The organism is Lysinibacillus sp. UBA5990, assembly GCF_002429815.1.
GTDB classification, from domain to species: Bacteria; Bacillota; Bacilli; order Bacillales_A; family Planococcaceae; genus Lysinibacillus; species Lysinibacillus fusiformis.
Window position 1 is genome coordinate 346,028 of the sequence record NZ_DJAY01000011.1, and the last position, 115,343, is coordinate 461,370.

The 115,343-nt window shown below is 37.3% G+C and carries 114 protein-coding genes, 1 other RNA gene, 3 pseudogenes, 1 riboswitch and 2 other annotated features (2 of these 121 running past the window's edge); of the genes and pseudogenes, 93 read left to right on the forward strand and 25 right to left on the reverse strand.

The features are described from left to right. The 4 genes from trpB to B3D94_RS09175 all read left to right on the forward strand — a co-directional run. On the forward strand, positions 1 to 870 hold the 3' portion of the coding sequence (gene trpB, locus B3D94_RS09160; protein ID WP_193832673.1) for a tryptophan synthase subunit beta. Its footprint begins 342 nt before the window's first position; the window shows 870 of its 1,212 coding nt (coding positions 343-1,212); the start codon falls outside the window, past its left edge; it ends in the stop codon at positions 868 to 870. Continuing rightward, on the forward strand, positions 867 to 1,661 hold the full coding sequence (trpA, locus tag B3D94_RS09165) for a tryptophan synthase subunit alpha (protein ID WP_291756894.1): 795 nt from the start codon (positions 867 to 869) through the stop codon (positions 1,659 to 1,661). The genes trpB and trpA overlap by 4 nt, the downstream gene beginning before the upstream one ends. Positions 1,662 to 1,826: 165 nt before the next feature. Further along, complete coding sequence (gene recJ, locus B3D94_RS09170; protein ID WP_291756897.1) at positions 1,827 to 4,148, forward strand: single-stranded-DNA-specific exonuclease RecJ; 2,322 nt, start codon at positions 1,827 to 1,829, stop codon at positions 4,146 to 4,148. A 30-nt stretch (positions 4,149 to 4,178) separates the two neighbouring features. Beyond that, the gene (locus B3D94_RS09175; RefSeq protein ID WP_069482123.1) at positions 4,179 to 4,691 is read left to right on the forward strand and encodes an adenine phosphoribosyltransferase; all 513 of its coding nucleotides are present in this window, start codon (positions 4,179 to 4,181) and stop codon (positions 4,689 to 4,691) included. 38 nt (positions 4,692 to 4,729) lie between these two features. Here B3D94_RS09175 and B3D94_RS09180 read toward each other — a convergent pair whose 3' ends face one another. Continuing rightward, positions 4,730 to 5,188, reverse strand: coding sequence for a MarR family winged helix-turn-helix transcriptional regulator (locus tag B3D94_RS09180; RefSeq protein WP_069482122.1), 459 nt, complete (start codon positions 5,186 to 5,188; stop codon positions 4,730 to 4,732). A gap of 193 nt (positions 5,189 to 5,381) precedes the next feature. Here B3D94_RS09180 and B3D94_RS09185 point away from each other — a divergent pair, with 193 nt between their 5' ends. The 8 genes from B3D94_RS09185 to B3D94_RS09220 all read left to right on the forward strand — a co-directional run bounded on the left by B3D94_RS09185 (position 5,382) and on the right by B3D94_RS09220 (position 14,869). Next, positions 5,382 to 6,641, forward strand: a complete 1,260-nt coding sequence (locus B3D94_RS09185; RefSeq protein WP_291756902.1) for an MFS transporter — start codon at positions 5,382 to 5,384, stop codon at positions 6,639 to 6,641. A 99-nt stretch (positions 6,642 to 6,740) separates the two neighbouring features. Further along, a complete protein-coding gene (locus B3D94_RS09190; protein ID WP_069482120.1) occupies positions 6,741 to 7,832 on the forward strand; it encodes a carbohydrate kinase in 1,092 nt (363 codons plus the stop codon). 4 nt (positions 7,833 to 7,836) lie between these two features. Continuing rightward, complete coding sequence (locus tag B3D94_RS09195) at positions 7,837 to 8,751, forward strand: pseudouridine-5'-phosphate glycosidase (protein WP_291756905.1); 915 nt, start codon at positions 7,837 to 7,839, stop codon at positions 8,749 to 8,751. 205 nt (positions 8,752 to 8,956) lie between these two features. After that, entirely contained in the window at positions 8,957 to 11,152 is a 2,196-nt protein-coding gene (locus B3D94_RS09200; protein ID WP_008181090.1) for a RelA/SpoT family protein, read from the forward strand. A gap of 29 nt (positions 11,153 to 11,181) precedes the next feature. After that, positions 11,182 to 11,622, forward strand: a complete 441-nt coding sequence (gene dtd / locus B3D94_RS09205; protein WP_291756910.1) for a D-aminoacyl-tRNA deacylase — start codon at positions 11,182 to 11,184, stop codon at positions 11,620 to 11,622. 71 nt (positions 11,623 to 11,693) lie between these two features. Then, a complete protein-coding gene (locus B3D94_RS09210; RefSeq protein WP_036119154.1) occupies positions 11,694 to 11,909 on the forward strand; it encodes a DUF2642 domain-containing protein in 216 nt (71 codons plus the stop codon). A gap of 106 nt (positions 11,910 to 12,015) precedes the next feature. Further along, positions 12,016 to 13,323 carry a MarR family transcriptional regulator gene (locus tag B3D94_RS09215; RefSeq protein WP_254664313.1) on the forward strand — a complete coding sequence of 436 codons (1,308 nt, stop codon included), beginning with the start codon at positions 12,016 to 12,018 and terminating at the stop codon, positions 13,321 to 13,323. A gap of 139 nt (positions 13,324 to 13,462) precedes the next feature. After that, complete coding sequence (locus B3D94_RS09220; RefSeq protein ID WP_291756917.1) at positions 13,463 to 14,869, forward strand: YfcC family protein; 1,407 nt, start codon at positions 13,463 to 13,465, stop codon at positions 14,867 to 14,869. Positions 14,870 to 14,917: 48 nt separating this feature from the next. Here B3D94_RS09220 and B3D94_RS09225 read toward each other — a convergent pair whose 3' ends face one another. Then, positions 14,918 to 16,498 carry an SH3 domain-containing protein gene (locus tag B3D94_RS09225; protein ID WP_291756919.1) on the reverse strand — a complete coding sequence of 527 codons (1,581 nt, stop codon included), beginning with the start codon at positions 16,496 to 16,498 and terminating at the stop codon, positions 14,918 to 14,920. A 164-nt stretch (positions 16,499 to 16,662) separates the two neighbouring features. Then, positions 16,663 to 16,905 (forward strand) — a binding site (T-box leader). Positions 16,906 to 17,143: 238 nt separating this feature from the next. Between B3D94_RS09225 and hisS the strand changes: the two genes are divergently transcribed. From hisS to B3D94_RS09305, 16 genes are all read left to right on the forward strand, one after another. After that, on the forward strand, positions 17,144 to 18,412 hold the full coding sequence (gene hisS, locus B3D94_RS09230) for a histidine--tRNA ligase (protein ID WP_069482114.1): 1,269 nt from the start codon (positions 17,144 to 17,146) through the stop codon (positions 18,410 to 18,412). A 64-nt stretch (positions 18,413 to 18,476) separates the two neighbouring features. Then, on the forward strand, positions 18,477 to 20,246 hold the full coding sequence (gene aspS / locus B3D94_RS09235) for an aspartate--tRNA ligase (protein ID WP_291756922.1): 1,770 nt from the start codon (positions 18,477 to 18,479) through the stop codon (positions 20,244 to 20,246). Positions 20,247 to 20,385: 139 nt separating this feature from the next. Then, a non-coding RNA gene (gene ssrS, locus B3D94_RS09240) (6S RNA) lies at positions 20,386 to 20,585 on the forward strand. A 259-nt stretch (positions 20,586 to 20,844) separates the two neighbouring features. Further along, positions 20,845 to 22,005, forward strand: coding sequence for an N-acetylglucosamine-6-phosphate deacetylase (gene nagA / locus B3D94_RS09245; RefSeq protein WP_291756926.1), 1,161 nt, complete (start codon positions 20,845 to 20,847; stop codon positions 22,003 to 22,005). Between the two features lie 26 nt (positions 22,006 to 22,031). After that, positions 22,032 to 22,754, forward strand: coding sequence for a GntR family transcriptional regulator (locus tag B3D94_RS09250; RefSeq protein ID WP_025114380.1), 723 nt, complete (start codon positions 22,032 to 22,034; stop codon positions 22,752 to 22,754). Between the two features lie 4 nt (positions 22,755 to 22,758). Beyond that, positions 22,759 to 23,484: an SIS domain-containing protein gene (locus B3D94_RS09255; RefSeq protein ID WP_291756929.1), complete on the forward strand. Its 726-nt coding sequence runs from the start codon at positions 22,759 to 22,761 to the stop codon at positions 23,482 to 23,484. Between the two features lie 17 nt (positions 23,485 to 23,501). After that, complete coding sequence (locus B3D94_RS09260; RefSeq protein WP_069482110.1) at positions 23,502 to 23,771, forward strand: HPr family phosphocarrier protein; 270 nt, start codon at positions 23,502 to 23,504, stop codon at positions 23,769 to 23,771. A 105-nt stretch (positions 23,772 to 23,876) separates the two neighbouring features. Then, positions 23,877 to 25,052, forward strand: a complete 1,176-nt coding sequence (locus tag B3D94_RS09265; protein ID WP_291756932.1) for a GNAT family N-acetyltransferase — start codon at positions 23,877 to 23,879, stop codon at positions 25,050 to 25,052. Between the two features lie 227 nt (positions 25,053 to 25,279). Further along, positions 25,280 to 25,591, forward strand: a complete 312-nt coding sequence (locus B3D94_RS09270) for a PTS sugar transporter subunit IIB (protein ID WP_069482108.1) — start codon at positions 25,280 to 25,282, stop codon at positions 25,589 to 25,591. Positions 25,592 to 25,607: 16 nt separating this feature from the next. Beyond that, positions 25,608 to 25,928 (forward strand): PTS lactose/cellobiose transporter subunit IIA, encoded by a 321-nt coding sequence (locus B3D94_RS09275; protein ID WP_069482107.1) that lies wholly within the window; start codon positions 25,608 to 25,610, stop codon positions 25,926 to 25,928. 46 nt (positions 25,929 to 25,974) lie between these two features. After that, entirely contained in the window at positions 25,975 to 27,303 is a 1,329-nt protein-coding gene (locus B3D94_RS09280; protein WP_083244717.1) for a PTS sugar transporter subunit IIC, read from the forward strand. 24 nt (positions 27,304 to 27,327) lie between these two features. Next, on the forward strand, positions 27,328 to 28,410 hold the full coding sequence (locus tag B3D94_RS09285) for a DUF871 domain-containing protein (RefSeq protein ID WP_069482105.1): 1,083 nt from the start codon (positions 27,328 to 27,330) through the stop codon (positions 28,408 to 28,410). An 18-nt stretch (positions 28,411 to 28,428) separates the two neighbouring features. Further along, positions 28,429 to 29,442, forward strand: coding sequence for an N-acetylglucosamine kinase (locus B3D94_RS09290; protein ID WP_291756943.1), 1,014 nt, complete (start codon positions 28,429 to 28,431; stop codon positions 29,440 to 29,442). 153 nt (positions 29,443 to 29,595) lie between these two features. Further along, a complete protein-coding gene (locus B3D94_RS09295; protein WP_025114372.1) occupies positions 29,596 to 30,357 on the forward strand; it encodes a tRNA threonylcarbamoyladenosine dehydratase in 762 nt (253 codons plus the stop codon). A gap of 126 nt (positions 30,358 to 30,483) precedes the next feature. Continuing rightward, on the forward strand, positions 30,484 to 30,870 hold the full coding sequence (locus tag B3D94_RS09300; protein WP_069482104.1) for a hypothetical protein: 387 nt from the start codon (positions 30,484 to 30,486) through the stop codon (positions 30,868 to 30,870). Between the two features lie 212 nt (positions 30,871 to 31,082). Next, the gene (locus tag B3D94_RS09305) at positions 31,083 to 31,601 is read left to right on the forward strand and encodes a hypothetical protein (protein WP_291756947.1); all 519 of its coding nucleotides are present in this window, start codon (positions 31,083 to 31,085) and stop codon (positions 31,599 to 31,601) included. Between the two features lie 209 nt (positions 31,602 to 31,810). Here the strand turns inward: B3D94_RS09305 and B3D94_RS09310 are convergent, their stop codons facing one another. After that, entirely contained in the window at positions 31,811 to 33,100 is a 1,290-nt protein-coding gene (locus B3D94_RS09310; protein WP_291756950.1) for a replication-associated recombination protein A, read from the reverse strand. Positions 33,101 to 33,303: 203 nt separating this feature from the next. Between B3D94_RS09310 and cymR the strand changes: the two genes are divergently transcribed. From cymR to B3D94_RS09335, 5 genes are all read left to right on the forward strand, one after another. Continuing rightward, positions 33,304 to 33,723 carry a cysteine metabolism transcriptional regulator CymR gene (cymR, locus tag B3D94_RS09315; protein ID WP_008181126.1) on the forward strand — a complete coding sequence of 140 codons (420 nt, stop codon included), beginning with the start codon at positions 33,304 to 33,306 and terminating at the stop codon, positions 33,721 to 33,723. A gap of 172 nt (positions 33,724 to 33,895) precedes the next feature. Further along, positions 33,896 to 35,044 (forward strand): cysteine desulfurase family protein, encoded by a 1,149-nt coding sequence (locus B3D94_RS09320; protein ID WP_291756960.1) that lies wholly within the window; start codon positions 33,896 to 33,898, stop codon positions 35,042 to 35,044. Between the two features lie 75 nt (positions 35,045 to 35,119). Then, positions 35,120 to 36,244 carry a tRNA 2-thiouridine(34) synthase MnmA gene (gene mnmA, locus B3D94_RS09325; protein ID WP_069482100.1) on the forward strand — a complete coding sequence of 375 codons (1,125 nt, stop codon included), beginning with the start codon at positions 35,120 to 35,122 and terminating at the stop codon, positions 36,242 to 36,244. Positions 36,245 to 36,318: 74 nt separating this feature from the next. Beyond that, positions 36,319 to 36,978: a tetratricopeptide repeat protein gene (locus B3D94_RS09330; protein ID WP_069482099.1), complete on the forward strand. Its 660-nt coding sequence runs from the start codon at positions 36,319 to 36,321 to the stop codon at positions 36,976 to 36,978. 190 nt (positions 36,979 to 37,168) lie between these two features. After that, the gene (locus tag B3D94_RS09335; RefSeq protein ID WP_291756965.1) at positions 37,169 to 38,611 is read left to right on the forward strand and encodes an MDR family MFS transporter; all 1,443 of its coding nucleotides are present in this window, start codon (positions 37,169 to 37,171) and stop codon (positions 38,609 to 38,611) included. 85 nt (positions 38,612 to 38,696) lie between these two features. Here the strand turns inward: B3D94_RS09335 and B3D94_RS09340 are convergent, their stop codons facing one another. The 3 genes from B3D94_RS09340 to hisA form a co-directional block, all read right to left on the reverse strand. Further along, positions 38,697 to 39,428, reverse strand: a complete 732-nt coding sequence (locus B3D94_RS09340) for a GTP pyrophosphokinase (RefSeq protein WP_193832651.1) — start codon at positions 39,426 to 39,428, stop codon at positions 38,697 to 38,699. Between the two features lie 273 nt (positions 39,429 to 39,701). Then, on the reverse strand, positions 39,702 to 39,989 hold the full coding sequence (locus B3D94_RS09345; protein WP_069482096.1) for a hypothetical protein: 288 nt from the start codon (positions 39,987 to 39,989) through the stop codon (positions 39,702 to 39,704). Continuing rightward, entirely contained in the window at positions 39,986 to 40,753 is a 768-nt protein-coding gene (hisA, locus tag B3D94_RS09350) for a phosphoribosylformimino-5-aminoimidazole carboxamide ribotide isomerase (protein WP_069482095.1), read from the reverse strand. The genes B3D94_RS09345 and hisA overlap by 4 nt, the downstream gene beginning before the upstream one ends. Before the next feature lie 188 nt (positions 40,754 to 40,941). Here hisA and B3D94_RS09355 point away from each other — a divergent pair, with 188 nt between their 5' ends. The 16 genes from B3D94_RS09355 to mtnN all read left to right on the forward strand — a co-directional run bounded on the left by B3D94_RS09355 (position 40,942) and on the right by mtnN (position 58,714). Beyond that, positions 40,942 to 43,374, forward strand: coding sequence for an ATP-dependent RecD-like DNA helicase (locus B3D94_RS09355; RefSeq protein ID WP_291756969.1), 2,433 nt, complete (start codon positions 40,942 to 40,944; stop codon positions 43,372 to 43,374). Between the two features lie 124 nt (positions 43,375 to 43,498). Then, entirely contained in the window at positions 43,499 to 44,932 is a 1,434-nt protein-coding gene (gene hpaB / locus B3D94_RS09360) for a 4-hydroxyphenylacetate 3-monooxygenase, oxygenase component (RefSeq protein ID WP_291756971.1), read from the forward strand. 57 nt (positions 44,933 to 44,989) lie between these two features. Beyond that, positions 44,990 to 45,154: riboswitch (M-box (ykoK) riboswitch) on the forward strand. Between the two features lie 243 nt (positions 45,155 to 45,397). Beyond that, positions 45,398 to 46,363, forward strand: coding sequence for a magnesium/cobalt transporter CorA (gene corA, locus B3D94_RS09365; protein WP_069482092.1), 966 nt, complete (start codon positions 45,398 to 45,400; stop codon positions 46,361 to 46,363). A gap of 68 nt (positions 46,364 to 46,431) precedes the next feature. Next, positions 46,432 to 46,647: a binding site (T-box leader), on the forward strand. A 145-nt stretch (positions 46,648 to 46,792) separates the two neighbouring features. Continuing rightward, on the forward strand, positions 46,793 to 49,453 hold the full coding sequence (gene alaS, locus B3D94_RS09370; protein WP_069482091.1) for an alanine--tRNA ligase: 2,661 nt from the start codon (positions 46,793 to 46,795) through the stop codon (positions 49,451 to 49,453). Positions 49,454 to 49,541: 88 nt separating this feature from the next. Next, on the forward strand, positions 49,542 to 49,808 hold the full coding sequence (locus B3D94_RS09375; RefSeq protein ID WP_004226839.1) for an IreB family regulatory phosphoprotein: 267 nt from the start codon (positions 49,542 to 49,544) through the stop codon (positions 49,806 to 49,808). 2 nt (positions 49,809 to 49,810) lie between these two features. Next, positions 49,811 to 50,227 (forward strand): Holliday junction resolvase RuvX, encoded by a 417-nt coding sequence (ruvX, locus tag B3D94_RS09380; protein WP_025114357.1) that lies wholly within the window; start codon positions 49,811 to 49,813, stop codon positions 50,225 to 50,227. An 18-nt stretch (positions 50,228 to 50,245) separates the two neighbouring features. Beyond that, positions 50,246 to 50,554 carry a DUF1292 domain-containing protein gene (locus tag B3D94_RS09385; RefSeq protein WP_025114356.1) on the forward strand — a complete coding sequence of 103 codons (309 nt, stop codon included), beginning with the start codon at positions 50,246 to 50,248 and terminating at the stop codon, positions 50,552 to 50,554. A gap of 183 nt (positions 50,555 to 50,737) precedes the next feature. After that, positions 50,738 to 51,265, forward strand: a complete 528-nt coding sequence (locus tag B3D94_RS09390; RefSeq protein WP_069482090.1) for a DUF1292 domain-containing protein — start codon at positions 50,738 to 50,740, stop codon at positions 51,263 to 51,265. Positions 51,266 to 51,567: 302 nt separating this feature from the next. Further along, positions 51,568 to 52,695: an endolytic transglycosylase MltG gene (mltG, locus tag B3D94_RS09395; protein WP_036127268.1), complete on the forward strand. Its 1,128-nt coding sequence runs from the start codon at positions 51,568 to 51,570 to the stop codon at positions 52,693 to 52,695. A gap of 284 nt (positions 52,696 to 52,979) precedes the next feature. Further along, positions 52,980 to 53,612 carry an O-methyltransferase gene (locus B3D94_RS09400; RefSeq protein ID WP_291756999.1) on the forward strand — a complete coding sequence of 211 codons (633 nt, stop codon included), beginning with the start codon at positions 52,980 to 52,982 and terminating at the stop codon, positions 53,610 to 53,612. 5 nt (positions 53,613 to 53,617) lie between these two features. Then, entirely contained in the window at positions 53,618 to 54,550 is a 933-nt protein-coding gene (locus B3D94_RS09405) for a peptidase U32 family protein (protein ID WP_069482087.1), read from the forward strand. A 14-nt stretch (positions 54,551 to 54,564) separates the two neighbouring features. After that, positions 54,565 to 55,845 carry a peptidase U32 family protein gene (locus B3D94_RS09410; protein ID WP_069482086.1) on the forward strand — a complete coding sequence of 427 codons (1,281 nt, stop codon included), beginning with the start codon at positions 54,565 to 54,567 and terminating at the stop codon, positions 55,843 to 55,845. Beyond that, on the forward strand, positions 55,845 to 56,483 hold the full coding sequence (gene udk, locus B3D94_RS09415) for a uridine kinase (RefSeq protein WP_008180943.1): 639 nt from the start codon (positions 55,845 to 55,847) through the stop codon (positions 56,481 to 56,483). The genes B3D94_RS09410 and udk overlap by 1 nt, the downstream gene beginning before the upstream one ends. A gap of 176 nt (positions 56,484 to 56,659) precedes the next feature. After that, on the forward strand, positions 56,660 to 57,148 hold the full coding sequence (gene greA / locus B3D94_RS09420) for a transcription elongation factor GreA (RefSeq protein WP_008180941.1): 489 nt from the start codon (positions 56,660 to 56,662) through the stop codon (positions 57,146 to 57,148). Positions 57,149 to 57,302: 154 nt separating this feature from the next. Further along, positions 57,303 to 57,962 carry a YrrS family protein gene (locus B3D94_RS09425; RefSeq protein ID WP_291757008.1) on the forward strand — a complete coding sequence of 220 codons (660 nt, stop codon included), beginning with the start codon at positions 57,303 to 57,305 and terminating at the stop codon, positions 57,960 to 57,962. 59 nt (positions 57,963 to 58,021) lie between these two features. After that, positions 58,022 to 58,714 carry a 5'-methylthioadenosine/S-adenosylhomocysteine nucleosidase gene (gene mtnN, locus B3D94_RS09430; protein ID WP_069482084.1) on the forward strand — a complete coding sequence of 231 codons (693 nt, stop codon included), beginning with the start codon at positions 58,022 to 58,024 and terminating at the stop codon, positions 58,712 to 58,714. Between the two features lie 327 nt (positions 58,715 to 59,041). Here mtnN and sigK read toward each other — a convergent pair whose 3' ends face one another. Next, positions 59,042 to 59,749: an RNA polymerase sporulation sigma factor SigK gene (gene sigK / locus B3D94_RS09435; protein ID WP_008180932.1), complete on the reverse strand. Its 708-nt coding sequence runs from the start codon at positions 59,747 to 59,749 to the stop codon at positions 59,042 to 59,044. A gap of 86 nt (positions 59,750 to 59,835) precedes the next feature. Further along, entirely contained in the window at positions 59,836 to 60,336 is a 501-nt protein-coding gene (gene pssA, locus B3D94_RS09440; RefSeq protein WP_008180930.1) for a CDP-diacylglycerol--serine O-phosphatidyltransferase, read from the reverse strand. A 135-nt stretch (positions 60,337 to 60,471) separates the two neighbouring features. Here pssA and B3D94_RS09445 point away from each other — a divergent pair, with 135 nt between their 5' ends. The 12 genes from B3D94_RS09445 to B3D94_RS09500 all read left to right on the forward strand — a co-directional run bounded on the left by B3D94_RS09445 (position 60,472) and on the right by B3D94_RS09500 (position 70,132). Further along, complete coding sequence (locus tag B3D94_RS09445) at positions 60,472 to 61,254, forward strand: phosphatidylserine decarboxylase (RefSeq protein ID WP_069482082.1); 783 nt, start codon at positions 60,472 to 60,474, stop codon at positions 61,252 to 61,254. Positions 61,255 to 61,290: 36 nt separating this feature from the next. After that, entirely contained in the window at positions 61,291 to 61,812 is a 522-nt protein-coding gene (locus tag B3D94_RS09450) for a YqeG family HAD IIIA-type phosphatase (protein ID WP_036127255.1), read from the forward strand. Further along, positions 61,809 to 62,912, forward strand: coding sequence for a ribosome biogenesis GTPase YqeH (yqeH, locus tag B3D94_RS09455; protein ID WP_069482081.1), 1,104 nt, complete (start codon positions 61,809 to 61,811; stop codon positions 62,910 to 62,912). Before B3D94_RS09450 ends, yqeH begins: the two co-directional genes overlap by 4 nt. Positions 62,913 to 62,948: 36 nt before the next feature. Then, positions 62,949 to 63,779 carry a shikimate dehydrogenase gene (gene aroE / locus B3D94_RS09460; protein WP_291757018.1) on the forward strand — a complete coding sequence of 277 codons (831 nt, stop codon included), beginning with the start codon at positions 62,949 to 62,951 and terminating at the stop codon, positions 63,777 to 63,779. 5 nt (positions 63,780 to 63,784) lie between these two features. Next, the gene (gene yhbY, locus B3D94_RS09465; protein ID WP_008180921.1) at positions 63,785 to 64,087 is read left to right on the forward strand and encodes a ribosome assembly RNA-binding protein YhbY; all 303 of its coding nucleotides are present in this window, start codon (positions 63,785 to 63,787) and stop codon (positions 64,085 to 64,087) included. Positions 64,088 to 64,096: 9 nt separating this feature from the next. Further along, positions 64,097 to 64,687: a nicotinate-nucleotide adenylyltransferase gene (locus B3D94_RS09470; RefSeq protein WP_291757021.1), complete on the forward strand. Its 591-nt coding sequence runs from the start codon at positions 64,097 to 64,099 to the stop codon at positions 64,685 to 64,687. Next, positions 64,656 to 65,228, forward strand: a complete 573-nt coding sequence (gene yqeK, locus B3D94_RS09475) for a bis(5'-nucleosyl)-tetraphosphatase (symmetrical) YqeK (protein ID WP_291757024.1) — start codon at positions 64,656 to 64,658, stop codon at positions 65,226 to 65,228. Before B3D94_RS09470 ends, yqeK begins: the two co-directional genes overlap by 32 nt. After that, on the forward strand, positions 65,225 to 65,569 hold the full coding sequence (rsfS, locus tag B3D94_RS09480) for a ribosome silencing factor (protein ID WP_008180916.1): 345 nt from the start codon (positions 65,225 to 65,227) through the stop codon (positions 65,567 to 65,569). The genes yqeK and rsfS overlap by 4 nt, the downstream gene beginning before the upstream one ends. Beyond that, complete coding sequence (locus tag B3D94_RS09485; RefSeq protein WP_291757029.1) at positions 65,570 to 66,310, forward strand: class I SAM-dependent DNA methyltransferase; 741 nt, start codon at positions 65,570 to 65,572, stop codon at positions 66,308 to 66,310. It abuts the gene before it with no gap. A gap of 217 nt (positions 66,311 to 66,527) precedes the next feature. After that, a complete protein-coding gene (locus B3D94_RS09490) occupies positions 66,528 to 67,163 on the forward strand; it encodes a helix-hairpin-helix domain-containing protein (protein WP_291757031.1) in 636 nt (211 codons plus the stop codon). Between the two features lie 108 nt (positions 67,164 to 67,271). Beyond that, the gene (locus B3D94_RS09495; protein ID WP_069482075.1) at positions 67,272 to 67,841 is read left to right on the forward strand and encodes a ComE operon protein 2; all 570 of its coding nucleotides are present in this window, start codon (positions 67,272 to 67,274) and stop codon (positions 67,839 to 67,841) included. A 368-nt stretch (positions 67,842 to 68,209) separates the two neighbouring features. Next, entirely contained in the window at positions 68,210 to 70,132 is a 1,923-nt protein-coding gene (locus B3D94_RS09500; protein WP_291757035.1) for a DNA internalization-related competence protein ComEC/Rec2, read from the forward strand. Positions 70,133 to 70,164: 32 nt separating this feature from the next. On the opposite strand, the gene B3D94_RS09505 is transcribed toward B3D94_RS09500, so the two are convergent. Then, positions 70,165 to 70,302 carry a YqzM family protein gene (locus B3D94_RS09505; protein ID WP_004226902.1) on the reverse strand — a complete coding sequence of 46 codons (138 nt, stop codon included), beginning with the start codon at positions 70,300 to 70,302 and terminating at the stop codon, positions 70,165 to 70,167. Between the two features lie 275 nt (positions 70,303 to 70,577). Here B3D94_RS09505 and holA point away from each other — a divergent pair, with 275 nt between their 5' ends. Next, the gene (gene holA, locus B3D94_RS09510) at positions 70,578 to 71,588 is read left to right on the forward strand and encodes a DNA polymerase III subunit delta (protein WP_291757040.1); all 1,011 of its coding nucleotides are present in this window, start codon (positions 70,578 to 70,580) and stop codon (positions 71,586 to 71,588) included. A gap of 100 nt (positions 71,589 to 71,688) precedes the next feature. Here holA and rpsT read toward each other — a convergent pair whose 3' ends face one another. Then, positions 71,689 to 71,937, reverse strand: coding sequence for a 30S ribosomal protein S20 (gene rpsT, locus B3D94_RS09515; protein ID WP_069482072.1), 249 nt, complete (start codon positions 71,935 to 71,937; stop codon positions 71,689 to 71,691). 163 nt (positions 71,938 to 72,100) lie between these two features. Here rpsT and gpr point away from each other — a divergent pair, with 163 nt between their 5' ends. The 4 genes from gpr to lepA all read left to right on the forward strand — a co-directional run bounded on the left by gpr (position 72,101) and on the right by lepA (position 78,428). After that, a complete protein-coding gene (gene gpr / locus B3D94_RS09520) occupies positions 72,101 to 73,117 on the forward strand; it encodes a GPR endopeptidase (RefSeq protein ID WP_069482071.1) in 1,017 nt (338 codons plus the stop codon). A gap of 85 nt (positions 73,118 to 73,202) precedes the next feature. After that, a complete protein-coding gene (gene spoIIP / locus B3D94_RS09525) occupies positions 73,203 to 74,045 on the forward strand; it encodes a stage II sporulation protein P (RefSeq protein ID WP_291757043.1) in 843 nt (280 codons plus the stop codon). 414 nt (positions 74,046 to 74,459) lie between these two features. Further along, positions 74,460 to 76,343: an acyltransferase family protein gene (locus B3D94_RS09530; protein ID WP_291757046.1), complete on the forward strand. Its 1,884-nt coding sequence runs from the start codon at positions 74,460 to 74,462 to the stop codon at positions 76,341 to 76,343. 258 nt (positions 76,344 to 76,601) lie between these two features. Continuing rightward, entirely contained in the window at positions 76,602 to 78,428 is a 1,827-nt protein-coding gene (lepA, locus tag B3D94_RS09535) for a translation elongation factor 4 (RefSeq protein WP_069482068.1), read from the forward strand. A 92-nt stretch (positions 78,429 to 78,520) separates the two neighbouring features. Here the strand turns inward: lepA and B3D94_RS23010 are convergent. The 3 genes and pseudogenes from B3D94_RS23010 to B3D94_RS09545 all read right to left on the reverse strand — a co-directional run. After that, a pseudogene (locus B3D94_RS23010) lies at positions 78,521 to 78,736 on the reverse strand (tyrosine-type recombinase/integrase); the annotation flags it as partial. A gap of 114 nt (positions 78,737 to 78,850) precedes the next feature. Further along, positions 78,851 to 79,510, reverse strand: a complete 660-nt coding sequence (locus tag B3D94_RS09540; protein WP_291757050.1) for a tyrosine-type recombinase/integrase — start codon at positions 79,508 to 79,510, stop codon at positions 78,851 to 78,853. A gap of 288 nt (positions 79,511 to 79,798) precedes the next feature. Further along, positions 79,799 to 79,969 carry an ImmA/IrrE family metallo-endopeptidase gene (locus B3D94_RS09545; RefSeq protein ID WP_291757053.1) on the reverse strand — a complete coding sequence of 57 codons (171 nt, stop codon included), beginning with the start codon at positions 79,967 to 79,969 and terminating at the stop codon, positions 79,799 to 79,801. Between the two features lie 385 nt (positions 79,970 to 80,354). Here B3D94_RS09545 and B3D94_RS09550 point away from each other — a divergent pair, with 385 nt between their 5' ends. From B3D94_RS09550 to B3D94_RS09570, 5 genes are read left to right on the forward strand one after another with little or no spacing between them, the layout of a single operon-like run. Continuing rightward, entirely contained in the window at positions 80,355 to 80,558 is a 204-nt protein-coding gene (locus tag B3D94_RS09550) for a hypothetical protein (RefSeq protein ID WP_291757055.1), read from the forward strand. 45 nt (positions 80,559 to 80,603) lie between these two features. After that, entirely contained in the window at positions 80,604 to 80,864 is a 261-nt protein-coding gene (locus B3D94_RS09555; RefSeq protein WP_291757058.1) for a phage holin, read from the forward strand. Next, positions 80,861 to 81,025, forward strand: coding sequence for a hypothetical protein (locus tag B3D94_RS09560; RefSeq protein WP_291757060.1), 165 nt, complete (start codon positions 80,861 to 80,863; stop codon positions 81,023 to 81,025). The genes B3D94_RS09555 and B3D94_RS09560 overlap by 4 nt, the downstream gene beginning before the upstream one ends. Positions 81,026 to 81,046: 21 nt before the next feature. Beyond that, the gene (locus B3D94_RS09565) at positions 81,047 to 81,337 is read left to right on the forward strand and encodes a M15 family metallopeptidase (protein ID WP_291757314.1); all 291 of its coding nucleotides are present in this window, start codon (positions 81,047 to 81,049) and stop codon (positions 81,335 to 81,337) included. Between the two features lie 9 nt (positions 81,338 to 81,346). Beyond that, a complete protein-coding gene (locus B3D94_RS09570) occupies positions 81,347 to 81,538 on the forward strand; it encodes a hypothetical protein (RefSeq protein WP_291757063.1) in 192 nt (63 codons plus the stop codon). Positions 81,539 to 81,627: 89 nt separating this feature from the next. Here B3D94_RS09570 and B3D94_RS09575 read toward each other — a convergent pair whose 3' ends face one another. After that, positions 81,628 to 82,932: an Ig-like domain-containing protein gene (locus tag B3D94_RS09575; RefSeq protein WP_291757066.1), complete on the reverse strand. Its 1,305-nt coding sequence runs from the start codon at positions 82,930 to 82,932 to the stop codon at positions 81,628 to 81,630. A 1,231-nt stretch (positions 82,933 to 84,163) separates the two neighbouring features. On the opposite strand from B3D94_RS09575, the pseudogene B3D94_RS09580 reads away from it, so the two are divergent. Then, positions 84,164 to 84,566: pseudogene (locus B3D94_RS09580) on the forward strand (hypothetical protein). 1,301 nt (positions 84,567 to 85,867) lie between these two features. Here B3D94_RS09580 and B3D94_RS09585 read toward each other — a convergent pair. From B3D94_RS09585 to B3D94_RS09600, 5 genes are all read right to left on the reverse strand, one after another. Next, positions 85,868 to 86,404, reverse strand: coding sequence for a hypothetical protein (locus B3D94_RS09585; RefSeq protein WP_291757069.1), 537 nt, complete (start codon positions 86,402 to 86,404; stop codon positions 85,868 to 85,870). Beyond that, entirely contained in the window at positions 86,401 to 86,601 is a 201-nt protein-coding gene (locus B3D94_RS23015; RefSeq protein ID WP_414673985.1) for a hypothetical protein, read from the reverse strand. The genes B3D94_RS09585 and B3D94_RS23015 overlap by 4 nt, the downstream gene beginning before the upstream one ends. Then, the gene (locus B3D94_RS09590; RefSeq protein WP_069482059.1) at positions 86,570 to 87,121 is read right to left on the reverse strand and encodes a hypothetical protein; all 552 of its coding nucleotides are present in this window, start codon (positions 87,119 to 87,121) and stop codon (positions 86,570 to 86,572) included. The genes B3D94_RS23015 and B3D94_RS09590 overlap by 32 nt, the downstream gene beginning before the upstream one ends. A 789-nt stretch (positions 87,122 to 87,910) precedes the next feature. Beyond that, positions 87,911 to 88,120 carry a DUF3923 family protein gene (locus B3D94_RS09595; protein ID WP_175423129.1) on the reverse strand — a complete coding sequence of 70 codons (210 nt, stop codon included), beginning with the start codon at positions 88,118 to 88,120 and terminating at the stop codon, positions 87,911 to 87,913. Between the two features lie 332 nt (positions 88,121 to 88,452). Next, the gene (locus B3D94_RS09600) at positions 88,453 to 88,638 is read right to left on the reverse strand and encodes a hypothetical protein (RefSeq protein WP_069482057.1); all 186 of its coding nucleotides are present in this window, start codon (positions 88,636 to 88,638) and stop codon (positions 88,453 to 88,455) included. 263 nt (positions 88,639 to 88,901) lie between these two features. On the opposite strand from B3D94_RS09600, the gene B3D94_RS09605 reads away from it, so the two are divergent. From B3D94_RS09605 to B3D94_RS09635, 7 genes are all read left to right on the forward strand, one after another. Further along, positions 88,902 to 89,027, forward strand: a complete 126-nt coding sequence (locus B3D94_RS09605; RefSeq protein ID WP_291757073.1) for a hypothetical protein — start codon at positions 88,902 to 88,904, stop codon at positions 89,025 to 89,027. Between the two features lie 572 nt (positions 89,028 to 89,599). Continuing rightward, complete coding sequence (locus B3D94_RS09610) at positions 89,600 to 89,866, forward strand: hypothetical protein (protein WP_291757074.1); 267 nt, start codon at positions 89,600 to 89,602, stop codon at positions 89,864 to 89,866. 317 nt (positions 89,867 to 90,183) lie between these two features. Next, positions 90,184 to 91,776: an AraC family transcriptional regulator gene (locus tag B3D94_RS09615; protein WP_291757077.1), complete on the forward strand. Its 1,593-nt coding sequence runs from the start codon at positions 90,184 to 90,186 to the stop codon at positions 91,774 to 91,776. Between the two features lie 125 nt (positions 91,777 to 91,901). Next, positions 91,902 to 92,867: an ABC transporter substrate-binding protein gene (locus tag B3D94_RS09620; protein ID WP_069482053.1), complete on the forward strand. Its 966-nt coding sequence runs from the start codon at positions 91,902 to 91,904 to the stop codon at positions 92,865 to 92,867. Positions 92,868 to 93,058: 191 nt separating this feature from the next. Continuing rightward, positions 93,059 to 93,703: a GntR family transcriptional regulator gene (locus tag B3D94_RS09625; protein WP_036127225.1), complete on the forward strand. Its 645-nt coding sequence runs from the start codon at positions 93,059 to 93,061 to the stop codon at positions 93,701 to 93,703. Between the two features lie 335 nt (positions 93,704 to 94,038). Then, positions 94,039 to 95,460: an amino acid permease gene (locus B3D94_RS09630; RefSeq protein WP_258268896.1), complete on the forward strand. Its 1,422-nt coding sequence runs from the start codon at positions 94,039 to 94,041 to the stop codon at positions 95,458 to 95,460. A gap of 90 nt (positions 95,461 to 95,550) precedes the next feature. Then, positions 95,551 to 96,666 (forward strand): M20 metallopeptidase family protein, encoded by a 1,116-nt coding sequence (locus tag B3D94_RS09635; protein ID WP_291757086.1) that lies wholly within the window; start codon positions 95,551 to 95,553, stop codon positions 96,664 to 96,666. A gap of 76 nt (positions 96,667 to 96,742) precedes the next feature. Here the strand turns inward: B3D94_RS09635 and B3D94_RS09640 are convergent, their stop codons facing one another. From B3D94_RS09640 to B3D94_RS09650, 3 genes are all read right to left on the reverse strand, one after another. Beyond that, positions 96,743 to 96,877 carry a hypothetical protein gene (locus tag B3D94_RS09640; protein WP_258268898.1) on the reverse strand — a complete coding sequence of 45 codons (135 nt, stop codon included), beginning with the start codon at positions 96,875 to 96,877 and terminating at the stop codon, positions 96,743 to 96,745. A 232-nt stretch (positions 96,878 to 97,109) separates the two neighbouring features. After that, the gene (locus B3D94_RS09645) at positions 97,110 to 97,562 is read right to left on the reverse strand and encodes a GNAT family N-acetyltransferase (protein WP_069482050.1); all 453 of its coding nucleotides are present in this window, start codon (positions 97,560 to 97,562) and stop codon (positions 97,110 to 97,112) included. Between the two features lie 3 nt (positions 97,563 to 97,565). Continuing rightward, positions 97,566 to 98,120, reverse strand: coding sequence for a GNAT family N-acetyltransferase (locus tag B3D94_RS09650; RefSeq protein WP_069482049.1), 555 nt, complete (start codon positions 98,118 to 98,120; stop codon positions 97,566 to 97,568). Positions 98,121 to 98,318: 198 nt separating this feature from the next. Here B3D94_RS09650 and B3D94_RS09655 point away from each other — a divergent pair, with 198 nt between their 5' ends. The 6 genes and pseudogenes from B3D94_RS09655 (at position 98,319) to B3D94_RS09675 (ending at position 102,083) form a co-directional block, all read left to right on the forward strand. Continuing rightward, positions 98,319 to 99,083, forward strand: a complete 765-nt coding sequence (locus tag B3D94_RS09655) for an SMI1/KNR4 family protein (RefSeq protein ID WP_291757091.1) — start codon at positions 98,319 to 98,321, stop codon at positions 99,081 to 99,083. Positions 99,084 to 99,120: 37 nt separating this feature from the next. Next, positions 99,121 to 99,228 (forward strand): annotated as a pseudogene (locus B3D94_RS09660) (cupin domain-containing protein); the annotation flags it as partial. Between the two features lie 91 nt (positions 99,229 to 99,319). Beyond that, positions 99,320 to 99,997 carry a VOC family protein gene (locus B3D94_RS09665; RefSeq protein ID WP_291757092.1) on the forward strand — a complete coding sequence of 226 codons (678 nt, stop codon included), beginning with the start codon at positions 99,320 to 99,322 and terminating at the stop codon, positions 99,995 to 99,997. Positions 99,998 to 100,227: 230 nt separating this feature from the next. After that, on the forward strand, positions 100,228 to 100,347 hold the full coding sequence (locus tag B3D94_RS22930) for a GNAT family N-acetyltransferase (RefSeq protein WP_349679794.1): 120 nt from the start codon (positions 100,228 to 100,230) through the stop codon (positions 100,345 to 100,347). A gap of 96 nt (positions 100,348 to 100,443) precedes the next feature. Further along, positions 100,444 to 101,433, forward strand: coding sequence for a zinc-dependent alcohol dehydrogenase family protein (locus B3D94_RS09670; RefSeq protein WP_069482046.1), 990 nt, complete (start codon positions 100,444 to 100,446; stop codon positions 101,431 to 101,433). A gap of 221 nt (positions 101,434 to 101,654) precedes the next feature. Continuing rightward, a complete protein-coding gene (locus B3D94_RS09675; RefSeq protein ID WP_069482045.1) occupies positions 101,655 to 102,083 on the forward strand; it encodes a GatB/YqeY domain-containing protein in 429 nt (142 codons plus the stop codon). Positions 102,084 to 102,162: 79 nt separating this feature from the next. Here the strand turns inward: B3D94_RS09675 and B3D94_RS09680 are convergent, their stop codons facing one another. The 3 genes from B3D94_RS09680 to B3D94_RS09690 all read right to left on the reverse strand — a co-directional run bounded on the left by B3D94_RS09680 (position 102,163) and on the right by B3D94_RS09690 (position 106,543). Beyond that, positions 102,163 to 103,860, reverse strand: coding sequence for a methyl-accepting chemotaxis protein (locus B3D94_RS09680; RefSeq protein WP_069482044.1), 1,698 nt, complete (start codon positions 103,858 to 103,860; stop codon positions 102,163 to 102,165). Continuing rightward, the gene (locus B3D94_RS09685; protein ID WP_291757315.1) at positions 103,844 to 105,487 is read right to left on the reverse strand and encodes a pyridoxal phosphate-dependent decarboxylase family protein; all 1,644 of its coding nucleotides are present in this window, start codon (positions 105,485 to 105,487) and stop codon (positions 103,844 to 103,846) included. The genes B3D94_RS09680 and B3D94_RS09685 overlap by 17 nt, the downstream gene beginning before the upstream one ends. Positions 105,488 to 105,838: 351 nt before the next feature. Next, on the reverse strand, positions 105,839 to 106,543 hold the full coding sequence (locus B3D94_RS09690) for a polysaccharide deacetylase family protein (RefSeq protein WP_069482042.1): 705 nt from the start codon (positions 106,541 to 106,543) through the stop codon (positions 105,839 to 105,841). Between the two features lie 136 nt (positions 106,544 to 106,679). On the opposite strand from B3D94_RS09690, the gene B3D94_RS09695 reads away from it, so the two are divergent. From B3D94_RS09695 to dnaJ, 8 genes are all read left to right on the forward strand, one after another. Beyond that, positions 106,680 to 107,870 carry a DHH family phosphoesterase gene (locus B3D94_RS09695; RefSeq protein ID WP_291757097.1) on the forward strand — a complete coding sequence of 397 codons (1,191 nt, stop codon included), beginning with the start codon at positions 106,680 to 106,682 and terminating at the stop codon, positions 107,868 to 107,870. A gap of 111 nt (positions 107,871 to 107,981) precedes the next feature. Beyond that, positions 107,982 to 108,842, forward strand: a complete 861-nt coding sequence (locus B3D94_RS09700) for a DUF4179 domain-containing protein (protein WP_291757099.1) — start codon at positions 107,982 to 107,984, stop codon at positions 108,840 to 108,842. Positions 108,843 to 108,930: 88 nt separating this feature from the next. Next, positions 108,931 to 110,094, forward strand: a complete 1,164-nt coding sequence (gene chrA / locus B3D94_RS09705) for a chromate efflux transporter (protein ID WP_291757101.1) — start codon at positions 108,931 to 108,933, stop codon at positions 110,092 to 110,094. A gap of 170 nt (positions 110,095 to 110,264) precedes the next feature. Next, entirely contained in the window at positions 110,265 to 111,410 is a 1,146-nt protein-coding gene (gene hemW / locus B3D94_RS09710) for a radical SAM family heme chaperone HemW (RefSeq protein WP_291757104.1), read from the forward strand. Positions 111,411 to 111,499: 89 nt separating this feature from the next. Beyond that, complete coding sequence (gene hrcA, locus B3D94_RS09715; protein WP_069482037.1) at positions 111,500 to 112,528, forward strand: heat-inducible transcriptional repressor HrcA; 1,029 nt, start codon at positions 111,500 to 111,502, stop codon at positions 112,526 to 112,528. A gap of 17 nt (positions 112,529 to 112,545) precedes the next feature. After that, positions 112,546 to 113,118 carry a nucleotide exchange factor GrpE gene (gene grpE, locus B3D94_RS09720; RefSeq protein ID WP_291757106.1) on the forward strand — a complete coding sequence of 191 codons (573 nt, stop codon included), beginning with the start codon at positions 112,546 to 112,548 and terminating at the stop codon, positions 113,116 to 113,118. Positions 113,119 to 113,193: 75 nt separating this feature from the next. Beyond that, positions 113,194 to 115,029 (forward strand): molecular chaperone DnaK, encoded by a 1,836-nt coding sequence (gene dnaK, locus B3D94_RS09725; RefSeq protein WP_069482035.1) that lies wholly within the window; start codon positions 113,194 to 113,196, stop codon positions 115,027 to 115,029. Between the two features lie 231 nt (positions 115,030 to 115,260). Continuing rightward, on the forward strand, positions 115,261 to 115,343 hold the start of the coding sequence (gene dnaJ, locus B3D94_RS09730) for a molecular chaperone DnaJ (protein WP_012295326.1). It continues 1,036 nt past the right edge of the window; only the first 83 of its 1,119 coding nucleotides appear in the window; it begins with the start codon at positions 115,261 to 115,263; its stop codon lies off the right edge, out of view.

Below are 115,343 nucleotides of genomic sequence, written 5' to 3' on the forward strand. Positions count from 1 at the left end.
GTTGCGGAGACAGGAGCTGGGCAACATGGTGTAGCAACGGCTACCGCATGTGCCTTATTAAATCTTGAATGTGTTGTTTTTATGGGCGCAGAAGATATTAAACGTCAGCAGTTAAATGTTTTCCGTATGGAACTACTTGGCACGAAGGTTCAGTCGGTGGAAAGTGGATCAAAAACTTTAAAGGATGCTGTAAATGCTGCTTTGCGTTATTGGGTGACAAATGTGGATGATACGCATTATATTTTAGGCTCTGCGTTAGGCCCACATCCATTTCCAAAAATTGTCCGGGACTTTCAGCGTATTATCGGGGTAGAAACAAGGACACAAATTCTGCAAAAGGAAGGTCGTTTACCAGATGCAGTTGTAGCTTGTATTGGTGGCGGTAGTAATGCAATTGGTATGTTTCATCCATTCGTTGACGATGAATCAGTTGCCTTATACGGTGTAGAGGCAGCAGGAAGTGGTCTAGAAACTGGGCGGCATGCTGCAGCCATTGCAGGTGGACAATTGGGTGTATTACATGGCGCTTACATGTATTTACTACAAGATGAAAATGGTTTTGTTCAAGAAGCGCACTCTATTTCAGCGGGGTTAGACTATCCAGGGAAAGGGCCGGAACATTGTTATTTACATGAAATTGGTCGAGCACAATTTGACTCTATCACAGATGCTGAAGCATTAGAAGGCTTACAATTATTAAGTCGAACAGAGGGTATACTTCCCGCACTTGAAAGTTCCCACGCTATTGCTTATACAGCAAAGCTTGCTAAAACTATGCCGAGTGACAGCATGATTGTGGTGTGCTTATCTGGCCGAGGGGATAAAGATGTACACACAGTTCGTGCGGCACTAGGAGGGGATCTGAAATGACGACTTTACAACAGGCGATTGACCAGACTAAGCTTGCAGGACATAAGGCTTTTATTCCGTATATGATGGCAGGCGATGGAGGATTAGAAACAATCAAGCCAACGATCTTAAAACTACAGCAGCTTGGTGTAACAGCTGTTGAAGTAGGTATTCCCTTTACAGACCCAGTTGCAGATGGCCCAACAATTGAACGGGCTGGAGAACGGGCATTGGCAGCTGGCGTAACGTTGAGGAAAGTATTACAAACTCTCGCTTCATTTAGAGAGGAAATAACTGTCCCTTTAGTCATAATGACTTATTTTAATCCAGTATTAGCATATGGCTTGGAGGCTTTTGCTCAAGCTTGTGTAGCTGGAGGAGTCAAAGGAATTATCGTACCCGATGTGCCATTAGAGGAAAGCGGGATTTTACGAGAGGCCTTAAATCCACATAGCATTGATGTCGTCCAGCTTGTATCATTAACAAGTCCTCCTGAACGCATTGCTCGAATTGCTGCTGCAAGCCAAGGATTTGTTTATGCAGTGACTGTAAATGGGATTACAGGAGAACGGTCTAATTTTGCTACTAATTTAGAACAGCATTTTGCACGCTTGCGTCAGGTAAGTCCAATCCCCGTACTAGCCGGATTTGGCATTTCAACGCCTGAGCAAGTAAATAGTATGGGAATGTTGGGAGATGGGGTCATCGTTGGAAGTGCCGTTGTAACGGCTTTACATGAAGGCAGGATGGCAACAGTAGAAGCATTAATAGCCGCTTCAAAAGGCATGTATGAAAAGTCTACTCTTTACTAGAGTAGACTTTTTTTCTGTGTGGTGGATAGAGTGATGGATAGTGTAGGGAAAGTGGCGGCATGCCGTAACTGGCGGATAGCCTTACTTGGATAAAACTATCAATCTTACGGATAGTGCGTATCGTGTAGAATTTCGGTATAATAGCTTTCGTAAGGAAGTGAGAAGATGATTCTATCGAAAAAAAGATGGCAAGTGGAGCGCCCAGACGTAAAACTTGTACAAGCATTACAAAATGACTTACAACTTTCTGCGATTGCAGCAAAAATTTTAGCAGCAAGAGGCTGTGAAACAACAGCTGATGCAGAAAGCTTATTAAATATGACAGAAGCGAATGTTCATGACCCTTTTCTCATGCACGGTATGGCGGAAGCGGTGGCACGAATTGAGCAAGCTCTTGATAATGGAGAAAAAATTTTAGTCTATGGCGATTATGATGCCGATGGTGTGACAAGTACGACGGTTATGCTAAATGTTCTATTGGATCTTGGTGCTGATGTATCTTTTAAAATACCGAACCGTTTTATTCATGGTTATGGGCCAAACGAGGCTCTTTTCCGGGAAGCGTATAATGAGGGTGTGCAGTTAATTATCACTGTGGATAATGGGATTTCGGGGATCGAACCTATTCGTGTAGCGAAGGAGCTTGGTCTGGATGTCATTGTGACCGATCACCATGAAGCTGGGGAGGAATTACCACCAGCAGATATCATTTTACACCCACGTTTACCTGAAGGGCATTATCCTTTTGGAGAACTTGCTGGTGTAGGTGTAGCTTTTAAACTTGCACATGCTCTATACGGAGAACTACCAACTCATTTATTAGAATATGTTGCGATTGGCACGGTGGCTGATTTAGTGCCATTAGTGGATGAAAATCGTTATCTCGTTAAACGAGGCATAGAGGAAATGCGTTGTTGTCTTAGCCCGTGGGTACAAGCCATGTGTGATATTGCAAGTACAGAGCAAGCAAAAATTAATGAGGAAACGATTGGCTTTTATTTTGGTCCACGCTTTAATGCAGTGGGTCGACTCGGTGACGCATCGCCAGGTGTCGAATTATTAATGGCAGAGGATAGTGCAAAGGCAACAGCCTTGGCCAAACAGCTAAATGCCTGCAATACCGAGCGTAAGGATATTGTCAAAAGTATAACGGATGAAGCCATTGCCCTAATTGAAGCAGAGAAGAAAATTAGCGATTCTTTAGTCCTTGTTGTAGCAGGAGAAGGCTGGAATGCAGGGGTTGTAGGAATCGTTGCATCACGTCTTGTTGAACAATATTATCGACCGACGATAGTCCTTTCACTTGACCCTGATAAAGGCACAGCAAAAGGCTCTGCACGAAGTATTGAAGGCTTCCATTTATATAATGAATTGGCCAAAAACCGTGATATTTTACCTCATTTTGGGGGGCATCCGATGGCAGCGGGGATGACTTTATCAATTGAGCATGTGGATGAACTACGGTCACGCTTGGATACACAGGCAAGAGCATGTTTAACAGAAGAGCAGTTAACACCAGTGGTACACATTGATATTCCTCTAAGCATTGATGAAATTTCAGCAGATGCTATTGAAGAAATATCAACTCTTGGACCGTTTGGCACGGATTTTCCGAAGCCAGTTTATGTGCTTGAAGATGTTGAAATATCCTCCATGCGAAAAATTGGGGCTGCTGAGAATCATATAAAAATGGAACTAACGAATGGCTATGACAAATTAGATAGTGTCGGTTTCCATAAGGGCCATTTACATGATGAATTAACCTATGGCATAAAAGTGTCCTTTATTGGTGATTTGCAAATTAACGAGTGGCAGGGTCGTAAAAAAGCTCAATTTATGATTGAAGATGTTCAAACCACTGAATGGCAGCTTTTTGATATTCGGGGTATTCGTCAAACGGCTCGCTGGCTCAATACAGTGCCAAAGGAAGAGGCGACATTTATAGCCTTTCGTCCAGCAACATTGACCTATTATCAATCGTTAATTGATGTTCCTATAACAGTAGTTGATCCTACTTTTTCAAACATTGGACAAAGGGAATATATTGTCCTTTTAGATTTGCCTGAAAATATTCAAAGGCTAGAAGAGGTTTTACAGAAGACGGCCCCTTCACGCATTTATGCGCACTTTTATATGCCCGATTCACAATACTTTAATGTTTTACCTACCCGTGAGCAATTTGCATGGTATTATAAATTCTTGAAAAATCGACCAGCATTTCCACTTGATATGCATGTAGCAGACTTAGCTAAGCATACTGGATGGCCATTAGAAACAATAAAATTTATGACACAGGTGTTTTTTGAGCTTGATTTTGTTAAAATGGAGAGTGGACTGACGACTGTCAACGTGGATGCCCCAAAACAAGCATTGACCGAGGCACCGTCGTACAAACAACGTTCAGAACAGATTGAAATGGAGCAAATGCTTGTCTATGCTCCTTATATAGAATTAAAACAATGGTTTGATGAACGAATACATGACTAGACGAAAACGTTTCGTAGGAGGAGCAATCTAATGGATTTAAAGCAATACGTTACAACGGTTGAAAACTGGCCGAAAGAGGGTATTTCATTCAGAGATATTACTACAATTATGGATCATGGACCAGCATACAAATATGCGACAGATCAAATTGTAGAATATGCAAAAGAACTAGGCGCAGAAATTGTAGTGGGTCCTGAAGCACGTGGTTTTATTATTGGATGCCCAGTTGCCTATGCCCTTGAAATCGGCTTTGCGCCTGTTCGCAAACCGGGTAAATTACCACGCGAGGTTATAAGTGCAGACTATGGTCTTGAATATGGCAAAGATACATTAACAATGCATAATGATGCGATTAAGCCTGGTCAAAAGGTACTAATCTGTGATGATTTACTAGCAACTGGCGGTACAGTAGAAGCCACTGTTCGTCTAGTGGAACAATTAGGTGGTCAAGTAGTTGGTTGTGCCTTCTTAATTGAACTTTTAGAATTAAATGGTCGTGACAAGCTTGGCGACTTAAATATTAAAACTCTTATTCAATATTAAGAGCATTGAAAAAAGCGCCATTACAATGGGCGCTTTTTTTATTGTTCTTCGTAGGACAGAATGATCTTTTGCATTGTTCGCAAAGTATCGTAGAAATCAGCATATTTTTCGACACCAATATCATCAATTATTTTATCTTGAATCGTTTGCCAAATGGGTGCAGCCTCATGCAGCTTGTCTAATCCTTTTTCAGTGAGCATAATATTTTTAGTGCGAGCGTCATGTGGATCACGCTTTAACTCGACGTAGCCATATTGCTTTAATAGATTGATATTACGTGTCACGGTGGTTTGATCGAGCAATAAAATTTCACCTAAACGACTAATGGAAACAGCTTGTTGAAGGTCGATGTGTGCCAGCATAGAATATTGAGTCACTTTTAAACCAGTAGGCTGAAGTAATTTATCATATAACTGCGTCACGACCCTTGTTTTTTTTCGAAGGTTCGCACAAACACATATTTGTGTGTAATCGATAGTATTCTGTTGATTTTTCATGGTCAGTACTCCTTTAAGGGGATTCTACTAATTTTAAGTATACACCTAAGAGCTAAAAAATACTTATTGACAGCTATCTAATGGAATGGTTACTATCATTATACATGTATATACATATAAATGAACGAATATACTCTAAAGCATGTATATACATGTTTTTAGAGTGATTCTGACAAGAAAAGTAGGTGGAATAATGAAGCGGATTCATTACAGTTGGTTTATTTTAGTGGTCACGTTTTTCTCCATTATTGTTGCTGGAATTACGATGTCATCATCTGGTGTGTTTATTGATCCTTTAGAAAGGGAATTTCAATGGGATCGGTCGACGATTGCGCTAGCATTTGCTGTCAGCTTATTTTTATATGGCATCTCTGGACCATTCATGGCAGCTTTGCTTGAAGTGATAGGTTTAAAAAGGATGATGATAAGTGCTATGTCTACATTAGTGCTAGGCATGTCTTTAACATTTTTCATGAATCAATCATGGCAATTAATCATTATTTGGGGTGGGATCATTGGTCTGGGCGCAAGCCTCTTTTTAACGGTGCTCAGCCCTTATGTAGCCAATCATTGGTTTGTCAAAAGAAGAGGGTTGGCAGTAGGGATTTTAACGGCTAGTACAGCCACGGGTCAGCTTATTTTATTGCCAGTGCTTGCTATTATCATTGACCACTATTCATGGAGATGGGCAATCGGCTTTATTCTACTTTTGAGTATAGTGATGTTAATCATGATTGCTATTTTTATCAAAAACAAACCGCAGGATTTGGGCTTAACACCTTATGGACAGGATGAGATATTTGAAAATCCCCATGTGCAGCTCAAGAAAAATCCAATTAGTATGGCCTTCAATGGCTTATTAGAAGCGGTTAAAGTCAAAACTTTTTGGCTGTTAGCAGGGAGCTTTTTCATTTGCGGTCTTTCAACGAGTGGTTTAATCGGTACTCATTTTGTCTCTTATTGCATTAGCTTTGGTATTCCATTAGTAACCGCTGCATCGCTCCTTTCTTTTATGGGTGTGTTTAATTTACTAGGTACTACTGCATCTGGTTGGCTATCAGATCGCTTTGATAATCGTTGGTTATTATTTTGGTATTATCTGTTAAGAGGAGCTTCACTCCTATTACTCCCATATGCTTTGGCACAGGGCTCCTTTGTTTTATTAACTATTTTTACTATCTTTTATGGAATTGATTGGATTGCAACAGTGCCACCTACGATTAGTATTGCCCGACAAACTTTTGGCGTACAAAAGAGTAGTATTATTTACGGATGGATTTTTGCCTCTCATCAAGCGGGAGCGGCAGTCGCTGCATATGGTGGTGGGTTGATTTATAAATTTTTCAATTCCTATACATGGGCTTTTTTTCTTGCAGGGGCTTTTTGCGCATTGGCGAGCCTATTCGTTATCATAGTCAAAAAACAAACTTCTCAGCAAGCACAAACGAACTAAACATGAAAAGTTGAACCTCCGTATGATAGGTTCAACTTTTTTTTGACAAAAATCAAACAAAAGTTTATAATGTAAACAAATATAATAAAAGGTGATGCTATGAATGAAAGAGAACAGGCGGTGCTTGCTTTAATTCGCCAAAATCCGTTTATGTCTCAGCAAGAGATGGCGGATGCCATGAATTTATCTCGTCCCGTACTTGCTAATTTAGTGTCTAGTTTAACGAAGGAAGGAAAAATAGTAGGTCGAGCTTATATTTTACCCGAGGCAAATGAAATTATTTGTATCGGTGGAGCAAACTTAGACCGAAAATTCCACGTGAAGGGCAATGTTCAATTTGGAACATCTAACCCTGCTAGTTCTTCCTTTAGTGTAGGTGGTGTTGGTCGAAACATTGCTGAAAATTTAGGCCGATTAAACCATCAAGTGACATTGCTCACAACAGCTGGTAAAGATGCGGATTGGCAAGTAATCCAAGATGCTTCAGAATCGTTTATGAATCTACGATATGTGGAGCAGTTACCAGAAGCTTCAACTGGTTCTTATACGGCCATTATGGATGAGCAAGGCGAGCTAGCACTAGCTGTAGCCAATATGGAAGTATATGACTTATTATTGCCTAACTTGTTAAAAAAGCATGAAACGATGCTTGTGAACGCTGGCTGCTTTATTTTGGACTTAAATTGTCCGAAAGAAACAGTGGCATATATCCAGCAAGTAGCTATTGCTCGTGACATTCCACTGGTCATTGTGCCAGTATCCTCGCCTAAAATGAATCGACTACCTGAAACATTACAAGGCGTAACATGGTTTATTTGTAACACGGATGAAGCAGAAACAATTGTAGGACATACAATTGAAAACGTGAGTCATTATGAAAAAGCATTACAACAGCTCCTACAATTAGGTGCTGAGCATGTAATTATCACAGCTGGCAGTAAAGGCGTATATGCGGCTTCAACAACAATTGCGCCTTGTCATTTTGCTGCCAAAGTAATTGATAAGATTGAAGATGTGACAGGTGCTGGTGACGCCTTTGTCAGTGCTGTTATTCACGGCTGGCTGACAGGACAATCCTTTGCGACATGTCTTGATGCAGGGTTAACCAATGCCAAAAATACCTTAGCATCTCCCTATACAGTAAGACCTGAATTATCAGTAGATTTGTTAAAAAGTGAAATGGAGGAATAACAACATGAAAGAATTCATCGTATTATCAGAAGAAGTAAAAGCAGGACAAGCAAAGGGCTTACCAATCGTAGCTTTAGAATCAACTATTATTTCACACGGCATGCCATACCCACAAAACGTACAAACTGCTCGCGAGGTAGAACAAATTATTCGCGATAATGGTGCCGTACCTGCAACAATTGCATTAATTGATGGGAAAATTAAAATTGGTTTATCAGATGAAGAGCTTGAAATGTTCGGTAATGCACAAGGTGTTGCTAAAGCTTCACGCCGTGACCTAGGCTACTTACTTGCTACAAAAAAACTTGGAGCGACAACAGTTGCAGCTACAATGATCTGTGCAGAGCTAGCGGGTATTGAAATCTTTGTAACAGGTGGTATTGGTGGTGTTCACCGTGGTGCTGAAATGACAATGGATGTCTCTGCTGACTTAGAAGAATTAGCACAAACAAATGTTGCTGTCATTTGTGCTGGTGCAAAATCTATTTTAGATATCGGTCTTACATTAGAATATCTTGAAACAAAAGGTGTACCTGTAGTTGGTTATGGTACAGATGAATTACCAGCATTCTACACACGTCAAAGTGGATTCGATGTAAACTTCCAGCTTGATACACCAGACGAAATTGCAGAAATGCTAAGTGCGAAATGGGCATTAGGTTTAAAAGGTGGAGCTGTTATTGCTAACCCAATCCCTGAAGCTGAAGCTTTAGAGCATGCGTTTATTACGAATATAATTGAAAAAGCTTTAGCTGAAGCTGAAGAAAATGGTATTCAAGGTAAAAACGTGACACCATTCTTACTAGGTAAAGTAAAAGAATTAACAGAAGGTAAAAGTCTTGATGCGAACATTGCATTAGTGAAAAACAATGCAGTAGTTGGCGCGAAAATTGCTGTAGCTTTCAATCAATTACATTAATTCTCTTGTCGAAACAAAGACTCTTTGTGACATAACGTCGCAGAGGGTCTTTTTTATTAAAAAGGAGAATATTTTTTCCATTTTTAATGCTGTTCACGAGATTAACTAAACTAAATGACACAGTCTCTTTACAATGGGCTACAAAATTTTATACAATTAAGTTTATATCTAATCTGAAAAATTTGACGAGCAAGGTGGACATGTTATGGCGAAAGAGCAAATTTTGACTCCTGAGGACGTTTTTGAGTTAGTCAAATCCTACATGAATGATGAAAATGTCGCATTCGTGAAAAAAGCATATGAATTAGCAAGGGATGCCCATATTGAGCAATTCCGTAGCTCTGGTGAACCGTATATTATTCACCCAGTACAAGTAGCGGGTATTCTAGCTGAATTACAAATGGACCCAGAAACTGTAGCGGCAGGTTTTTTACATGATGTTGTCGAAGATACAGATTTTACGCGGGATGATTTGGTACGGGAATTTGGCGAAGAAGTTGCAGTACTTGTGGACGGAGTTACAAAATTAGGGAAAATTAAATATTTATCAAAAGAGGCGCAGCAAGCAGAAAATCATCGAAAAATGTTTGTAGCCATGGCGCAGGACATCCGTGTCATTTTAATAAAGCTAGCAGACCGTCTTCATAATATGCGTACATTAAAGCATTTGCCGGCCGAAAAGCAGAGACGTATTTCGAAAGAAACATTAGAAATTTTTGCACCGCTTGCTCATCGTCTTGGAATATCGACTGTCAAATGGGAGCTTGAAGATACAGCTCTTCGCTATTTAAACCCACAGCAATATTATCGTATTGTTAGTTTGATGAAGAAAAAGCGAGATGAGCGTGAGGCTTATTTAGACAATGTTATGGCTGAAATGAAATCACAGCTGAATGAAGTTGAAATTGATGCAGATGTATATGGACGTCCAAAGCATATTTACAGTATTTATCGAAAAATGGTGCTGCAAAAGAAACAATTTAATGAAATTTATGATTTATTAGCCATTCGTGTATTGGTCGATAGTATTAAAGATTGCTATGCCGTATTAGGGATCGTGCATACGTTGTGGAAGCCAATGCCAGGACGTTTTAAAGATTATATTGCTATGCCAAAACAAAATCTATACCAATCTTTACACACAACCGTTATTGGTCCGTATGGAGATCCATTAGAGGTACAGATTCGTACAAAGGAAATGCATAAAATTGCTGAGTACGGGATTGCGGCACACTGGGCGTATAAAGAGGGCAGAAAGGTTGACCATCAAAAGCAAAATGTCGACCAAAAATTAACATGGTTCCGTGAAATATTAGAATTCCAAAATGAGTCTTCCAACGCTGAAGAGTTCATGGAATCCTTAAAATTTGATCTATTTTCTGATATGGTTTATGTCTTTACTCCTGAAGGTGACGTCATTGAATTACCTGCTGGTTCAGTACCAATCGATTTTGCCTATCGTGTCCATTCTGAGGTCGGAAATCGTACAATAGGGGCAAAAATTAATGGCAAAATGGTGCCGCTTGATACACCGCTGAAAACGGGCGACATCATTGAAATTTTAACATCTAAGCAATCCTTTGGGCCAAGCCGAGATTGGCTGAAAATAGCACAATCCTCACAGGCAAAAAATAAAATAAAGCAATTTTTTAAACGTCATTTACGTGAGGAGAATATTGTCAAAGGCAAAGAGATGATTGAAAAAGAAATCCGTGCCCAGGATTTCGATTTAAAGGAAACAATGTCAGCAGAAAATCTAAAACGAGTATGCGATAAGTTTAATTATACGAATGAAGAGGACTTATATGCAGCTGTTGGTGTAAGCGGAATAACGGCACAACAGGTAGTGAATCGTTTAGCTGAAAAACGCCGAAAAGAGCGTGAACAGGAAGAAGCTTTAGAAAAAATTGAACAAAAAATGAAAAATCCGATCCCGCAAAAACGTACGGAATCAGGTGTTATTGTGAAGGGCATTGATAATATGCTCATTCGACTTTCGCGCTGCTGTACACCTGTTCCAGGAGATGACATTGTTGGCTTTATTACAAAAGGTCGTGGTGTATCAGTGCATCGTGCAGACTGTCCTAATATTCAAATTGAGGATGAGCAGGAGCGTTTAATTGAGGTCGAGTGGGAGCATGGTGTCATCCCTGAGAAAAAGGAATACCCAGTTGATATTGAAGTTTCTGCTTTTGATCGACCTGGTATATTAAATGAGATTATGCAAATTGTTAGTGAAACTAAAACAAATATTTTAGCGGTAAGTGGCCGGGCTGATCGTGATAAAATGGCCACAATTCATTTAACAATCTCTATTTCAAATATTTCGCATTTGCATAAGGTTGTGGAGCGAATTAAACAAACGCCTGATATTTATTCGGTGCAACGAGTTATCAATTAAGCAACAGTTAGAATTGGGGTTATTGACGTATGAAGGTAGTATTACAGCGTAGTAAAACAGCTTCTGTAACAGTTGACGGAACTGTCACAGGAGCCATCGATAGTGGCTATGTTCTTCTAGTTGGTATTACACATGAAGATACGCAGGAAGATGTCGCGTACTTAGCGAAAAAAATAGCCAATTTACGCCTTTGGGAAGATGCCGATGGAAAAATGAATCATTCTATTTTGGAGCATGGTGGCGCTATTTTATCCGTCTCGCAATTTACGTTATATGGGGATGCTAAAAAAGGGAATCGTCCAAGTTTCACAAGTGCTGCAAGACCAGAAGTAGCAAAACCGCTGTGGGAAGCTTTTAACCAAGCATTACGTGAACTCGGTTTACATGTGGAGACAGGCATATTTGGTGCAATGATGGATGTTGCACTCATTAATGATGGTCCAGTAACAATACTTCTAGAGTCAAAATAATGGTACATTTCCTATCATTCCTTCATATACTAAAGAGTATGGTTAGTTTTATAGGAGGGAGTGTCAAGAACATGGCGCAGATAGGAAGTATATCCAATCCATATTTATACGAAACTCTTAAAATGATGGTTGGTCAGGCTATTGTAGTGCAAACAGAAAAAAATATTCAACAAGGTATTTTATTATCAATATTACCTGACCATATTATTTTAGAGATTAGTCGTACACCATTCTTCATACAGTTGGAGGAAATTGTGTGGGTTACATTGGAAACAACCAAAAAATGAGTTTGTGTGAACCTTCGGTGATGGAAGGTTCTTTTTTTATTTATTTACGTTATAATAAATGAACTTAATTATTAGAATATTTGATTTATTGGAGAGGTTGAAAATTATGCAAACAATAGCGATTTTAGGTTCTTTGTTTTTTTGGAATAATATAAAGGAGCATTTCGCAGCATTTCCTCAAGTACAATTTATTCATTTTCCTTACACGCATCCTGAACAATGTGTGGATTTTATTGACGAAGCTGCATCGCAATCGGATATTGTATTATTTGCTGGTTCTATTCCCTATTACTATTGCTATGAAAAAATAAAAGCAACTTCTATACAAGCGACATACCTCCCTTTTGATGAATTGACATTGGCACTTTCGCTATTATCTCTACACCATCATGAACGAGTGGAACTGAGTAAATTATCGATAGATTTGCCTAAAAAAGATAGCTTTTATCAAGTGATGAAGGAGGCAGGAATTGCATCCATAGAAGTGTATGTAAAAGATTATGCATTGGTCCATGAAAAACCTGAAAAAATAGCAAATTTAAATATGGCTGATTATGTCCATTATCATAAGGAGTTGTATGAAGCAGGAAAGACTAAATTAGCTCTTACTAGCCTTCACGCTGTTTTTATAGAGCTACAACAATTAGGGATACCTGCGAAGTATATGGTTGAAAGCAAACAAACATTTACAGCGGCGGTTACTAGAGCCCTAGATGCCTATCATCATAAATTATTGGCGTCCTCGCAAATTGCCGTTGTCTCTATTTATTGCCAAGAAAATTTATCACACCTTCAACCAGTATTTCTTAAAACTTTAGAAACATTAAGCGATCGTTTACATGCAAAGGTCATGCCGGCACAGCAGGAGCCTTATTTAATTATTTCAACTAGAGGGGTAATTGAAAAGCTTGAACCTTCTTATTTACGTTCGCTAAAAGAACAGTATGAACAGCAATTTGGCACTATTTTCAGAGTGGGTGTTGGCTATGGTTATTCTTTACATGAGGCGGAAGCACATTCATCTCAGGCTTTGTTTTTTACAACAAAATATAGCGAGACTTCTACGGTAATGTGCTTGGTGGATGAGCAGAATCGATTACATGGACCATTATTCGAAAATAATAATGAAGTAGCCTTGAGTAACAATAGTAAACATATTTTAGAAATTGCTAAAAATGTGAAAATGAGTGCTAAAAATATTAATGTTATGAAGCAATTCATGTTGGTAACAAATAATCGCCCCTTTTCCGCTGCTGAATTAGCAGATTATATGAATCTGTCACGTAGATCTGCTGAGCGCATTATTAATCGTTTAATTGAACAGAACTATTTTACGTTTGCAGGAGAGGAGCACCCTTATCAACAAGGACGTCCGAGAAAGCTTTATAAGGCAACGACAAAATGGGAAATCTGAAATAATAGAAAATTAATACTTTACAATAAATTTGAACTATTGTATATTTATTTTCAATTAACGACATATAGCGACAAATTAGAAAGGGGTGCTTTGAGAGTTTGCTAGTGTCTAAATCTATCAATAGGTTGGTGATATTTTGGAAAATGAACAGCGTGTAAAAAAGAAGAGTTGGCTAAAAGTACCTCATACATATACGATTATTTTTGCTATTATTTTTCTAGCAGGTATTGCAAGCTATATTATTCCAGCAGGTGAGTTTGACCGAGTAGAAGATCCAGAAGGACGTATGCTCGTTGTGGATGGTAGCTATCATCATATTGACAGTAATCCAGTTTCCATTTTTGAAATGTTTACAGCAGTACCGATGGGCCTTGAAAAAGGTGCCCAAATTATCTTCTATATTTTCTTAGTTAGTGGTGTATTTGGCGTTATTCGTTCGACAGGTGCTATCGAAGCGGGTGTTTATAAAGGTGTAAAAGCATTAGAGGGTAGAGAAAAGCTATTAATTCCTTTATCGATGATTCTATTCTCTGTGGGCGGTTTTACAATGGGAATGGCGGAAGAAACGATTATTTTCGTACCTATTGGCGTAGCAATAGCTCGTGCAATGGGCTTTGACGCGGTAACAGGAACTGCCATGATTACATTAGGAGCAGCCAGTGGATTTTTTGGTGGAATGCTTAATCCCTTTACGGTTGGCGTTGCGCAATCATTAGCAGATGTTCCTTTATTCTCGGGGATTGGTTTCCGTGCAGTTGTCTATATTTTTGTATTAAGTTTTGCTATTTTCTATGTATCTCGCTATGCTTTTAAGGTGAAAAAGAACCCTCAGGCAAGTGTGATTTATGAGATTGAACAACAGGCTAAGTCCAATGTGTCTGTGATTGACATTCCTTCATTAACAGGGAAACATAAGCTAGTATTTATTGTAATGGCATGTGGCATTGGATTTAATATTTATGGTGTTTTTAATTGGGATTGGTTTTTAATACAATTAACGGCTTCATTTTTAATTATGGGCTTAATTGCAGGCCTAATTGGCGGTTTAAAGCCTGGCACTATTTTCGACTCCTTTATTGATGGGGCAAAGGCTGTAACATTCGGTGCTCTCATCGTAGGTTTTGCACGTGCTATTACAGTCGTTTTAGAGCAAGGGAAAATCATTGATACAATTGTTTATGCAGCATCTGAGACAATCGGGCATTTACCACATGCTATTAGTGCAATCGGTATGTTGTTTATTCAAGCCCTTTTAAATTTATTTATTTCATCTGGTAGTGGGCAGGCGGCAGCAACAATGCCGATTATGATTCCGATTACTGATTTACTAGGATTAGAACGACAAGTAGCAGTCTTAGCATTCCAGTACGGAGATTCATTAACAAACTCAATTATTCCTACTTCATCTGCATTAATGGCGTATTTAGCGGTAGCGGGTATTCCATATGAAAAGTGGATTAAATTCATTTGGAAGATGATTCTTGGCTGGGCATTGATTGCATGTTTAGCATTAATAGCTGCAGTAGCATTAGGTATTTCTTAAAACATGAAAAGAGCTGTGGAAAAAGATTATTCCACAGCTTTTTTTGTATTATTCTTCATTGGCATTAAAGTAATTTAAGATGCCTTGATAAATACCAAGAGTAGCCTGTTCACGGAATTTAGCCGTGGTGATGGCTCGCTCTTCACTAGCATTACTTAAGTAACCTAGCTCAATAAGCACGGCTTTTTGTCGATTCTCACGTAGTACTAAATAGTTGCCTTGTTGGGTTCCACGATCCCTCAAATCAATTTTACTCGAAAGTCCATCGTGTATTGCCTCCGCAAGCCCTTTTTGATTACTATTCATATAATAGGACGTGAAGCCGTTAATAGAGCTATCATCGGTTGCATCGTAATGAAGACTAATAAAGGCATCTGCCTCATACTGATGGGCAATCGAGACACGCTTCCGCAATGCCACATATTCGTCAGACTCTCTTGTCATAACAACATTTGCACCCGCTGCACTTAGCTTAGAAGCAAGGAGAGTAGCTGTCTTTAAAGTAATCCCTTTTTCTTCTGTTCCACGTTGACCTGTTGTTCCATGGTCGTTGCCTCCATGTCCAGCATCTACAACAATGGTTAATCCATTTAACGTTCCCTTTTTACGAGGCTCTTGTTGATCCTTTTGTGAGATAGAAGTTTTATTGGAGCTCGTTGTAACAACCCAATTCGCAACAAACGCTGTTTCTTTGTCTAATTGAATTTCGTAAAAATCATTTTTTACGCCGACGATAGGATAGGTTTTACCAGCATCTACTCGCTCCACAACTTCAGCAGCAGTTGACGCATCAGTTCGTAGGTTTGTCCCATTATAAATTATAGTAACGGATTCTAAATCTTTTGAAGAGGACGATTTAGAGGTGCTCTTTACTTTATTTGAAAAAGTACCGTAAAAACTATAGACCCATCCAGCTTTTTTATCATTGTACTGAATTTGTACCCAATTGTGCTCATGTGCAAGTACTTTATAAGCCTGTCCCTTGGTAACTGTGCCAATTTTTTTTGCATTCAAATCAGGTTTTTTCCGAACATTCAGTGCATCCACTAAAATAGTAAAGGTTGTATCTTTATTAACAGGTGTAGTTGTTGTAGATACTTCTACAGAATCCTCTTTTGGCTCGTTTTCTTTTTTAGGACTGTCGTTAATCGTCACATAATCCTTAGAAACCCAACCAGATAGTCCATTCCAATCAATTTTTGCCCATTCATTATTTTCCTCAATGAGGTTTGCTTGGTTGCCCGTAGAAAGCTGTCCAATAACAGCTGAAGAAATATCTGGATCAGTGCGAATATTTAAACGGTCAACCTGTGAAATAACAGTTTTATCAATGGTTTTTTGAGTGCTTGTAGAGGTTGTTAACCAGGATGCTACCCAGCCTTCATAGCTACCTGCCTTTACCTGTATCCAATCACCTTTACGAGCAATCGAAGTTAAAGGATCACCTTCATCTAAAGTCGTAATAATTGGATAAGACAATCCAGGACCCTCACGTAAATGAAGAATCGTACCTGATACTTTTAGGTCACTCGTATCAGCGGAAGCATTTTGAATAAAGTTCTTATTTGGAATCGCAATTGTTACTATTAGTACGAAGATGATAATACTATGTAAAATTTTTGTCCTCATCAGATTCCTCCTATTCCTTGTGCTATTTTACCATGCTTTTGTATAAAAATTCGTGGTAAAATTGTAATGGAATTTGTTATTTTCGTTACTGTCTTATGAAAAATACAAAAATAGTTGACATTGGGTTAGCTAGTGACTAACATAAAGGGTAATCGAAAAATGATTAATCGCTTATGACCAAGCAAGTAGCGTGTACCTCTATTGGAACAGAGAAGGAAAGACTTAGGCTGCAATCTTTCCTACAAAAATGTATGACGTGAATAACACTTGAGAGGCTTTTTTCTGAAAAGCAGTGCTTAGTAGGAAAAAACGGAATCGGCCGTTATCCGATTACGAGGAGGACACATGTATAAAATTGTGTCAACTAGGGTGGAACCGCGGAAGCTTATATAGCTCTCGTCCCTTGCATAGGCAAGGTGACGGGAGCTTTTTGTGTTGTCCAAAAACATGAATGCTTTTAATGAGGCAGTTTACTCAAGATGAGAATATCCGCCACTTACGTTGGAGGAGGGACAGATGGAGCCTCGCTCAGCATAACTGGAATCCGCTTAGTCTCGATGGAAATGGCTCAAATGTGGAGTGATCTCTTCCAAAAATGGAGAGAAAATAGCTCAATCATAGGCAATCAATATAGGAGGGAATTACATGAGTTTTAAAGTGCCAAGAGGGACACAAGATATTTTGCCAGGTCAATCTGAAAAATGGCAGAAGGTTGAAGCAATCATTCGTGATATTTGTCGCGTTTATCGCTACAACGAAATTCGTACACCGATTTTCGAGCAGACTGATTTATTTGCACGTGGTGTAGGTGAAACAACGGATGTTGTCCAAAAAGAAATGTATACATTTGAGGACCGTGGAGGTCGCTCACTAACATTACGTCCTGAAAATACAGCTGGTGTTGTACGTGCGTATGTTGAACATAAAATGTTTGGCGCACCAGATCAACCTGTTAAGCTGTCATATTTAGGACCCATGTTCCGCTATGAGCGTCAACAAGCTGGTCGCTATCGCCAATTTGTTCAATTTGGTGTAGAGGCAATTGGTTCAGCAGATCCTGCAATTGATGCAGAAGTCATTGCTCTTGCAATGGATGTCTATGAATCAGCTGGCTTAAAGGATTTAAAATTAGTGATCAATTCACTAGGTGATAAAGAAACGCGTGATACGCACCGTACAGCTTTATTACAACATTTTGAGCCACATATTCATGAGTTTTGCTCAGATTGCCAAAATCGTTTACAAAAGAACCCATTGCGTATTTTAGATTGTAAGGTGGATCGTGAACACCCATTAATGAAAACAGCTCCTGCATTAACAGAGTTCCTTACAGAGGAATCGGCTGCTTATTTTGCTCAAGTGAAATCATATTTAGATACTCTAGGCATTACCTATGTGGTTGATCCAAATCTTGTAAGAGGACTGGATTATTACAACCATACGACATTCGAAATTATGTCAACGGCATCTGGCTTCGGAGCTATTACAACACTTTGTGGTGGTGGACGATACAATGGTCTAGTGCAAGAAATTGGAGGTCCAGATGTACCTGGTATTGGTTTCGCTTTAAGTATTGAACGTTTGTTATTAGCGCTTGAAGCAGAAGGTGTTGAATTAGATACGGCTTCTGGATTAGACGTTTATATTATTGCCATGGACGATGATGCAAAGCAAAAGGCGGTAGAGTTAACTAGTACTTTCCGTGCAAAGGGCCTTGCAACAGAGATGGATTACTTAGATCGTAAAATGAAAGCACAAATGAAATCAGCCGACCGTCTAGGGGCAAAGTATACAATTGTCCTTGGTGAAACAGAGCTTGAAGAGCAAGCAGCTGCCGTAAAGCATATGGAATCTGGTGAGCAGCACAAGGTTGCATTTTCAGAGCTAGTCAATTATTTATTACAACAATCCTAAACAAAGATATGGCATTTCTTGTTGAATGCTACATAAATTGAATATATTTTGGAGGAATTTAACAATGGCTACAAGAACACATGCTAGTAACGAACTTTCAGAAACGTTACAAGGCGAAAAAGTCGTATTAAAAGGATGGGTACAGCGTCGTCGTGACCTAGGTGGATTAATTTTCATTGATTTACGTGACCGTACAGGTATTACACAAGTAGTCTTTAGTCCAGACGTTGCAGAAGCGCATGCATTAGCGGATAAGGTGCGTAGTGAGTATGTAATTGAAATAGAAGGAACAGTTATCCTACGTACAGAGGACCAAATAAACCCGAATGTACCAAACGGTAAAATCGAGGTGGAAGCGACAAAATTAGTCGTCATTAATACAGCAAAAACTACACCATTCCAAATTGAAGATCGCACTGACGTATCAGAAGATCTACGTTTAAAATACCGTTATCTTGACCTACGTCGTCCAGTGATGTTCGATACTTTCAAAATGCGCTCTGACGTTACGCGTACAATCCGTAACTTCTTGCAAAACGAAGGCTTCCTAGAGGTTGAAACTCCAATTTTAACAAAATCAACGCCAGAGGGTGCTCGTGACTATTTAGTACCGTCACGTGTCCATGAAGGTGAATTTTATGCTTTACCACAATCACCTCAGCTATTTAAACAATTATTAATGGTTGCTGGCTTTGAGAAGTATTTCCAAATTGCACGTTGCTTCCGTGACGAGGACTTACGTGCTGACCGTCAACCGGAGTTTACACAGGTGGACATTGAAACAAGCTTCTTAACACAAGAAGAAGTTTTAGAAATGAATGAGCGATTAATCCAAGCAGTCATGAAAGAAGTAAAAGGGATTGATATCCCTGCGCCGTTCCAACGCATGAAGTACCAAGAAGCAATGGATCGTTATGGTTCTGATAAACCAGATGTACGCTTTGGATTAGAATTAGTAGCTTTAAATGATGTTTTTGAAGGCTGCGGTTTCAAAGTGTTTGCTGATACAGTGGCACAAGGAAAACAAGTTAAAAGTATTAATATTAAAGGTGCGGCTGATAAATACTCTCGTAAAGACATGGATGAACTAACTAAGTTCGTTGGTATTTACGGCGCTAAAGGTCTTGCTTGGTTAAAGGTAACAGAGGAAGGCTTAAATGGCCCAATTGCAAAATTCTTCGATGAGGCGTTAGCGGCAGCATTAATTGAACGAATGGGTGCAGAAGTTGGCGATATTCTAGTATTCGTTGCGGATAAAGCGTCTGTTGTAGCGGCTTCTTTAGGGGCACTTCGTACGAAATTAGGTCAAGACTTAGAATTAATCGACGAATCACAATTTGCATTCCTATGGATTACAGACTGGCCATTATTTGAATACTCTGAGGAGGACAGTCGTTATTATGCAGCTCACCATCCATTTACACGTCCGTTTGACGAGGATATTCCTTTAATGGATACAGATCCAGCAGCTGTTCGTGCACAGGCATATGATATCGTATTAAACGGCTATGAGCTTGGTGGTGGTTCACTACGTATTTATGAACGTGACCTACAAGAAAAAATGTTTAAATTACTTGGTTTCTCCGAAGAAGAAGCTCAAGCTCAATTTGGTTTCTTATTAGAAGCATTTGAATATGGTGTGCCACCACATGCTGGACTTGCATTTGGTCTTGATCGCTTTGTGATGCTATTAGCAGGCCGTCACAATTTACGTGATACAATTGCATTTCCGAAAACAGCAAGTGCAAGCTGCTTAATGACAGAAGCACCAAGTGAAGTATCTTCTGAGCAACTTAGCGAATTAAGCTTAGCAATTAAACCTTTTAGAAAATAATTTATAATGCAAAATACCTGGATTTCCTAGCAAAAATTGTTGGGAATCTAGGTATTTTTTGCGTTTTCTCAAGAAATTATAGATTATTAGATAAAATCGTTTGAATTATCAGAAAAGTGGTGCTATGATAACTGTAATACGAATCCTGATGTGTTTGTCTAACTGCTAATTCTACTTCACAGTTTTGACCGAACACTATCGAATCGGGAGCCTTCATTTTGTAGTCGCAAACATGCCCCTAGCGGAGCGGGACGTTTAAAGCTGCAAAGCAGGCACCCCCCTGCAAATTGCGGGTTCAAAACGAATGTTTCTTGGCATTACGGCACAATTGGGATTCGTCCTATACATAGGATTGAAAAGGAGCTTATAAAAAAGCTCCTTTTTTATGTGCAAATGAACATATACCAACCCTCACGTGTATTAGCTTTTTTATTCTGAACTATTTCAAAGGACAAAATAATGTATGAAAAATTTAGAAAATAGAAAAAATAGCTTTTTATTTTTGGTAAATGAGCATATAATTGGTATAGACAACTATACCTTATAAGGTATGATGAAAATTCCTCAAAGCTTTTAAAATTTAGCTGGAGGTGAAATTTTGAAGGATACGCTATTAATTTCCCATGTCACAATAATTAATCCTGAAGGGAGATCATTTGAGGGTGATCTCTATATTCAGGACGGTAAAATAGCTCAAATAGGCCGTAGCTTAAATATCGAGGCAGCTCAATATATAGATGGTACAGATCAGGATTGGCTTCTGCTCCCAGGTTATATTGATATGCATATTCATGGTTCAGCTGGCCATGATACGATGGATGCTACTCAACAGTCTTTACATGCGATGGCTCACTCTTTAGTCCAAGAAGGTGTTACAAGTTTTCTTGCTACAACGATGACACAAACCGTCGAGAAAATTGAAAGCGCTTTATTGAATGTAGCAGAATTCCAACGTAATGAAGGTGAAGCCAATGTATTGGGTATACATGTGGAGGGGCCATTTGTTTCGAAAATTCGCGCTGGTGCTCAGCCAGTAGCTTACATGATTAGTCCTACGATTGAGCAATTTGCCCATTGGCAAAATATTAGTAACCGTCAAATAAGACAAATTACGATGGCACCAGAAATAGAGGGTGGCTTTACATTTCTTGAAGCACTAAGGGACTTTCAGGTCATCCCATCTATTGGTCACTCTGACGCTTCAATAGATGAAGTCCAAAAGGCAGTAGCTTTAGGGGTAAATCAGTCCACTCATTTATATAATCAAATGCGGCCTTTTCATCATCGTGACCCTGGTGTTGTCGGTGGAGCTTTACTAGATGACAAGATTAAAGTTGAACTCATTGTCGATTTTGTCCATAGTCATCCTCAATCAGTCATGTTAGCTTATCGTTTGAAAGGTGCAAAGGGCATTATTCTTATTACGGATGCGATGCGCGCGAAAGGGTTACAGTATGGCGAATATGATTTAGGCGGGCAAACAGTATCTGTGAGTGAAAAAGGTGCTCATTTAGCAAATGGTGCATTAGCTGGCAGTACTTTAACAATGGAACAGGCAGTAAAAAATATGAAGGCTGTTACAAATTGTTCACTTCAAGAAATAGTCGCCATGTCCTCTACAAATGCCGCAGAGCAGTTAAGGTTGTCCAAGAAGGGACGAATTAAAGAAGGTTTTGATGCAGATTTTGTATTGCTTAATCAAAAATTAAATGTGCAAAAAACTATTTGTCGAGGTAAAGTTGTATTTGAGAAATCATAAATGAGGCGATAAGGACGGTGCAAGAATTGTTAGAGAAAAATTCTCATATACCTATCTATATACAAATAGAAGAGATTATTAAACAACGAATTTATTTAGAAGAGTACAAAATTGGTGAAACAATACCTTCAGAACGAGAGCTTTCTGCACAGTTTGATGTTAGTAGAATGACTGTCCGTCAATCCATTACCAACCTAGTAAATAGCGGTTTGTTATATCGTGAAAAAGGAAGAGGTACCTATGTTGCCAATCCAAAATTAGAGCAACCGTTAAAAGGTTTAACAAGTTTTACTGAGGATATGCGAGCAAGAGGAATGGAACCGAGTAGTAAAGTATTACGTTTTGAAAAAATTATACCGCCAGTGGATATTGCAAGGGATTTAATGATGGAGCCCGGAGAAGAAGTATTTTTTGTCGTGCGAATAAGAAATGCTGATTCAAAGCCAATGGCGATTGAAAAAACGTATATACCTGTGAAAGTATATCCAGAGTTGGATGAGAAGCAAATAATGGGCTCGTTATATGCATTAATCGAAGCAAAATTCCATCAAAAAATTGGTAATGCTGTCCAACAGATGGAAGCAGCAATTGTGTCTAAAGAGGATGGAAAGTTTTTGCAAATTAATCAAACAGCGCCTGTTTTAATTATTAAACGTACGAGTTATCTATCTGACGGTCGGCCATTTGAGCTTGTACGTAGTACGTATCGTGCGGATCGTTACAAATTTATAAGTGAAATAAAAAGGTGATTATATGGATGCATATTTTTCTGAAATTGAAAAGCTGATCCAGGTTGTGAAGGATCAGGAGTCTGCTTGTATAAAGGAAGCGGCACAAATTATTGTGCAACGCCTTCAAAAAGGTGGAATTATCCAATTGTTCGGTTGTGGTCATTCACAGCTATTAGCACAGGAGGCCTTTTATCGTGCGGGAGGTTTAGTGCCTGTCCGTCCGATTTTTATTGAACCTCTAGCATTACATGCAGGAGCCATGGCCTCTTCTATTAACGAAAAGGACCCAGCAATTATTGAACAACATAAAGAGCAATTTGACTTTCGCGAAAATGATATTTGCATTGTGATTTCAACTTCTGGAAGAAATTCAGCACCGATTGATGCAGCATTATTAGCCAAAAATGCAAACGTATATGTCCTATCTCTCCAATCACTTGATTATAGAGAGCAGGCAACACGTCATCATTGTGGACTACGACTGGAAGAAGTGGTAGATCTCGTTATTAACACCCATATACCTATTGGTGATGGTGTTCTACATGCACATGCTCAAAACATGCAATATGCACCTGCATCGACAGTTATTGGTTCGCTGCTATTAAATGCTTTATTCAGCGAAGTTATTGAGGAAATTGCAAAGACTTCAACCGAACTACCCATTTTTGTTAGCAATAATGTAGACTCCGATTGGTCACATAATGAGATAATGATTGCCAATTATCAAGATCGAATAGATTTTACATGAAAAAGGAGGCATTGTGAATGAAGAAAATGTATAAAATTACTACACCCGAAGGAATACATGCAAGACCCGCTGCATTACTAGTCACTGCGGTTACACCATTCGAAAGTGATATTACCTTAACTTTTCAAGAGAAGGCAGTAAATTTAAAGTCTATTATGGGTGTTATGTCATTAGGTGTAAAACCAGGAAGTGTAGTGGAAATATCAGCGGATGGACCCGATGTTGAAAAATTATTTCAAACAATAACAGACATTATGATATCGAAGGAAATAGGGGAAATGCTTTAAGGATTCAAGCAGTGGTTGATTTACGAGCCACTGCAGACGAATCTCCTTTAACAGATTCATAGCTATTTAATTATAAGAATATTCAGTTCTAAAAGGGGTGGTTATATGGACATTCGTATCGTCTCACCGAACGATTATGGGCAGATCCATCAATTACGAGATTATTGTTTTCCAAATAAATATACAGGGCCACGTAGAGAGGATTTTCACTATTGGATTGAGCATAGTGCGACACTAGGTGCCTATGATGCCAAAAAGGTAGTGGGGCAGCTATTAATTCTGCCACTCAATATGACTGTGCACGGTATCAGCTACAAGATGGGGGGCATAGGATTTGTCGCTACCTATCCTGAGTATCGTCAGCAGGGAATTATAAAAAGACTGATGACAGAAGCCCTGCAAAATATGCGTGAAAATAAGCAATCCATTTCTGTGTTAGCACCTTTTTCTGTGTCCTTCTATCGTCATTTCGGGTGGGAGTTGTTCTTCGAGAAATTATATTACACAATACCACAATCGATGTTCCCTTCATTTGGGAAGCAACTAGATGTCGTCAAACGGATGAGCTTTGAATGGCCAGACTCCGAGCTTTTTGAGAAGATCAAGGATTTTCATCAGGCAATGGCTATTTCTCAAAATGGTGGCATGATCCGTGATGATGCATGGTGGAAAAGAATTGAAAGAAGGAGCCCGGATAGTCATTTTGCTGCCTATTTTAACGAGGATCATTTAGAGGGATATATCCGTTATACGATCCAGCAGGGTACGTTTGAAATTCAAGATTTTATCGTAGCAAATTATTCAGCAGAACAAGCTATGTGGCGTTACATGACATCTCATGCAGCGAGTGTCAGTAGTATGAAAGGGGTTACTTCCAATCATAGGCCATTTGGCTTTTATTTCGAAGAGCCACAATTTAAAAAGGAAGTTAAACAGGATGTGATGGTCAGAGTAGTAGATGTTTATGCATTTATGAAGCAATATCCATGGAAGGATATTCATGAAACATTGTATGTCCGTATTGAAGATAAGTATTGTCATTGGAATGAACAGATCTATCAAATAAATAAAAGTGGTCATGTCTCAATAATTGAGACAAATTCGATCATTGACATGCATATGTTAACATTACCTATTAATCTTTTTTCTGCAATGATGGTTGGATATCTATCGGTAAAAGATGCTGTTATGTATGCCAATCAGCCTATAAAAGAGATGATTATTCAGCAATGGCAGTGGGCATTACCTACTGAAAAACCAGCGTTTTATGAGTATTTTTAAGCAATGAATAGTCGGGAAAATTAAAAATTTTTTGAATTCTTTTGTGGACTATACCAGTTAAGTAGAATCGTTTATTTTTCTATAAAAGTGCAATAGCCCAATTTTGTAAACACTTTCATAAATAGAAAATTAATGTAAAAAATATATTGTGGTATATACCAATAGGTGCTATTCTCAGATTAAGTAAGCGATTACACTGTTTAAAAATGAAAAAAGGAGTGTTTCAAATGAAAAATATTATGTTAGTGTGTGTAGCTGGTATGAGTACTAGTTTATTAGTATCCAAGATGCAAAAAGCTGCACAGGAGCAAAATATTGAGGCAGATATTTATGCAATTGCAGAAGGCGAGGTTGAAAAAGTACTAGCGACTAAAAAAGCTGATGTGCTGTTATTAGGTCCTCAAGTACGCTATTTAAAGGGCTCATTTGAAAAAAAATTCAAGGACATGGATTTCCCAATCGATGTTATTAATATGGCGGATTATGGCATGATGAATGGCGAAAAGGTCTTGCAGCAAGCATTACAATTAATAGGTTAAAGGAGGCTCAAGGGGGATGGAAGAAACAGCATTATTGGAATCCATTATGGGACTAATTGTTCATAGTGGTCATACAAAAAGTGAATGCATGGAAGCTCTACAATTGGCAAAAAAGGGACAGATAGACGCAGCAAAGGAAAAAATTAAATTAGCGAATGAGGCATTGATCGAAGCGCACCATTCTCAAACAGGTTTATTATCACAAGAAGCAAGGGGAGAGAAAGTCGAAGTATCGATGTTATTAATTCATGCCCAAGATCATTTAATGAACGCTATTACATTTCGTGATCTAGCACAGGAAATGATTGAATTATATGAACGAATTAAAGGGGAGTAACATCAAATTTTGATGTCACAATAAAAAGCAAAGGGAGTGTATGAGAATGTTCCGTTTTTTAGAAGAAAAATTTGTACCGGTTGCTGCTAAGGTTGGGAATCAGCGTCATTTAGTTGCCATTCGTGATGGATTTATTACGATCATGCCTTTGACGATTGTAGGATCACTGGCTGTACTTATTAACAATTTGCCTATCAAATTTTATCAAAATGCACTCGATGCCATTTGGAAACATGAGACATGGACACAGTTTGGAGGCAATGTCTGGGGCGCAACATTTGGAATCATCTCACTATTATTAGCCTTTTCTGTTGCCTACCATTTGACAAAAAGCTATGACAAGGATGCATTATCCGGAGGGGTTATCGGTCTTGCAGGTTATATGACATTTGGTACATTTGGGGAAGGTGGTTTAACGGGATTAACGACAGGTACGGGAGGAATATTTGTTGCCCTCATAACAGCCTTGATATCCGCAGAGCTGTTCTCTCGATTATCAGGTAACTCTAAACTATTGATTAAAATGCCTGCAGGTGTACCATCGGCTGTATCCAAATCTTTTGCTGCATTACTGCCTGCAATTATTACAATTGGATTATTTGCATTAGTTCGGACGATTATTTCGGCTGGTTTTGATGTACCAGATATTATTGGATCGTTTTATTCATCAATTCAAGAGCCTTTTATGGGCTTAACAAATACATGGGTAGCTGGTCTTATTTTAGCTTTCATTCCTACGTTTTTATGGTCATTTGGTATACATGGGGCGAATATTATCGAGCCATTTATGCAATCCATTAACCTACAAGCAATCGATGCGAACGTTGCAGCTATTTCTGCTGGCAAAGTAGCACCGTATATTATTAATAAACCGTTCTTTGACGCATTTATTAATATGGGTGGTTCAGGTACAACGATTGCCTTAATTATTGCCATCTTCATTATTGCTCGTAAAAACAAACAATATAATACAGTAGGTAAGCTATCAGCTGCTCCTGGATTATTTAATATTAATGAACCATTATTATTTGGTTTACCAATTGTATTAAATCCAGTCTTATTTGTACCATTTATTTTAACACCAATGGTCAATGTGACGATTGCATTCTTTGCAACAAAATGGGGGTTTGTGCCTGCAGCAACCATTGCGGTTCCATGGACGACACCACCGATTATTAATGGTTTCTTAGTAACACAATCTTGGCGTGGAGCCGTATTGAGTATCGTATTAATCGTTGTAGCTATATGCATTTACCTGCCATTCCTTTCAATGGCAAATCGCATGGCGAAGCAAAACGAGCAAAAAGCTGCTTTAGCGGCGCAGAGTGAACAATCAACTGTAGCCCAATCAGAAGGTCAAAAGGTAGAAGTATAAGCGTTTACTAACGGAGGGTTTGAAGTGAAGAGATTAGGTATTTCGCTATATCCACAGCATAGTACATTAGATGAAATGAAGCGCTATGTTCAGCTCGCTCATGACAACGGTTTTGATCGTATTTTTACATGTTTGATGTCATTAAAGCAGGAAGAAGAACGGCAGAAATTACAGCAAATTAATCAATTTGCACAGCAATTGGGTTTTGACATTTCTGCAGATATAGCCCCAACCGTTTTTCAAGAGCTAAATTTAACCTATAGAGATATAGGTTATTTGAAAGAGCATTATCATTTGGCAGCATTACGTTTAGACATGGGTTTCTCAGGTCAGGAAGAAGCATTCATGTCACTTAATGAAAGCAATCTAAAAATTGAATTAAATATAAGTAATGGTACGAAGTATGTAGACAACATTTTATCCTACCGTCCGAATAAAGAAAATATTATCGGCTGTCATAATTTTTATCCAAGACAATTTACAGGTTTATCTCGTCAGCATTTTTTACAAACCTCTCAACAGTTTAAAGCAAATAATATTCGAACGGCTGCGATGATTTCCTCTCAGCATGGTAAGTTTGGGCCATGGGAAGTAACGGAACAAGGTTTACCAACATTGGAGGAGCACCGTCACCTTCCTGTTACGGTACAAGCAAAAGATTTATGGCACACGGGGTTAATTGACGATTGCATCATTGGTAATATGTATGCATCTGAAGAAGAAATACGAGCTTTAGGACAATTAAACCGCCAGAAGCTTGAATTAAAGCTTGTTCAGTCAGCAGACACAAGTATATTAGAGGAAACAATCCTTTATAAGGAACCGCATTTTAATCGAGGGGATGTATCTGAATATGTGATTCGGAGTACACAATCTCGCGTGAAATATAAAAATGGGGACTTCCCTGTACATGATACACGACCATTAAAGGTGGGCGATGTCACGATCGATAATAATTTGGATGTTCGTTATAAAGGTGAGTTACAAATCGTACTAAAGGAAATTCCGAATGCTGGGTCAAGTAATGTTGTTGCAAGTGTTGTCGAAGAAGAACAGTTTTTACTAGCACACATTCAACCGTGGTCGTCATTTGGTTTTACGAAATGAAAATAAGAGAGGAAGGGATTGAGTCATCAATCTCTTTTTCTTTATGGGAAAGGAAATGATGTTATGTATGTTTTAGCCATTGATGGTGGTGGCACAAAAACGGCGGCGGTTATTTGTGATGAAAAAGGTCAATGCTTTGCCCAAATAGAGACGACTCGTAGTAACCCTACTGCTATGGATCTAGCATATTTCGAAGCAACCATCCATTCAATCATGCAAAGTTTGCAGCAACAAAATCCTCAAATAGTGATAGAGGTTACTAGTTGCTTTGCGGGGATGGCGGGTGTCAAGGAGCTTCAAGCCGAGGGCGTTGTGGAATCAATATTACGGCAATATGTGTGTAGCTCCGCTTCCATTACGGTAGACAATGATGCTTTGATCGCTCTTTATGCGGGTACACTTGGAAAGGCAGGAATTGTTCAAATCGCGGGGACAGGCGCTATAACGATGGGATATGATAAGGAGCAGCATTTTCATCGAGTAGGTGGCTGGGGGTATCTTTTTGATGATGAAGGAAGTGGCTATGATTTAGGCGTCCAATTACTAAAGGCTGTGTTACAAAGCTATGATGGTAGAGCTCCTAGTACTGCATTGACCGAAGCTGTGCTGAAACATTTCGCTGTAGATTATGTGCCACAATTAATCGGCTGTATTTATGGAGATGAGCATCCGCGCACAATTATCGCGCCATTGAGTGCCTATATTGTTGTAGCGGCTGATGATGGTGATCTAGTAGCCAAGAGAATCATTGAAGAAGCCTGTCAAAACTATTTTAAGGCCATTAAAGCATGCTATTTACGGATGGTATGGGGGCAAGAAAAAGTACCTGTCGTCCTATGTGGGGGAGTATTTACGAATGAAAATTATTTTGTTCCAAGACTACAAGCGATGGCAATGGAGGAAACATTACCGTTTCGTTTTAAAACCCCTGCATTACCTCCAATAGGAGGAGCTGTTATTGCGGCCCTTCAACAAATTAATGTCCAGTTTAGTAGTTCTTTTGTAGAGACCTTTCAAAAAAATTATGTATAATGAAGCATAGAGCAATTGGATCGATTCAATTGCTCTTTTTTCTTTATAATTTTCACTTGATGAATAACATGATAGAATGTAATATAGGTTTTGATTTTATCTTAGTATATAACTAGGTTTACTAATAAAATTTCATAGATGGAGAGTGTCAGGATGTTACATCAATTTTCACGTAACGAGCTCGCTATAGGAACAGAGGGTCTCGAAAAATTAAAAAATACAACGGTTGCTATTCTTGGTGTAGGTGGCGTTGGATCATTTGCTGCTGAGGCATGTGCACGAAGTGGTATCGGCCGAATTATATTAGTCGATAAGGATAATGTTGATATTACCAATGTAAACAGACAATTAGTAGCGTATCTATCTACAGTTGGACAATCTAAATCAGCTATTATGAAAGAGCGTATTGCAGATATCAATCCTGAATGTGAAGTCATTGATATGCATATGTTTTATACGGAAGAAACGTATGAAGAATTTTTCGCACAAGGCATTGATTATGTAATCGATGCAAGTGATACAGTCATGTATAAAATTCATATTATGAAAGAATGCTTAAAGCGTAATATTCCTATTATTTCTAGTATGGGTGCAGCGAATAAGATGGACCCAACTCGCTTCCAAATTGCAGATATTTCAAAAACACATACAGATCCACTAGCAAAAATTATCCGTACAAAGTTACGTAAAGAAGGAATTCATAAAGGTGTGACCGTTGTATTTTCAGATGAAAGTCCGATTGTCGTACGTCCAGATGTTGTTGAACATGTAGGGAAGCCGGATGCTGCCATTCGTAAAGCGAAGATGCCACCTTCTTCCAATGCCTTCGTGCCATCAGTAGCTGGTTTAATTGCAGCAAGCTGGGTCGTTAATACGATCTTAAAAGATGTGAAAATCACACGCGTACAAGGTTAATAGTCTATAGGATTTCAAAAAATAGCATAATGAATCAATTTCATAGAAGTAGCCTCTTTTATTGTTTTTAGGGGGCTACTTTTTCTATGTTACAATAAGACCGTTATAAAAAGGAGGCGTATACGGATGGAAAAAATTTATCAAATGGAGTATAGAGGTTTAAATCTTTTCGATGAAATAAGCACTGTTGAGTTAGCTATAGATGAAGAAAAGCAAACGATACATATTTATGATATTGGACAGGTTGTAAGCCCCATTTTTAATTTTGATGTATCTGCCTATGAGTTGTCAGATGGCTTTTATAAAATGGCCGATATTTTGCGGCATAAGAAAATTTTAACGAATCAACAAGCTGATAGCGACCTAACATTAAGTGAATGGTTAATAAAAAACAATGCTTATTTTTATATCCCCAATAAACGTATTAAAAAATATGTCCAGGGAAGTATTGTGGAAATTGTTGATCGAACAATGGAACAAGCGTTATTTGATGAATATGTACAAAGGTTATAATTTTACCAAAATAGTTCTTCTTATGTGCATAAAATGCTATTAATTCACGAAATTGTCTTATTTTTTTCATGTCCCCACTACTCTAATTGGTTTATTGCTATAATTTGAATAATTCCAATAGATAATCGATCAGTTTGTTTGGGATGCTTTGAGCTAATCAAAAATAGCCATGAAGTTCGAAATCAACAAATGACAAATGGGAGAGTGGGAAAATGGAAATTCAAATTATTCGAGATCATCTAGATATTGTCAAGCTTCAAGAGAAAATGAATGCCATTGTATTTGATTACTTAGACACTTCTGATAATTATCCGAAAGCGATGCGAGAATTAAATCCTTTATATATACAAGTGACAACTTTTTATAAGGAATATATCGATCATCGGGCAGGGGAGATTCCTAGTGCAAATACCTATTGGCATTTGTTTATCGACTGTAGTGCCAAGTTATGTTATTTTTTAGCGGCTTCAACGTTCTATTCATCTAATGCTTTACAAAAGACGCCTGAAAAAGTCGAGAAGTTATTACATATTGCTGCTTCATCTTTACCTAGTATCGATCAAGAGGAAAATGAGCAATTATTAACAGATGTTTTTGCCCTTATGGCTGAAGTAGTAGATGATAAAGAAAAACTGACTACTTTGCGCAATGAAGTGCTTGTACAAAAGGGTGATGTGAAGCAATGTCTTCAACAGTTTAAATTATTTGTTGATCATGAATTAAATAGCTAGACAATTGAAGACACTCTATTTTCTGAAAATAGACTATACGACAAGAATCTACGTGAACTTTTGTAATTATTTCTAGGTTTTCAACACTGGTACGTGTTGGAAAGTGGATGTATTTAACCATTAAAGTTTCGTGGGTTCTTTTTTTAGTGTATCGCTAAAAAAGCAAAGTCGCTTCTAACGGTAGAAGTAATGACTTTGCTCTTGGAAAGCTACTTTTTATTTTGATGAAAAGATTTAAGCTTTTCATAGATACTAGCCATACGTTTTTCCTCGCCGGCAATAACGGGTTTATAAAACTCAGTTCCTACTAGCTCATCAGGTAAGTATTGCTGATCTATCCAGCCACCAAATGTTCCGATGGGTGTGTTATGAGGATACTGATACCCAACGTGACCTAAATCTGTTGCCCCAGCGTAATGAGCATCACGCAAATGATGAGGTATATCACCCGTTTTGCCATCATGAATCGCTTTTATCGCGTCATCGATTGCAAGGATAGCTGAATTAGATTTTGATGCTAAACACATTTCAATAACTGCACTTGCAAGTGGGATACGTGCCTCTGGTAATCCAAGACGTTCTGCTGCCTGTATCGCAGCGAGCATATGAGGACCTACCTCAGGGTTGGCAAGGCCAATATCTTCATACGCCATGACAAGTAAACGTCTGCTGACAGCGACTAAATCACCAGTTTCTAATAAATGTGCTAAATAATATAGCGCAGCATTCGTATCACTGCCACGGACAGATTTCTGCAAGGCAGAAAGTAAATTATAAAAATGTGAGCCCTTTTTATCACCATAAACACCAATTCGACTAATGAGGTGATCAATAATATGGTCTGCTGCAACCGTTTGCCCCTCTACTTCATCACTTGCGTAATAAATGGATTCAAGTAAAGTTAATGCCTTTCGTGCATCTCCATTCGCTGCCTCTGCAATATGCTCAATTTGTGAATCTGTTAAGATAAAATGATATTTACCTAGACCCCGTTTTTCATCTGCAAGTGCTTTTTCTACAAGCTCCATTAGATTTTCCTTGGTTAATCGTTTAAGTTGATAAATCTCACCACAGCGAGATCGAATCGCTGGATTGACATCGTGGTAAGGATTTTCTGTTGTTGCACCGATTAAGACAATCGAGCCATTTTCCACATGTGGTAGCAAAGTGTCTTGCTGAAATTTATTGAAGCGATGAATTTCATCTAAAAAGAGTAGAACTTTTCCTGAGATTCTAGCTTCTTGGACAATATCTTCTACATCTTTTTTGCCCGCTCGTGTCGCGTTGAGTGCAAAGAAAGGGAGCTGAGAGCTTCCTGCAATCGCATTTGCAATAGAGGTTTTGCCGATGCCGGGTTCTCCGTAGAGCAACATGGAAGGGACATGTTCATTTTGAATCATTTTATATAGAGCTGTGTTTGGACCAATAAAATCTTGATGACCTACAATTTCATCAAGTGTTAAAGGACGCATTCGAAAAGCTAGTGGTTCATTGTGCAAAATAATTCCCCCTTTCAGCCGTTGTCATTTTTTATTTATCCATTTTTTGCACTACATACAGCGCTAATAGTGGATCGTTAAACAATGTTGAATCGCATTATTTAGTATATCATATCCTTCTAGGTGTATTTCCGAGTTCATCAAGAGGAGATTATGATATACTGTTGGTAGTAATTTTGACTAGACTAATTGAGGGTGATAAAATGAAAATTTCAACAAAGGGCCGTTACGGGCTTACGATTATGATTGAATTAGCAAAGCATTACGGAGAGGGTCCTATTCCTTTACGTAAAATTGCTGCCGAAAAGGAGTTATCAGAGGCGTATTTAGAGCAATTAGTGTCACCGCTTCGTAATTCAGGCTTAGTAAAAAGTGTACGTGGCGCTTATGGTGGTTATATGCTAGCAAACCCACCGAGCGAAATTTCTGCAGCCCATGTTATTAGTGTACTAGAAGGGCCAATTCAACCAGTAGAGGGTATTGAAAACGAGGAAGCACCACAACGTGAGTTATGGTTGCGCATCCGTGACGCAGTAAAAAATGTGTTAGATACAACAACAATTGAAGATTTAGCACAATACACAGAAGAAAATGTAGCGGAAGGCTATATGTTCTATATTTAAAATGTTTAAGCTAAAGCGCTGCTCCCCATTCTTATCATAGTTGAGTTGAAAAATAAACGGTGAAATCAAACACTTAGAGCTGTTTGAATTGAATTTCATGCTGAATGTTTTTCATAAATTTATGATATATTATGTGGGTTCCAGCGTTTTTTATTAAAAAGGAGTTTTCAACATGAATTCATATATCTATCTCGATCATGCGGCCACATCACCGATGAATGGCCAAGTTATAGAAGCGATGACGTCTGCTATGCAACACGTATTTGGCAACGCATCCAGTATCCATGGGGCAGGTCGAGAGGCGCGCAAATATCTTGATGATGCACGCGACATATTAGCCAAGTCTATCGGTGCTCAGGCGGGAGAAATAATCTTTACAAGTGGTGGTACAGAAGCTGATAATACAGCAATTTTGGGCACTGTCTACGCGCGAGCTAAAGAGGGAAAGCATATCATTACAACACAAGTAGAGCATCATGCGGTGTTACATACATGTGAAAAACTGGAACGAGATGGCTTTGATGTGACTTATTTACCAGTGGATAAGGCTGGCCGTGTAGCTGTTGGGGATGTCCAAAAAGCACTTCGTGATGATACGATTTTAGTGACAATTATGTATGGGAATAATGAAGTCGGTACTATTCAGCCTATTGCTGAAATTGGTGAGCTATTACAAGGACATCAAGCTACCTTCCATACAGATGCAGTTCAGGCATATGGTTTAGAACAAATTGATGTGGGTCAATTAAAAGTAGATTTATTGAGTGTGTCAGCTCATAAAATTAATGGGCCTAAGGGAATTGGGTTCCTTTTCCAAAAGGCTGGAACACCTTTAGCTAATTATGCATTAGGCGGTGCACAAGAGAGAAAACGTCGTGCAGGAACTGAAAATATACCAGCAATTATTGGCTTTGCGACAGCTGTGCAAGTTGCAAATAAGTTGCGTGAAGAAAAGCGTTCACTATACAATCACTTTAAGCAAATTATGCTTGATGTATTTTCACAAGAAAAAATAGCGTTCCATGTTAATGGTGATGAAGAGCAGTCATTGCCACATGTTTTAAATATTAGCTTTGAGGGCATGGAAGTAGAATCATTTTTAGTAAATCTTGATATGGCAGGAATCTGTGTATCTAGTGGTTCTGCATGTACCGCTGGGTCGATTGATCCATCGCATGTGTTAGTAGCCATGTTTGGGCAAGGTACAGAGGAATTACGAAACTCGATCCGATTTAGCTTTGGTCAGGATTTAACGGAAAAAGATATACGTGACGCAGCTGAAAAAACAGCACAAATAGTGAAAAAACTAGCTAAAAGATAATTTGTGAAGAACATGTTAGGTTTCTACAATTTATGAAGCATTAACTGTAAATAGATAAAAGAAAAGGTGACCACAATGAAAGAAACACGTGACCCCTCTCAAATTCGCGTAGTTGTCGGCATGTCTGGTGGGGTAGATTCGTCGGTGGCTGCATATTTGTTAAAACAACAAGGTTATGAAGTAATCGGGATCTTTATGAAAAACTGGGATGATACTGACGAAAATGGTGTTTGTACAGCAACAGAAGATTATGATGATGTCATAAAAGTATGTAATCAAATCGGCATCCCCTATTATGCTGTAAATTTTGAGAAACAATACTGGGATAAAGTTTTCACATACTTTTTAGAAGAATATAAAGCAGGACGTACACCAAATCCTGATGTAATGTGCAACAAAGAGATTAAATTTAAAGCGTTTTTAGAGCATGCGATGAGCCTCGGCGCTGATTACTTAGCAACAGGTCATTATGCACGTATTGATCGTAGCGGTGTTGGAGAAGTAAAAATGTTACGCGGTGTGGATAATAACAAAGACCAAACATACTTTTTAAATCAACTATCACAGGAGCAATTGGCTCATGTGATGTTCCCAATTGGCGATATTGAGAAAAAAGAAGTGCGTAAAATTGCTGAAGAAGCAGGATTGGCAACAGCGAAGAAAAAAGATTCTACTGGGATTTGTTTTATTGGAGAACGTAATTTCAAAGAATTTTTGAGTCAATTTTTACCAGCTCAACCGGGCAATATGGAAACAATGGATGGCGTTGTCATGGGAAAACATGACGGTTTAATGTATTATACACTTGGGCAACGACATGGTCTTGGTATTGGTGGAGACGGTGAGCCATGGTTTGTGTTAGGGAAAGATTTAGAGCGTAATGTTCTACTTGTTGGACAAGGTTTTGACAATGAGCATTTATATTCTACTTCATTATCTGCTGTAAAAATGAACTATACTTCGACAAAAAAATTGCCTGGGAAATTTTCTTGTACTGCGAAATTCCGCTATCGTCAAACGGATACACCAGTAGAAGTTGAAATATTAGCAGATGGTCGTACTCATATTACATTTGCAGAGCCTGTCCGTGCTATCACTCCAGGACAAGCAGTTGTTCTCTATGATGGAGAAGAGTGTATTGGTGGCGGAACGATTGATGAAGTCTTTAAAAGTAATGAAAAACTAACATATGTTGGATAACTTGCGCCTAAGACTGCTTTTATTGCCACATGGCTTCATGGAAGCAGTCTTTCGCTACATAGAGGTGAGAAATAATGAATTATAATGAACAGGGCATTCAAGCGTTTCAAGATAAGCGATATGAAGAGGCTGCACAACTATTTACAAAGGCGATAGAAGCTGAGCCTGAAAATGCTATTGGTTATGTAAACTTCGGCAATTTATTAGCAGTATTAGAGGATACAGAACGTGCAGAGCGTTTTTTCCAAAAGGCTATTACGGTGGATGAGACAGCAGCTACAGCTTATTATGGCTTAGCAAACCTCTATTACAATGCAGAACGCTATGCTGAGGCTGTCAAGCTTTATGAACAAGCACTTAAGCATCATATCGAAGGCGCAGATGTGTACTATATGATGGGGAAATGCTTTGAGCGTATGGAGAATCCAAAATTAGCATTGCCTTATTTACAAAGAGCCGTGGAAATTGCTCCCGAAGATACACAGATCCGTTTAGCCTATGCAATTGTGCTATGTGCATTAGAGATGTTTGAGCAAGGGAAGAAGGAACTGGATCTTTTAATTGAACAGGACTGGAACAATGCAGATGCCCACTATAATTTAGGTGTATTGTATGCCGTGTCTACAGAGCAAACAGAAGATGCGATGTATCATTTAAAACAAGCCTTTACCTTACAGCCAGAATACGATCAAGCTCGTTATATTTATGATATGATTGCTCAACGATTTAACTAATAGATAAAAGCAGCAAGTGTGATTTGATGAACTTGCTGCTTTTTTATGCAGTTCTATAGTAGGGTGTCGATAGATTATAGATCAATTTTTTATTATCATTCGATGTTTTTTGTAAAAATTATCCCATCCTCTTTTATTTTTAGGTTAAATTTGTTAGTGTATGTCATGCAGGAAAGGAATAGGTGACACGATGAATAAAGTATTTATTGCACTATTACTTGTAACAGCGCTTGCGGCAATTGAAGGAACGATTGTTAGTACAGCTATTCCAAGTATAACAGCAGATTTATTAGGCATAGATTTAATAAGTTGGATTTATTCTGCTTATTTATTAGCATCTGCTATCGCTGCGATTATTTTTGGTAAGCTAGCCGATTTATTTGGGCGTAAACGGATGATTATTACAGGTATCATTATTTTTTTAATGGGTTCCATGTTATGTGGATTAGCACAATCGATGGAACAATTAATTGTCTTTCGTGCGATCCAAGGGATTGGTGCAGGCTCGATTTTACCAATTACACTAACGATGGTTGGTGAACTATTTACGACTGAAAAAGCACGTGCTAAAGGACAAAGCTATTTAAGTATGGTATGGGGCGTATCAGGCGTAGTTGGTCCACTATTTGGAGGTTTTATTGTTGACCAGGTGTCATGGCACTTTATATTTTTCATTAATGTACCATTTGGTTTAGCTTCTATTTATCTAATTGTTAAACATTACAAAGAACAGATTGAAGCAGTGAAGCGGAAAATTGATTATTTAGGTGCAGGCCTATTTACGATCGGAATGGTTTCACTATTATATGTAATTATTGAAAACAGTAAAACACAAACATGGTTATCGAGTCAATCGCTCATTATGTATGCCGTTGCAGCGGTATTTTTAGGCGTTTTTATATGGGTAGAGCTACGTGCAGAAGAACCGATTATTCCATTAACATTGTTTAAAAATGGTCGTCTCATGGTGATTAATTCACTAACATTAAGTACCATGTCAATTGTCATTGGTGTGACGGTCTATATTCCGATATATGCGCAAAGTGTTCTAGGGAAAAATGCCACACAAGCAGGCCTACTTCTAACACCCATGTCTATTTTTTGGACGATGAATTCTATTGCAGCAGGCTATTTAATCGGACGTTTAACGAATAAACGAATTATCCAAATGGGGACGATTTTATTAGTTACGGGAACGATTATGCTTGCTAAATTATCTTCAGGCTCTAGTGATATAAGCGTGTATCTTGGCTCTTCATTAATCGGGCTTGGTATGGGCTTTATTATGCCAATGCTGATGATTTCCATTCAAAAGGTGGCTAATCCCAAGCAACTGGGTATTTCTATTGGCCTCAACTCCTTCACTAATACATTTAGTCAAGCGATAGGTGCAGCCCTATTTGGGATGGTTTTTAACCTTGCAACGAGTGAAAAAATGGCTTCATTAGGTAAAGGAGAAATTCAGCTAAATGGTGAATTTGCAAAAGGAGGCTTTAGTCTAGAAGAAATAAGCTTTTTAAAGGGGACCATTGCTAATGGTGTAAGCTATGTATATATAACAACTTTAGTTTTTGCCATTTGTGCCCTTATTTTATCTTTCTTTATTGTGACGAAATCAAAAGACAAGGCTTAAATATGAACGAAAATCCACTTTGCTTCCAAGCAGACATTTTTGCTGGAGCAAGGTGGATTTTTTGTTCAACAAAATCTAAAAGTGTTTAATCATTATTATTCAGGTTTGGAAGTTGTGCAAAATATTTAGCAAGCTGTGATATAGGTGTACTGTCTAATAAAGTGGGCTCGGCCTCATTTTCCTTTAATATATTAATCTCTTTATTGAGGCGCTCCATTTTTCGATCTAACTCAGCAGCTTGTAGTGCGGCTTCTTTTAATTCAACACGAATATGTTCGGGCACTTCTTTATTATATTTATAATAAATTTTATGTTCCAGGCTAGCCCAAAAGTCCATCGCAATGGTCCTGATTTGAATCTCTGTATAGACCTTCTCCATATGGTCAGACATAAAAATAGGGATTTTTATTATAAGGTGTAAACTTTGATAGCCATTGTCTTTAGGACTAGCAATATAGTCCTTTACCTCTACAACCTCAATGTCATGCTGTGCCTGTAACATGGCACTTACTTTATAAATATCCTCGACAAATGAACAAGTAATGCGAGCACCTGCAATATCACGAATGTTTTCGCGTACGTCTTCCATCGTTGGAGGAAGTTCCTTTTTTAACATCTTTGTTAATATACTTTTCGGCGACTTTACACGTGTTGAAATATGCTCAATGGGATTATATTCATGAATAAGCTTAAATTCTTCTTGCAAAATATTAATTTTCGTTTCCACTTCTTGTAAAGCAAATTTATAAGCTAGAAAGAAGCGTGTTAACTCAGTTTGAAATGATTTTAAAGAGTTTACTTCGAGTTCGGTTTTCATATTTAAAAAATCCTTTCCCTTATGTCTGTGGACACTTATTTATGTTCCACTTCTCATTCTATGTAGAATAGTCCTTCATCTCAATAAAATAGCAGCCAATGTTTGGCAAGGTTTAAATGTTAAGGATAGTTTTTCATAAGGATAAAACCTTTCTACATCATATATAACTCACATAAGAGGTAAAAGGTTTCAAAAAGGCTAAAATGGGTTGTAAAAAGTGAAGGAGAGGGATGAGTTGTTGCAAAAAAAAGGGGAGAAAACTACCCCTTTGCGTTAACTAATAATTTCAGCATTTAAGTTATAACGTTTATTAAACTCATCCACAAATATTTGTAAGTCAATATATGTTCCTATATAGGGCTCTGTTTCTTGATCGCGTAGGAAACCACAAGTTGCCTTTAATGATTTAGAAAACTCTAGTAGCATTTGTTCATTATCAAGTTGAACATGAATTGCAAGAGAATGATCTTTTTTATTTACTTTGAAATACTTGCCATCAATGATACGTTCTAAATTTGTTTCTTGAAATGGAAAAACATAATCCTTATAAATGAGGTTCACAAAATCCCGCCTTTTTTACAATATTTCACGACATCTGTATAGGGCAGCTCTCCTCCGAAAATAGAGAGAGCACTCCCGATTGTGATATGAAGCTTTCCATTGACTAATTGGTTAAACTTTTCTAAGTCTTCAATTGAACGAATGCCACCTGCATAAGTGGTCGGGATTGAGGTCCAGGCTGCAAGATCTCGTACCAAGCTTTCCTGCATCCCACCTTTTTTTCCTTCCACATCGACTGCGTGAATTAACAGTTCATCACAATAATTCTCAATATCTTGAATTGAGGCTGCATTGACTTCAAAGTGACTAAATTTTCTCCATTTATCCGTCATGACAAACCATTTACCATCTCGCATTTTGCAGCTGAGATCAATGACAAGATGTTCTTTACCGATTAATTTGTTTAAATGTTGTAAACGTTCTAAATCCAGCTTGCCATCATGAAAGATATAGGAAGTGACAATCACATGGGAGGCACCAGCATCAATATATTTTTGGGCATTTGCAGCAGTAATGCCACCCCCAACTTGTAACCCTTGTGGAAATGCAGCTAAAGCAGCTAGTGCAGCATCTTCATTTCCCTGACCAAGCATGATGACGTGTCCGCCTGTTAAGTGATCCTGTGCAAACATTTGTGCATAGTAGCTAGAATCATAACTAGAAATAAAATTCTCAACGACTGTTTGATTGGTAGTACCTAAAGTACTCCCGACAATTTGTTTTACTTTGCCTTCATGTAAATCGATGCAAGGTCTAAATTCCAATAACTTCACGATCCTTCCGTGCCACTAATTCTTATTTATCATAGCATGGAAATAAGGATAAAAGCTGAGAATTGTCATTTGTCGAAATAATGTAAAAATAATAAAGGGGAAAATTTTTATCAACGATATTTCGAGAGGTCTATGGTAAAATAAAAAGATTGAAAACAATTAGAAAGGGCGGACCGAATATGTCAGATCATCTCGATTTATTTGAACTCAATAAATTTTTTATTCTCGGACGTCCGATCGTCTCTATTTTTCATAACACACAAAATATGTATTCCATTATACGAGTGAAAATTCAAGAGACAAACTTACAATATGAAGATAAAGAAATTATTGTTGTTGGCTATTTTCCACCGTTACAAATGGATGAGCAATACCGCTTTACAGGTATATTAAAACAGCATCCTAAATATGGTGCACAGTTCCAAATCGAGACATTTACAAAAGAGGTACCCGCTACTGAACAAGGAATTATTCATTATTTATCCAGTGACTTATTTGTGGGAATCGGGAAAAAAACAGCTGAAACCATTGTTGAAAAACTAGGTGCTAATGCATTACGTCTTATTTTAGAAGATCCGAGTGCACTGGATGCTGTTCCACGTTTATCATCTGAAAAAAAAGAAGTGATTCATCGTACGATTGAGCAAAACCTTGGTTTAGAACGGGTAATGATCCAATTGAATGAATGGGGTTTTGGTCCACAGCTTGGAATGAAAATATATCAAACCTATCGAACAGAAGCCATTGAATTACTAAAAGAAAACCCATACCGCTTGATAGAAGATGTGGAAGGGGTAGGGTTCTTTCGAGCAGATGAGCTTGGTGCAAAATTAGGAATTACCGGAAAACATCCTGACCGTGTTAAAGCAGCTATTTTACATATTTTAAATACGGCTGCATTATCTGACGGGCATGTTTATCTAGACGCGGAGCATGTTATACCACTTGTGAAGGAAATGCTTGAACAAAGTCAACGTCAGGAAATTCCGTTTGAAGACATCTCAAAAGCATGTATAGAGTTACGAGAAGATGGAAAAATTTGCGGGGAAGAAACAAGATTATATTTACCTTCTCTTTATTTTTCTGAGGTAGGAATTGCCTCCAAAATATTGACGCTTGTTGAACGAAATAGTAAGGCTGAACATTTTAGCAAAGATGAGATTCGTAAAGCGATTGGCGAAACTGAGGAACTACTCCATGTGACTTATGCTGAAACACAAGCAAATGCCATTGAACAGGCTTTAAATTCAGCTGTAATGATTTTAACAGGTGGACCTGGTACGGGTAAAACGACTGTTGTACGTGGGGTTGTTGAAGTTTATGCGAAGCTTCATGGCTTATCATTAAATCCAAAAGAATATGCTCAAAAAGAGGAGCCTTTTCCCATTATCCTTTGTGCACCCACTGGGCGAGCTGCTAAGCGCTTAGCTGAATCGACTGAACTACCAGCTATGACTATTCATCGTTTACTCGGCTTTACAGGTCAAGAAAAAGAAGAAGAGACTGAACGAGAGGTAACAGGTAAGCTTATTATTGTAGATGAAATGTCAATGGTGGATACTTGGCTTGCTCATCAATTATTAAAAGCTTTACATGAGGATGTACAGGTTGTCTTTGTAGGGGACCAAGACCAATTACCGCCTGTAGGACCTGGACAGGTATTAAAGGATTTATTAGCATCCAAGCAACTCCCAACGGTGGAATTGACAGATGTTTATCGACAAGCAGAGGGCTCTACAATTATTGAACTAGCCCATCAAATCAAAAAAGGAACCATTCCGAAAGATTTAACATCGAAAACTACTGATCGCTCGTTTATTAAATCTTCCGTCGATCAGGTTGGAAATGTTGTGACACAGGTAGTAAAAAGTGCTGTCGCTAAGGGGCAGGAAATTCGTAATATTCAAGTGTTAGCTCCGATGTATAAAGGTCCTGCTGGCATTGATAATTTAAATAAAATGATTCAAGAGCTTATTAACCCTAATGATACGGGGACAAGAAAGGAACTTGTCTTTGGGGACTTAACGTATCGAATAAAGGATAAAGTCCTGCAGCTAGTCAATCAACCTGAAAGTAATGTTTTTAATGGTGATATGGGAGAGGTCATTAGTATTATTAAGGCAAAAGAGACAGTAGAAAAACAAGATTTACTGATCGTATCTTTTGATGGCATTGAAGTGACCTATCAACGAAGTGACCTCAATCAATTGACACTAGCTTATTGTTGCTCCATTCATAAATCTCAAGGTTCAGAGTTTCAAACCGTCATTATGCCTGTTGTCAAAGGGTATTCAAAAATGCTGCGTCGTAATCTTTTATACACAGGGATTACAAGAGCGAAAAACTTTTTGATTTTATGTGGGGAACCGGATGTCCTGGCAGATGGCTTGCAGCGGACAGATGATTTACAGCGTTTTACTTCGTTGCGTGCTCGTTTAAATCCAATGGATGTCGACGAAGTGATTATTGAAGTAGAGGCAGTTCCAGTAAAACAAGAGGTTGTGCAAGAAACAGCTATCAAGGACCATAAATTAACAGTAGAAATAGCCCCTTATATTCATCCCATGATTGGTATGAATGATGTCTCCCCCTATGATTTTTTGGAAAAGTAAAGTTTGTACCCGATTAGATTCTCGCTAATCGGGTTTTTCTAATGTTCTGTATCGTCACCTAATATTTGGACATTTCATATACTACATAAGTACAAAAACATAGGAAATGTTTAGGAGTGACAACATGCCAATAATGACCGGACAGCAGTATATGGAACGTATCGATGCTTTAAATACCTATATTTCAATTGATGGGGAAGTTGTGACGGGCAAGGTGTCAGAACATCCTGCATTTAAGGGAATCATGCAAAGTCAGGCAAAGCTATTTGATTTACAACACCAAGAAGCATATCTTGAAAAAATGACATATGAATCGCCAACTAGCAAAGAGAGAGTCGGCATGTCTTTCCTTCAAGTCATGAGTCCTGAAGATTTAGTAAAAAGACGTTTGGCCGCAAGAGAATGGGCTTTACAAACAAACGGTTTGATGGGAAGAAGTCCTGATTACATGAATACGACATTGATGGCTTTAGCATCAGCATCGAACTTTTTGAAAGATAAGCCAAATTGTTTTCCAGACCATTTGCTGAAGTTTTATGAATATGCCCGTGAGAATGATATTTCCATGACACATACCTTTATAGAACCGCAAGTAAACCGCAAGCGTTATTACTATGAGGATGAAGAAGTAACAATAGCTGCCAAAATTGTTGCAAAAACGGGCGAAGGCTTAGTCATTAAAGGAGCTAGATTACTAGCCACACAGGGAGGAATAACGGATGAACTTCTTGTTTTATCAACAAATGGCTATGATGAAGGAAAAGGTTTTGGCTTTTCTATACCGAGTAACACAAAGGGCTTAAAGTTTTTATGTCGGCAATCCTTTGTCGGAGGAGATTCTAGGTTTGATCATCCTTTAAGTGCACGTTTTGAAGAAATGGATGCGATTGTTGTTTTTGATGATGTAGTTGTTCCGTGGGAGCGGGTATTTTATTATGAAAATGTTGAAGTAGCCAATCAATTTATGAATGTTAGTGGCTTCCAAGCGTATACTTTGCATCATGTACTGTCACGTCAAATTGCTAAGACTGAATTCATCCTAGGGGTTGTACAAACGATTGTGGATACCATAAATATTGGGGATTACCAACATGTCCATCAAAAAGTGGTAGATGTCATCGTAGCATTAGAAACGATAAAAGCATTGCAATTAAAATCAGAAATTGAGGCACAAAGGGATTCCTTTGGTTTTATACGACCAGACGTATCGACATTACAGGTCGCTATTCATATTTTCCCGAAAGTATATCCTACCTTTACAGATATCATCCAGCTACTGGGAGCAAGTGGATTAATGTCCATACCGAGTGCAAAAGCTTTTGCAACGGATGATGGGGATCTTGATCATTATCTGCAATCATGTCAAGACAAAGGAGAAGAGCGAGTTAAAAAGTTCCGTTTAGCTTGGGATTTAACGATGAGTAATTTTGGCACAAGGCAAACGCTATATGAACGATTTTTCTTTGGAGATCCTGTTCGTTTGTCAAGCCTACTTTATCAATCGTATAAGCGCGATCATTTAGTGAAAAGAGTAGAAGACTTTTTGAAAAATGATTGATAAAAAGTTTGACAGTTGTGAAACTATCCGTTATTATTTACAGGAATAAAAAAATAAGACTCCCTTCGTTAGGTGAGGCTCCTATGTGGAGATACGCTACTACCCAAAAATGTCGAGAGACGCCAATGGGTCAACAGAAATCATCGAAATAAGGTGTTTTTTAACGTAGCTGGTAAATTTCCTATGCCGCATAGTGCTAAAACTCAACGTTTGAAGGTAACAAATATGCAAAGTTTTTTTGCTATTTTTTGATATGTGTATTCAACACGCCTTCATTCGTAGAAGGCGTGTTTTTGTTATGAAAGGAAGGTGATGAGAAATGGATAGTAGTCCTGAACCGAATCAGCATGAGGTATGTAGTCAGAATTTATGGAGACAGCCGTCGTTTCTTATCGCCGGCACGGACAGAAGGTTTTAAAATTAACCTTTTGTTACTTTTTATAATAAAACACGAGGTGAAGTATCATGATTAAAATTCACTATTTCAATCACAATAGCAAAACAGTTCAACACGATTTCAATATGAATGATTTACGACTTCCCATTCATAGCGAGGATTTATTATGGGTGGATTTATATGCGTATAGTCAAAATGAATTAAATAATATAGCAGATGTATTTGGCTTTCATCCACTAGCAGTTGAAGATTGCTTACATGAAGGCTCACGCCCCAAAATGGATAGTTATGGAGATTATAAATTTTTCGTTTTCCATGCACCTATCTACAATGAAAAAAGTAATAATGAAATTACAACGGTCGAGTTGAATATTTTTATGGGACCAAATTATATTGTTACGGTCCATAAACAAAAATTACAGTGGCTAGGCCATATAGAAAAAGTTTGTTTAAATAGTGCGAGATATTTGGAAAAGGGCACTGATTTTTTATTGCACACGATCATCGATGGAATTACAGACGAGTATTTCCCTGTGTTAGAGCGAATTCGAGCACGGATTGATGAGCTTGAAGAAGAAGTTTATGATTATCAACCGAAAGTAGTAACAGAAGAATTCCTTTCATTAAAACGAACAATTATTTTAATTCGTCAGGCCATCATGCCGCAACGAAGAATCTTTTCTACAATTAATGGACAATGGAAATTTGATATACAAGAGGAAAATATCCCTTTCTATAAGGATTTAAATGATCATCTTGAACGCATTGTCGACTCCACTGAAACGTATCGAGACTTAGTCAACAGCACATTAGATACGTATTACTCGATTATTAGTGGCAAGTCTATTGAAAAGCTGAACTTATTAACCGTTATTTCTACAATTATGTTGCCTTTAACTGTCATTACTAGCTTCTTTGGCATGAATGTACCATTACCTTATCAAGATTCACCCATTACAACGATTGCACTGAGTGCCTTTTTAGTGTTATTTACATGGGGAATGTGGGCATACTTCAGAAGAATGATTGCTTAGTTATAATTTGTCATACTAGTGCTAATTGACAGGTGAATAGATTTTTCTTATAATTTTCGTTAGAAAAAGTAAACACGACGATGGAAAAAGTACGTAATTGCACGTGTAGAAGAAAGGGATTTCTTGGCTGAAAAAATCCTCACAGTGCAAATGCTGAAAGCTACTCCGGAGTGCAGTTAATCCCTGCCGTTCACTGACGTTACAAGTGCTAAAGAGGTAAGTAAGAATTTTTACTTACAACTAGGGTGGTACCGCGAGACTGAAGATAAGTCCTCGTCCCTTTTTGGGGATGAGGGCTTTTTTATTTTCATTTAGTAAAAAAAACCAATTATAGTGGTTGGTACCAAAACTTGCTGGCAGGAATAGTTGGGTCATCAAGATCTGATTCTTATCGTGATTTTACATTATAAACTAGGAGGAATTTATCCAATGAAAGCAGTTAACATTCGACAAATGTATTTGGAATTTTTTAAAGAAAAGGGGCATCACCATGAACCGTCTGCGCCTCTAGTGCCAATCAATGATCCATCCTTACTTTGGATTAACTCAGGTGTTGCTACACTTAAGCCGTATTTTGATGGTCGTGTTATTCCTGACAACCCTCGAATTACAAATGCACAGAAATCAATTCGTACCAACGATATTGAGAACGTAGGAAAAACAGCGCGTCACCATACTTTCTTTGAAATGTTAGGGAACTTTTCTATAGGGGATTACTTTAAAAAAGAAGCTATTCATTATGCTTGGGAATTTTTAACGGATAAAAAGTGGATGGGCTTTGATCCCGAGTTACTATCTATCACAATCCATCCTGAAGATCAGGAAGCATATGATGTTTGGCATCAAGAAATTGGTATTCCGGAAGAACGTTTAATTCGTTTGGAAGGGAACTTTTGGGATATTGGTGAAGGTCCTTCTGGTCCAAACTCAGAGATTTTCTATGACCGCGGCGTAGAATATGGCTCAGACGAAAATGACCCTGAAATGTACCCAGGTGGAGAAAATGAACGTTATCTAGAAATTTGGAACCTAGTGTTCTCTCAATTCAACCATAATCCTGATGGTACGTATACACCACTACCAAAGCAAAATATTGATACTGGTATGGGACTAGAACGTATTGTCTCCGTGGTTCAAAATGTACCAACGAATTTTGATACGGATTTATTCATGCCTATCATTGAAAAAATTGAGGAATTTTCCAACCGTAAATACAAACGCCCAAGTGAAGTAGATTTAAATGAAATTTTTGGCTCTGAAGAAGATATTAATACGCCATTTAAAGTTATTGCAGACCACATTCGTACTGTAGCGTTTGCTATAGGTGATGGTGCCCTTCCTTCAAACGAAGGCCGTGGCTATGTATTACGCCGCTTACTACGTCGTGCCGTACGTTATGCAAAACAAATTGGAATTGAGAAACCATTTATGTTTGAATTGGTCCCAACAGTGGGCAAAATCATGGAAGACTTCTATCCAGAGGTAACGGAAAAATGTGAATTTATTCAACGCGTTATTAAGAATGAAGAAATTCGTTTCCATGAAACATTAGATGGTGGTCTTGCAATCTTTAATGAAGTTGTAGAATCACAAAAAGCGGCTGGTCATGATTTTATCCCAGGAGCAGATGCTTTCCGTTTATATGATACTTACGGTTTCCCAATCGAGTTAACGGAAGAATATGCAGAAGAAGTAGGAATGAAAGTCGATCATGAAGGCTTCGAAACGGCGATGGAGGAACAACGTGAACGTGCGCGTGCGGCTCGTCAAGATGTTGACTCTATGCAAGTACAAAATGAAGTATTAGCAAACTTAACGGTTGCCAGCGAATTTGTTGGCTTTGACACATTAGTAGCTAATACTGAAATTGCTGCAATGATTGTGAATGGTCAAGTAGAAAAAGTAGCATCTGAAGGCCAAGAAGCTTTAGTTATTTTAGCTCAAACACCATTCTATGCTGAAATGGGTGGTCAAATTGCCGATAGCGGTATCATTTCTAATGATAGCTTCACCGCTGTAGTAAAGGATGTTCAAAAGGCACCAAATGGTCAACCGCTCCATACAGTAGTTGTTGAATCAGGTGAAATGCATGTGGAAGATGCCGTCCAAGCAATTGTTAATCGTGATGATCGCAATTTAATTATTAAAAACCATACAGCGACACATATTATGCAACGTGCGTTAAAAGATGTATTAGGTGATCATGTCAACCAAGCTGGATCATATGTAGGCCCTGATCGTTTACGCTTTGACTTCTCTCACTTTGGTCAAGTGACTAAAGAGGAATTACAGCAAATTGAACGTATTGTAAATGAAAAAGTGTGGGATGATATAGAGGTCGTTATTGAAGAAATGGCCATCGATAAAGCGAAAGCAATGGGTGCAATGGCTTTATTCGGCGAAAAATATGGCGATGTTGTACGTGTCGTTTCAATCGGAGACTATTCCATCGAGTTATGCGGTGGTATCCATGTAAAACGTTCTTCTGAAATTGGTTTCTTTAAAATTGTTTCAGAAGGTGGAATTGGTGCGGGTACTCGTCGTATTGAAGCTGTTACAGGTAAAGTGGCTTATGAAGTAGTCAAAGAAGAAGAAGCACTTTTAAATGATGCGGCAGCATTGTTAAAAGCAAATCCTAAAGATATCGTCACAAAAGTACAAGCCTTACAAGGTGACTACAAAGAATTACAACGTGACAATGAAGCATTATCTCAAAAAATTGCCAATGCTCAGGCTGGGGCAATTGTTGATGCAGCACAGACAATTGGAGATGTCACAGTTCTTTCTACAAAGGTAGAAGCAAAAGACAATAACCAACTGCGTCAGATGATGGATGATTTGAAGGCGAAAATGCCAAAGGCTGTTATCGTTCTTGGAGCAGTGGATGGCGATAAGGTTATGCTATGTGCTGGAGTATCAAAAGAATTAGTTGGTGGCAATTACCATGCTGGAAATATCGTGAAAATGGTTGCAGAAGCTTGTGGTGGTAAAGGTGGCGGTCGTCCTGATATGGCGATGGCAGGAGCAAAAGAAGCTTCAAAACTTGATGAAGCACTACTTTCTGTGTATGATTATGTTAAATCCATTTAATTAATTCACCAAAACATGTTATAATAAAGAGAAATTGGAGATGAGCTTGTTCGCACATCTCCTTATTTCTGAAAGCGAGGTGCTGGTCATGAGTTCATTTGATCAAACGATGAAATTTAATTTTCCAGAAGAATCAATGGAACAGGAAGTCAAGCAGGTAATGTTGAAAGTTCATTCTTCATTAGAGGAAAAGGGATATAACCCTATCAATCAGATTGTTGGTTACTTACTTTCTGGTGATCCGGCGTATATTCCTCGCCATCAGGATGCTCGTAATTTAATTCGCAAGCTTGAGCGTGACGAAATTCTAGAAGAGCTTGTTAAATTTTATATCAAAAAGAATAACGAGGACTAGAAATGAGAATTATGGGATTAGACGTTGGGTCGAAAACCGTTGGTGTTGCTGTCAGTGACGCACTTGGTTGGACTGCCCAAGGTATTGAAACCGTAAAAATTGATGAGGCTAATGGCGAGTTCGGTATCGATCGTATCGCTGAGCTAGTAAAGGAATACGCAATAACAGAATTTGTTGTAGGCTTCCCGAAAAACATGAATAATACGGTTGGACCGCGTGGAGAGGCTTCTGAAAACTATAAAAAGTTATTGGAAGAAACGTTCTCACTACCGGTTAAATTATGGGATGAACGTTTAACAACGATGGCAGCGGAACGTATGCTAATCGAAGCAGATGTGAGTCGCAAAAAGCGCAAGCAAGTCATTGATAAAATGGCAGCTGTGATGATTTTACAAGGCTATTTAGATAGCAAAAATTAATTGATGAGGTGACTATACATGGCAAACGAGCATAACCATGAAGAAGAATTACACGTTCAACACATTACAGTGATTGATGAAAACGGAAATGAACAGCTTTGTGAAGTGATTCACGTACATGAATCTCCAGAGTTTGGAAAATCATACGTATTTTACTCAATGGTAGGCGCAGAAGAAGATGAAGATGGATCAGTTGAAATTTTTGTTTCTTCATTCGTACCGTCTGATAACGGTGAAGATGGTGAACTAACACCTATCGAAACTGAAGCAGAATGGGATATGGTAGAAGACGTATTAAACGCTTTAGAAGATGAAGACGAAGACTAATCTTCTTTCTTAAAGCTTGGAACAAGGATCGCAGCTTGCAGTCCTTGTTCCTTTTTTATTGAAAGTATATTTAGTTTGTTAGTAAATATCCGAATAATGGTGAGAATCTGCTCGAAGATATTTAGTACGTGTAGAAGTAACTACTTAGTAAATGACATTAAACTGTCAGAAGGAGATAATCGAATGAATGAAGAAACACAAGAATTTATGATAATCGATGAAAATGGAAAGGAACAACGTTGCCATGTGGTCTTTACATTTGATGCAGAGGATAAATCCTATGTGCTATTTTCTTTGTTGGATGCCAATGGTGAAGAAATTCCAGGAGATCTATCAGCGATGACTTTCGATTATGACGATAACAATGGCGAGATGACCAATCTACAGCCTGTCGAAACAGATGCTGAATGGGAAATGATTAATGAGGTGGTATTAACACTTCTAGATGAATTTGAAGAAGAGCCACAGCTTATTACCGTGACAAATGAAGATGGAGCGGATCAAGTTTGTGAGGTAATTCATACTTTTGCATCCGAGCAATTTGGTAAATCGTATGTATTATATGTGCCTGCGACAGATGAGCCAATGGATGAGCGTGAAATTTTCGCATCTCAATATCTGGCTGGAATTGACGGCTCTATCGAAGAGCTATTACCAATAGAAACAGATGAAGAATGGGTGTACGTTGAAGATATATTAAACGAACTATAAAAACTCTGAGTGGTTAGGAGCCACTCAGAGTTTTTTTGTTTTAGTAATAGAATTATTCTATCAAGAGTTTAATCACATGAATTACTATAATCGAACATCTTAGAGGAGCAATTATTACAGTCTTTTATTATTGTAAAGTGACTGTATTAAAGCTATTTCACAAAGCTTTTAGCAAAACAATCTGCTGGCAAAAATAGCCCGCGGATTTTTATATATATGTAAATTCTCCTGAATTGTCGATTTCTGTTTGTCGTGATAGTTGATTTCTAGTATGATATTGGATAGTGATAGGGGGGAAACCCGTGGATAACGGTACTAAAAAACAAGAAATGTTTTCAAAAATGCAAGAAAAAAAATCAGAGGTAAAAATCGTGAGAAAAATCGTTGCCATTGTGGCAATTGTTTTTGTCCTCGTTATAGGGATTGTCGGTTTATTTGGGTACAATTATGTAAAGGGTGCTTTAAAACCACTGGATCCTGACGCAACAAAAGCAATTGCAGTAGAAGTACCAATCGGTTCTAGCTTGAGTTCTATTTCTACATTATTAGAGAAAAAAGGTGTTATTAAAGATGCGCGTGTTTTTAAATACTATGCAAAATTTAAAAACGAATCTCAATTCCAAGCAGGAAATTACGATTTAACGCAAGCGATGACATTTGATGAACTCATTGAAAGCTTAAAAACAGGGAAGGTGTACCGAAAACCTGTCTTTACGATGACGATTCCAGAAGGCTTAACAATTGAGCAAATTGGGAAAGTTATAGAAAAGAAAACACCATATACACAAAAGGAATTTATGGATTTAGTAACGAGTGACACATTTGTTCAACAAATGATGGCCAACTATCCTGAGCTAGTAACGGATGCAGTGTTAGCTGACAATATTCGCTATGATTTAGAAGGCTATTTATATCCGGCTACTTACTCGTACTATGAGGAAAAGCCATCTCTAGAAGCGATTGTTGAAGAAATGATAGGGGCTATGAACAATGTGGTAAAAAATTATAGTGATGTTTTAGTGGAAAAACAAATGTCCGTTCACCAACTGTTAACATTTGCATCATTATTGGAAGAAGAAGCTACGGCTCAAACAGATCGAGAGACAATAGCAAGTGTCTTCTATAATCGTATAGATGAAGGGATGCCACTACAAACAGACCCAACTGTTTTATATGCGCTTGGTGATCATAAAGATCGTGTGCTGTATGAAGATTTAGAAGTGGATAATGCGTATAATACTTACAAAAATAAAGGCTTACCACCAGGTCCAATTGCGGGTGCTGGAAAAACTTCTATTGAGGCGACATTGAATCCTAGTCAAACAGACTATTTCTATTTCTTAGCAGATAAAGAGGGCGTGAACCACTTCTCGAAAACATATGATGAACATTTGCAGAAAGTGGAAAAATATTTACGAAAAGAAGAATAAGTGTTAGAAAAGAGTAAATGGTATAGAGCAAACATAGAGAGTAGAAGGAAAGAAAAATAGCTTTCCTTCTATTTTCATGCTATTATAAAGTGTGATTTTTGATCAATCCGTTTATTCGGGACAAATATGCGTGGTGGCAATTGTTTGAGCATGTCAAAAACAATTGCTCATTTTTGTATGGCAAAGTACCAAGACATCACGTTTGGTCTTTTTCTTTTTGTTGATAAATGATGAAGTACGGACAACGGCTACATGCACGTTGCCTTTTAATTGAGGGTGAAACAATGGAATTATCAGATGCATATATACAATCATTTATACAGCCACGTAATGAATTGCTTTTAGAAATGGAAGCATATGCGGAGGAGAATCATGTACCGATTATGCAACTTGCAGGTATTGATGCTTTGAATCAATTGTTGCGCATTCAAAATCCGCAAAAAATTTTAGAAATTGGCACAGCAATTGGTTATTCTGCTATTCGAATGGCAGAAGCTTTACCAAATGTCCATATCGTTTCGATTGAACGCGATATAGAGCGTGTGACAAAAGCTAAAGCCTATATTAAACGGTCAACCGTATCTGATCGAATTAAGGTCATTGAAGGCGACGCTTTAGAGGTAGACGATAAGGCCATTGACACAAAGTTCGATGCAGTATTTATCGATGCCGCAAAGGGACAATATCAACGCTTCTTTGAAAAGTACGCTCCCCTCGTAAAATCAGGAGGAGTCTTGTATATCGACAATATGTATATGCATGGCTTGTCAGATCTAGATTTGAAGGATGTCCCACGTCGAAAACGTACAATGATCCGCAATTTAAAAAACTTCACAGAATGGATAATGCAGCACCCGGATTATACTAGTGCTTTTTTGCCAGTAGGTGACGGTTTATTACTATGTTTGAAGAGGTGACTACTATGAAAAAACCAGAATTGCTTGTGACACCACAATCATTAGAACATATTAAAGCACTTTTAGAAGCTGGAGCAGATGCTTTTGTTATTGGTGAACAACAATTTGGTCTACGTCTAGCAGGAGAATTCTCAGTAGATGAGGTGGAAGAGGCAACGAAGCTCATTCACGCAGCGGGTAAAAAAGTTTATGTTGCAGTGAATGCCCTTTTCCATAATGAAAAACTGGAGGCACTTGCCGACTATTTAAAAGAAATGCAACGCATCGGTGTGGATCGTTTAATTTATGGCGACCCAGCAGTATTAATTATTCGTCGTGAGCAAGGCGTAACAATTCCATTGCATTGGAATCCTGAGACGACTGCAACAAACTGGTTTACGGCAAATTACTGGGGAAAACGCGGTGCGACTCGTGCAGTGTTAGCACGTGAGCTTTCTCTTGATGAGGTATTAGAAATTAAAGAAAGTGCGGAATTAGAAATTGAAGTACAAGTACATGGTATGACATGTATGTTCCAATCAAAACGCCCGCTTCTTGGCCATTATTTCTTGTATCAAGATAAAGTGATGGAAATTGAAAATCGTAAAGATAATCGAAACATGTTCCTACATGATGATGAGCGCAACAATAAGTATCCAATTTACGAAGATGTAAACGGTACGCATATTTTTAGTCCTAATGACATGTGTGTTATTGATGAGCTTGGCGAATTATTTGAAGGTGGCATTGATGCCCTGAAAATTGAGGGTGTGCTACAAACTCCAGAATATGTGGTAACTGTGACGGAGGCCTATCGTAACGCCATTGATGCATATTTTGACGAATCTGAAGAAGCATATGATGACATAAAAGATGAATTATTAGCAAAAATTGAAGATATTCAACCAGCCATTAGACCATTAGATACAGGCTTTATCTTCAAGGAAACTGTCTACTAAGAGGGGGCAATAACATGGCATTAGCGTTAGAACAAAATGACAAAATCCGTGACATTGTCGACGGTAAACGTGTCATTACAAAAAAACCAGAGCTACTTGCCCCAGCGGGTAGCTTAGAAAAATTAAAAGTAGCCGTGCATTACGGAGCGGATGCTGTATTTATTGGGGGACAAGAGTTTGGTCTACGTTCCAATGCAGATAACTTCTCTATAGATGAAATGCGTGAAGGTGTAGAGTTTGCTAATCAATATGGTGCGAAAATTTATGTAACGACAAATATATTTGCACATAATGAAAATATGGCAGGCTTGGAGCGATATTTAAAAGATATTGAGTCGGCAGGTGTGACAGGTATCATCGTTGCAGACCCACTAATTATTGAAACATGTCGTACAGCTGCCCCTAAACTTGAAATTCATCTTTCTACACAGCAGTCATTGTCCAACTGGAAGGCAGTGCAGTACTGGAAGGAAGAAGGCTTACATCGTGTTGTATTAGCACGTGAGGTAGGCGGAGAAGAAATGAAATTGATGAAGGAAAAAGTCGATATTGAAATCGAAGCCTTCGTTCATGGCGCAATGTGTATTGCTTATTCTGGCCGTTGCGTTCTATCTAACCATATGACTGCTCGTGACTCTAACCGTGGCGGTTGTTGCCAATCATGCCGTTGGGATTACGATTTATATGAATTAGAAGATGGGGAAGAAAAAGCACTGTTTGATGATAATCACGCATCTTTTGCTATGAGTCCTAAAGATTTAAAATTAATTGAAGCCATTCCACATATGATCGAGCTTGGTATCGATTCTTTAAAAGTGGAAGGGCGTATGAAATCGATTCACTATGTGGCAACAGTTGTATCCGTATACCGCAAAGTTATCGATGCCTACTGTGCTGATCCTGATAATTTTAAAATTAAACGTGAATGGCTAGAGGAGCTAGATAAATGTGCAAATCGTGATACGGCTGAAGCATTCTTCCATGATGCACCTGGCTCAGAGGAGCAAATGTTTGGTATTCATGGCCGAAAAACAACATATGAATTTGCTGGTTTAATTTTAGAACATGATCCAGAAACAAAAATGGTTACGATGCAGCAACGAAATTATTTTAAACCTGGTGACGAAGTAGAGTTCTTTGGACCAGAAATCGAGAATTTCCGTCTGACAATGGGAGAAATTTGGGATGAAGATGGCAATAGCCTAGATGCAGCACGTCATCCATTACAAATTGTTAAATTCAAATGTGACACACCATTAATGCCGCATAACATGATGCGAAAGGAGAATAACTAATGGAAGTGAAGCGTCCTGTTGTTATCGGTATAGCTGGTGGCTCATGCTCAGGTAAAACGAGTGTGACGCGCGCCATTTATGATGTTTTCCGAGAGCATTCAGTTGTTGTTATTGAACAAGACTTTTATTATAAAGATCAAAGTCATTTAACATTTGAAGAGCGATTAGGAACAAACTACGATCATCCGTTAGCATTCGATAATGATTTATTAATACAGCACATCAAGAAACTTTTAGTGCGTCAACCGATCGAAAAGCCAGTTTACGATTACGTGCAGCATACTAGAGCAGCAGAAGTGATCCATGTTGAGCCGGTAGATGTTATTATTCTAGAAGGAATTCTTGTGCTAGAAGATGCTGATCTACGTGATTTAATGGATATTAAATTATTTGTAGATACCGATTCTGATTTACGAATTATTCGTCGTATCATGCGTGATATTAAAGAACGTGGACGTACAACAGATTCAGTTATTGATCAGTACTTATCGGCGGTTCGACCAATGCATAATTTATTTATTGAACCTACAAAACGTTATGCTGATATTATTATTCCTGAAGGTGGGGATAATGAGGTAGCAATTGATTTAATGGTAACGAAAATTAAAACTATTCTTGAAACCGACAACGTATTGTAATAAGATAGAGTGGTATTGACAATATTTACATGCATATTTTAAAAAAGCATGCATACTATTAGGTCAAAGCGTAATTTGAAAAACGTTTAAAAATAATAAAATTCGATTAAATGCACCTTACTAGCATTTAGTCGAGTTTTATGTTTTTATATTGAAGAAACAAGGAGTGAAGGACTTTGGCAAATGAAAAACAGTACCCTATGACAGCTGAGGGAAAACGTAAATTAGAAGAAGAATTAGTGAAATTAGAAACTGAAACACGTAAAGAAATCGTTGAACGTATAAAAATAGCTCGTGATTTTGGTGATCTTTCTGAGAATGCTGAGTATGATTCAGCAAAAGAAGAACAAGCCTTTTTAGAAGGACGTATTTCAACTTTAAAATCAATGATTCGCAATGCAGTGATTATTTCTGAGGATGAAACAGATAACAGCGTGGTATCACTTGGGAAAACGGTTACATTTGTAGAAATTATTAATGGTAAACCATCAACTGATGAAGAATCTTATACAATTGTAGGTTCGGCTGAAGCAGACCCAATGGAGTTCCGTATTTCAAACGAATCACCAATTGCAAAAGGCTTACTTGGCCGTGCTGAAGGTGAAGAAGTAGCTGTTCAAACACCTGGTGGCGAAATGAAAGTTAAGATTGTTTCGATTAAATAATATGTAAATGGACAAGCAGTTGGTCTTTCTAATTTAGAGAGGCTAGCTGCTTTTATATTTCAGGCTAAAATGCCACGAAGTAAATTAATGAGTATAATTGTTTTGCAAGTGCTGTCGAACTTGATAGAATATTTGCTAGAGAGGGGGAGGAAATATGAGTGAACGACAAACTCGTAGTAGTCGTCATTTGCAGCCATCTCGTAATAAAAAGCTAGATAAACTATTGAATGTTTTAATTGGTGTAGTGGTTGTACTAATTATTATCACAGCAACTTATGTGTTTAAATGGCAAGATGATGCAGAACAAACAGTGAAAGATGAACCGGCTCAAGAGGAAAAAGACGACAACAAAGAAGTGGATAAAGAGCCTGTGAAAGAGGATGAAAAGGATCTGGCTGTAGAAGAAGATCAAGCTTCAGAGGAAGAGGATGAATCTCAGCCTGAAGAAAATCAGCAGGAACAAGGTGCGCCAGAAGAATCAACTTCAGATAATCCAAACGTAGAAAAAGTGATAACAAATAAAAATTGGCAGCCAACACCTACAACTCAAACGGGACAACATGTGTCTTCCTACGATTCTTCATCCGTAGACTGGTCTGAAAAAGTAGCAACTGTTACAGGTGTAACCGGTATTAGTCAAGATAATATGATTATTTGGCGTATGCAAAATAATGGTGGTCCTAATTCTTCAATTGCCACAGTTTCAACAAAAGATAAATCACAGATGTACCGTGTCAGTATGGAATGGGTGGATAATGCAGGATGGTTGCCTGTAAAGCTTGAGCAACTGAATACATTGGAAGGCGCCTATTGACGAAAATCACTCTTTTGATTATTTTTAATAGAGTTGATAAAGAAGGGAAGTAACATTACATGAAAATTGCAGTAATTGGGGCAATGGAACAGGAAGTAGAATTACTACGAACATCTTTAAGCAATGCACAAAGTACAACGATAGCAGGTAGTGAGTATACAACAGGAACATATGAAGGCAAGGAAGTCGTGTTATTAAAAAGTGGTATTGGTAAAGTCAATGCGGCTATGTCCACTACCATTCTTTTGCATGAGTTTAAGCCTGATGTTGTTATTAATACAGGCTCTGCTGGTGGTTATGATGAAGCCCTTGAGGTGGGAGCTGTAGTCATTTCAGATGAAGTCCGTCACCATGATGTGGATGTCACAATTTTTGGTTATGAAATTGGACAAATGGCTGGTATGCCAGCAGCTTATAAATCAGATGAACGATTAATGAAAGTAGCTGAGGAAGCTGTTAAGGCAGTTGGAGAGCATCAATATGGCATTGGTTTAATTTGCTCTGGGGATGCATTTATGAATGATCCTGTGCGTGTAGAAGCTGTTCGTCATCATTTCCCTCAAATGAAGGCGGTTGAAATGGAAGCGGCTGCGGTTGCACAAGTTTGTTATCAATTTGCTACACCTTTTGTAGTAATTCGTGCTTTATCAGATATTGCAGGTAAAGAGTCAAATATTAGCTTTGATGAGTTTTTACCAGTTGCTGCAAAACACTCGACACAAGTTGTCTTACAAGCGATTGCCTCACTATAATACACAAAACGGTCAAAATGTGTTGTTTCTAATGTGAGAAAAATCACAGTGAATGAATAGTATAAATGCTACACTAGCTGTAATAAATCTCTTCATATTAGAATGGGAGGCATTCATGATGCTATTATTAACAGTAGGTGTAGTGATTATCACTACTTTAATAGGTACATTGATTACGGCAGAACTATCAGAAACAGCACATTCATAAAATTTAAAAAATTCCTTTGCGACATAGCAATGTCGCAAAGGGCTTTTTTTATGCCATAGAATCGGCACATTCTCCACCAAAGATGCATTGAATTTTCTTAGTGAACATTTTACAATATATTACTCAATTGACTTTTGGTCGCGTTTGTATAATTGATAGAGTTTAATGAGTGCCCGTTTTTCAATCCGAGATACATAGCTTCGAGAAATATTTAGCCGAGCTGCAATCTCCTTTTGCGTGAGGGCATCTTGTTGATTTAATCCATAGCGAAGTGTCACAATTTCTAGTTCTCGTTCATCAAGCATATGCAAGTAATGATATAGCTGTGCCACATGCTCTTTATGTTCGATTTTCTCGGTTGCACTTTCTTCATCACATTGGAGTAAGTCTCGAATTTGAAGCGCATTGCCATCTTTATCTGTTCCGATTGGCTCAAATAAAGAGACATCCTTCTGCACTTTTTTCTGTGTGCGTAGATGCATCAAAATTTCATTTTCAATACATCGAGCTGCATATGTGGCAAGTCTTGTTTTTTTGTCCGGGGTATAGCTTTCTACTGCTTTCATTAGCCCGATCGTCCCGATTGAAATATAATCATCTAGTTGTTCATGTTTTGGATGGAATTTTTTTACGACGTGCGCGACGAGCCTCATATTGCGTTCTATTAGGTCCAGGCGTGCTTGCTCGTCGCCACCTAAAAATCGTTCAATACAAGCAGCTTCCTCTTCTTTTGAAAAGGGTTTATGGAATGTTTGCCCCTTTAAATAGCCAAGTAACGCTGGGATCTCAAGCCATAACTGCAACATTGATGTAAAAATTCCGCTCATTGAATGATTTCATCCTTTCCCCATTTTTCGACAGTATATGTTTCAAAGCTGTGGGAAATGAAAAAAGTGCAACAGCAATTGTGCTGTTACACTTTTTTTAACGTAAATGTACTAATCATGAGGAAAGCTAAAATTGGAAAAAGGAAAAGATAAAAGGCCGGATGGAACGTAGTCGCTACAAAATACGTTAAAGTTAAGAACGTACCAGCAGCTGTAATAGGTAAACCTGTGAAATAGCCATTTGCTTCACTAATATTAAAGCGGGCTAATCGCATCGCACCACAAACGATAAACAGGACGGCCATCATCATGCCGACAAAACCAAAATCAACTAGAACAACTTCGTACATTAATAATGCAGGCGCCACGCCAAATGATATAATATCACTCATAGAATCTAATTGTTTACCTAACTCAGACACTTGTCCGAGTGCTCTAGCTACCTTACCATCATAGCGATCAAGTAGAGCTGCAATAAAGATAAACAAGACACTATAGCTATAGTATTCATGTAAAGTGGCCATAATAGCCGCGCCTCCAAAGGACATATTACTAATTGTAATGAAGTTAGCTGCGTGCGATTTCATTTTCTTAACCGTGGTATCCACCAACTTGTGATAAAAAAACAAGGGGGATCACTCCTTTGCACTTAAGATATTGTACCATTATACTTCGAATGCGAAAAAATTGACAGTCTAAATTAATGGATAGGGGTTTTACTAATGAAAGAAAAACTATATCAACGCTTGATAGAACTAACGAATGGTAAGCAATCCTCCAATCTTTTGCAAGCTATTGCGAAAGCTAAGTGGAGTAAACGTATAATTCCAAGCTACATGAAGTTATACGATATAAACCTTGAAGAAGTTTCAAAAAAACAACAACAATTTTCATGTTTACATGAATTTTTTACAAGAGAGCTTTTAGAAGATGCACGACCGATTGAAAAAAATCCGATGGTGTATGTAAGTCCTGTAGATGCCAAGGTAGAATCCTTTGGAAGAATTGAATGGGATATGACTTTTCTGGTGAAAGGTAAGCCATATTCACTTGAGGATTTACTTGGTAATTCGGAGCGAGCGGCCAACTATGCAGACGGCCATTTTATTGTTTTTTATTTAAGTCCTGCTGATTATCATCGTATTCACAGCCCGATTGATGGGGAAGTACTAAGACAGTATACGCTTGGTCAGAAATCTTATCCTGTGAATCAAATAGGTCTTACATACGGTAAAAAGCCAATTTCCCACAATTACCGTTTAGTGACAGAGTTAAAAACTTCACATAATCAGCAAGTAGCGTTTATAAAAGTGGGGGCGACCTTCGTGAATTCAATTGTGCTCACGAACAGAACAACAAACTGGTATAAAGGACAGGAAGTCGGTTATTTCTCATTTGGTTCGACAGTTGTTATGCTGTTTGAAAAGGATTCGATTGAGTTTACGGAAAATGTTGTCCAGGGCAACCCAATTCGAATGGGTGAAGCCTTTGCAAATATGCTATAATGGTCGAATAATACGTTAAGATTAGGGGTCGCTATTTTGTATAATTTTTTATTACCGAACGAATTTGTGACGAATATTTTCGAAATTACACCTGAAAAATTACAAGAATTAGGTATAAGAGGGATCATTACAGATCTAGATAATACACTTGTGGAATGGGATCGTGAGGATGCAACAGAAGAACTGATCATCTGGCTTCGTATCATGAAGGAATCTGGTATTCGTGTCATTATTGCGTCTAATAACAATGAGGCACGTGTTAAACGCTTCGCAGAGCCTTTAGGTATTCCATATATTCATAAGGCAAAAAAACCATTGCGAAATGCTTTTTATAATGCCCTTATTCAATTAGGCTTGCGTCCTAATGAAGTAGTAATGGTAGGAGATCAGCTTCTTACAGATGTAATGGGTGCGAATCGATTAGGCTTGCATACAGTGCTTGTAAAACCTGTTGCACAGTCTGATGGACTTGTAACAAAACTGAATCGATTCATTGAACGTCGAGTGTTTAATGATTTAAAACGAAAAGGAATTATAACTTGGGAGGAACAAGAATGATTGAAATGCCAAATTGTATTGGCTGTGGTACAACAATTCAAACAGAAGATAAAACAGCAGTTGGGTATGCACCCCCATCATCACTAGAAAAGGATGTGGTCATTTGCCAACGTTGCTTCCGTTTGAAAAATTATAATGAAATTCAACCAGTGTCATTAACAGATGACGATTTTTTACGCATTTTAAATGGCCTTGGTACACAGCAAGGCTTAATCGTAAAAATAGTTGATATTTTTGATTTTAATGGAAGCTGGCTACCTGGCCTACACCGTTTTGTAGGGAAGAATCCTGTACTTTTGATTGCGAATAAAGCTGATTTATTACCGAAATCGGTTAAACCGAAAAAAGTTATCAATTGGTTAAAACGCGAAGCGAAAGCGTTAGGGCTTCAGCCTGTTGATGTGTTGTTAGTAAGTGCCCATAAAGGTAAGGGAATGGCCGAAGCAATGGAAGCCATTGATGAATATCGACAAGGACAAAATGTTTATGTTGTGGGCTGTACCAATGTCGGAAAATCCACATTCATTAACCGCATTATTAAGCAGGCAACAGGAGAAGGGGAGGTTATTACCACATCCCATTTCCCAGGTACTACATTAGATATGATTGAAATTCCATTGGATGATGGAAGTGCATTATATGATACGCCTGGTATTATTAATCATCACCAAATGGCCCATCATATTGATTCAAGTGAATTAAAATACATTATGCCAAAAAAAGAAATCAAACCGAAAGTCTACCAACAAAATGCGGGACAAACCTTATTTATTGGGGCTTTGGCGAGATTTGATTTTATTCAAGGAGACCGTTCAGCCTTTACAATCCATGTGGCAAATGACTTACCGATTCACCGAACAAAGCTTGAGAAGGCAGATATGCTGTATGCAGAACATAAGGGAGAACTTTTGGCACCACCAACTGCGGAGTTTATTGACCAACTTCCGCCTTTAGTTCGTCATGAGTTCTCCATCAAAGAAGCTAAAACAGATGTTGTATTTTCTGGACTAGGCTGGATTACTGTACAGCACGCCAATGTTGTAGTAGCAGCATACGCGCCAAAAGGTGTACAAGTTTCAATACGTCCATCACTTATATAGAAGGTGAAGGATGAAGGAGAGAAGAGGGACTAGGAAATGAAGAAGTGGTTTGCAGTTATTGGTGATCCGATTAAACATTCAAAATCACCAGCCATGCATAATGCTTGGTTTGAGGAAATGTCCATAGATGCGACTTATATTCCACTACATGTATCTTCTGAGCTATTAGAGTCAGCAGTTGCTGGCTTGAAAACTTTAGGGGCAAGTGGCTGGAATGTAACAATTCCTCATAAAACAGCAATCATTCCCTATTTAGATGAGCTAGATGAGTTGGCGTATAAAATGGGAGCAGTGAATACGGTTGTACGAACAACAGAAGGAAAGCTGAAAGGCTATAATACAGATGGTGTTGGCTTTGTGCGTTCACTAGAAGAAGCAGTAGGTTCGTCTCATAAAGACAAGCCTGTGTTACTTGTTGGTGCAGGTGGCGCTGCCCGAGGTATAGCCTTTGCTATGCAGCAGCAAGGTTATAATGATTTGACCATTACTAATCGTACTGTAGCTAATGCCCAAGCTATTGTGGATGAAATGGGTAATGGCCGTGCCATTTCATTAAAGGAAGCGGAAGAAACATTGGCTGAATTCAGCATCATTGTGCAAATGACTTCGGCAGGCCTTGCTACGGGCAATTTTTCAATGCCATTTTCCTTAAATCGTCTTGAGAAAGGAGCAATTGTTGCGGATATTGTGTATAATCCATTAATGACGCCTTTTTTACAAGCGGCTGAAGAAAAAGGGGCAACAATTGTGACAGGTTTAGGGATGTTTGTGCATCAAGGAGCCATTTCTTTTGAGCACTGGTTAGGCAACTATCCAAATACAAATTCAATGATTGCGCAGCTAGAGGCGCAATTAGGAGGAAACTAATTTTTATGTTAACAGGTAAACAAAAACGTTTTTTACGTGCAGAAGCACACCATTTATCACCAATTTTCCAAGTGGGAAAAGGTGGCGTAAATGATGAAATGACTAAGCAAATTCGTGAGGCATTGGAAGTACGTGAGCTAATTAAAGTGCGTATTTTAGATAATTGTGAAGAGGATAAACATGAAGTGGCAGAAGCACTTGCAAAAGGTGCACATGCAGAGCTTGTTCAATTAATCGGCCTTACAGTTGTTTTATATAAAGAATCACGCAATCAAAAAAAGATTGTATTACCAAAAGCAACGAAATAAGGTGAGACGATGAAAAGGGTCGGTTTACTAGGAGGTACGTTTAATCCTCCACATATGGGGCATTTATTAATGGCAAATGAGGTATTTCATGCGTTGCAACTGGATGAAATACGTTTTATGCCGAATGCCATACCGCCACATAAGCATGCACGTTATGATGCCAGTAATGTGAAACGACTTGAAATGGTTGAGCGTGCAATTCGCCCATTTCCTTATTTTTCGGTAGAGCCGTATGAGGTAGACAAGGGTGGCGTATCCTATTCCTATGAGACACTTTCGGCATTATGTAGAAAGGAACCTTCTGTAAAATTCTACTTTATTATCGGTGGCGATATGATTGATTCGCTACATACATGGCATTGTATAGATGACTTAGTAGAACTTGTCCAATTTGTTGGTGTCAAGCGTCCAGGATCGGCCGCCATTACAGAGTACCCTATATGCATGGTGGAGGTGCCTCAAATCGATTTATCGTCCACACTGATTCGTGAACGCCTGGCGACTGGAGGAACGGTGACATTTTTACTACCAGAAGCGGTAGAGACGTTCATACGAGAGGAAGGTCTTTATGGAACGCGAACAGTATTTAGCGGCGATTAAGCCCAGAATGCCGGAAAAACGTTATATTCATACAATCGGTGTCATGGAAACGGCCATCGAACTGGCACGAAAGTACGGCGAGGATGAGAAAAAGGCTGAAACAGCGGCAATCCTTCATGATATTGCTAAATATGCAGAGATAGAGTGGATGGAGCAAATCGTCCGAACGGAAAGGTTAGATGCACGCCTCATTGGCTGGGGCAGTGAGCTACTTCATGGCCCAGTTGGTGCATATATTGCAGAAAGTGAATTCGGCATCAAAGATGATGAGCTGTTGAATGCTATTCGTTTCCATACGACTGGGCGACCTAATATGAGTCGTTTAGAAAAAATTATTTTTGTCGCAGATATGATTGAACCGAATCGCCAATTTGATGGTGTGGATCGTCTGCGCAAAAAAGCGCAAAAAAATTTGGATAAGGCCATGAGTGCATGTGTCCGTCATACATTGGCATTTTTAATCGACACAAAGCAGCCTATTTATCCGTTATCAATAGAATGTTATAACGATATGATGAACAGAGAGGATAGTGAAGGATGACTTCAACTTTATTACAAGCAGCTTACAAAGCGATCGACGACAAACATGGTGAGGATATTGTCGTTTTAAATATGCAAGGAATTTCTCTTTTAGCAGATTACTTTATTATTGCCCATGGTAACTCAGATCGTCAGGTACAAGCAATTGCACGTGAATTACAGGATGTAGCAGAAAAAGATGGCTATGAAATTCGCCGTGTAGAAGGATTTGATGGAGCTCGTTGGGTTCTTGTAGACTTAGGAGATGTAGTAGCACACGTATTCCATAAAGATGAGCGTGCTTATTATAATTTAGAGCGTCTATGGGGCGATGCACCACAATTAGACATGCCAGAGGCCTAAGTGAGTAGTTACGAACGCTTCGCCCATGTCTATGATGAGCTACAAACCGATATTCCTTACAATCTTTATGTAGATTGGGTTGTACAGCATGCACCTAGCGGCCAATATAAAAAGCTATTAGATATTGGTTGTGGAACTGGTGTGCTTAGCTTGCTATTTGCACAGGCTGGCTACAAAGTCAGCGGCGTTGATTTATCAGAAGAAATGCTTTCCGTTGCGACTGAACGTTTTACTGATGCAGGATACGAGGCTCCGTTTTATTGTATGTCCATGGACGAACTCGATGGCTTTGAGGGAGTAGATGTGGTCACAATTGCCATTGATTCTCTGAATTATGTTGTAGAGGAGCAAGCAGTCTATACGACATTAGAACGGATCTATCAGGCATTACGAGATGGGGGTCAGCTATTTTTTGATGTCCATTCAAAATTTAAAATGTCGGAAATCTTTTTAGATGGACCATTTACGTATGACGATGGAGACATTAGTTATGTATGGCATACAGAGCCTGGAGACTTTGAGCATTCTATTATCCATCAAATGACCTTTTATGTACGTGAAGCTACAAGTGATTTATATGAACGCTTCGATGAGGAACATATTCAACGTACGTTTCCTATCGAACAATATATGACTTGGCTTCGTGATATTGGCTTTAGTGATGTGGAAGTAACATCAGATTTTACTGACGAAGCGCCAGAATATGAAAGTGAACGTATTTTTATCCGCGCGGTAAAATAAATAAGAAAAAGTACCACGCTGCCGATTGGTAGTGTGGATTTTTTTTGTAGAGCTGGTGGATGGAGGGGAGAGAGTGACGGATGGAACCACAAAAATCGCCGATCGAACGATCAAATGAGAGCTTTTCTTTCTCTCTTTCAGGTTTGCAATCCAGGTTTGTTAGTGTATGATGAGGGTACCTCCATATGATGACCTTTTGCATTGAAAGGACGGTACTATGTTGCAATCTTTATGGCAAAAGTACAAAAAAGGTATGCTAATCCCTGGCGTACTAGTAATCAGTGGACTATTTTTTTACTTCTATTTTTCGAGTTCTGACTCTTCACTTCCCCAAGAAGGGCTCATCGAAACCATCCAACCTATTGAAGAAATGAATCAAGTGGAATCTACTGCTGAAGTAGCGGTCCAACAGCAGATATTTGTTGATATAAAGGGTGCTGTTATGTATCCAGGCGTCTATGAACTTCAGCCAGACAATCGTATTATCGATGCCATTCAGCTTGCAGGTGGTTATATTGAGAATGCAGATACGCAACTTGTTAATCATGCGCAAAAAGTTCAGGACGAAATGGTCATTTATATTCCCATCAAGGGTGAACATTTTGAAGATGCATCTACAAATCTGTTCATTTCACCTATGGAAAGCAAGAATAAGGATCAAAAAATTAATATTAATATTGCTGATACAGAAACACTTGCTACATTACCAGGAATCGGTCCCTCAAAAGCTCAAAGTATTCTTAGTTATCGGGAGGAAAACGGACGCTTTCAAACCATTGATGACTTAAAAAATATTAGTGGTATTGGTGAGAAAACATTTGAGAAAATAAAGTATTCTATTACAGTTAAGTAAAGCTAATAGCATAGGAGATATTGACGCCCCTTTTCCAAAAGGGCTACACTATAGTAGAAAAGCAACAAGGTCGAAAAACTTGTAAGGTAAAATTTTGGAGGTAGTCATATGGAGCGAATTACTTGGGATCAATTTTTTATGGCACAAAGCCATTTACTCGCATTACGTAGTACATGTACAAGACTAGCGGTAGGAGCGACTGTTGTCCGTGATAAGAGGATCATAGCAGGGGGATATAATGGGTCTATTACAGGTGATGAGCATTGTATCGAAAAAGGCTGCTATGTAGTGGACAACCATTGTGTGCGTACGGTGCATGCTGAAATGAATGCGTTACTACAATGTGCTAAATACGGCACACCAACAAAAGGTGCAGATTTATATGTAACCCATTTCCCATGTCTCCCTTGCACAAAATCTATTATTCAAGCAGGCATTGAGCGTGTTTATTATGCAACTGATTATAAAAATAATCCATATGCTCAGGAATTATTTGAAAAAGCAGGTGTGACAGTTGTTCATGTACCATTTGATGAACGGAAAATCGATTTTTTACGAGATGAAAAACTAGCCTTGTATACAGAGATGCTTCATGAGCTTCGCGAGAACGGATTGTCAGCCGAAAAATTGCTTCCGTATGAACAGAAGGTGAGTGCACTATTTGGTATAAAGCTTTAAGGCATAAATGGATTTATGTAGCCCTCACTGTACTTGTCGCTTCCTTAGCAGCGCACAAGTCGGCATGGCTACTCGTTTTAGTACTTCTTTTAGCTCTGTGGCTCATCTTAAAGGGTGAGTCACGTTTCTTAGCAATCATTGTGTTAATAAGTGGCTTATTATCGCATGTTTTTTTTGCTACCATTCAATTAATAGAATCTTCCCCACTGCCTTCCACTTTCCCTCTAACTTGGTCAAACGACTATAAAATAAGCGGTCAAAAGCTCCGTGGTTTTGCTACAACTACAAACGGTCAAAAGTTATATGTAGTATATACATTTTCCTCTCAACACGAAAAAGTTAATTATGAACATACATCTATAGCAGGAATGACGTTTCTAGCGAAAGGTGAGCTTGTGACTCCTTCTCCATCAGCTCATGATTATGCCTTTTCCATGCCAAATTATTTAACGAGTAAGGGTGCAATTGGTATAGTTGAAATCACTAGTTGGACCTTTATGGAGAAGCGCAATTCCCCCACCATATTTCTCGCTAAACATAGACAACAGATGAAAAGGCATATAGAAATGACATTTCCCCAAACACTGATAGCAGAGGCTCAAGCCCTTCTCATTGGAGAGCAGGATCTAATGGATGATGAGCTACAACGAGCCTATCAAAAACTAGGGATCACTCATTTATTTGCAATCTCTGGTTTACATGTAGCACTGATGTCATGGTTATTTTTTGAAGGCTTACTACGCATAGGTATTCGCAAAGAGGTGGCCACTATGGCCTTGCTCATTTTACTACCGATCTACGGAGTCATTGCAGGGGGTGCACCGTCTGTATGGCGAGCAGTTTCAGTGGTGGAATTAATGATGTTGCTCCGTTATTTAAAATGGATGCTGTCAATCGATGATGCACTTGCTATCAGCTTTGCAGGGTTTGTTTTACTTGAACCAGGAGTAATCTTTCAAATTGGTTTCCAACTGTCCTATCTAGCAGCGGCTAGTCTTGTCTATTCTAGTTTTATTTTTACACAGACTAGCAATTGGATATCCCGTTCTTTTTTCGTCACATTCGTTTGTCAGCTACTCGTCTATCCTTTATTACTACATCATTTTTATGAACTTTCCATTTCCTCGTTTTTTGTCAATATTATCTTCGTTCCATTGTTTTCATTCGTTATTTTACCTTTTAATATTGTGGCGTTTGTTCTTACTTATATTTCCTTACCATTAGCAAACCTTTTATTTGCAGGCTATGAGCCTCTGCGAAATGGGCTAACGAATGTCATTTTTTCAATACAAGCCCTGCCTTTTCAATTATGGTCACCAGGTAAACCATCCGTTTGGCTTTGTTGCTTAGCAATGCTAAGCGTTCTCGCGTGTTTTTATTTCTTAGAAACAAAACGTTTTGGGCATGCGATTATTGTTTTAGTCATTCCAGCGATCTGGATTCATTTTTACCCAATGCTGTATAGTGACACAAAGATAACGTTTTTAAATGTAGGGCAGGGTGATTGCATTGTGATTGAATTGCCGTTTAGGGAGGCTGTTTATGTCATTGATGCTGGTGGCCTTTTGCGCTTTGAACAAGAGCAATGGAAGAAGCCAAATAAAGTTTACGAGGTGGGGAAACAAGTGGTAGTCCCATTTCTGAAAGGGAAAGGAATACGAACCATTGATATTTTTATTGTTTCGCATGCAGACGCTGATCATGTGGAAGGAGCCGAGGAAATTTTACAAGAGATTGGGATGAAAGAAATTCACGTTACACCTGGTTCGTTGGGACAGCCTATTATGAGGGATTTGTTAAGGGTAGCCCAAAAGCAAAACGTTCCTATAAAAGAAAAGATGAAGGGCACTTCATGGCAGAAAGGCGAGACTAGCTTTTCTTATTTATGGCCTCATGATACCTATTACGAAGGTAATGATGACTCCCTTGTTTTATACATGCGTCAGAAGGCGTTTACAGCGTTATTTACAGGTGATTTAGAGAAATATGGCGAACAACAGCTAATGATGTATTATGGACCTCTAATAGCTAATCTAACCCTTCTGAAGGCTGGGCATCATGGCAGTAAAACTTCTAGTATCGAATCATTTGTAGAGCTCGTACGACCCCGAGTCACCGTTTTCAGTGCTGGGCTTCAAAATCGTTATGGTCATCCACATGAAGAGGTAGTTGAGCGATTTACCAATCGGAATTTAGCTACTTGGACAACTGGGGTGGATGGCACAATCGAAGTACGTATTCAGAGCAATAGTTTGACAGTTAAAGCAAAAGAAAAAGACCTTGTCCAATGATCAAGGTCTTTTTCCTTCGTATTTAAGTCTGATTACTGTGATACGAACTCTACTATTGTCGCGATAATAAACATTAGTGTGAAAACGCCAAATGATACACCGAAACCAACACCTGAATCGATTGCATCGTTACGTCGACATTGTATGTTTTTTCCTTCAAATGGATTCATTGTTATCCCTCCAATTCTGTTATTTATTATAAGACAACATGTACATAAAAGCTATATCGAAAAGGAGAATTCCCCGTCTGGCAAGGAATCGACACAATTCGGTCAAACTCACTACAGGACCACCTAAGAGGGCTTGGTTATTGCTCGACAGAAATTAAATCTTGGATTGGCCTACCAAATGAACGCCATATAAGTATGGTATCTAGAAGGTTGTAGCCTGCTCAATCCAGATAAAATCATGTATACTTATAGTATTGCTAGATGGAGGGAAAATTATGATTTCAACGGTTTGGAAAACAATAAAAAAAGGTGAGCTGGCACCAGTATATCTACTAGTTGGTGAAGAAAGCTATTTTATAGATGAGACGATTAAGCGTATAAAAGAAGCAATGGGACCAGAAGATGAGCTGGAAATGAACACTTTTGATTTAGATGAAGTGCCTGTTGATGCTGTTATGGATGAAGCGGATACCATTCCCTTTTTCTCTGAACAAAAGCTCATTATTGCCAAAAATGCTTCGTTTTTAAAGGTAACAGAGAAAGGGAAAGAAAAGATTGACCATGATGTGAAGCGACTGGAGGCGTGGTTGTCCAACCCTTCTGATTTTTCCGTAACCGTTTTTATTGCCCCATATGAAAAGTTAGATGAGCGTAAAAAAGTGACAAAAATGATGAAAGAGCATGCATTACTGGTCGAAGTAGAAACACCTAAAGAGCAGGATTTAGCTGTTTGGATTCAAAGTAATGTTAAGGCACAGGGCAATAGCATTACACAGGATGCTATTGAGCTTCTTGTGACGATGGTTGGGGCGAACATGCTTCAATTACAAATGGAAATAGACAAGCTTACCCTTTATCTTGGTGAAGGCGGAGAAATTACGGTATCACTAGTGGAGGAATTAGTGGCAAAAACATTGGAACAGGACGCCTTTAAAATGCTCAACGCTTATTTGGCCAATGATTCAGTCAGCGCTTTGTCGATTTATCATGATTTATTGCGACAAAAGCAAGAACCGATTATGCTTGTTGGACTACTGGCATCCAATGTTCGTACGATGTCGAATGTTTTTTATTTGTTGAAAAAAGGGTACCATCCGCAGCAAATCGCCAAAAACTTAAAAATTCATCCGTACCGTGTCAAATTAATGACTGAGCAACATAATCGTCCATCAGAAGAAAGTTTATTGAGAGCATTATATCAACTGGCGGAGGTCGATTTACAGTTAAAGTCAACAGGTGGAAATCGTGAAAGGTATTTGGAGCTCTTTTTACTTCGTCAACTTTAATATAAAAGCTGTCCGCTATTGGACAGCTTTTATGTTTTCTATAAAAATTAAAAAGACCAGCTACTCTTAATAGAGTGGCTGATCCTTTAAACAATTACGCTTACGCTTTTTTAGCAAGACGAGACTTTTTACGAGCCGCCGCGTTTTTGTGGATAAGTCCTTTTGAAGCTGCTTTATCTAATGATTTGAAAGCTGCTTGTAAAAGATCTTGTTTGTTTTCAGCATTTTCAGCAACAGCGTTTTCAGCTTTTTTCACTGTAGTACGCATAGCAGATTTAGCTTGAGAATTAGCAATGTTAGCTTTTTCGTTAACTTTTACGCGTTTAATCGCAGATTTAATGTTTGGCATATATTTCACCTCCTAAATTAGGTACGAGATGATATCTTCTCATTGATTTCTTGTGTCAATACAACAAAAATCATTTTAACAAACGCTTGGCTAAATTGCAATAGATAAATGCAAAGAATATTTACTTGACAGTTTGAACAAACTACTGCTTGAGGTGATCTGTATGCAAAATTTTAACTGGTATCGGACAGATTTAATCGATGAATCTGAAGAGGTAGTTGTCCATCAGACGAAAGAGCAAAAAGAAAAGCTTAAACAATCGAGTGGCGTTCAAATTGAAGATCGAACAGCCGGTCGAGTAAAAATTACGGATGTCCTAGTGGATGAAGAAGGTGAGAAGCAAATTGGCAAAAAAGAAGGCCAATATATTACCCTTTCTGTTCCGACACTGACATTAGAAGACCATGACGGATTTGTACAGCTCGAGCAAGAATTGCTAAAGAATTTTAAAAAATTACATGAATCGCTCTCCTGGCAAGAAGACGATAAAATTTTAATTATCGGATTGGGTAATCGCACTATTACACCTGATGCGATTGGTCCGTATCTGATTGATCATTTGCATAGTTTAGATGTAATTGATGATAAATTTGTCATGTATGCCCCAGGTGTCACTGGACAAACGGGCTATGAAACGGGAGAGTTTGTAGCTGCTATTGCTGAGCGGCTCAAGCCAAAATTAGTCATTGTCGTCGATGCGCTTGCAACAAGAGCTAGTAATCGACTTTGTAAAACCATTCAATTAACGAATACAGGTATACATCCAGGGTCAGGTGTAGGGAATCAAAGGCAAGAAATCTCCTATGAAATGCTTGGCATTCCTGTAACAGCCATTGGTATACCGACAGTGGTAGATGCACCTGTCTTAATTGCTGATGCGGTTGAAGTTATGCTGCGATCAATAGCGGCTCGCGTAGCTGAACGTAGTAATCCTTCATCGAAGCTATCTTTATCCTCATGGCAGCCAAATATCGACAAAGAGCTTGATATGTCGTTGGTTGAACCTATTTTCGGGGAATGGGCAACATGGACGAGAGAGGAACGTCAGCAGTTGTTTGAAGAAACCTTTGCAGCCTCACATAGACAATTGATGGTAACGCCTAAAGAAGCGGATTACTGGATTGATCGCTACGCAAATTTAGTCGCTTCAATGCTGATGAATTGGGCAAGTGATTTATAAAAATTAGCTAGTTTTATGCATAAATCAAGAAAAATTTTTACGTTCTAAATGACACCCCCGCTCCATACGATATGGGGAGGAGGGTGTGACTTTGCTAAAAAAACTACAATGGTCATTTGGTATATTATTGTTCTTTTTCGTATTACCTGTCATTGCTGGGCAACTTCCGTTCAACAAGCAAACATCGACTCCGATTAAACAACCTGAAGATAAACAAGTCGTGTTTGCCGCTACTAATCTAGAGGAACAGAATGTACTTGAACAAACGAAAGAGCCCGAACCAGATTTAGATCCGTTTAAGGTGTTAGTATTATTTACGCATACGCATGAAGCATACGAACCGATGGTAAAAGCTGTGAGTGGTAAGGTAGCGACTTCTCATGAAACGGTCAACATTATGAGTTTGAAGGATAAGATTGTGAATCATTTTAATGTAAATGGTTTAAAGACTGATGTTCTTGATGTAGATACTATGAAGGAATTACAAGCACAGGGGAAGGGCTATCATCAATCCTATGATGTGATAAGACCTTTTCTTAGTAAACATTTAGAAACCAATAATTATGATCTAATACTAGATTTGCATCGGGATTCCTTAAAACATGATCTTACAACGATCTCATATAATGGAGAAAACTATGCGAAAATCGCTATCGTCGTTGGGGCAGAGCATGCTAATTACCGCTGGAACACAGCCTATGCAGAAAGTTTATCATCTACATTAAATGCCATCGTTCCGAAAATATCAAAAGGTGTTATTTCCAAAAGTGGAGATGGTGTCGATGGGAGATATAATCAAGATTTAGCAAAGCAAATGATGATTATTGAAATCGGTGGGATTGGCAATACAGAAGAAGAGGTAAATCGAACGATCGCGGTAATCGGGAAAGCCATATCAAAGGCATTTGTTAATGATTCAAAAAAATAAACATAGTAGTCAAAAAGTGAGTCTCATTTAGGCTCGCTTTTTGATATTTTATTATAATAAAAATTTCCAGAAAAAAATCTAATTATTTGGCTTTCCATTGCTCTATTCTTGCCTTATAATTTTCAAGTTGGCTCACGATTTTATAATGAATGAAGGCATATGCTAACAGGGCGAAAGAGCTTTTGTAGTATCTACCATTTATGGTAATGCCTTTTTAGAAATACATATGTAGAGAATGAATTTTATAAGAGACTAGAAAAGTAATGACATTCAATATTTCTCTAAAACTTTTATCGTTTCTCAAACGTCAAACATATAAGTGAACAAACTAATCATTTGAGGGGGGATGATTTTCAATCAAGGTTTCTCATTACTTGACAATAGGTTTTATAGATTATTGAAGGAAGGAATAGTATGTCAGGCAAGTCATTAAATCATCGTTACATTCCTGGACTAGACGGGATTCGAGCATTAGCCGTATTAGCAGTTATTGCTTATCATTTTAACTTCAGTTGGGCTAGAGGTGGCTTTTTAGGAGTTGATATCTTTTTTGTACTATCAGGCTATTTAATCACCTCTACCATTTTACCTTTAAAGGGCAACCAATTAACAGTCAGTCTAAAGAAATTTTGGATTGGACGATTTAGACGGTTACTACCGGCTGCCTACGTTATGATTATTACATCATTTGTTTGGGCAATGCTCTTTCATAAAGAGCTCCTTCATACATTACGTGGAGATGCACTGTCTTCTATTTTCTATTCAAGTAATTGGTGGTTCATCTTTCATAAACTTTCTTATTTTGATAGTTTTGGTTCTCCATCACCCTTAAAGAATTTATGGTCATTAGCCATTGAAGAACAATTTTATGTAATTTGGCCGTTGCTTTTAATGATAGGATTGTTTGTTGTAAAAAAACAAAGTAAACTAGCAAAGGTTGTTTTTATTGGGGCTATTTGCTCGGCCTTATTAATGGCGATACTTTACCAGCCAGGTGCTGATCCGAGTCGTGTATATTATGGAACGGACACACGCTGTTTTGAATTATTAATTGGCTGTTGGTTAGCGCTTGTTTGGCCAATGAAAAGACTATCATCACAAAAATTATCAACAAGCCATATGAAGAAATTAAATGCTATTAGCTTTATTTCATTTACTATTTTCCTTGTGAGCATTATGTATGTGGATGAATTTCAAACATTCCTTTACAGAGGCGGAATGTTCCTATTTTGCTTGAATGCAGCCGTATTAATTGCTTGTGTTTGTCACCCAGTTAGTATTTTAGGAAGAATACTTGCGTGGAAACCACTATGTTGGATTGGATCACGATCCTACGGAATTTATCTTTGGCACTACCCCGTTATGGTATTAGGCACACCTATTCATGAGATTGGAAACCCCTCATATTGGCGAATTGCGCTTCAGCTAGTACTCATCGTGACGATTGCAGAATGTTCCTATCGCTTTATTGAAATGCCGATTCGTAAAGAAGGGTTCTGGGCATATTATCGGAAATATTTCGTATTCAATAAAAAGAAATGGGCAAGCCTCACATTTTCAAGAAAAGTATCTACTGTCATGGTTCCACTTTTCCTTCTTGTATTTTTCACAGGGATTACAGGAGTCGTGGGAGAAGGGCAGCAAAGTTCAAAGGAGTCGTATCCAACTGCCATTAAAATTAATGGTGATGGACCTAGGGCTAATCCAATAAAAGAACAGGACAAATCAACTGACAATCCTTCACCTAGTAAGGAAGAAGGAGTTGATGTTCCAGATATAGAAACACCAAAGCCAGAAGAAAACGAAACAAATGTTGCGCCACAGAAAGATGAAGCTTATCAAAACATACTAGCAATTGGTGATTCTGTTATGATCGATATAGCAACGAGCTTACATAAGGTTTTTCCGAACATTACAATTGATGGGAAGATAGGTCGTCAAGTTTCACAAGCTGTCAAGCTAGCACCAAATTATGCGAGTTTTAATCAATCTAATAATGCGATAATTATCCAATTAGGGACAAATGGCTATTTTACGAATGACCAAATAGATACACTTCTTGCTGCATTTGCTCATGCGGATATTTATTTAGTGAATACACGTGTGCCTCGTTCATGGGAAGGGAAAGTGAATGCAGCTTTACTCGAAAAGTCAGAGGAACATGAAAATATTACACTCATTGACTGGCATGCGGCAGCCCTTAATCATCCAGAATACTTCGCTCCAGATGGTGTTCATTTAGAGAAAAAAGGTGTAGAAGTTTTAACAAACCTTATTCAACAATCTATCAACCAATAAACTAATAAAAAAAGTCAGTATACACAGCTTTTGTCTGTGTAGCTGACTTTTTTTATTTCACAGAATAAAATAATTTTTTCCATCAATACTTATTGAGGAGTCCAATCCCACTGTATTTATTTACTTAAAACTATGAATTTTAATAACGGTAGTAAACATTGAAAGTATTGATATTATAGGGTTTCTAGTCTAGTTGCTGTTGTACTTTGAGTAGCGTTCATAGTATAATTCATTATAGTTTAATTAGGAGTGGAGAAGATGAACCGAGAAGCACGTTTAAAACGACAAGAGAATATACGAAATTTCTCTATTATTGCACATATTGACCACGGGAAATCAACGCTTGCTGACCGTATTTTAGAGCAAACAAAATCATTAACATCCCGTGAAATGAAAGCACAGCTCCTCGACTCAATGGATTTAGAGCGTGAGCGAGGCATTACGATTAAATTAAATGCAGTTCAATTAAAGTACGAAGCAAAAAACGGTGAAGTATATACATTTCATTTAATCGACACACCAGGACATGTCGATTTCACATATGAGGTTTCCCGTAGTTTAGCTGCTTGTGAGGGCGCCATTTTAGTAGTGGATGCTGCCCAAGGTATTGAAGCGCAAACACTTGCAAATGTTTATTTAGCTCTTGATAATGATCTAGAAATTTTACCTGTTATTAATAAAATTGATTTACCAGCAGCAGATCCTGAACGCGTACGTCAAGAAGTGGAGGATGTCATCGGGTTAGATGCATCTGAAGCAGTATTAGCTTCTGCTAAGGCAGGAATTGGGATTGAGGATATTTTAGAGCAAATCGTTGAAAAGGTACCAGCACCAACAGGTGATCCAGATGCACCTCTACAAGCCTTAATCTTTGACTCAATTTATGATGCCTATAAAGGTGTTATCATCTCCATTCGTGTTATCAACGGAACTGTAAAGCCTGGAGATAAAATTCGCATGATGGCAACAGGAGCGGAATTTGAAGTAATTGAAGTTGGGGTACATACACCAAAAGTTGTGCCACAAACTGAATTAACGGTTGGGGATGTAGGCTATTTAACGGCATCTATTAAAAATGTAGGGGACACACGCGTAGGGGATACAGTAACCTATGCAAACCGTCCTGCTACTGAACCACTAGCAGGATACCGTCGTTTAAACCCAATGGTATACTGTGGTTTATACCCTATCGATACAGCCAAATACAATGATTTACGTGAGGCTTTAGAAAAATTAGAGTTGAATGACTCGGCTCTACAGTATGAGCCTGAGACATCTCAAGCACTTGGTTTTGGTTTCCGTTGTGGATTCTTAGGATTACTACATATGGAGATTATTCAGGAGCGAATTGAACGTGAATTTAATATTGACCTAATTACAACAGCGCCTTCGGTAATTTACGAAGTCCATATGACAGATGGCTCTTCCATCAAAGTAGACAATCCTTCCTTTATGCCAGATCCACAAAAAATTGATCGTGTAGAGGAGCCATATGTGAAAGCTACAATTATGGTACCAAATGATTATGTAGGAGCGGTCATGGAGCTATGCCAAATGAAGCGCGGTAATTTCATGACAATGGATTATATTGATACAACTCGTGTAAGTATTATTTATGAAATGCCTTTATCAGAAATTGTATATGATTTCTTTGATTATTTGAAATCAAATACAAAAGGCTATGCATCATTTGACTATGAATTAATCGGTTACCAGCAATCAAAATTAGTGAAAATGGATATTTTACTAAATGGTGAGCAAGTCGATGCACTAAGCTTTATCGTGCACCGTGACTTTGCCTATGATCGCGGTAAAATTATCGTTGAAAAATTAAAAGAATTAATCCCACGTCAACAATTTGAAGTTCCAATTCAAGCAGCAGTTGGCCAAAAAATTGTGGCTCGTTCAACAATAAAAGCTATCCGTAAAAACGTTTTAGCGAAATGTTACGGTGGGGATATCTCACGTAAACGAAAGCTTCTTGATAAACAAAAAGAAGGTAAAAAACGTATGAAACAAGTAGGTTCAGTCGAAGTCCCACAAGAGGCATTCATGGCTGTACTGAAGATGGATGATACGAAGTAATATTGGGTGTAACAGTGTTTATAGGGGTTTAATTAAATAGTTTTGTATCAGTTGGGTGGAGATTGCCACCGCATTGAAATTGTGCCAGCAATTTATAAATCCTTAGCGATGGAATCAAATATATCGGCAGCATCTCTTGCCATCTTCTGTGTTAAATGGACATAGCGGTCTTCAGTAATTGCTGATCTGCTGTGTCCTAATCTTTTTTGAACAGTTTTTATTTGTTGTCCACTTTCAATTAACATAGTTGCATGAGTATGTCGTAAAGAATATAATTGAAATCGATACCTAGCTTTTTTCTGATTAGATCTCTTGTTTGATACTTTATAACAGCAGGAGTGTAATGTTCTCCGTTTTCTTTTTTACAAACAAAATCGTGATCTGGATCTTGAAGATAGAATTCGCCATACTTTAATCGATTTTTAATTTGTTTCTTTTTTGTTTTCTTTAACATCTCCATTAGTTCTGCCAACTGGTATAGTACGATATCCAGCTTTAGATTTTGGGGTAGCAACAACCCATTTAAAATATTCTTTTCCATTTTCATCTGTAATCTTTTTATTAATTAATTGCTGTTCAATTTCTACTGTCATTTCATCGAAGTTAATATGCTTCCATTCAAGTCCACATAATTCTCCGACTCGAACTCCACAATGAAAGCCTATATGAAATGGTAAATAGAATGGATGATCCTCATTTATTTTTTCATTTAAGAGTCTTAAATTCTCTTTTGATTGTATTTTTAAATCATCTTTAGTTGGCTTACGGTCCTTTTCTTTTAATAACTCTACATATTGCATTGGATTTTCATTTATATACTTATAACGATAAACAGCTTGCTTCAATGATTTGTTGAGTATTCCTTGTATAATACTGATTGTTTGTCTAGCCAACCCTTCCCGTACTTTTAAATTCATGAATTGTTGTAAAACATGTGGTGTAAGAGATTTCAATTTATATTTACCAATGTGTGGTAAAATGTGATTTTTAATAGTAATACGGTAGTTTTCTTGTGTATTTGGTTTTAATTGTAATTGTACATATTCGATTTGCCAGAACATAAGAAAATCATGTAATGTCATTTCAGAAGGTTTAAATACAGTACCTGCATTTTCATACTCTAATATTTTTCTTCTTAATACAGATTCTGCTTCAGCTTTAGTTTGAGCATCATCAGCTGGACGTTCTATTTTTTTGCAGCTCCCTTCTTTTTTGTTTATTCTAATAATTTCACATAGTAATCGCCGTCTTTGAAGAATGTACGTTCTATTTTAAAGAAATTTTTTACCATCTATACTTTTTAAAGATAACGTACTTCGGGAACGCCTTTTTCTTTAACAGCATCATAGATGGTAAAACAATTATTATTCTCAATAATATAATTCATCAGGTAATAATAATTCAACAGCAAATGTATTAGCCTCAATTTCTAATTTATCTGTTGAAAATAGTGTATGTATTTTTAAGAAGGAAGTGTTGATATCTGGATGCTGAACTGAATGACCTAATTCATGGCCACATATAAAGATTTGAGATTTCATATCAGCATCTTAATTAATATGAATTATAGGTACTCTAAAATGCTTACTGTAATATCCTAATGCATTACCTAATGGTTCAAACACAATGTGAATACCCATACATTTAGCAAGCTTAAATGGATCATTGGTGCCATATTTTTTTACTAATTGATTAACCATTGACTTGATTGAAGACACACCAACACTTCGAGTGTAGATATAAGTAAAAATATATATACAAAGTATTTTAAAACTGATAAGTAGACAATAATAAGCCTTCCACAGATAATTGTGGAGGGCTATTTTTATACAACAAGACCAAAGCTATACACTGTACCGAGCAGTGCAATTTTTATTTGTGAGGTGTTGACATGGATAGTCAAACAGTAGCTTTAATTGGAATTTTATGTACGGTATTAGGGGCTTTTATTGGAATACTTACAATCGGAATCGTGACAAGGATGTAAAAAATGATGCGTCTGATTCAGCAGTAATACGCACGAAATTAGACAATATTAACGCTGGGGTAGAATCGATTAGGATTGATATTAAAGCTCAAGAAATGCGTGTTACAGGGCTATCAGAGCGTGTAATTCGTGTAGAGGAATAAGTAAACAAGCACATAAACGTTTGGATAAAATGGAGGGAATATCACATGAAAATTAACTGGAAAGTACGTATACAACATAAACCATTTTGGGTGTCATTAATTGCATTATTACTAGTGCTCGCTAATCAAATAGCGGGCATTTTTAATGTCGATATTACTGTTTATAACGCTCAAATTACAGCTATTTCAGAGACTGTATTAAGCATTTTAGGCTTACTTGGTATTATTATCAACCCTACTACTGAAGGTACCTCAGACAGCGAGCAAGCACTGAATTATGCCAAGCCAAAGGGTGATGTGAAATGACAAGCATTACAACAACCTGCCGAGATATTTCTGAACTATTACCAGCTGCACAAACAGCCTGTCGATTGTTATTCCAAGAGTGTTATAAAGTAGGTATTAAGAACGTCTTTATTACTGAAACATATCGCTCTCAGGAACGGCAGAAATACCTCTATGCATAAGGACGCACTCGACCAGGGCAAATTGTTACTTGGACATTAGACAGTAATAATCACAAATCACGTTTAGCTTGGGACATTGCTGTTGGTCCTCCACAATCTTTATATGATGTAACTACATTAAACCGAGTAGGGGCTATTGCACGAAAGCTAGGCATCGAGTGGGGAGGTACTTGGACGAATGCTATTGATCGTCCGCACTTTGAGGTTAAAGCTAATTGGATTATGCCAAAGGGTTATAAGTTAGAAGGCACTGTAATAGTGCCAAGTAATAGCAAGATGAAAGTCCAATTAATTGTGGAAGACAAAAAGTAGGAAATTAAAGTGACAAATTCAACATGGAATCCAGGTTCACCAGCTATGAAAACTGAAACAGAAAACTTTATTGCAAAGGCTGTTAAGGATGAGATTATTCAAGAATCACATTTGAAGGATTTACAGAATGGTACAATGACAAGCGATAGATTGTTAGGTTTATATATTACGATTCAGCAACGTAGAAATAATAAAAAGTAGTTAAAATCAGTACAGTACTTGTTGAATATAATCATAAAAATAACAAAGCCCAGGTACTCAATTAATTTTGAGCCTGGGCTTTTTTGCGTTTAATATTCTCTTACTTCAAACGAAGCAATCTTATCATGCACGATATATTCAGTTACCTTTTTATAAGGAGAAATTGTTTTTGAAAATTTGAATGTTGAAGTACCTTGAGCACTATCAAACCAATTTAAGTAATTGTTTAAAATTGTATTAGACACATCATATTCTTTGGTAATACCATTTACTAAAGTAATACTTAGAATAGCACTCGAAGATTCATTGATTGGTTTTTTAACAATCACAGTAGCTGTGGCTACTAAATCTGTGTTTTCTACTTTAGCAATAATAGTTGTTTCGCCTTCACGAATAGCTGTTACATTGCCATTTTGATCTACGGTAGCGATTGATTCATCACTCGATGACCAGATTACCTTTTTATTTGCTGAGTCCTCAGGTGAAATTGTAGCTGTTAATTTATCTTGACTACCTTCTAGAAGCTCTAAAATGTTTCTGTCCAATGTGATCGATTCAGATTCTGCATTTCCTTGCTTCTTAACAGTAACTATACATTCCGCAATTAGGTTTATATTTGCTACTTGGGCTGTGACAGTAATTACACCTTCTTTAATAGCTGTAACATTTCCGTTTTGATCAACAGTTGCAATACTTTCATCACTACTCGTCCAAATTACATTTGCCGTATCTGGAGAAACTGTAGCAGTTAGCTTTTCTGAGTCACCTTCAAATAATTCTAGATTATTTTTGTCTAATGTGATTGATTCAGGTTCTGAAGGTATTGATGTTTTTTCCATCATTTGAAGTTCAGAAATTGCTGTGTTGATGGTACTAGCTTTGCTATTAGTAAGTGTAATATTAACCCTGTACTTATTATAATAACTAGAATTTTCAAAAGTGAAGCTTTGGCTTGGTTTTTCTTTCCAATCATTTTTTGTGACATTGCTCTGAGAATCTAAGACTACCCAATTTGAACCATCCCAAGCCTCAAATGTCCATGTATTTGGAAATTTTTCTGGCCAACTTCCGTTATTATGTATTACATATTTACTAATTGCTTTTGGACTTGAAAATTCATAGGCTAACCAGCCTGTTTTTTGGGTAGTTCCCCAAGCACAGTAACCACCACCGCAAGAATAGTTTTCTACACCGTCAAATGCTTTCCAACTTGGATAAGCACCCAAGTTACTTGAAGATGAAGCTTTACCAAACTCTGATACATCCGATGTCATTTTAGGTATTAAATTTTCTGAATACCCATCTTCAGCATGAGCACTTTCAACACTAATACCAACTAGTATTAGTAACGTAAATGCCAAATAAATAAAACCTTTTTTAAACAAATTAACCACTTATGTATCCTCCTTTAAAATTGTTAAAGGTTATTTCTTTTAATAACCTTCAAAGACAACTTTAACCATTTAGATACTTATTTACCATGATAATAATCGGTTATTTTTTATAATAAAAGCCACTCGATTGAGTGACCTTGAATTATTTATTTACTACAGTGTTCATTGCATCAATGTATTTTTGAATATCAAGTTCTTTATTATTCATTCTTATAATTATTGTGCCAACCTGTGCATCTCCAAATTTCTTGGCACTAACTTCTTGGGCTTTTTCAACACTTGGCCATTCATAAATACTAACATCTTCAGAAGTAATTAATTTAGTACATTTAAATTTAACGCAATTATGACTATTGTCTCGTGGTTCAGTTGTACTTAAACCAGCATTTTGGAATGCTTTTAGTATATCATCTGCTGTGTAAGTAGCAGTTGATTGTGGTAATTCTTCAGCAGTCGTTTCGTGTGTTTCTCCAACATTATAGTTAAATTCAAATACACCAAGTTCATCTAATCCAGTAGTTGCTTTACCTTTATCATCAGGTGCAACTTTTGCTGTTGCAGCGTATGTATTTGCAACACTGCCTTCTGTTTTAATATTTACCCAGATTGAACTAACATCTTCATATGTCCTAGTCTTTTTTGTACTGTTTAACAGGTGTACCGTTTTCCATTAAAGTTGTAGCATGTGTGAAGAACTACCTAAAGCGAGGGGCATTCTAACCATCTTGAACATACGAAATCTGAGGTAAGAGCAATAGTGGCATTAGTGGATTGGAGATTTAATTTTGGATGATAATGCGAAAAGTTTCTGAGTTAAAAACACTAGGGGATAAGGATTTTAAGCTAATTTATTTAGCGTAAATATAACCTTTATATACAGCATAATAGACATTGAATTCGCCTTCTTTAGCATAATTAAATAAATTTAAGTCTCCACCATATAGGAAACTACCTCTCATTTCACTATGATAAATAGTTCCTGGCGGAATTGAACTAAACGTTTTATTAACTGTGACATAATAAGAACTTGGGTTAGAAGCAAATTGGTCTATAGTTGGAATAGGATTGTGAATTGTAAGCTCTGCTGCCGAAGCGATACCTGATGGATAGATGAATAAAGTAAATGGAAAATATTTCTATTCAAAATATTAGGTGTTATTTGTGGTAGATTCATATCTGCCATGCGTTTAAGAGAAACAAATAATTTGAGTAAAAAAAGTAGGTGCTGCACATACATTACGAGTGGTTAAAGAACTATCAAAAATTAGAGGATGAAATTGCAGATATCGAATTTAATTTAGAACGTAGTAAGAAGGAATTGAAACGTTGGGTGGAAGGCGACTTAACAAAAGTAAAATTAACTTCAGAAAGCCATGGAGCTCAATTAGAAGAAATCATTGAAGCTGCTGAACGTGAATTAGTGCATAAAATAAATGATTTAGAGGAAATGAAAAAGCTGATTTAATACATTCAGAGGGTTAGATAATCAAATATTGTATAAGCATCATGTAGAGGGAAAAACGCTTATCTCCATTGCAGATGAATTAGATAAAAGCCCAAATTACATTTACAACAAGCATGCACAGATAATGAAAATGGTTAAGTATAAATATACGGAGAGAGTAAATGGATGATTGAAAGATATTGTTCAGTAAAGTTATTTATCTTTTATAGGTTTTACAAAGAATGAAAAGAACATAACAGAAACCCCTATAGCAATGAATAGTATTGCTATAGACTTATTTGAAATAAATGAATTGTATTCTAGGGCACCGATTAATCTCACTGATCCGATTGAAAGCGATAAGATGCCAAAAACAAATATGATATGTCCAATTTTAGAATGTGTTTTCATTTCATAACAACTCCTGATATTTAGGTTAATAACTTACAAAATGATAACATGATTAGGGAATATTTGAAAATATGGTTTGGTTTGATTGTTGCATAATATGAAGATACTATCCCAAACCTAACTTAATGTAATGTTATGTTGTAATTATATTATAGAACCTATTGTAATATTTATTTAGATTGCTCTGGTGTTGGTAATTTTGAAGAAGTAAAAATCCAAGCAACAGACGCAGGGTGGAAAGCAATTAAAGGTCACATCTAACCAGGTATGGCTTTTTAATCGGAGGGAATAAGTGGATCAAAATAAAAGGTATTATAAAATTTATAACTTAAAGAAATTCACTCGGAATTTAAATCTCATTTAAAGGATAAAAATATCAAAGAAGATACAACTGTAAAGGATATATAAAAGATAATGTGAACAAATACTCTTATAATGAATTGGAAATTATGAGTGAAAGTACCTTAAAATATAAAGCTTCGATGCTATGGTGTATTATTTAAATTAGTTACCTCTTCTTCATAATCTACTACTTCTGTGCAGATGCACTTTCAACACTAATACTAACTAGTACAAATAACGTTAATGCTAGATAAATAAAACCATTTTTCAATAACTTACTCTCTTATGTATCCTCCTTTAAGATTATATAAGGCAATTACTTAAAAAAATTTATAAAAACAACTTTAAACAATGAAGGACTTATTTACCATAATGGAAATTTGTTATTTTTGATAATAAAAAAAGCCCCTCATTTGAGTGACTAATTTTTGAAAATAATAATATTTTAATGCTTCGTCCATTGAATTTTTAAACTTCTCAAATTCAGCATCTTTCATATCACCATTCATTTGTATTAAAAACAACCCATTTGCATGTGTGTGTAAAGGGTAAAGGAGATTCTTTACCTAATTCATCATAATATGATTTTGCTTTTTCTAATCCTTTTTTATCTTTGAAGGGATTTTGAAGGTAGAAAGATTATTATTTCACAGGGCAAATAATATAAAGACCAAAATAGCTTAAACGTGCTATTTTGGTCTCATTGATATATTATATTGTATTAGTTGAATAAAGCTATTAACTTATTTCATTAATAATGCTTTTTATCCAATTAGAAATTAACATATCACTCTCTTCAAAAGTCAAATCACTCTTTATTTTTAGATAATGTAAATCTTTTCTTAACATCGGTAACTTTTCTCTTAACGGATAATTGTTTTCGGATTCTTCATCGATAAAAACTAATTTTTGACCGCTATCTAAAGTTTTATATATTCTACCTGTATACTCAAGGTTATCAATATAGACATAAGCATGCCCTCTAGCTCGGGGATTTAAGTAAATATGATTCCCTTTTAGTTTAGAGAGCGAATACATAAAAGCTTCTAATCTTGTTTTATTAATATAAAATTTATGTCCATAGTAGAGTTGTTTGTGTTTCTTTGGATTGATATCAAATGTCTCGTATCGAACACAAATATCGGTTTCTTTAGGTTGTTTCTTATAGGTCCAATGAGAAAATGGTAACAACCGTTCTTTTACTAAATAATCAATATTACTATGGTCTAAATCACAACCATAACTTAAAATAAAAACTTCATTTAATTCATTCAATTTGGAGTTCCCCAATTTGGTAAACTTCTATGTCTCAAGAGTATTTGTTCATGATGGTCTACAAAATTGTCATATTTAAGATGGTAATGCCAATTAGTAACTGCCTTATTTTGTTCAAGGCCTACATGTCCTCTCATGATAGAATTACCATTTTTCCCGTAAATTTCAAAAAACGTGTTCCCCTTGTTTGATTCCATTTGCCCCAGAACCCTCTGGTCCTACAAATTTAGAATAGCCATGTTTATTAATTTCTTTTTCAGCTGCTGCTATCCATTTATCCTGTACTTTATCTTTTACTTCATCACCAATCTCTTTTTTTATTTTATCACCCATTTTCTTTTTAAGTGCATCTTTAATTAATACTCTGATTAATACATTTGCTACACGTGGTTGAATGTTATCATTCTGTGAAACAGCAAATGCATTTAAAGTTATTGATGGATAATTAATATCATAAAAATATTTTAGTAATGCAATATTTTGATCTTCAAGACCATATGAATTAAGAAAATTAACATCAGCATTTTCAAGAAATAAACTGCTATGTTCAGAAATAATATCTAAACTTAGTTGTATATCATCTTCAGTTAAATTTGATTCTTGTCTAATTAAATCTAACTCATTTTGAGTGTTAGCGGAACTAGTTAAAGGTAAAGTTAACTGAAGCATTAATGTAAATATTATTAAGATTGATAATTTGTTAAGTATTTTTTTCATTTTCGACTTCTTATTTTTTAATTATTTAGTATTCCGGAATATCAACTTGATTTTACTATATATTACAAAGTTATCAAATAAAAACCTTAAAATGGGATGATTCCTAATATTAACACTATTTAATGGAGATGACTTGATCTAACCGGGACGCCTGCAAGCATGGTAACAACTTTATCTGTTAATGAAATGGGACTACTCGATACTATTAAGTATTTGTTTTTAGGTGATGTTGACAGAAATAATAGCAATTTAAAAATGATTTCTACAATTTGTATAAACACAATGGGATATTATGTTTTCGAGTACTGTTATGATAATGTCTTCAAACTACAAGTTTTGTGAATGAATTAAAATTAGAAATGAATAAGTTTTAAATAAAGAAGGAAAAAATAAAAGTATTAACACTTAGTTAAACTATGCATGATAAAATAGGCTGGTCAGTTACATAAAGCTATTTGGTGCCTTTATAGTATGCACATACAGCTAGCCGCGTTTCGCCTTGCTCTGTCAATCGATCATATACATTTGAATTTTTTAAGTCTTCGCTTCATTTTTACCAAAGCCGTGTCCAATTTAATGTCCATGTCATGCATCGCTTACAGATTGTTTATTGCCATTTCATTTTATAAAAATCCTACCTATAGTCCATATAAAATAGCCACTTATTTATAGTGAACCCCAAAAGCTAGATTTTTGGTCTCACTTTTAGGGTGCATTACAATTTAAGTGGCTTACAAAAATAAATAAACAATGATCAAAGTTGAATCAAGATGGTCTTAAGATAGAATTTTAATTGTTAGTTTTTCTAACGAAATAAAGAAAAATTAATTGAACTAGTACCACAACTATAAATGCAATGCCCAAAATGGCGTAGGTTACCATTTTAATTTCAGGTGTTTGTACTACACCAGCCCCATCAATATTTCTTGCGCCAACAAAAAATGCAAGAGCGCCAAAAACTAATATCCATACACTATTTGCAGCCCACCATATTTTCATTTTCAAAATAAACACCCTCTTTATTCTTGTAGTTTTCTTTAGTGGATTAACTATATCAATTTTACATATAATTGGAAACGTACGGTAGGCTGTTATATGTCTCAGTCTTAAGGCTGATTGACTAATTAAACTACCTAATTGGTAAATGTATGTTCAGTAAGGAAGGTTTGAACGGATAAGACAGGTGGACAGCAATCTGTTATGGCAGCTTTCTATGTCAATGTCTGTTGTTATTATTAGGTTCCTTTGAGATTAATAAAACTATAAACGAATGTAAAAAAAGACCACTTCAAATGAGCGGTCTGAATAGATAAAACGTAAATAGTCTTAAATTATAATGAAGTGGACTTACCTTTTTTCTCATCAACAATAAGGTCTTCTTTATCTGGGTGAGGGAGTTCAGTATATCCCTTACGCCCATTAGATTCTTTAATATTGCTTGGATCTGCTCCCTTAGAAAATGATTGTTTTGTTGGCTCATCTGTTGCAAATTCTGTATTTTTTTTATCTCTTTTCATTTTGACACCTCCTAAAGATATTATTTAACGTATCCAATTAAATATCCCTCGTTTATTTCAAATTTTTTCAACAAGCATTTTATAATAATTGAATTGAACGTCATTTATTTAGCAAGTATTACTTTCACTCTAAAAAAATAGACTCACTCGGAAAATAGTATGTTTATTATAGGCTGCATCGAGATAGGCAGTTATTCTTTTGTATTAATATTGCCTTAAAGGACAAATACTTTTTTGTTATAAAAATAGATAGCAGCACGAAGTTGAGTGAATGGGTATGTATATCCATTGAAGCACTGACATTATTCATTAATTGGCAAGAGACACTTGTCAAAATTGCCTGGAAAGCTATTGTAAATGATGCTTCAAATATGATGGAAGGCCGTTAGCATGGTCTAAATGGTTAAAGAATATACTAGATGTAATGTAAAGGATAGAAAAGGGGATGGGGATTATTGGATTATTAAATATTATTATGAGCGCTTTTGGGATTACTATGATAACTTTATTTATTTTTCTTTGGTCACTTGATGAAGATAAATGGAGTTTAATGGGAATTTCCTCTTACATAATTCCTGCCATATTAATTTATTTTGTTGTTTTTGTGTATGTGTAGAAATTAGATAATTCTAGCAGTGAACTTCATGTATAGTAAATGAATATGAACACTTCTCATCAGGAGGTCGCAGAAGGTCGAAAAATCCAGGGACAAGTATACTTATACAAAGATAAAATATTCATTTTCTTTATGTAGAAAATTCCAAAAATAGTAATCCTGATGCTGGAGTGATTGCCTCAAATATGAATGGCCATCATAAAAGATAGATCATTTAGTGCCTCGAAAACAAGTATGGAATTTAAGATAGTGGAAACGGATTCTGTTTCTAGTACAATTAATATTAGTTTTCATTGTGGTAATAATCATTTGGGTTATACATTTTTCGTTTTACGAAGTGACCTGATGATGTTATATACGTTAATTCTAAGAAATTGGGATGAATTTTTAGAAGCAGGAGTATGGGATTCAACGGATTCTTCCTTTTCGTTGTCTATTTCGGCAAACAAAAGTGAGTTGATTGAAGAGCAAATTTACCAATTTCAATGTTGGATAGACGCTAGTGAATATATGTCAAGTCGATCTACTCGTTCTGGGATTGGAATTACCATTTATCAAGATCAAAATACGATTGAAGATTTTGCATTACAGATAAAGCATGAACTTGATTAGCTTTAATAAGCTCCAGGCTCGCGTTCAGGACGGAACTTGGGCTTTTTTGAGGTGATTATTGAAGCAAAGCTTTTATAAGCTAACGCAATTTTCTTCTTATAAAATGAATAGCAAGATCAATTAAAATATATGGGCGAGAAACTGTAAATGAGCCCATTTAATTGGCTTTGTACCCCTTTTGGATTTGTTTTATTTATGGTAGATTACAGTTTAGTTGGTTTGGCCTCATTGATTGGGTCACACTTGCTGTCTGACAACACTGTACATATTTCATATAGAAGATTGTTTTGAAAAATAAGATGGGGGAATCTAATGAAATGCTGACATATGAGCTTTTGGACACAATGCTTCTAGCAGACGAGGGAACGATTAGCCCTGTTGTGCTGGCAGGTCCATTTCCTATGGTTATCATTCCGACACAGCCCGTATCTATTCAAGCAGAGAAAGGTATTTATCGAATAGGTAAAGGGCAATTTGTCTTGCTTTTACACCAAGAGCAGGGTATCTATCTAGTTCCAAGCGATAGGGAGGACTTTGCACCTGTTTACAGCATCTCATTTACTAGTTACCGGTTGGCGAAACGGGAGAAGGATGAGCTATTATATGTGATTGATTTAACGCATTTGCCTGCACATGGGCAGATCATGGAATTTCCTCGGTATGCAGAAGGTTTGCTTAAAAATTTGCTGGAACAGTTCCAGCGAACGCAAAACCTGAATACAACCCCTAAGCTCCATTTGCTTCTGCACGAATTACTCGATACCATTTTTGAAAGAAAGAGTATTGATAACAGTTTTGTGACGAACGATCAAGCGATTCAACAGGCTGTTACATATATCAAACAACATTTTGCAGCACCGCTAACGCGTTCTTTTATGGCTGATATGACTGGTTTTAACGAAAGCTATTTCTCCTCGCTGTTTAAGAAGGAAACAGGGTGGAGCTTTGCTGAGTATGTGAATCAAATTCGGGTAGACCAAGCAAAGCTTCTGCTACTGGGGACAAATGACAAATTGCAGGATATTGCGTTGAAAACAGGATTCGCAGACGGTTCATATTTGGGGAAAACCTTTACTAAATATGTTCATATTTCACCTAGCAGTTTCCGTAAGAGGAGGCATTCTCATCGTATAGTTAGTATACAATTTCTTGGGGCATTAGTAGCATTGGGCATTCAACCCCTCGCTACTACACGAGAGCTGCTTCAATCTTCTAAGCTATTGCATAAACGATTGCCGACCATTGTGGAAATAGAGTCCTTTGATCAACTCGAAGAGATACGCCAGCTCGAACCAGAGTTAATTGTGGCACCAACTTATTTTTATAATTATCCTGATATAATGAAAACACTCGAACAATTTGCCCCTGTTGTAACAATCCCTTGGGGGCAGTTGGACAAGCTAGAAGAGGTAAGACTGCTTGGAACGCTACTTGGGCGAACGCAACAGGCTGAGGAGTGGATTGCAAAGCTGCAACAGTCCGCTAAAGAAGCAAGAGAAGTCATTCAACCATTTTTAAAGTCAGATACAACAGCTGGTATCTTTGAATTAAGTCATGATAATTTATGGCTAATCCCTTATCTATCAGTGCGCTCCGCCTACACTCTATTTGAATTATTAGGGCTACGAGCTCCTCAAACCATTAAACAGGAGATACTTCAAACTGGTAAGCATCTTAAAGTGACAGAGCAGGATTTGCCTGTATATGCGGCTAGTCATATGTTTTTGATTGTGCCAACGGATGATACGGAATCTTTCCGTGCTCAGCTTATGCAGCGTTCCATTTGGCAACAATTAGTGTATGAGCAAGGCTGCCAATTACATCTACTGAAGCTCAATGAATTTTGGTTTGATGATGGTTTCTCATTGGAGCTCCAGCTGGATGTAATGGTAAAATTGTTAATTAAATAAAACTAAATCCAACAATTTTCCCTATAAAACATCCAATTTAAAGGCGTTGTTCTTGTACAAGACTGTCTCTATAATGAATATATCATCGCGAATGATAATCATTATCAAATAAGGAGGTACCAATCTTGTACTTACATAAGTTGTTAAAATCGATATTATTTCTTGCTTTAATCACCATACTTACGGCATGTGGCAATACCAATGACAGCACTAAATCCAATACAAATCAGGATACTTCTACAGCCGAAACGTCGGAATCAGCAACAAAGATTATTAAAACACAACGTGGGAATTTGGAAATGCCAAGTCATCCAAAGCGTATTGTGACAGACGGTTATTTACCAGAGTTACTTGTACTAGGTGTCAAGCCGATCGGTTCTACACAATGGGATTTGGAGAACAAAGTAATCCAGGATCAGATTGATGGAATTGAAACAACTGGTGAGAGATCATTAGAGACCATCGTACAACTGAAACCAGATTTAATCATTACTTGGGTGAGTGATGAAGCAATCCTTCAGCAATATGAGAAGATTGCACCAACTCTTGCAATTCCTTATAGCTCAACAGGAGATATTTATGAAACTATGCGTCTATTGGGCGATGCTTTGGACAAAAAGGATGAAGCGGAAAAATGGATTAAGCAATTAGATCACACTGCTGAGGAAGCACGAGCACAGCTTGCAACTATAATTAAACCCGATGATACGTTTGCGCTGATGGGCGTTTTTGTAGTAGATAAAGGGTTTTATATTTATGGTGACGGAGGCTATAGAGGCGGTGAAGCTATTTATAAGCATCTTCAACTAAAGCCACCAGCGAAACAGGCGAAAGAAATGATAGGGAAAGAGGCTTATCGCCAAGTTTCGTATGAAGTCATACCTGAATATGCCGGCGATTATATTTTCATCGATCAAGGTGATTTAATCTCAGAGGTATGGGGGGAGAGCGAAGGACTTTGGAAGTCACTTGACGCTGTGAAGAATGACCGAGTATTCAAGCTTGACCCAGAGCTGTTCTGGGGCAATGACCCAATCTCATTAGAACTGCAAATTAAAGAAGTGGTGAAAATGCTGACTGAAAAACAATAATAAATAGTTCCAATCTTAAAGATCACTCTAAAGGGTGGTCTTTTTCTTTTTACCTCTACTAGGATGTTCTGTGTTAATTAGTACTTTTTCCATTAATAAGAAAAGAATTAATTGAGAAAAAATGGGCTATATATTAAAATCAATTTATACATACAATATATTGTATTAAATAACGTATTGGAGAATTCATAATGGAATATTTATCGCTAAAAGACCATGTTTATAATTATATTGTGGAACAAATTAACAATGGGAGCTTGCTGGCTGGAAAAAAGGTGAATGAAAACCATATTAGTGAAAGCCTCAATGTAAGTAGAACACCAGTAAGGGAAGCACTCATTCAGCTGACATCAGAAGGTTTACTAGAAAATATCCCACGTAAAGGGTTTGTCATCAAAAGTTTAACGAAGGAAGAAGCGAAAGAGACTTATTTTATTATTGGGGCATTGGATGGATTAGCTGCTTCGTTGGCATTGCCGTTTTTAACGGAAAAAGATATGAAAGAGATGGAGTTTTATATTCAAAGTATTGATTTAGCTATTAATACAGAAAATTACAGGATGTACGATAAAATGCAAGAGGCTTTTCATGGTGTTTATCATAAGCTATGCCCGAATAAAAGTTTGATCGAACTTTTACTGCAATTAGAGAAAAAATTTATGAAAAACTTAGGGGAAAATGACTCAACTGATCGAGTAAAGGAAATGTTAACGCAGCTCAACAATGAACATCGGGAAATTCTTGATTTTTTCAAGAATGGAGATGCCATTGCTTTAGAAAGATTCCTCAAAGAAGTTCACTGGAATATGGAAAGAGCGGAGAAAGTATTGCTATAATTGCTAGAAAAATTGGAAAAACTAAGAATCTGTTTCGAATGAGACAGATTCTTTTTTTATTGACATATAAAATAAAATATATAATATATAGAATTAAAGACTGAATATTATATATTGTCTTTTAACAAAGGAGAAAGGGGATTATTTTGTTTCAATAAACTTCTCTCTCTTTAATAAGGGGAAAAACCTTTCTACAGCAGGTGCTTGTGCAATATCATGCTGACGGTTTTTAGAGAAACTTTTTCAAGTAAGCTTGAAAAACACCGGAGGCATATGTGGAGACGTAATTAAAGGTGTAGAAAGGCTATGATTTGAAAGATTTAGGGGGATTTACAGTGGAGAATAAAGAGTATGATTTACAACGTGGGTTAAAACGCAGACATCTTACAATGATCTCAATTGGTGGAACCATTGGGACAGGGTTATTTCTTGCATCTGGAAATGTTGTTTCAAATGCTGGAGCTCTTGGAGGTCCTATAGCATTTTTAGTGATTGGTATTTTAGTATTTGTGTTAATGAAGGGTCTTGGAGAAATGTCAACCTTCATGCCTATACCAGGAGCTTATACTACCTATTCAGGATTATTTGTTCACCCTGTGCTAGGTTTTATGGTTGGCTGGAATTTATATATTAATGGATTCCTTGGGCTCGGTGCTGAAATTGTTGGGGGAGGGATGATTCTTAATCAATTTTTCCCAAGTACGTCTACCTTTATATTTTGTCTTTGTATTTCAGCTATCATTTTGTTTTTGAACTTAATTGATGTGAAATCCTATGGGGAAGCTGAATATTGGTTTGCCGGTATTAAAGTACTTGCCATCATTGTATTTCTTATCATTGGGGTCCTAATGATATTCGGTGTTATTGGAGAGCAAGGATTTATAGGGTTTTCAAATTGGAACAGTGAATCGATGTTTCCCAATGGTTTGACAGCGGTCATTATTATGATGACTGGTGTAGTTTGGTCCTATCTAGGAGTTGAGACAGTTGTTTCTGCAGCAGGTGAAGCAGAAAACCCGCAGAAAAATGTTCCAAGGGCCATTAATACAATTTTCCTTCGGATATTAATTTTCTATGTTGGATCTATTACCATCATTGGTTTAGTTGTACCCTATCAAAATGTAAGCGTTCTAAGTAATGGATATGCTGGTCTTTTAGGTTTAGCTGGCATTCCTGGAGCTGCAACAATCATGAACATTATTATTCTAACATCTTTGGTTTCTGCAGCTAACTCGATCGTTTATTTCCTAAGTAGAACACTGATTGCATTATCAAAAGAAGGGAAAGCACCAAAAGCATTAGGGAAGGTTAATAAACGAGGCATTCCAATGAATGCGGTAATTTTGACATTATTCCTTGGACAGGTTTCGTTGATTACGAACTTTATTTCACCAGATAAAGTATTTATTTGGTTAACATCTATTGCAGGCTTTAATACACTACTTGGCTGGTTTGGTAGCTATCTTTCCCACTATAAATTTAGGAAGTGGTTAGTGAAAAATGGTGGGTCTGTCGATAAGCTAAAATTCAAAATGCGTACTTATCCAATTCCAACGCTACTTTGTTTAGCTGCTTTAATAGCCATTGCCATTTATACAGCTTATAGTCCTGAAACAAGATTCTCATTCTATATTGGTGTTCCTATGCTAATACTGTACTTTATTGCAGGCACTTATTTGTATAAAAAAGGGAAAATCCATGATCCTAGCTATAAGCCATTTTTAGAAGCACATATACATGATAAAGAAATAAAATAATCAATGACATGATCGTTGGTTGCATCCATTTTTCTAGTAAACAATCAGAATGTTAAGAGATTTGCGATGAGTTAAAGGAGATACAGAATAATGGAAAAGAATAATTTACAGTTGGCTATACAATTACGACATGAGTTACATGCGCATCCAGAATTATCAAATCAAGAAGCATGGACGAAACAGCATTTAATAGAGTTTCTTAAAACCCATACAAATCTTGAAGTTGTAGATAAGGGGCGTTGGTTCTATGCCGTTTATCACTCAAAAGTAGGCAAAAGAAATATTGCTTTTCGGGCTGATTTTGATGCCCTCCCGATTGAGGAGACGATTGAACTTTCTTACGGTTCGAAGTTTCCTGGTGTTTCTCATAAATGTGGTCATGATGGACATTCCGCAACTCTTTGCGGCTTTGCCCTTGAAATCGATCAGAAGGGCTCTAACAATAATATATTCTTTTTATTCCAACATGCCGAGGAAACTGGTGATGGTGCTGTAGAATGTGCCGTCTTAATAGAAGAAAAGAAAATTGATGAGATTTTTGGCTGGCATAATATGAGTGGCATCAAAGAAAATACGGTTTATGTTATCAATGGAACAGCTCAGTATGCATCAAAAGGAATGTCTATCTATATGGAGGGGGTACCTTCTCATGCAAGTGAACCCGAGAATGGCATAAACCCTGCTTTTGCCATAGCCAAAATTATTGATAGCATTCCAAGCTTTATTGATTCAACAGCGAATAAAGGTAATGTATTATGTACCGTCGTCCAAGTAGATATCGGAGAGAAAGCATTTGGTGTCAATGCAAGTAAGGGCACATTACGATTGACTATCCGAGCTCTATATGAAGAAGAGATGGATAAACTTCAGCATAAATTGGAAAATCTAGCACAAGCAGAAGCAGAAAAATATGGGCTGAAAATTCGTTTTGAATATCAGGATGAATTCCCTGAAACGGCTAATCACGTAGAGAGCTCCAATAAAATACGTCAGGTTTGTGCAGAGAAAAATATACCAATGCTCGAGTTAAAGGAGGCTTTCCGCGCTTCAGAGGATTTTGGTCATTATACAAAACTGACAAAGGGCTCTTACTGTTATATAGGTAATGGAGAGGATTATCCAAACATCCATACCTTTGAATATGATTTTAAAGATGACCTGATCGTAACAGGAGTCGAATTGTTTAAAGGGCTTGCTGAGCAATAAACATAGATGAATAAGAAAAAAGGAATCACCGTAAAGCGGGTGATTCCTTTTAGCATTTTGATGTCGTCTGCAATATTTACTGAAACAATAAAAAGAATTTAGCTAATAAAAAGATAGGGACCCCTACAATTATTACGCCTGCCAAGAAATAACAAAATAGCATAAATACATCGAAAACCGCACCGGCTAAATCATCAATGAATTTTAACATTTCATTTCCCTCCAAACATAATAAGTATAGGCACTTACAAATTTCGAAAAGAGAAAAGCCTCAACGTCACTGTTGAAACTATTAAAACTTACATATTTTTAACGATCTCCCTATTAAAACTAAATCTGTATAAACAATACTAACATTCATCGAAAAGTATAACAAATATTTAGGACTGCTCACATCGATGGATGGTCAATGATTTTGAACTTCACTCATCTTCATCAAAGATTTAATCTTGGCTAGCAACATCCAAATCATATTGTAAAGTCTTTTTTAAATAGTAATGTTTAAAATCTCTTCCTACTTGATCGAGGGTCCCATAAATTTCATAATCATGATTTTCATAAAATGTTAACGCTTGAAAGCTTAAGGTGTCAACCTTAATGAAATCGCACTTATTCTCTAAAGCAATTTCCTCAATGGCTGCTAACAATTTTGAACCATATCCTTGACCACGAAATTTTTCATCGACCATTAATGTGTGTATTTCTAACCAGTTCCAGCAAACCTCCCCTAAAATGCCACCGAAAATTTGATTGTCTTGATCTGTTAGAAATAAATTAATTTCCTTATAGCGCCCTTGTAGGTCTTTTGGAAAGTGTTCTACATTATATTCATAAAGCATGTGATTAACATAAGATTTATTTTTTGCATCTAATTGTTGTGTGATTTGTAAGGACATCTTTTACTCCTTTAGTTGAAATGGTAAATCGCGTTTCCAAATCATATGGTGATTATTTGTTCCCCAAAAATGTTCAAGAACATAGTTTGGGTGTCCGAATTTTTTCTGCCAAACCAGTTGTGCTTGTTTATAGCCACTGTCTAAACAAAAGCTAGGGACATTTTTCATTTCTAACGTTGTTAGCATTTTCTTCACAAGCCTCGTTCCAATCCCGCAACCTTGGTAGTTTGGATGAACATAAACGGTCCCGATTTCTGGACAATTTGACAGGTCTTCCGTAATTGTTTTTTGAATGAATTCATTAGACTCACCATACTCGATGGTGCCAATGATTTCTTTTGTTTCGGCATCCTCAGCCAGCCAGAAAAACCTTTTTTGGCCCTGACTTTCAAAGTCAGCAGCTAAATATTGTTTTTTCGTTGTCCATTCCTGTTGTTGATCGTCCACCAGCTCGGCAAGACCTTCTTTAGCGAAAGTATCCTGAATGACATGTAAAAAGAATTTATGTAGTACAGGAGTATCTGCTGGCTCAGGGCGTCTGATGATTATTTTTCTCAAAAGAGATTTCTCCTTTTACTATTTTTAATAGATCTGGTTTATGTTTTTAGTATGGTTACGGCTTAGATAATAATCATAAGAATACAGACGAATGTACGAAATAATTATAGATGAGCACTTTAAAATTATAACATGTTCTCCTTTATTGAGTAATGATGGGGTATGATAAAATGCAAAGCAGTTAGGAGGAAACTACCTATGAATGAAGTATTTAAGGAAATAGATGATGTAATAGAGAACATGCGTAGTTTTATTTTAGAGATTCAACAACAAGATCCTTCATTTTATGCCGTATATCCGATGGTTTTTCACCAGCCACTAGAAGATGATGGTAGTCGATTGATGGGCAGCCTTTGGCAATTACCGGATGAATATATCTACTTTTTGAAACATTATGTCGTGGAAGGAATTACATGGAATACAGGTGACTATATAAACCTACAAATATTCGGGGCTACGGATTTAGTGCGAGGACAGGAAGGTTACAATTATAATCCTGTCACAGAAGAAGTCATTTCAGATTGGCCACAATATTATGTAGTTATCGCTACCGATGAGGGAGATCCATATTGTATAGATTTATCGAGAGGGGATACGGCTATTTTCACTGCCTATCATGGTGCAGGTAGTTGGGATTTTGAAATGGCCTATGATAATCTCATAGCGTTTCTTCAGAGTGTTCTTGTACCTTCTAATTTAGAGGAAGAGCAGCTGGAAGACCATTCTTACAATTACTATGAAATGTATATTACCGGCAATGGGAAGGATAAGCTTAAAACTTTATTACTGCTTAAAAAGAGATTGTCCTGTGATTATTCAACAGCCAAAAAATCTTTAGAGCAGACGCCGTTATTAATTTATAGAGGCGTCGAAGCGGGTGCAGCTCAATTAGAAAAAGAGCTGCAACAGATTGGCGCAGACTATCAAAAAAAGAAAATAAGCTTAGCAGAATTTTTAACATGAGAGATTTGACAAAGAGGAATTGAATTAATGAAACATGAAAATACCACCAAATCAGCCACACCAGATGCGAAATGATTTGCAAGAGGATGTAGAATTTCTGATTATTTCTCAGCCAACTAGTAAAGGAGATCGAGAGCATTTGTAAGTTATCTAGATAAAACTTCATTCTTTTGCACGAAGTAAATGCCTTTCCTGCCTAGTATAGTAGGGTTAACTACACGCAAGGGGTGGATTTAATGAAAATTACGAGGGTTAAACTAGTTGTTCATGATGTACAAAAGATGCAGCATTTTTATTGCGAGCAAATGGGATTTTCATTGGTAAAAGGTACAGAGGATTATTTTACAATAGCTGTTGGTGAGAGTGAGATGACCTTCAAAAAGGTTTCTTCTCATATCCAAAAACAATATCATTTTGCTTTAAACATTCCATGTAATTTATTTCAACAAGCAAAGGACTGGGCGAATGAACGAGTCGGCCTACTTTTTTCAGAAGGTCAGGATGAAGTTTATTTTCAATTTTTAAAGGCCTATTCATGTTATTTTTATGATCCAGAGGGAAATATAGTGGAGTTTATTTCTAGACAGGAAGTGAATCAAAAACTCCATACAACCTCTTTTTCAATCGATCAAGTGTTACATATTGGTGAAATTAATTTAACAACAGATGATATTTTAGCAGTAGCAAGAGAGTTAAATGAATATGGTATAAAGCCTATTAATAATAATAATATTCAACAAGAGTCCCTGAATTTTCTAGGCAACTATGAAGATGGAGCCAATATTTTAGTAGGACCTAGTGACCGTCCGTGGTATTTTTCTGATAAGATTGCGCAGGTCAGCCCTATATGTATAGAAATAAATGGTTCTCTCCAATTAATAATGGATGAAAAAGGTCATCTAACTGTACAATGATAGTACCTTAAAATGGATAGTAGAATAAATAATTAAAAAATGTATATTTTATTCAAATGCTAAGAAGGGTATGTAATAAGTGAATCGAATCCAACGATAAAAGCGTATGAGCAGTTATACAAGGCAATATGTAATAGTTGGTACAGTACATCTATTTATGATAGTGAGAGTCTAATTGGTTTGGGCGTATTATTTCTGATGGCATCTATCAAACCTTTATTTGTGTTGGGATGGTGCATCCGGATTTTCAGCGAAAAGGAATCAGGACAATGGTGATGGAGACCTTGTTAGAGCATTTTCAGCAGGAAAATATAATGTGGGTTCAATTATTTTGCGCTAAAGGGAAGTAATCATTTTATCAAAAGCTTGGGTTTAAGGAACGTGATGCAGAAGCCCTTGGAATGATACTGTTTAATAGTTAATCCATAAAGGAGCTAGAAAGAATAGTGAAAGTAAAATCTCTTAAAATATATGAATATGGAAATCCTAAAGAGGTAATAAGGGTTGAAAATAAAACCATAATACCCCCTACTCAACAGGAAATTCTTGTGCGTATGCTAGCAAGACCAATCAATCCTTCTGATCTTATACCCATACGGGGGAAATATGCTCATCGAATCATTTTACCAACAGTACCTGGCTATGAGGGCGTTGGGGTTGTTGAGGCTGTCGGATCGCTTGTTTCGTCCAAGCTTCTTGGTCAGCGAGTGCTACCTCTACGGGGAGAGGGGACTTGGCAAGAAATGGTGAAAACCCAAGCAGAATTTGCTGTAGCTATCCCAACTGGCATGGATAATTTTACTGCAGCACAAATGTATATTAATCCCCTTACAGCTTTAGTAACTTGTACAGAGGTTCTAAAATTACGACCGAGTGATGTTTTATTAGTGAACGCTTGTGGCTCAGCTATTGGACATATTTATGCTCAATTTGCGAAATTATTAGGTTTCCAGCTAATCGCGGTTACAAGAAATGGTCAGCATACAGAGGTATTACAGCAACTTGGTGCCAACTATGTCATTGATACATCCTATATGCCCCTGTATGATACTGTGATGGCATTAACAAATGGAAGAGGTGCAGATGCTGCCATTGATTCCATAGGAGGAGATGCTGGCAATCAACTTGCATTTTGTGTGCAACCTGGTGGAAATTTTTTAGCCATTGGTCTTTTATCAGGAGTACAGGTGGATTGGGCAAACATTGTGAAGGAAACAAAGGTCCAGGCTATGATGTTTCATTTACGACATTGGCAACATCAGTCAACAACAGAAAAATGGCAACAGTGTATGCAATATTTAATAAACCTCGTACATAATGGGTCATTAACATTGATGAACGTAAATACGTACTTTCCATTATTGGACATTTACAAGGCCATAGACACTGTTGAATCTAGCAATACTAATATAGGGAAGGTTTTTTTAACAATCTAATAAAAGGAGAACGCATTAACATCACTAGGCAAACATCCTGAATTTTAGACTAGATTGGAGAATATTTATTGCGCGAGGAAATTGCTCAACAGGGGCTCTTTTCTTATCAGGGGAATTAAAGGGAATGCTCCATTATCAAGTGAAGTTATCTGATTAAAAGTCTTCAGGCTAGTTTTGTGGTATAATTTTTTGGAATATAAAGGCTTGAAGGAGTGAGGGTATTGTTAAAAACAGAGGTATTTGATCAATTAAAAACGGCAATGAAAGAAAAAGATATTTTGGCAAAGGGTGTATTATCTCTTTTAAAATCGGCTTTAGATATGGCTGAAAAAGAAAAGGGAGAGGCTTTAACTGCTGATGAAGAAATGGCCATTGTAAATCGAGAGGTCAAACAAACAAATCAGGCTTTAGAGGGTGCTCAAAAGGCTGAGCGATCAGATTTAATTGAGAAAGAAGAAGCCAAATTAGTACTCTTGAAATCATTCTTACCAAAGCAATTATCGGAAGAAGAGATTGCTGGAAAATTAGTAGCCGCTGGTGTTGAAAAAGGAATGAATATGGGAGAGGCTATGAAAATTGCAAAACCATTACTTTCTGGTCAAGCTGAGGGTGCAGTGATTTCAAAAGTTGTGAAAAGTATTATTGCTTAATCTTCTACCTTCTTGGTAGAAGATTTTTTTGTTCTACTAAAAACCGCTACACCTTGTCAGGCATAGCGGTTATGTTTATTTATAATTTAAATTTCTGGATGATATGGCGAAGTTCCTGTGCCATCTCAGCTAAGTTATTTGAGGATGCAGTAATTTCTTCAATACTTGCAGATTGCTCCTCGGATGCTGCTGCTACGTTTTGAATATTGCCTGATGATTGTACAGCTACTACTCCCACTTGCTCAACAGAAACAGCAATACTGCTAACTCCTTCGTTGATATTGGACATAATGCTATTCACATGATCCATTTCCTTCGTCAGGTCTGTGATGTGGGCATAAATATCAGCAAATGCTTCACCTGAGGCATTGAAGGTTGTAGAGCTTTCAGCGAGATTGCTACTACTAATTGCCATTGATTTTACGGCTTGGGCAGATTCCTCTTTAATCGTTTCAATACGTGTACGAATACTATTTGTTGCATCTAATGATTGGTCTGCTAGTTTACGTACTTCCTCTGCAACGACCGCAAAGCCCTTCCCATGTTCACCTGCACGAGCTGCCTCAATCGAAGCATTTAAAGCAAGTAAATTAGTTTGATCAGTAATCTGTGTAATTAATGTTACAATATCTCCAATTTCATTTGTGTACGTACTTAAGCGCTCCACAACAGTTGCAGATTCTTGAATAGCTTGAGATGTAACGGCCATTTTTTCAGTGGCATCTTTAATCGTAGTATTGCCTTTTTCTGAAATAGCTGACGCATTGAATGCCTTTTCAGTCACATCCGTAACGCTTGTTACAACCTCAGACATTTTGCCCGAGATGGATGTAATATGACTTTCGACTTCCTCAATCGAATAGGTTTGTTTTTCTGATCCGGCTGCGACTTCTTGCATGGAAGAGGTAATTTGCTGTATGGAAGCACTTGTTTGCTCAGAGCTTGCTGTTAATTCCTCAGACATCGCTGCCACTTGCTCAGCATTTTGAGCAATTTGCTGAATCAATATACGTAGATCCTCTGTCATATTTTCAATGCCAGATGAAAGTTGAGCAATCTCATTAGAGCCCTTTATATGAAGCGGTTCAACTGCTAATTCGCCCTGCGCAACTTGTCCTACATATTGAGTCATTTTTTTGATTGGTCTCGTAATACCTACGCTAATGAAGTAAGCAACGATAATGCCTAAAATCACAAAAATAACCGTCATAATAATACAAATCCAAAGTGTTTCTGTTTGAAGTTTAGAGATAAAGGAAGCGTCCATATCTAAACCAAAAATAATATCTGTATCTTTAAATGGGATGAATATAGATTTATGGATACCATACTCATCTTTATAAATATCACTTGTTTGAATTGTTCCAGTGTTTATAGCTTCACGCATTTCTACACTAAATTCATAATCTTGTTGATGATTGTCCGTATCACTTAAAGCGACGATATGCTCTTTCCCATTTGCATTAGAAAGCACATAGGCATTTTCAATATCGTATTTTTTAATTGTTGCATTCAATTGATCTAATAATTTTTTATATTTATCAGGACTACCATTATCCGCAGCCTTTACATCATTTTTCTCGATATTTTCAAATATAGTGCTCGATGTTATTTCTAATGTCGATTCAAATTGTTTAATAACAAAATTGTCGATAATACGATATGAAACTGCAAACAATACAATGCTAAATATCAACGAAATAATGGCTATCGGAATAGTAAAGCTAGCAATATACTTATAAAGTAATGAACTCTTAAATTTATTGACGATACGCAATTTGAGACGCCTCCAATACTTGAAGCTTTTTCTGTAAGAATTGAATCATATTAGGGATATGCTCAGTCTCCGTATAAGGTGAAATGGAGAAGAACTTTGCCGCAGCCACTGGTACAAGTTGTGTTGTATCATTTGTATGTACTGTGCAAACTCGAGTTGTATCACCAAAGAATACTTCGTCTCGACCTTCTCCGATAATCTCAAATAAAGAAGCATTGATGGCATTAATACGTTCAATTTGATCTTGTGAATAGTGACCAGCCTGTTCTGCTTGCCAGTTTAAGCCATCTGGGTATAAACGAAAGGCAGTGACTGGCCCAATATTCATTTCATTGACAACCTGTAAGCTTGGTATTTTTGTAGCTAATTGTGCACGGAATGCTAAATTCACACGTACATAATTGGCAAGTATTTGTTGATAGCCTTCCTTACCGAATGCTTGCAAAGCAGCCAAAATTGCAATAGAGCTACCCATACGGGAACATTCTAACGTGTAACCTGTATGATAGGAGCCGTAGCCACGATTACCAACATAAGGTGTATCAAAGTCCTCAATATCTAATAGCTGTAAGCTTTTACCGTCTTTAATTAAGAATAAGCTTGTTAAATAAGGTGTTTGTCCAAGCTTTTGGAAATCAAAGCAAAGGCTATCTGCAATTGCTAGATGCTGCATACGTTCATGGATTTGTGACAGTCCTTGTAATACATTCTCTTCGAATTGAAGTGGATTTTTTTTGAAATCATAATCATTGAAAAATGCATGAAAACCACCTAATGCTGAGTCAGCATGAATATGTACTGGTTGTAGGTTGTACTTTTGCTCAAGGCTAGTTGTAACTTCTTTTACAGCCTTTACATCATCAATGCCAAATTGATCTGTTGCTCCTGTTGTTGCTACGACATAGACAGGAATACCACCTTTTTCGATGACCTCAGTCATGCGTGCACGTAAGTCTTCCACATCCATGGAGTGATCTTTGCCTGCTTTTACACGTACTAAATGTTTACTGCCAATTCCTACTGCTTCAATAGATTTTAAGAGGCTATAATGTGCATTTTCTGAAGCAAAACAATATAAATTATTAGGAATACCATCTTCTTTAGCGTGTGGGAATTGCTTTGCAATAGCCAGACGTAATCCGCTGAAAACAGCCCCTTGACCGCCCCATGTAGTATAGCCAAAGCTTTTCGTGTAATCATAGCCTACTAACTTAGACATCATGGCCACTACCTTTACCTCACACTCAGCAGCAGCAGGTCCATAAACATCCCATAAGTTATTGCCATTCAACAGAGCATTTGTAAACTGGCCTAATATGCCAGGAATGCTGGCCATTGGCAAAACATTTGTGACAAAGTTACGCGTATGATAAGGATGCCCTTGCATTAATTCTGTTAATTCTTCTACCACTTGATCGAGCCCAACACCACTTGTTGGTACTTGATGGTCCTGCATTAGCTCTTGATAAAAATTAGCAGAGCGTTCTTTCATTGGACCTAGTGTCGTTTTATTTGGATCCTTTAACTTATCTAATGAAGAAACAATTTTCTCTAATAAGGATATAAAATTCTCTCTTTGTTGAATATTTCCATCTTCGCTCTGGAATAATTGTTGGATATTTTGCATCATCATCATCCTTTATAGTTCATATTTCCTCTATTTTCAATTAAGTGAAAATAGGTCCTTATACTAAAAGTATAATAGCATATTTTAGCAGAGATGGTGATTATATTTTACTGAAAAAATATATATTAACATTTCCGAAAAATCTAACATTGAGAAACTTCGTTGTTTAACTTTGTAATAAGGGGATAAAGGCTGTGTAAATTTTGTGAAGGTACGATGGTAGGAGAGTAAATAATATAAAATACTATAATGTTAATATTATAGTGAATGAACATGATAGTGCTGCTTCATGACTATTACTGCCTAAGGAATCTGTCCTATAGTAGGCACAGATTCCTAAGTGTTTTTTTATTAATCATTTTTGATGGTTAAAAGTTCATCAATCGTTACAAATGTGTAACCTTCGTCCAACAATGTCTGTAAAATCTCCTCTATGGCCTGTAATTCATTCTCCGTAGAATCATACATAGGATGCATTAAAATAATGGAACCTGGTCGAATGTTTTCCTTTACATACCTCACTTTTTCATCAGCCTGTGTGAAAAACGTATCAGGTTCTAAGTTCCATGTAATTGTCTCTCGCTGGTGTTTATTTAAGTAATACGGAAATCCAATTAGTTTTTTGCCGTATGGAGGTCTTACTACGATTGATTTCGTATAGCCAATTTCAGCTATTAAGTCATCGGTTTTTTCGATTTCATGTTTGATAAAGGCAGGGCTTTTTAATACCATACGCTTGTGTGAATACGTATGATTACCAATTTGATGACCAGCCGCAGCAATTTTTCTCGCCTCCTCAGGATGTTCTTCGATATCCTTTCCGATTAAAAAAAACGTTGCTTTCACTTGAAAATCGTCTAGTAACGATAAAATAGCATCGGTATTTTTAGTTGGTCCATCATCAAATGTCAACGCAACAACTTTGTCATTTGTCTCAACATGAGAGGTTATGTTTCCAAATAATTGATAATTGCGGGCATTCATTAGTTTATAGGCTGAAAAGATTAAAAGTATTACTACAATGACAATTCCACTATAGGCGAGCTTACGTTTCATTGATATTTCTCCTTCTAATATGAATTTGTGTAGCTGAAGTAATTGTTTTAAATGTATGTGATCACGTATTTTTTTTCAACGACATTTTTTTGTTTGAATAACAAAAAAGTAACCATACTATATCGGAGGTGATGACATGTATAAATTACTATCACATAACGATTTAGATGGTGTAGGTTGTGGGATTCTAGCCAAGCTAGCGTTTAACGATCAGGTGAAAATAAGATATAACTCTGTTACAGCACTTGACCGTGAAATCGAGTTTTTTTTGGAAAATGAACAGTCCAAAACTTTTTTATTTATTACAGATCTTTCTCCGAATGAGGGGAACGAAAAAAGGATTGATGATTACTTTCAGGTTACTGGGAATGTGCAACTTTTAGACCATCATCAAACAGCCATCCACCTCAATCAGTACGAGTGGGGTAAGGTTGTAATAGAAGATGAGCAAGGCCTTTTAACGTCTGCCACATCATTATTTTATCAATACCTTGTCATGCATGGACTATTAGAAAAAACAGATGTTCTTTCAGAGTTTGTTGAGTTAGTGAGACAGTATGATACATGGGAATGGGAAAAGAACGGAAATTATCAGGCTCAACGATTGAATGCACTCTTTTTTTTAGTGTCTATAGAAGAATTCGAAGAGAAAATGCTGGATCGTTTAAAAAGTCAAACTCATTTCGACTTTGATGAATTCGAAAAGAAAATTTTAAGCATGGAAGAGGAGAAAATAGAACGTTATATTCGCCGAAAAAAACGTGAGCTTATTCAAACAAATTTAGGTGACTTCTATGGTGGGGTTGTTTATGCAGAATCTTATCATTCTGAGCTTGGCAATGAATTAGGAAAAGAAAACGTACATCTTGATTATATTGCCATGATTAACATGGGGAGTAAAAGAGTTTCCTTCCGTACGATACATGATCATATTAATGTGGCGTCCATTGCAGCCTTGTTTGGGGGAGGAGGGCATCAAAAAGCAGCTGGGTGCTCATTGACAGTGGAGGCATACAAGCAATTTGTGTTAGAAACATTCCACTTAGAGCCCATTCCTGAGGACGCAAAAAAAAATCGCTATAACCTTAAGGGCGCGACCTTTGGAACCTTCTATAAAAATCACGATGATGAAATATTTCTGCTCTATTCAAATAATGAAATGGATTGGATCATTGAAATAAATAAAACTCCACTTGAGCAAACCTTTAAGAGCTTTAAGGATGCCGAATGGTATGTAAAGCGATATTATCGGGCTTGGCTAGTAAGAGATGATTTATTCGTGGACTATTTAATGCAAGAAGTAAATAAGGTTCGTCATCTAAAATAAAGGGAGTGAATAATTCCTTTTATACATATTGATTTTGTTCAACCTTCTTTTCGGGTTATATAATGCCTCTTTACTAACTACAATAAATCATAACTATTTATAAAAAAAGAGGTGTACTTGTTGTCCGATGATATCTTTCGAGTTGTAGATTTAAATAAGGAAAATCGAGGACGCAAAAAGTGGGGAATTGTTGTTGTATTTTTGTTAGTCTTAGTAATTGGTAGTTCCTCTTTGCTGTATTGGCTGTGGGATAGAGAAGTGGATTTTGAGGCTTATAAAACAGAGGTAGGGGAAACGGCTAACAATAGTCTAGGGCGTTTAACGTTAAATGAAGTAATTATGGATGATAATCAAATTTTACTGAATGCAACCTTCGAGCCTGCTAAAGAGTTTAAGCCAGACCATCAGGTGTTTTTCTTTCCTCAAATACTTGTTAACGGTAAAGATTATATGGTTCGTAATGGAGGTCAGTCTATTGCAAAATCTGCAAATGTTTATACCATTTACAATAGCATCAAAATGGATGATTTCCCGACAGATGAAATTTTGGAATTGGACATTCGGTATAAAGATTGGAATGTAGAAACACGCATTGAAAAGCCGTGGGAATTTCAAGTAGAGGCGTCACAAGAGCAATTACAAGAAGATCGCCATATTTTTTTAATCGAAAAAAAAGTCAAACATATTGATCAGCAAGAGTTAATGATTGATCGTGTAGTTTCCACCCCTATTTCAACTACCATTTATTTTCATACGGAGAAAAGTATCGTTAATGATGCTTTGCACTTTAAAATTCTGTCTAAAGGTGGGCAATCATGGACTTTTGAAACACCCTATCCTTTAAATAAAGAAGGAACAAAGTGGGGAAGCCGTGTGGATGGACTATACTTATCTGAGAAAAATTATATGTTAGTTCCTGTCGATAAGGATGGGAGTAAACTTGATTCCACCATTAAAATAAAAAAAGATTAGCGATGAATGAAAATTTACAAACTCTTAATCTGAAAGAATCACCTTTCCATGTAAGATTAAAAAAAAGATATGGAAAGTAGTTGAGAGTTTGCGAACGCTATGGGAGATTTTTTATGTTTCATTAAAATTAGGGTGTACGTCATTTGGGGGACCAACAGCTCATTTAGGTTATTTTCAACAAGAATATGTGCAAAAGCGTAAATGGCTATCTGCCCAAGATTATAGTCAACTTGTCATATTGAGCCAATTTTTACCGGGACCTGCATCTAGTCAGGTGGGAATGGGGATTGGCTTATTAAGGGGTGGTATATTAGGGAGTGTCCTTTCGTTCCTGGGCTTTACGCTACCCTCTGTGTTGTTATTGATGGTATTTGCCTATTTTTCCATGTATACAGAAATAAAAATGGATTGGATTCATGGTTTAAAGTTAGTAGCTGTGGCAATTGTGGCACAAGCAATATTTGATATGAGTAGAAAATTACTATCTACAAAAATACATTTGTTGATCACTATAATAGCGCTCATCATCGTGTTAGTATGGGTCCATCCGTTGGCACAAATAACAGCGATTTTACTAGCTGCTTGTGTGGGTTTTCAACTAATAAAAAAATGTAACGATGGCAAAGTGCCAATAGCAATTCATATGCCTATTTCTAAATCCACTGGTATTGCTTTATTAACCCTGTTCTTGATATTACTCTTTGGTTTACCGATGATAAGTACTTTGTGGAATCATGAATGGGTAACGATGCTTGAGAAGTTTTATCTAGCAGGCGCACTGGTATTTGGTGGTGGCCATGTAGTCTTACCCTTATTGGAGGCACAGTTTGTTCAAAGTGGACAAATGAGTACTGCAGACTTTTTAGCAGGCTATGGTATGACACAGGCAGTACCAGGGCCGCTATTTACATTTGCAGCTTATATCGGCATGGCTATTGCTGGTGTACCAGGTGCAATTATAGCTACTTTGGCAATTTTTCTGCCAGCATTTTTGTTAGTGATAGGAGCCCTCCCTTTTTGGTTCAGCCTAAGCCGTAATGCCCGACTAAAAGGGGCAATGGCAGGAGCCAATGCGGCAGTCGTCGGAATTTTGGTCGCTGCCTTTATCCAACCGATTGTGACACAAACTATTCAAAACGGATTAGATATTGCCTTTGTCGCTGTCTTTTTATGGTGTTTAATGCGCTGGAAGATGCCGCCTTACTTATTGGTGCTTTTAGGTATAGTGGTCGGTATTGTTTGTTATACATGAATTTAACTAGTAGGCTAGATGAATTTCTTTGGCTTACTAGTTTTTAGTTTGTAGAAAAATAATTGGGGGAAAAATATGTGTAAACCCACTAGAGGGTTTCATAGCGTTCCTTCTATTGATTCGTTATAATGTAGAAATGGAAAAGACTTAACGAGAAAGAAGGGATTGCTATGGCACGAGGTGTTTACATTCATATTCCTTTCTGTCATCAAATCTGTAATTATTGTGATTTCAATAAATTTTACTTTAAAAATCAACCAGTGGATGAATATATAGAAGCACTTGGGAAAGAAATGGCGCTTGCAACGCAAAAAAATCCCGAAAGCTTTCGTCATATCGAAACAATTTTCTTAGGTGGAGGGACACCAACAGCATTATCGCCACAGCAATTGGACAAACTACTTACATTAATTCATACGTATATTCCAATGAATAGTGTGACAGAATTTACATCAGAGGCGAATCCAGATGAATTGTCTTCGGAGAAATTGCAAGTTTTGTTTGATGGCGGTGTCAATCGACTAAGTATGGGCGTTCAATCCTTCGATCAAGGATTGTTACAAAAAATCGGACGGACACATAGTAACGAGCATGTGTATGAAACAATTAACTTGGCTAAAAAAATCGGCTTCCAAAATATTAGTATTGATCTAATGTATGGATTGCCAGGTCAATCAATGGTCCAATGGAAGGACTCATTAGAAAAAGCATTGGCCCTTGATTTACCTCATTTCTCTGCTTATTCCCTTATTGTGGAGCCCAAAACGATTTTTTATAATCAGTACGCAAAAGGAAAGCTCCATTTACCAACAGAGGATTTGGAAGCGGATATGTACGATGTTTTAATGCAGCAAATGGAATTGCATGGTCTTCAACAATACGAAATTAGTAATTTTGCGAAGACTGGTTATCACTCAGAACATAACAAGATCTACTGGGATAACGACGAATATGCTGGCTTTGGTGCTGGTGCCCATGGATATCTAGCAGGTATACGCTATTCCAATCATGGACCATTAAAAAAATATATGGAAACTGTTTTGGCAGGGGAGATCCCAATTGTCCATGAGCATGGAGTATCACAGGCTGAAAAAAGAGAAGAACAAATGTTTTTAGGACTGCGTAAAACTGAGGGAGTTAAGCACAAAATATATGAAGAGAAGTTGAAAACACCAATCGTAGCCCATTATGATTCTGTTCTGAAAGAGCTAGTATCAAAAGGACTTTTAGAACATGATGATGTGGGTGTTCGCCTTACAAGAAAAGGGCGTTTTGTGGGTAATGAGGTGTTTCAACAATTTTTGCTAGAAGAATGAGCGATATCGTTGACATAAATTGTGGGATTTGATAATTTAATAATAGTATTAGCACTCCTCTTAGTTGAGTGCTAACAGAGGTGATAATCATGCTAACAAATCGGCAGTTACAGATTTTGCAAGTAATTATAGATGACTTTATTTTATCTGCACAGCCGGTAGGTTCTCGCCAAATCTCCAAAAAACAAGGGATTACATTTAGTCCAGCCACAATTCGAAATGAAATGGCGGATTTAGAGGAATTAGGCTATTTAGAAAAAACGCATACTTCCTCTGGTCGAGTGCCTTCGGAAAAGGGTTACAGATTTTATGTAGATCATTTGTTGAGTCCTCAAGGCATTAACTCGAGAGACATTCAACAGATTCAATCGATTTTCAATGATCGACTTGTAGAAGTAGAGCATATTATCCGAAAGTCAGCCAATATTCTATCAGAGCTGACATCTTATACTTCCATACTATTAGGCCCTGATGTTCAAAGACATCGTGTCAAAAGATTTTCCATTGTACCACTGTCTAGTGATACAGCAGTAGCGATTATCGTGACAAATAATGGACATGTTGAAAATCGCTTATTTAATTTACCACCTGATTTTACCGCTTCGGATTTAGAAAAAATGGTTAATATCTTGAATGATCGCTTAATAGGTGTGTCATTAGAAGAGCTCCATAAAAGCCTTGAAGCTGAAGTGTTGGCAGTTTTACAGCAACATGTTCGATCAGCGGATGATTTTATTCATGCACTCGTAACAGCGACAATGCAAAATACAGAAAGTAAGATTTTCTATGGTGGTAAAACGAATATGTTTAATCAACCTGAGTTTCATGATTTAAATAAAGTCCGTATGATATTGGACTTAATGGAAACGACCAGCCAAGTGCAGTCATTATTCCATCCAAATGAATCAGGAATTCATATTCGAATAGGCTCTGAAAATAAACAGCTAGAAATGGAAAATTGCAGTGTCATTACCACTACTTATTCTATAGGTGATGATCAACAGGGAGCCATTGCTATTATTGGTCCAACACGCATGGATTATAAGCGTGTGGTGGCATTATTAGACGTAATACGCTTGGACTTAACACAAGCATTTACGAAGAATCGTAGTGAGTAATAATGAGGAGGATTCAAGTGACGGAAACAACTGAAAACAAAGATTTAGTACAAGAGGATGTACAAGCTGAAACGACAGCAGAAGAAGTAGAGGGCACAGAGGTTCAAGAAGAAATTGAATTATCAGTGGAAGAACAATATGAGGCGAAACTTGCTGAATTACAAGCAAAGCTAGATGACGAGGAAAACCGACACCTACGTCTACGTGCAGATTTCGATAATATGCGTCGTCGTCAACAACTAGATCGTGAGGCTGCTGAAAAGTACCGAGCGCAAAGCTTATTATCTGATTTATTGCCAGTCCTTGATAATTTTGAGCGTGCATTACAGGTGGAGACATCTTCTGAAGAGACTGCATCTATTATTAAAGGGATTGAAATGGTGTATCGCTCATTGCTAGAAGCAACAGAAAAAGAAGGCCTGCAAGTGATTAAAGCAGAAGGTGAGCAATTTGATCCAAATATCCACCAAGCTGTAATGCAGGAACAGGATAGTGAAAAAGAAACGGGTGTAGTCTTACGCGAGCTACAAAAAGGATATATCTTAAAAGATCGTGTTTTACGCCCAACAATGGTATCTGTGAACGAATAGTCTTAGCACTATTTAGTCAATTAAAATTAGTGAAAAAACGCATCCTTTGCGTCGAATTAATAGGAGGAAATTTTAATGAGCAAAATTATTGGTATTGACTTAGGAACAACAAACTCTTGCGTTTCTGTACTTGAAGGTGGCGAACCAAAAGTAATTCCAAATCCAGAAGGTAATCGTACAACACCATCTGTTGTTGCATTTAAAAATGGCGAACGCCAAGTTGGTGAAGTAGCGAAACGTCAATCAGTAACAAACCCAAACACAATCATCTCTATTAAATCAAAAATGGGTACAGCTGAAAAAGTAACGGTGGAAGACAATGATTACACTCCACAAGAAGTATCTGCTATGATTCTTCAATACTTAAAAGGTTACGCAGAAGATTACCTAGGTGAAAAAGTTACGAAAGCAGTAATTACAGTTCCTGCTTACTTTAATGATGCACAACGCCAAGCAACAAAAGATGCTGGTAAAATCGCTGGTCTTGAAGTTGAGCGTATCATCAATGAACCAACAGCTGCAGCATTAGCTTATGGCTTAGATAAACAAGATCAAGATCAAAAAGTTTTAGTATTTGACCTTGGTGGTGGTACATTTGACGTATCGATCCTTGAGTTAGGTGATGGTGTCTTTGAAGTATTAGCAACAGCTGGTGATAACAAACTAGGTGGGGATGACTTCGATGACGCAATCATCGAATATCTAGTGGCTGAATTCAAAAAAGAAAATGGCATTGATTTATCAAAAGATAAAATGGCAATGCAACGTTTAAAAGATGCTGCTGAAAAAGCGAAAAAAGACTTATCTGGTGTAACATCAACACAAATCTCTTTACCATTCATTACAGCTGGTGAAGCAGGTCCATTACACTTAGAAATTTCTTTAACACGTGCGAAATTCGATGAAATTACATTACCATTAGTAAATCGTACAGTAGGCCCAGTACGCCAAGCATTATCTGATGCAGGTCTTTCAACTTCTGAACTTGACCAAGTTATTCTAGTTGGTGGTTCTACTCGTATTCCTGCTGTACAGGAAGCAGTACGTAAAGAAACTAACAAAGAACCTCACCGTGGTGTAAACCCAGACGAAGTTGTAGCAATGGGTGCTGCAGTTCAAGGTGGCGTTTTAACAGGTGATGTGAAAGACGTTGTATTACTTGACGTAACACCACTTTCACTTGGTATCGAAACAATGGGTGGCGTGTTCACGAAATTAATTGACCGTAACACTACAATTCCAACATCTAAATCACAAGTATTCTCTACAGCAGCTGACAACCAACCAGCAGTAGATATTCACGTATTACAAGGTGAACGCTCAATGGCTGCAGACAACAAAACATTAGGTCGCTTCCAATTAGCAGATATTCCACCAGCACCACGTGGGGTACCTCAAATCGAAGTAACTTTCGACATTGATAAAAATGGTATCGTATCGGTAAAAGCGAAAGACCTTGGTACAAATAAAGAGCAAACAATTGTTATCCAATCTGATTCAGGTTTATCAGAGGCAGAAATTGAACGTATGGTAAAAGACGCAGAGGCTAATGCTGACGCAGATGCTAAACGTAAAGAAGAGGCAGATCTTCGCAACGAAGCTGACCAATTAGTATTCCAAGTGGATAAAACAATTACTGACCTAGGTGAGCAAATTACAGAAGATGAGAAAAAATCTGTAGAAGATGCTCGTGATGAATTGAAAAAAGCACTTGAAGCTGGCGAATTAGAAGGTATTAAAGCAGCTAAAGAAAAATTAGAAGGTGTTTTACAGCCATTAGTTATGAAAGTTTATGAACAAGCGGCAGCAGCTGCTCAAGCAGCACAAGGCGGAGAAGCAGACGCTGGTGCTGGTAAAAAAGATGATGGTGTTGTAGACGCTGATTTCGAAGAAGTAAAAGACGATAAATAAGAATTAAAAGCACAGTAAAGTGAAAAAGCCAAAGACCGCTTGCGGCTTTGGCTTTTGTCATGAAGTAAGGTTATCGAACTAGTAAAGGTACCAATTAAGGAATACTTGCATACGTTAACACTGCTAGGAAGTAAAAACCTCAAATTTATAGAGCGATTACTCGAAAAATAAGGCAGTTTTATCGACTGCATGTTACAATAGATTTTATGCAAACAGAGCGGAGTGTGAATCATGGAAAAACGCGATTATTACGAGGTGCTTGGCCTAACCAAATCGGCAACAAAAGACGAAATCAAAAAAGCATACCGTAAACT

What these genes read in the sequence shown, in the direction of transcription:
- B3D94_RS09215 (WP_254664313.1), top strand. Translation starts at nt 12,016, where the DNA reads ATGCAAACAATAGCGATTTTAGGTTCTTTGTTTTTTTGGAATAATATA.
- B3D94_RS09185 (WP_291756902.1), top strand. Translation starts at nt 5,382, where the DNA reads ATGAAGCGGATTCATTACAGTTGGTTTATTTTAGTGGTCACGTTTTTC.
- B3D94_RS09320 (WP_291756960.1), top strand. Translation starts at nt 33,896, where the DNA reads ATGAATTCATATATCTATCTCGATCATGCGGCCACATCACCGATGAAT.
- B3D94_RS23015 (WP_414673985.1), bottom strand. Translation starts at nt 86,601, where the DNA reads ATGGAATCAAACAAGGGGAACACGTTTTTTGAAATTTACGGGAAAAAT.
- corA (WP_069482092.1), top strand. Translation starts at nt 45,398, where the DNA reads ATGATTAAAATTCACTATTTCAATCACAATAGCAAAACAGTTCAACAC.
- B3D94_RS09275 (WP_069482107.1), top strand. Translation starts at nt 25,608, where the DNA reads ATGGAAGAAACAGCATTATTGGAATCCATTATGGGACTAATTGTTCAT.
- B3D94_RS09595 (WP_175423129.1), bottom strand. Translation starts at nt 88,120, where the DNA reads ATGAAAATATGGTGGGCTGCAAATAGTGTATGGATATTAGTTTTTGGC.
- B3D94_RS09210 (WP_036119154.1), top strand. Translation starts at nt 11,694, where the DNA reads ATGGCGCAGATAGGAAGTATATCCAATCCATATTTATACGAAACTCTT.
- B3D94_RS09340 (WP_193832651.1), bottom strand. Translation starts at nt 39,428, where the DNA reads ATGAAAACCGAACTCGAAGTAAACTCTTTAAAATCATTTCAAACTGAG.
- B3D94_RS09200 (WP_008181090.1), top strand. Translation starts at nt 8,957, where the DNA reads ATGGCGAAAGAGCAAATTTTGACTCCTGAGGACGTTTTTGAGTTAGTC.
- B3D94_RS09385 (WP_025114356.1), top strand. Translation starts at nt 50,246, where the DNA reads ATGGCAAACGAGCATAACCATGAAGAAGAATTACACGTTCAACACATT.
- aroE (WP_291757018.1), top strand. Translation starts at nt 62,949, where the DNA reads ATGAAGAAGTGGTTTGCAGTTATTGGTGATCCGATTAAACATTCAAAA.
- B3D94_RS09260 (WP_069482110.1), top strand. Translation starts at nt 23,502, where the DNA reads ATGAAGAAAATGTATAAAATTACTACACCCGAAGGAATACATGCAAGA.
- dtd (WP_291756910.1), top strand. Translation starts at nt 11,182, where the DNA reads ATGAAGGTAGTATTACAGCGTAGTAAAACAGCTTCTGTAACAGTTGAC.
- B3D94_RS09685 (WP_291757315.1), bottom strand. Translation starts at nt 105,487, where the DNA reads ATGCAAAATATCCAACAATTATTCCAGAGCGAAGATGGAAATATTCAA.
- B3D94_RS09300 (WP_069482104.1), top strand. Translation starts at nt 30,484, where the DNA reads ATGGAAAAAATTTATCAAATGGAGTATAGAGGTTTAAATCTTTTCGAT.
- yhbY (WP_008180921.1), top strand. Translation starts at nt 63,785, where the DNA reads ATGTTAACAGGTAAACAAAAACGTTTTTTACGTGCAGAAGCACACCAT.
- B3D94_RS09470 (WP_291757021.1), top strand. Translation starts at nt 64,097, where the DNA reads ATGAAAAGGGTCGGTTTACTAGGAGGTACGTTTAATCCTCCACATATG.
- B3D94_RS09445 (WP_069482082.1), top strand. Translation starts at nt 60,472, where the DNA reads ATGAAAGAAAAACTATATCAACGCTTGATAGAACTAACGAATGGTAAG.
- hrcA (WP_069482037.1), top strand. Translation starts at nt 111,500, where the DNA reads ATGCTAACAAATCGGCAGTTACAGATTTTGCAAGTAATTATAGATGAC.
- hemW (WP_291757104.1), top strand. Translation starts at nt 110,265, where the DNA reads ATGGCACGAGGTGTTTACATTCATATTCCTTTCTGTCATCAAATCTGT.
- B3D94_RS09500 (WP_291757035.1), top strand. Translation starts at nt 68,210, where the DNA reads ATGACGTTTCTAGCGAAAGGTGAGCTTGTGACTCCTTCTCCATCAGCT.
- B3D94_RS22930 (WP_349679794.1), top strand. Translation starts at nt 100,228, where the DNA reads ATGGTGCATCCGGATTTTCAGCGAAAAGGAATCAGGACAATGGTGATG.
- udk (WP_008180943.1), top strand. Translation starts at nt 55,845, where the DNA reads ATGGAAGTGAAGCGTCCTGTTGTTATCGGTATAGCTGGTGGCTCATGC.
- mnmA (WP_069482100.1), top strand. Translation starts at nt 35,120, where the DNA reads ATGAAAGAAACACGTGACCCCTCTCAAATTCGCGTAGTTGTCGGCATG.
- B3D94_RS09555 (WP_291757058.1), top strand. Translation starts at nt 80,604, where the DNA reads ATGAAAATTAACTGGAAAGTACGTATACAACATAAACCATTTTGGGTG.
- alaS (WP_069482091.1), top strand. Translation starts at nt 46,793, where the DNA reads ATGAAAGCAGTTAACATTCGACAAATGTATTTGGAATTTTTTAAAGAA.
- aspS (WP_291756922.1), top strand. Translation starts at nt 18,477, where the DNA reads ATGGCTACAAGAACACATGCTAGTAACGAACTTTCAGAAACGTTACAA.
- B3D94_RS09195 (WP_291756905.1), top strand. Translation starts at nt 7,837, where the DNA reads ATGAAAGAATTCATCGTATTATCAGAAGAAGTAAAAGCAGGACAAGCA.
- B3D94_RS09490 (WP_291757031.1), top strand. Translation starts at nt 66,528, where the DNA reads ATGTTGCAATCTTTATGGCAAAAGTACAAAAAAGGTATGCTAATCCCT.
- B3D94_RS09640 (WP_258268898.1), bottom strand. Translation starts at nt 96,877, where the DNA reads ATGTTAAAATTCATTGATGATTTAGCCGGTGCGGTTTTCGATGTATTT.
- trpA (WP_291756894.1), top strand. Translation starts at nt 867, where the DNA reads ATGACGACTTTACAACAGGCGATTGACCAGACTAAGCTTGCAGGACAT.
- B3D94_RS09305 (WP_291756947.1), top strand. Translation starts at nt 31,083, where the DNA reads ATGGAAATTCAAATTATTCGAGATCATCTAGATATTGTCAAGCTTCAA.
- B3D94_RS09600 (WP_069482057.1), bottom strand. Translation starts at nt 88,638, where the DNA reads ATGAAAAGAGATAAAAAAAATACAGAATTTGCAACAGATGAGCCAACA.
- lepA (WP_069482068.1), top strand. Translation starts at nt 76,602, where the DNA reads ATGAACCGAGAAGCACGTTTAAAACGACAAGAGAATATACGAAATTTC.
- B3D94_RS09375 (WP_004226839.1), top strand. Translation starts at nt 49,542, where the DNA reads ATGAGTTCATTTGATCAAACGATGAAATTTAATTTTCCAGAAGAATCA.
- B3D94_RS09625 (WP_036127225.1), top strand. Translation starts at nt 93,059, where the DNA reads ATGGAATATTTATCGCTAAAAGACCATGTTTATAATTATATTGTGGAA.
- B3D94_RS09540 (WP_291757050.1), bottom strand. Translation starts at nt 79,510, where the DNA reads ATGACATTACATGATTTTCTTATGTTCTGGCAAATCGAATATGTACAA.
- B3D94_RS09495 (WP_069482075.1), top strand. Translation starts at nt 67,272, where the DNA reads ATGGAGCGAATTACTTGGGATCAATTTTTTATGGCACAAAGCCATTTA.
- B3D94_RS09530 (WP_291757046.1), top strand. Translation starts at nt 74,460, where the DNA reads ATGTCAGGCAAGTCATTAAATCATCGTTACATTCCTGGACTAGACGGG.
- B3D94_RS09280 (WP_083244717.1), top strand. Translation starts at nt 25,975, where the DNA reads ATGTTCCGTTTTTTAGAAGAAAAATTTGTACCGGTTGCTGCTAAGGTT.
- yqeK (WP_291757024.1), top strand. Translation starts at nt 64,656, where the DNA reads ATGGAACGCGAACAGTATTTAGCGGCGATTAAGCCCAGAATGCCGGAA.
- B3D94_RS09255 (WP_291756929.1), top strand. Translation starts at nt 22,759, where the DNA reads ATGGATGCATATTTTTCTGAAATTGAAAAGCTGATCCAGGTTGTGAAG.
- recJ (WP_291756897.1), top strand. Translation starts at nt 1,827, where the DNA reads ATGATTCTATCGAAAAAAAGATGGCAAGTGGAGCGCCCAGACGTAAAA.
- B3D94_RS09400 (WP_291756999.1), top strand. Translation starts at nt 52,980, where the DNA reads ATGGAATTATCAGATGCATATATACAATCATTTATACAGCCACGTAAT.
- sigK (WP_008180932.1), bottom strand. Translation starts at nt 59,749, where the DNA reads ATGAGCGGAATTTTTACATCAATGTTGCAGTTATGGCTTGAGATCCCA.
- B3D94_RS09550 (WP_291757055.1), top strand. Translation starts at nt 80,355, where the DNA reads ATGTACGGTATTAGGGGCTTTTATTGGAATACTTACAATCGGAATCGT.
- cymR (WP_008181126.1), top strand. Translation starts at nt 33,304, where the DNA reads ATGAAAATTTCAACAAAGGGCCGTTACGGGCTTACGATTATGATTGAA.
- B3D94_RS09270 (WP_069482108.1), top strand. Translation starts at nt 25,280, where the DNA reads ATGAAAAATATTATGTTAGTGTGTGTAGCTGGTATGAGTACTAGTTTA.
- B3D94_RS09405 (WP_069482087.1), top strand. Translation starts at nt 53,618, where the DNA reads ATGAAAAAACCAGAATTGCTTGTGACACCACAATCATTAGAACATATT.
- B3D94_RS09645 (WP_069482050.1), bottom strand. Translation starts at nt 97,562, where the DNA reads ATGTCCTTACAAATCACACAACAATTAGATGCAAAAAATAAATCTTAT.
- B3D94_RS09695 (WP_291757097.1), top strand. Translation starts at nt 106,680, where the DNA reads ATGTATAAATTACTATCACATAACGATTTAGATGGTGTAGGTTGTGGG.
- B3D94_RS09190 (WP_069482120.1), top strand. Translation starts at nt 6,741, where the DNA reads ATGAATGAAAGAGAACAGGCGGTGCTTGCTTTAATTCGCCAAAATCCG.
- ruvX (WP_025114357.1), top strand. Translation starts at nt 49,811, where the DNA reads ATGAGAATTATGGGATTAGACGTTGGGTCGAAAACCGTTGGTGTTGCT.
- mtnN (WP_069482084.1), top strand. Translation starts at nt 58,022, where the DNA reads ATGAAAATTGCAGTAATTGGGGCAATGGAACAGGAAGTAGAATTACTA.
- rsfS (WP_008180916.1), top strand. Translation starts at nt 65,225, where the DNA reads ATGACTTCAACTTTATTACAAGCAGCTTACAAAGCGATCGACGACAAA.
- B3D94_RS09295 (WP_025114372.1), top strand. Translation starts at nt 29,596, where the DNA reads ATGTTACATCAATTTTCACGTAACGAGCTCGCTATAGGAACAGAGGGT.
- B3D94_RS09505 (WP_004226902.1), bottom strand. Translation starts at nt 70,302, where the DNA reads ATGAATCCATTTGAAGGAAAAAACATACAATGTCGACGTAACGATGCA.
- B3D94_RS09690 (WP_069482042.1), bottom strand. Translation starts at nt 106,543, where the DNA reads ATGAAACGTAAGCTCGCCTATAGTGGAATTGTCATTGTAGTAATACTT.
- holA (WP_291757040.1), top strand. Translation starts at nt 70,578, where the DNA reads ATGATTTCAACGGTTTGGAAAACAATAAAAAAAGGTGAGCTGGCACCA.
- B3D94_RS09330 (WP_069482099.1), top strand. Translation starts at nt 36,319, where the DNA reads ATGAATTATAATGAACAGGGCATTCAAGCGTTTCAAGATAAGCGATAT.
- B3D94_RS09225 (WP_291756919.1), bottom strand. Translation starts at nt 16,498, where the DNA reads ATGAGGACAAAAATTTTACATAGTATTATCATCTTCGTACTAATAGTA.
- rpsT (WP_069482072.1), bottom strand. Translation starts at nt 71,937, where the DNA reads ATGCCAAACATTAAATCTGCGATTAAACGCGTAAAAGTTAACGAAAAA.
- B3D94_RS09635 (WP_291757086.1), top strand. Translation starts at nt 95,551, where the DNA reads ATGGAAAAGAATAATTTACAGTTGGCTATACAATTACGACATGAGTTA.
- pssA (WP_008180930.1), bottom strand. Translation starts at nt 60,336, where the DNA reads ATGAAATCGCACGCAGCTAACTTCATTACAATTAGTAATATGTCCTTT.
- hisS (WP_069482114.1), top strand. Translation starts at nt 17,144, where the DNA reads ATGAGTTTTAAAGTGCCAAGAGGGACACAAGATATTTTGCCAGGTCAA.
- B3D94_RS09410 (WP_069482086.1), top strand. Translation starts at nt 54,565, where the DNA reads ATGGCATTAGCGTTAGAACAAAATGACAAAATCCGTGACATTGTCGAC.
- B3D94_RS09610 (WP_291757074.1), top strand. Translation starts at nt 89,600, where the DNA reads ATGATGTTATATACGTTAATTCTAAGAAATTGGGATGAATTTTTAGAA.
- B3D94_RS09665 (WP_291757092.1), top strand. Translation starts at nt 99,320, where the DNA reads ATGAAAATTACGAGGGTTAAACTAGTTGTTCATGATGTACAAAAGATG.
- B3D94_RS09265 (WP_291756932.1), top strand. Translation starts at nt 23,877, where the DNA reads ATGGACATTCGTATCGTCTCACCGAACGATTATGGGCAGATCCATCAA.
- gpr (WP_069482071.1), top strand. Translation starts at nt 72,101, where the DNA reads ATGCAAAATTTTAACTGGTATCGGACAGATTTAATCGATGAATCTGAA.
- B3D94_RS09590 (WP_069482059.1), bottom strand. Translation starts at nt 87,121, where the DNA reads ATGAAAAAAATACTTAACAAATTATCAATCTTAATAATATTTACATTA.
- B3D94_RS09655 (WP_291757091.1), top strand. Translation starts at nt 98,319, where the DNA reads ATGAATGAAGTATTTAAGGAAATAGATGATGTAATAGAGAACATGCGT.
- B3D94_RS09560 (WP_291757060.1), top strand. Translation starts at nt 80,861, where the DNA reads ATGACAAGCATTACAACAACCTGCCGAGATATTTCTGAACTATTACCA.
- dnaK (WP_069482035.1), top strand. Translation starts at nt 113,194, where the DNA reads ATGAGCAAAATTATTGGTATTGACTTAGGAACAACAAACTCTTGCGTT.
- B3D94_RS09425 (WP_291757008.1), top strand. Translation starts at nt 57,303, where the DNA reads ATGAGTGAACGACAAACTCGTAGTAGTCGTCATTTGCAGCCATCTCGT.
- B3D94_RS09390 (WP_069482090.1), top strand. Translation starts at nt 50,738, where the DNA reads ATGAATGAAGAAACACAAGAATTTATGATAATCGATGAAAATGGAAAG.
- B3D94_RS09355 (WP_291756969.1), top strand. Translation starts at nt 40,942, where the DNA reads ATGTCAGATCATCTCGATTTATTTGAACTCAATAAATTTTTTATTCTC.
- B3D94_RS09180 (WP_069482122.1), bottom strand. Translation starts at nt 5,188, where the DNA reads ATGAAAAATCAACAGAATACTATCGATTACACACAAATATGTGTTTGT.
- B3D94_RS09615 (WP_291757077.1), top strand. Translation starts at nt 90,184, where the DNA reads ATGCTGACATATGAGCTTTTGGACACAATGCTTCTAGCAGACGAGGGA.
- B3D94_RS09175 (WP_069482123.1), top strand. Translation starts at nt 4,179, where the DNA reads ATGGATTTAAAGCAATACGTTACAACGGTTGAAAACTGGCCGAAAGAG.
- B3D94_RS09545 (WP_291757053.1), bottom strand. Translation starts at nt 79,969, where the DNA reads ATGAAATCTCAAATCTTTATATGTGGCCATGAATTAGGTCATTCAGTT.
- yqeH (WP_069482081.1), top strand. Translation starts at nt 61,809, where the DNA reads ATGATTGAAATGCCAAATTGTATTGGCTGTGGTACAACAATTCAAACA.
- B3D94_RS09335 (WP_291756965.1), top strand. Translation starts at nt 37,169, where the DNA reads ATGAATAAAGTATTTATTGCACTATTACTTGTAACAGCGCTTGCGGCA.
- hpaB (WP_291756971.1), top strand. Translation starts at nt 43,499, where the DNA reads ATGCCAATAATGACCGGACAGCAGTATATGGAACGTATCGATGCTTTA.